The sequence below is a fragment of the Streptomyces sp. RLA012 genome (genome assembly GCF_056270325.1).
Genome location: NZ_JBWDPA010000002.1, coordinates 8,411,721 through 8,527,063, shown reverse-complemented (window position 1 = coordinate 8,527,063; position 115,343 = coordinate 8,411,721). Strand labels below are relative to the sequence as shown.

97 protein-coding genes, 1 tRNA gene and 1 pseudogene (2 of these 99 cut by a window edge) are annotated in these 115,343 nt (G+C 70.3%); 47 read left to right on the top strand and 52 right to left on the bottom strand.

Translation table 11 applies throughout. The features are described from left to right. From RV986_RS39085 to uvrC, 5 genes are all read right to left on the bottom strand, one after another. Positions 1–282 carry the beginning of a M14 family metallopeptidase gene (locus tag RV986_RS39085; RefSeq protein WP_475921904.1) on the bottom strand. The gene continues 2,676 nt to the left of window position 1, outside the view, so only the first 282 of its 2,958 coding nucleotides appear in the window; its start codon is at positions 280–282; its stop codon lies beyond the left edge, outside the window. Between the two features lie 383 nt (positions 283–665). Then, complete coding sequence (whiA, locus tag RV986_RS39080) at positions 666–1,655, bottom strand: DNA-binding protein WhiA (RefSeq protein ID WP_345655399.1); 990 nt, start codon at positions 1,653–1,655, stop codon at positions 666–668. Continuing rightward, complete coding sequence (locus tag RV986_RS39075; RefSeq protein ID WP_475921903.1) at positions 1,646–2,716, bottom strand: gluconeogenesis factor YvcK family protein; 1,071 nt, start codon at positions 2,714–2,716, stop codon at positions 1,646–1,648. The genes whiA and RV986_RS39075 overlap by 10 nt, the downstream gene beginning before the upstream one ends. Next, on the bottom strand, positions 2,713–3,600 hold the full coding sequence (gene rapZ / locus RV986_RS39070; protein WP_475924596.1) for an RNase adapter RapZ: 888 nt from the start codon (positions 3,598–3,600) through the stop codon (positions 2,713–2,715). Before rapZ ends, RV986_RS39075 begins: the two co-directional genes overlap by 4 nt. Positions 3,601–3,710: 110 nt before the next feature. After that, positions 3,711–5,867, bottom strand: coding sequence for an excinuclease ABC subunit UvrC (gene uvrC, locus RV986_RS39065; protein WP_475921902.1), 2,157 nt, complete (start codon positions 5,865–5,867; stop codon positions 3,711–3,713). A gap of 347 nt (positions 5,868–6,214) precedes the next feature. Here uvrC and RV986_RS39060 point away from each other — a divergent pair, with 347 nt between their 5' ends. Next, positions 6,215–7,162 (top strand): hypothetical protein, encoded by a 948-nt coding sequence (locus RV986_RS39060; RefSeq protein ID WP_475921901.1) that lies wholly within the window; start codon positions 6,215–6,217, stop codon positions 7,160–7,162. 10 nt (positions 7,163–7,172) lie between these two features. Here RV986_RS39060 and RV986_RS39055 read toward each other — a convergent pair whose 3' ends face one another. After that, complete coding sequence (locus RV986_RS39055) at positions 7,173–7,586, bottom strand: Rieske (2Fe-2S) protein (RefSeq protein ID WP_475921900.1); 414 nt, start codon at positions 7,584–7,586, stop codon at positions 7,173–7,175. A gap of 267 nt (positions 7,587–7,853) precedes the next feature. Here RV986_RS39055 and RV986_RS39050 point away from each other — a divergent pair, with 267 nt between their 5' ends. Both RV986_RS39050 and RV986_RS39045 read left to right on the top strand, forming a co-directional pair. Then, positions 7,854–9,053 carry a LacI family DNA-binding transcriptional regulator gene (locus RV986_RS39050; RefSeq protein ID WP_475921899.1) on the top strand — a complete coding sequence of 400 codons (1,200 nt, stop codon included), beginning with the start codon at positions 7,854–7,856 and terminating at the stop codon, positions 9,051–9,053. Next, positions 9,050–9,961 (top strand): carbohydrate kinase family protein, encoded by a 912-nt coding sequence (locus RV986_RS39045; RefSeq protein WP_475921898.1) that lies wholly within the window; start codon positions 9,050–9,052, stop codon positions 9,959–9,961. The genes RV986_RS39050 and RV986_RS39045 overlap by 4 nt, the downstream gene beginning before the upstream one ends. Positions 9,962–10,133: 172 nt before the next feature. Here the strand turns inward: RV986_RS39045 and uvrA are convergent, their stop codons facing one another. After that, complete coding sequence (gene uvrA, locus RV986_RS39040; protein WP_475921897.1) at positions 10,134–13,190, bottom strand: excinuclease ABC subunit UvrA; 3,057 nt, start codon at positions 13,188–13,190, stop codon at positions 10,134–10,136. A 223-nt stretch (positions 13,191–13,413) separates the two neighbouring features. Between uvrA and RV986_RS39035 the strand changes: the two genes are divergently transcribed. The 5 genes from RV986_RS39035 (at position 13,414) to RV986_RS39015 (ending at position 17,665) form a co-directional block, all read left to right on the top strand. Further along, positions 13,414–14,103 carry a maleylpyruvate isomerase family mycothiol-dependent enzyme gene (locus RV986_RS39035; protein WP_475921896.1) on the top strand — a complete coding sequence of 230 codons (690 nt, stop codon included), beginning with the start codon at positions 13,414–13,416 and terminating at the stop codon, positions 14,101–14,103. Positions 14,104–14,112: 9 nt separating this feature from the next. Next, entirely contained in the window at positions 14,113–14,769 is a 657-nt protein-coding gene (locus RV986_RS39030; protein WP_475921895.1) for an MBL fold metallo-hydrolase, read from the top strand. 363 nt (positions 14,770–15,132) lie between these two features. Further along, on the top strand, positions 15,133–16,017 hold the full coding sequence (locus RV986_RS39025) for an ABC transporter substrate-binding protein (RefSeq protein WP_475921894.1): 885 nt from the start codon (positions 15,133–15,135) through the stop codon (positions 16,015–16,017). Then, positions 16,014–16,916, top strand: a complete 903-nt coding sequence (locus RV986_RS39020) for an amino acid ABC transporter permease (RefSeq protein WP_475921893.1) — start codon at positions 16,014–16,016, stop codon at positions 16,914–16,916. Before RV986_RS39025 ends, RV986_RS39020 begins: the two co-directional genes overlap by 4 nt. Then, the gene (locus tag RV986_RS39015; protein ID WP_475921892.1) at positions 16,913–17,665 is read left to right on the top strand and encodes an amino acid ABC transporter ATP-binding protein; all 753 of its coding nucleotides are present in this window, start codon (positions 16,913–16,915) and stop codon (positions 17,663–17,665) included. Before RV986_RS39020 ends, RV986_RS39015 begins: the two co-directional genes overlap by 4 nt. A gap of 24 nt (positions 17,666–17,689) precedes the next feature. Here the strand turns inward: RV986_RS39015 and RV986_RS39010 are convergent, their stop codons facing one another. Both RV986_RS39010 and aroQ read right to left on the bottom strand, forming a co-directional pair. Continuing rightward, complete coding sequence (locus RV986_RS39010) at positions 17,690–19,276, bottom strand: ankyrin repeat domain-containing protein (RefSeq protein ID WP_475921891.1); 1,587 nt, start codon at positions 19,274–19,276, stop codon at positions 17,690–17,692. Between the two features lie 59 nt (positions 19,277–19,335). Next, positions 19,336–19,809 carry a type II 3-dehydroquinate dehydratase gene (gene aroQ, locus RV986_RS39005; RefSeq protein WP_475921890.1) on the bottom strand — a complete coding sequence of 158 codons (474 nt, stop codon included), beginning with the start codon at positions 19,807–19,809 and terminating at the stop codon, positions 19,336–19,338. Between the two features lie 102 nt (positions 19,810–19,911). On the opposite strand from aroQ, the gene RV986_RS39000 reads away from it, so the two are divergent. After that, a complete protein-coding gene (locus RV986_RS39000) occupies positions 19,912–20,958 on the top strand; it encodes a S66 family peptidase (protein ID WP_475921889.1) in 1,047 nt (348 codons plus the stop codon). A gap of 94 nt (positions 20,959–21,052) precedes the next feature. Further along, positions 21,053–22,321: an MFS transporter gene (locus RV986_RS38995; protein ID WP_475921888.1), complete on the top strand. Its 1,269-nt coding sequence runs from the start codon at positions 21,053–21,055 to the stop codon at positions 22,319–22,321. Between the two features lie 115 nt (positions 22,322–22,436). Here the strand turns inward: RV986_RS38995 and RV986_RS38990 are convergent, their stop codons facing one another. The 6 genes from RV986_RS38990 to RV986_RS38965 all read right to left on the bottom strand — a co-directional run bounded on the left by RV986_RS38990 (position 22,437) and on the right by RV986_RS38965 (position 30,824). Further along, a complete protein-coding gene (locus RV986_RS38990; protein ID WP_475921887.1) occupies positions 22,437–23,537 on the bottom strand; it encodes a calcium:cation antiporter in 1,101 nt (366 codons plus the stop codon). Positions 23,538–23,663: 126 nt separating this feature from the next. Continuing rightward, complete coding sequence (locus tag RV986_RS38985; RefSeq protein WP_475921886.1) at positions 23,664–24,662, bottom strand: TerC family protein; 999 nt, start codon at positions 24,660–24,662, stop codon at positions 23,664–23,666. Between the two features lie 284 nt (positions 24,663–24,946). Beyond that, complete coding sequence (locus RV986_RS38980; protein ID WP_475921885.1) at positions 24,947–27,004, bottom strand: TerD family protein; 2,058 nt, start codon at positions 27,002–27,004, stop codon at positions 24,947–24,949. A 45-nt stretch (positions 27,005–27,049) separates the two neighbouring features. Further along, positions 27,050–27,628 (bottom strand): TerD family protein, encoded by a 579-nt coding sequence (locus tag RV986_RS38975; protein WP_475921884.1) that lies wholly within the window; start codon positions 27,626–27,628, stop codon positions 27,050–27,052. A 159-nt stretch (positions 27,629–27,787) separates the two neighbouring features. Further along, positions 27,788–29,917 carry an excinuclease ABC subunit UvrB gene (gene uvrB / locus RV986_RS38970; protein WP_475921883.1) on the bottom strand — a complete coding sequence of 710 codons (2,130 nt, stop codon included), beginning with the start codon at positions 29,915–29,917 and terminating at the stop codon, positions 27,788–27,790. Positions 29,918–29,957: 40 nt separating this feature from the next. Further along, positions 29,958–30,824, bottom strand: coding sequence for an MHYT domain-containing protein (locus RV986_RS38965; protein ID WP_475921882.1), 867 nt, complete (start codon positions 30,822–30,824; stop codon positions 29,958–29,960). A gap of 278 nt (positions 30,825–31,102) precedes the next feature. On the opposite strand from RV986_RS38965, the gene RV986_RS38960 reads away from it, so the two are divergent. The 3 genes from RV986_RS38960 to RV986_RS38950 all read left to right on the top strand — a co-directional run bounded on the left by RV986_RS38960 (position 31,103) and on the right by RV986_RS38950 (position 34,234). After that, positions 31,103–31,978, top strand: a complete 876-nt coding sequence (locus RV986_RS38960; RefSeq protein WP_475921881.1) for a glycerophosphodiester phosphodiesterase — start codon at positions 31,103–31,105, stop codon at positions 31,976–31,978. Between the two features lie 92 nt (positions 31,979–32,070). Then, a complete protein-coding gene (locus RV986_RS38955; protein WP_475921880.1) occupies positions 32,071–32,637 on the top strand; it encodes a methylated-DNA--[protein]-cysteine S-methyltransferase in 567 nt (188 codons plus the stop codon). A gap of 328 nt (positions 32,638–32,965) precedes the next feature. Further along, entirely contained in the window at positions 32,966–34,234 is a 1,269-nt protein-coding gene (locus RV986_RS38950; RefSeq protein WP_475921879.1) for an MFS transporter, read from the top strand. 10 nt (positions 34,235–34,244) lie between these two features. Here the strand turns inward: RV986_RS38950 and RV986_RS38945 are convergent, their stop codons facing one another. Next, a complete protein-coding gene (locus tag RV986_RS38945) occupies positions 34,245–34,607 on the bottom strand; it encodes a cupin domain-containing protein (protein WP_475921878.1) in 363 nt (120 codons plus the stop codon). A gap of 134 nt (positions 34,608–34,741) precedes the next feature. Here RV986_RS38945 and fdhA point away from each other — a divergent pair, with 134 nt between their 5' ends. Continuing rightward, positions 34,742–35,974, top strand: a complete 1,233-nt coding sequence (fdhA, locus tag RV986_RS38940) for a formaldehyde dehydrogenase, glutathione-independent (RefSeq protein WP_475921877.1) — start codon at positions 34,742–34,744, stop codon at positions 35,972–35,974. Between the two features lie 64 nt (positions 35,975–36,038). Here the strand turns inward: fdhA and RV986_RS38935 are convergent, their stop codons facing one another. Further along, positions 36,039–36,467: a VOC family protein gene (locus tag RV986_RS38935; protein WP_475921876.1), complete on the bottom strand. Its 429-nt coding sequence runs from the start codon at positions 36,465–36,467 to the stop codon at positions 36,039–36,041. A gap of 102 nt (positions 36,468–36,569) precedes the next feature. Here RV986_RS38935 and RV986_RS38930 point away from each other — a divergent pair, with 102 nt between their 5' ends. Then, complete coding sequence (locus tag RV986_RS38930) at positions 36,570–37,475, top strand: pseudouridine-5'-phosphate glycosidase (RefSeq protein ID WP_475921875.1); 906 nt, start codon at positions 36,570–36,572, stop codon at positions 37,473–37,475. A gap of 125 nt (positions 37,476–37,600) precedes the next feature. Beyond that, positions 37,601–38,497 carry a carbohydrate kinase family protein gene (locus RV986_RS38925; RefSeq protein WP_475924595.1) on the top strand — a complete coding sequence of 299 codons (897 nt, stop codon included), beginning with the start codon at positions 37,601–37,603 and terminating at the stop codon, positions 38,495–38,497. A gap of 5 nt (positions 38,498–38,502) precedes the next feature. Here RV986_RS38925 and RV986_RS38920 read toward each other — a convergent pair whose 3' ends face one another. Continuing rightward, positions 38,503–39,294 carry a methyltransferase domain-containing protein gene (locus RV986_RS38920; protein ID WP_475921874.1) on the bottom strand — a complete coding sequence of 264 codons (792 nt, stop codon included), beginning with the start codon at positions 39,292–39,294 and terminating at the stop codon, positions 38,503–38,505. 268 nt (positions 39,295–39,562) lie between these two features. Here RV986_RS38920 and corA point away from each other — a divergent pair, with 268 nt between their 5' ends. Beyond that, positions 39,563–40,690 carry a magnesium/cobalt transporter CorA gene (gene corA / locus RV986_RS38915; protein ID WP_475921873.1) on the top strand — a complete coding sequence of 376 codons (1,128 nt, stop codon included), beginning with the start codon at positions 39,563–39,565 and terminating at the stop codon, positions 40,688–40,690. A gap of 144 nt (positions 40,691–40,834) precedes the next feature. Here corA and RV986_RS38910 read toward each other — a convergent pair whose 3' ends face one another. Together RV986_RS38910 and RV986_RS38905 are read right to left on the bottom strand one after the other, a co-directional pair. Next, a complete protein-coding gene (locus tag RV986_RS38910; protein WP_475921872.1) occupies positions 40,835–41,272 on the bottom strand; it encodes a CBS domain-containing protein in 438 nt (145 codons plus the stop codon). Between the two features lie 484 nt (positions 41,273–41,756). Next, a complete protein-coding gene (locus tag RV986_RS38905; protein ID WP_475924594.1) occupies positions 41,757–42,398 on the bottom strand; it encodes a nucleoside/nucleotide kinase family protein in 642 nt (213 codons plus the stop codon). A gap of 457 nt (positions 42,399–42,855) precedes the next feature. Here RV986_RS38905 and RV986_RS38900 point away from each other — a divergent pair, with 457 nt between their 5' ends. From RV986_RS38900 to RV986_RS38890, 3 genes are all read left to right on the top strand, one after another. Beyond that, entirely contained in the window at positions 42,856–43,551 is a 696-nt protein-coding gene (locus RV986_RS38900; protein WP_475921871.1) for a DUF2293 domain-containing protein, read from the top strand. 327 nt (positions 43,552–43,878) lie between these two features. Next, entirely contained in the window at positions 43,879–44,358 is a 480-nt protein-coding gene (locus tag RV986_RS38895; RefSeq protein ID WP_475921870.1) for an anthrone oxygenase family protein, read from the top strand. Between the two features lie 135 nt (positions 44,359–44,493). Further along, a complete protein-coding gene (locus RV986_RS38890; protein ID WP_475921869.1) occupies positions 44,494–45,981 on the top strand; it encodes a glutamate synthase subunit beta in 1,488 nt (495 codons plus the stop codon). 79 nt (positions 45,982–46,060) lie between these two features. Here the strand turns inward: RV986_RS38890 and RV986_RS38885 are convergent, their stop codons facing one another. Further along, positions 46,061–46,636 carry a carboxymuconolactone decarboxylase family protein gene (locus RV986_RS38885; protein ID WP_475924593.1) on the bottom strand — a complete coding sequence of 192 codons (576 nt, stop codon included), beginning with the start codon at positions 46,634–46,636 and terminating at the stop codon, positions 46,061–46,063. An 80-nt stretch (positions 46,637–46,716) separates the two neighbouring features. On the opposite strand from RV986_RS38885, the gene pdxR reads away from it, so the two are divergent. From pdxR to RV986_RS38865, 4 genes are all read left to right on the top strand, one after another. Further along, the gene (gene pdxR / locus RV986_RS38880; protein ID WP_475921868.1) at positions 46,717–48,180 is read left to right on the top strand and encodes a MocR-like pyridoxine biosynthesis transcription factor PdxR; all 1,464 of its coding nucleotides are present in this window, start codon (positions 46,717–46,719) and stop codon (positions 48,178–48,180) included. 168 nt (positions 48,181–48,348) lie between these two features. Continuing rightward, a complete protein-coding gene (locus tag RV986_RS38875) occupies positions 48,349–50,772 on the top strand; it encodes a PEP/pyruvate-binding domain-containing protein (protein WP_475921867.1) in 2,424 nt (807 codons plus the stop codon). A gap of 309 nt (positions 50,773–51,081) precedes the next feature. Beyond that, a complete protein-coding gene (locus RV986_RS38870; protein ID WP_475924592.1) occupies positions 51,082–51,819 on the top strand; it encodes a hypothetical protein in 738 nt (245 codons plus the stop codon). 554 nt (positions 51,820–52,373) lie between these two features. Beyond that, positions 52,374–52,889: a protein tyrosine phosphatase family protein gene (locus RV986_RS38865; protein WP_475921866.1), complete on the top strand. Its 516-nt coding sequence runs from the start codon at positions 52,374–52,376 to the stop codon at positions 52,887–52,889. A 144-nt stretch (positions 52,890–53,033) separates the two neighbouring features. On the opposite strand, the gene RV986_RS38860 is transcribed toward RV986_RS38865, so the two are convergent. Both RV986_RS38860 and RV986_RS38855 read right to left on the bottom strand, forming a co-directional pair. After that, a complete protein-coding gene (locus tag RV986_RS38860) occupies positions 53,034–53,297 on the bottom strand; it encodes a DUF397 domain-containing protein (RefSeq protein ID WP_405879065.1) in 264 nt (87 codons plus the stop codon). Then, positions 53,298–54,158: a helix-turn-helix domain-containing protein gene (locus tag RV986_RS38855; RefSeq protein WP_475921865.1), complete on the bottom strand. Its 861-nt coding sequence runs from the start codon at positions 54,156–54,158 to the stop codon at positions 53,298–53,300. It lies immediately after the preceding gene. A gap of 340 nt (positions 54,159–54,498) precedes the next feature. Here RV986_RS38855 and RV986_RS38850 point away from each other — a divergent pair, with 340 nt between their 5' ends. The 3 genes from RV986_RS38850 (at position 54,499) to RV986_RS38840 (ending at position 57,934) form a co-directional block, all read left to right on the top strand. Next, positions 54,499–55,143, top strand: a complete 645-nt coding sequence (locus tag RV986_RS38850) for an ATP-binding protein (protein WP_475921864.1) — start codon at positions 54,499–54,501, stop codon at positions 55,141–55,143. Positions 55,144–55,259: 116 nt separating this feature from the next. Then, on the top strand, positions 55,260–55,586 hold the full coding sequence (locus RV986_RS38845) for a hypothetical protein (protein ID WP_475924591.1): 327 nt from the start codon (positions 55,260–55,262) through the stop codon (positions 55,584–55,586). A gap of 473 nt (positions 55,587–56,059) precedes the next feature. Continuing rightward, positions 56,060–57,934 (top strand): ABC transporter ATP-binding protein, encoded by a 1,875-nt coding sequence (locus RV986_RS38840; RefSeq protein WP_475924590.1) that lies wholly within the window; start codon positions 56,060–56,062, stop codon positions 57,932–57,934. A gap of 12 nt (positions 57,935–57,946) precedes the next feature. On the opposite strand, the gene RV986_RS38835 is transcribed toward RV986_RS38840, so the two are convergent. The 3 genes from RV986_RS38835 to RV986_RS38825 all read right to left on the bottom strand — a co-directional run bounded on the left by RV986_RS38835 (position 57,947) and on the right by RV986_RS38825 (position 60,607). After that, on the bottom strand, positions 57,947–58,120 hold the full coding sequence (locus RV986_RS38835; protein ID WP_475921863.1) for a hypothetical protein: 174 nt from the start codon (positions 58,118–58,120) through the stop codon (positions 57,947–57,949). A 244-nt stretch (positions 58,121–58,364) separates the two neighbouring features. Beyond that, on the bottom strand, positions 58,365–59,054 hold the full coding sequence (locus RV986_RS38830) for a DUF899 domain-containing protein (RefSeq protein WP_475921862.1): 690 nt from the start codon (positions 59,052–59,054) through the stop codon (positions 58,365–58,367). Between the two features lie 152 nt (positions 59,055–59,206). Beyond that, complete coding sequence (locus tag RV986_RS38825; protein ID WP_475921861.1) at positions 59,207–60,607, bottom strand: amidohydrolase; 1,401 nt, start codon at positions 60,605–60,607, stop codon at positions 59,207–59,209. Between the two features lie 258 nt (positions 60,608–60,865). On the opposite strand from RV986_RS38825, the gene RV986_RS38820 reads away from it, so the two are divergent. After that, complete coding sequence (locus tag RV986_RS38820) at positions 60,866–61,819, top strand: endonuclease/exonuclease/phosphatase family protein (protein ID WP_475921860.1); 954 nt, start codon at positions 60,866–60,868, stop codon at positions 61,817–61,819. Between the two features lie 42 nt (positions 61,820–61,861). Here RV986_RS38820 and RV986_RS38815 read toward each other — a convergent pair whose 3' ends face one another. Then, positions 61,862–63,778: an FUSC family protein gene (locus RV986_RS38815; protein WP_475921859.1), complete on the bottom strand. Its 1,917-nt coding sequence runs from the start codon at positions 63,776–63,778 to the stop codon at positions 61,862–61,864. Positions 63,779–64,422: 644 nt separating this feature from the next. Then, complete coding sequence (locus RV986_RS38810; RefSeq protein WP_475921858.1) at positions 64,423–65,154, bottom strand: DUF7873 family protein; 732 nt, start codon at positions 65,152–65,154, stop codon at positions 64,423–64,425. A gap of 800 nt (positions 65,155–65,954) precedes the next feature. Here RV986_RS38810 and RV986_RS38805 point away from each other — a divergent pair. Both RV986_RS38805 and RV986_RS38800 read left to right on the top strand, forming a co-directional pair. Next, the gene (locus RV986_RS38805) at positions 65,955–66,080 is read left to right on the top strand and encodes a hypothetical protein (RefSeq protein WP_475921857.1); all 126 of its coding nucleotides are present in this window, start codon (positions 65,955–65,957) and stop codon (positions 66,078–66,080) included. A gap of 625 nt (positions 66,081–66,705) precedes the next feature. Next, positions 66,706–67,122 (top strand): RidA family protein, encoded by a 417-nt coding sequence (locus RV986_RS38800; RefSeq protein ID WP_475924589.1) that lies wholly within the window; start codon positions 66,706–66,708, stop codon positions 67,120–67,122. A gap of 95 nt (positions 67,123–67,217) precedes the next feature. Here the strand turns inward: RV986_RS38800 and RV986_RS38795 are convergent. Further along, a pseudogene (locus RV986_RS38795) lies at positions 67,218–67,811 on the bottom strand (aspartate/glutamate racemase family protein); the annotation flags it as partial. A gap of 50 nt (positions 67,812–67,861) precedes the next feature. Between RV986_RS38795 and RV986_RS38790 the strand changes: the two are divergent. After that, entirely contained in the window at positions 67,862–68,521 is a 660-nt protein-coding gene (locus tag RV986_RS38790; protein WP_475921856.1) for a GntR family transcriptional regulator, read from the top strand. Between the two features lie 107 nt (positions 68,522–68,628). On the opposite strand, the gene pip is transcribed toward RV986_RS38790, so the two are convergent. The 3 genes from pip to nicT all read right to left on the bottom strand — a co-directional run bounded on the left by pip (position 68,629) and on the right by nicT (position 71,635). Then, positions 68,629–69,591 carry a prolyl aminopeptidase gene (pip, locus tag RV986_RS38785; RefSeq protein WP_475921855.1) on the bottom strand — a complete coding sequence of 321 codons (963 nt, stop codon included), beginning with the start codon at positions 69,589–69,591 and terminating at the stop codon, positions 68,629–68,631. A gap of 9 nt (positions 69,592–69,600) precedes the next feature. Next, a complete protein-coding gene (locus tag RV986_RS38780; RefSeq protein ID WP_475921854.1) occupies positions 69,601–70,383 on the bottom strand; it encodes a uracil-DNA glycosylase in 783 nt (260 codons plus the stop codon). Positions 70,384–70,483: 100 nt separating this feature from the next. After that, a complete protein-coding gene (gene nicT / locus RV986_RS38775) occupies positions 70,484–71,635 on the bottom strand; it encodes a Nickel transporter NicT (protein ID WP_475921853.1) in 1,152 nt (383 codons plus the stop codon). Positions 71,636–71,760: 125 nt separating this feature from the next. On the opposite strand from nicT, the gene RV986_RS38770 reads away from it, so the two are divergent. Continuing rightward, complete coding sequence (locus RV986_RS38770) at positions 71,761–72,237, top strand: RNA-binding S4 domain-containing protein (protein ID WP_475921852.1); 477 nt, start codon at positions 71,761–71,763, stop codon at positions 72,235–72,237. Positions 72,238–72,306: 69 nt separating this feature from the next. Here RV986_RS38770 and RV986_RS38765 read toward each other — a convergent pair whose 3' ends face one another. From RV986_RS38765 to RV986_RS38755, 3 genes are all read right to left on the bottom strand, one after another. Next, a complete protein-coding gene (locus RV986_RS38765; RefSeq protein WP_475921851.1) occupies positions 72,307–72,816 on the bottom strand; it encodes a DoxX family protein in 510 nt (169 codons plus the stop codon). A 97-nt stretch (positions 72,817–72,913) separates the two neighbouring features. Next, the gene (locus RV986_RS38760) at positions 72,914–73,591 is read right to left on the bottom strand and encodes a class I SAM-dependent methyltransferase (protein ID WP_475921850.1); all 678 of its coding nucleotides are present in this window, start codon (positions 73,589–73,591) and stop codon (positions 72,914–72,916) included. Positions 73,592–73,752: 161 nt separating this feature from the next. Then, entirely contained in the window at positions 73,753–74,739 is a 987-nt protein-coding gene (locus tag RV986_RS38755) for an acyltransferase domain-containing protein (protein WP_475924588.1), read from the bottom strand. Positions 74,740–74,918: 179 nt separating this feature from the next. Between RV986_RS38755 and RV986_RS38750 the strand changes: the two genes are divergently transcribed. Then, positions 74,919–75,185 carry a DUF6343 family protein gene (locus RV986_RS38750; protein ID WP_475921849.1) on the top strand — a complete coding sequence of 89 codons (267 nt, stop codon included), beginning with the start codon at positions 74,919–74,921 and terminating at the stop codon, positions 75,183–75,185. Positions 75,186–75,219: 34 nt separating this feature from the next. Here RV986_RS38750 and RV986_RS38745 read toward each other — a convergent pair whose 3' ends face one another. From RV986_RS38745 to rpsA, 5 genes are all read right to left on the bottom strand, one after another. Further along, positions 75,220–75,600, bottom strand: a complete 381-nt coding sequence (locus tag RV986_RS38745; RefSeq protein WP_475921848.1) for a tetratricopeptide repeat protein — start codon at positions 75,598–75,600, stop codon at positions 75,220–75,222. 50 nt (positions 75,601–75,650) lie between these two features. Continuing rightward, positions 75,651–76,259, bottom strand: coding sequence for a dephospho-CoA kinase (gene coaE, locus RV986_RS38740; RefSeq protein WP_475921847.1), 609 nt, complete (start codon positions 76,257–76,259; stop codon positions 75,651–75,653). Positions 76,260–76,362: 103 nt separating this feature from the next. Further along, positions 76,363–77,301, bottom strand: coding sequence for a PAC2 family protein (locus RV986_RS38735; protein ID WP_475921846.1), 939 nt, complete (start codon positions 77,299–77,301; stop codon positions 76,363–76,365). Between the two features lie 197 nt (positions 77,302–77,498). Continuing rightward, a complete protein-coding gene (locus RV986_RS38730) occupies positions 77,499–79,025 on the bottom strand; it encodes a flavin monoamine oxidase family protein (RefSeq protein ID WP_475924587.1) in 1,527 nt (508 codons plus the stop codon). 330 nt (positions 79,026–79,355) lie between these two features. Continuing rightward, entirely contained in the window at positions 79,356–80,861 is a 1,506-nt protein-coding gene (gene rpsA / locus RV986_RS38725; protein ID WP_475921845.1) for a 30S ribosomal protein S1, read from the bottom strand. Between the two features lie 226 nt (positions 80,862–81,087). Between rpsA and RV986_RS38720 the strand changes: the two genes are divergently transcribed. After that, positions 81,088–82,083, top strand: a complete 996-nt coding sequence (locus RV986_RS38720) for a class I SAM-dependent methyltransferase (RefSeq protein WP_475921844.1) — start codon at positions 81,088–81,090, stop codon at positions 82,081–82,083. A 4-nt stretch (positions 82,084–82,087) separates the two neighbouring features. Continuing rightward, positions 82,088–84,649: an ATP-dependent helicase HrpB gene (hrpB, locus tag RV986_RS38715; RefSeq protein WP_475921843.1), complete on the top strand. Its 2,562-nt coding sequence runs from the start codon at positions 82,088–82,090 to the stop codon at positions 84,647–84,649. On the opposite strand, the gene pgfA is transcribed toward hrpB, so the two are convergent. The 3 genes from pgfA to RV986_RS38700 form a co-directional block, all read right to left on the bottom strand. After that, positions 84,639–85,631 carry a cell envelope lipid trafficking protein PgfA gene (pgfA, locus tag RV986_RS38710; RefSeq protein ID WP_475921842.1) on the bottom strand — a complete coding sequence of 331 codons (993 nt, stop codon included), beginning with the start codon at positions 85,629–85,631 and terminating at the stop codon, positions 84,639–84,641. The two genes, hrpB and pgfA, sit on opposite strands and share 11 nt — an antisense overlap. A 21-nt stretch (positions 85,632–85,652) precedes the next feature. Further along, the gene (locus RV986_RS38705; RefSeq protein WP_362519077.1) at positions 85,653–85,787 is read right to left on the bottom strand and encodes an SPW_0924 family protein; all 135 of its coding nucleotides are present in this window, start codon (positions 85,785–85,787) and stop codon (positions 85,653–85,655) included. Between the two features lie 176 nt (positions 85,788–85,963). Next, complete coding sequence (locus RV986_RS38700; protein ID WP_475921841.1) at positions 85,964–87,685, bottom strand: lytic transglycosylase domain-containing protein; 1,722 nt, start codon at positions 87,683–87,685, stop codon at positions 85,964–85,966. A gap of 256 nt (positions 87,686–87,941) precedes the next feature. Between RV986_RS38700 and RV986_RS38695 the strand changes: the two genes are divergently transcribed. After that, the gene (locus RV986_RS38695; protein ID WP_475921840.1) at positions 87,942–88,796 is read left to right on the top strand and encodes a DUF4184 family protein; all 855 of its coding nucleotides are present in this window, start codon (positions 87,942–87,944) and stop codon (positions 88,794–88,796) included. Here RV986_RS38695 and RV986_RS38690 read toward each other — a convergent pair. Both RV986_RS38690 and polA read right to left on the bottom strand, forming a co-directional pair. Beyond that, positions 88,717–89,679, bottom strand: coding sequence for a serine hydrolase (locus RV986_RS38690; protein WP_475921839.1), 963 nt, complete (start codon positions 89,677–89,679; stop codon positions 88,717–88,719). The two genes, RV986_RS38695 and RV986_RS38690, sit on opposite strands and share 80 nt — an antisense overlap. A 594-nt stretch (positions 89,680–90,273) precedes the next feature. Further along, positions 90,274–93,000, bottom strand: a complete 2,727-nt coding sequence (gene polA, locus RV986_RS38685; protein ID WP_475921838.1) for a DNA polymerase I — start codon at positions 92,998–93,000, stop codon at positions 90,274–90,276. A gap of 122 nt (positions 93,001–93,122) precedes the next feature. Between polA and RV986_RS38680 the strand changes: the two genes are divergently transcribed. Together RV986_RS38680 and RV986_RS38675 are read left to right on the top strand one after the other, a co-directional pair. Continuing rightward, positions 93,123–95,414, top strand: coding sequence for an FdhF/YdeP family oxidoreductase (locus RV986_RS38680; RefSeq protein WP_475921837.1), 2,292 nt, complete (start codon positions 93,123–93,125; stop codon positions 95,412–95,414). Between the two features lie 54 nt (positions 95,415–95,468). Then, a complete protein-coding gene (locus RV986_RS38675; protein ID WP_475921836.1) occupies positions 95,469–95,957 on the top strand; it encodes a PaaI family thioesterase in 489 nt (162 codons plus the stop codon). Positions 95,958–96,147: 190 nt separating this feature from the next. On the opposite strand, the gene RV986_RS38670 is transcribed toward RV986_RS38675, so the two are convergent. Next, positions 96,148–96,288: a hypothetical protein gene (locus tag RV986_RS38670; RefSeq protein WP_475921835.1), complete on the bottom strand. Its 141-nt coding sequence runs from the start codon at positions 96,286–96,288 to the stop codon at positions 96,148–96,150. A 336-nt stretch (positions 96,289–96,624) separates the two neighbouring features. On the opposite strand from RV986_RS38670, the gene RV986_RS38665 reads away from it, so the two are divergent. The 5 genes from RV986_RS38665 (at position 96,625) to RV986_RS38645 (ending at position 102,442) form a co-directional block, all read left to right on the top strand. After that, on the top strand, positions 96,625–97,845 hold the full coding sequence (locus RV986_RS38665; protein WP_475921834.1) for a branched-chain amino acid ABC transporter substrate-binding protein: 1,221 nt from the start codon (positions 96,625–96,627) through the stop codon (positions 97,843–97,845). Positions 97,846–98,008: 163 nt separating this feature from the next. After that, the gene (locus tag RV986_RS38660) at positions 98,009–98,941 is read left to right on the top strand and encodes a branched-chain amino acid ABC transporter permease (RefSeq protein WP_475921833.1); all 933 of its coding nucleotides are present in this window, start codon (positions 98,009–98,011) and stop codon (positions 98,939–98,941) included. Between the two features lie 5 nt (positions 98,942–98,946). Then, positions 98,947–100,740: a branched-chain amino acid ABC transporter permease gene (locus RV986_RS38655; RefSeq protein ID WP_475924586.1), complete on the top strand. Its 1,794-nt coding sequence runs from the start codon at positions 98,947–98,949 to the stop codon at positions 100,738–100,740. After that, positions 100,737–101,729 (top strand): ABC transporter ATP-binding protein, encoded by a 993-nt coding sequence (locus RV986_RS38650; protein ID WP_475921832.1) that lies wholly within the window; start codon positions 100,737–100,739, stop codon positions 101,727–101,729. The genes RV986_RS38655 and RV986_RS38650 overlap by 4 nt, the downstream gene beginning before the upstream one ends. Continuing rightward, on the top strand, positions 101,726–102,442 hold the full coding sequence (locus RV986_RS38645; protein WP_475921831.1) for an ABC transporter ATP-binding protein: 717 nt from the start codon (positions 101,726–101,728) through the stop codon (positions 102,440–102,442). The genes RV986_RS38650 and RV986_RS38645 overlap by 4 nt, the downstream gene beginning before the upstream one ends. An 87-nt stretch (positions 102,443–102,529) precedes the next feature. Here the strand turns inward: RV986_RS38645 and RV986_RS38640 are convergent, their stop codons facing one another. Further along, the gene (locus RV986_RS38640; protein ID WP_475921830.1) at positions 102,530–103,180 is read right to left on the bottom strand and encodes an ANTAR domain-containing response regulator; all 651 of its coding nucleotides are present in this window, start codon (positions 103,178–103,180) and stop codon (positions 102,530–102,532) included. Between the two features lie 100 nt (positions 103,181–103,280). On the opposite strand from RV986_RS38640, the gene RV986_RS38635 reads away from it, so the two are divergent. Together RV986_RS38635 and RV986_RS38630 are read left to right on the top strand one after the other, a co-directional pair. Continuing rightward, positions 103,281–103,353, top strand: a tRNA-Leu gene (locus RV986_RS38635). 106 nt (positions 103,354–103,459) lie between these two features. Further along, entirely contained in the window at positions 103,460–104,236 is a 777-nt protein-coding gene (locus RV986_RS38630; RefSeq protein WP_475921829.1) for a transcriptional regulator, read from the top strand. Positions 104,237–104,268: 32 nt separating this feature from the next. Here RV986_RS38630 and pyk read toward each other — a convergent pair whose 3' ends face one another. Next, positions 104,269–105,705, bottom strand: a complete 1,437-nt coding sequence (gene pyk / locus RV986_RS38625) for a pyruvate kinase (RefSeq protein WP_475921828.1) — start codon at positions 105,703–105,705, stop codon at positions 104,269–104,271. Positions 105,706–106,109: 404 nt separating this feature from the next. Here pyk and RV986_RS38620 point away from each other — a divergent pair, with 404 nt between their 5' ends. Continuing rightward, positions 106,110–106,319, top strand: a complete 210-nt coding sequence (locus RV986_RS38620; protein ID WP_475921827.1) for a hypothetical protein — start codon at positions 106,110–106,112, stop codon at positions 106,317–106,319. 507 nt (positions 106,320–106,826) lie between these two features. Here the strand turns inward: RV986_RS38620 and RV986_RS38615 are convergent. Further along, positions 106,827–107,540, bottom strand: a complete 714-nt coding sequence (locus RV986_RS38615; RefSeq protein ID WP_475921826.1) for an SIMPL domain-containing protein — start codon at positions 107,538–107,540, stop codon at positions 106,827–106,829. Positions 107,541–107,678: 138 nt separating this feature from the next. Between RV986_RS38615 and RV986_RS38610 the strand changes: the two genes are divergently transcribed. Further along, positions 107,679–109,487, top strand: a complete 1,809-nt coding sequence (locus RV986_RS38610; RefSeq protein ID WP_475921825.1) for a bifunctional metallophosphatase/5'-nucleotidase — start codon at positions 107,679–107,681, stop codon at positions 109,485–109,487. 143 nt (positions 109,488–109,630) lie between these two features. Here the strand turns inward: RV986_RS38610 and RV986_RS38605 are convergent, their stop codons facing one another. From RV986_RS38605 to pepN, 3 genes are all read right to left on the bottom strand, one after another. After that, on the bottom strand, positions 109,631–111,052 hold the full coding sequence (locus RV986_RS38605; RefSeq protein WP_475921824.1) for a lysine N(6)-hydroxylase/L-ornithine N(5)-oxygenase family protein: 1,422 nt from the start codon (positions 111,050–111,052) through the stop codon (positions 109,631–109,633). Further along, complete coding sequence (locus RV986_RS38600) at positions 111,049–112,437, bottom strand: pyridoxal phosphate-dependent decarboxylase family protein (RefSeq protein WP_475921823.1); 1,389 nt, start codon at positions 112,435–112,437, stop codon at positions 111,049–111,051. The genes RV986_RS38605 and RV986_RS38600 overlap by 4 nt, the downstream gene beginning before the upstream one ends. A 571-nt stretch (positions 112,438–113,008) precedes the next feature. Then, positions 113,009–115,343, bottom strand: partial view of an aminopeptidase N gene (gene pepN, locus RV986_RS38595; protein WP_475921822.1) — the 3' portion only. Its footprint extends 158 nt past the window's final position; 2,335 of the gene's 2,493 nt are visible here — the last part of the coding sequence; its start codon lies beyond the right edge, outside the window; its stop codon occupies positions 113,009–113,011.

Sequence of the window (115,343 nt, the reverse complement as noted above, 5' to 3'; positions counted from 1 at the left end):
GACGCCCTGCTTCTCCAGCTTCCCGGCCTGTTGGTCGGTGACGTAGACCTCGACCGTGCTCCTGCCGTTCTTCCAGGTCGTGTCGCCGAGTTCATGGCCGTCCTGCCCGGCCGCGAGCAGCAGGGGTACCTGCTGCTTCGTGATCTCCGCGTGGAACACCTTCACGGCGTTGGCGTCGGGCTTGGGTGAACCGCCGCTCTGCGCCTGAGCGATGGGCGCCATACCCGCACCGCCCAGCAGGAGCGCGCCCGCAGCCAGGATCGCTCTCGCTCTTCGTCTCATGAGCCCCCCTTGGATCAGTCCGCCACAGCAGCGAACAGATGCCAGGCTCATGACACTTCATGGTCAAGTCAAGGGCGCCTCGCAGGTGGGGAAACGCCGGTGCCGATGTCCCCAAGTGGGCATCGGCACCGACGTGTTGGGCTTCGGACGATCAAAGCGGCTGATCACCCCGCGATCTCGCCGGGTGGCCGCCCGCCGATTTCGCCGAGGAACATCCCGCGATCTTTCGGGGCGACAGCCCGCGACCCTTCGAAGGGGTCGGTCGACAACCCTTCAGTCGGCAATCGTTCGGGGAGCCGACGATCCTGCGAGGGGGTCGGTCGGCAACCGTTCGGGGGGCGGCCGGCGATCCTGCGAGGGGCGGCCCGTGATCCTGCGGGGGGTCAGCCGACGAGGTTGTCCGCCATCTCCTCGGTGAGGTTCGACTCCGTCCCGGGGATGCCCAGATCCTGGGCCCGCTTGTCGGCCATCGCCAGCAGCCGACGGATACGGCCGGCGACGGCGTCCTTGGTCAGCGGCGGGTCGGCGAGCGCGCCCAGTTCCTCCAGAGAGGCCTGCTTGTGCTCCATGCGCAGCCGTCCCGCGGCCGCGAGGTGCTCCGGCACCTCGTCGGCGAGGATCTCCAGGGCGCGCTGGACGCGGGCCCCGGCGGCGACGGCGGCGCGCGCCGAGCGGCGCAGGTTGGCGTCGTCGAAGTTGGCGAGACGGTTCGCCGTGGCGCGGACCTCGCGGCGCATCCGCCGCTCCTCCCAGGCCAGCACCGACTCGTGCGCGCCGAGACGGGTCAGCAGCGCGCCGATCGCGTCTCCGTCCCGTACGACCACCCGGTCCACGCCGCGCACCTCGCGGGCCTTCGCGGCGATCGACAGTCTGCGGGCGGCGCCGACGAGTGCGAGCGCGGCCTCCGGGCCCGGGCAGGTCACCTCCAGGGAGGAGGAGCGGCCCGGCTCGGTGAGCGAGCCGTGCGCCAGGAAGGCTCCGCGCCAGGCCGCCTCGGCGTCGCAGGTGGCCCCCGAGACCACCTGCGGCGGCAGGCCCCGGATCGGGCGCCCGCGGCCGTCCACGAGCCCCGTCTGACGGGCCAGCTGGTCGCCGCCCGCGACGACGCGTACGACATAGCGGGAGCCGCGGCGCAGACCGCCCGGCGCCATCACGATCAGTTCGGAGCTGTGGCCGAAGATCTCCAGGATGTCCCGCTTCAGCCGGCGCGCCGCCATCGCGGTGTCCAGCTCCGCCTCGATCACGATCCGGCCGCTCACCAGGTGAAGGCCGCCCGCGAACCGCAGAATGGCGGAGACCTCCGCCTTTCTGCAGCAGGTCCGGGTGACGGGAAGCCGGGAAATCTCATCCTTCACCGCTGCCGTCATCGCCATGGGCCGATCCTTCCATGCATCCGAAAAATACGGTCGTACGCGGCGGCCAACAGCTCCGGGTCGTGCCGCGGAGATCCGTCGGTCCGGGCCACCGGCGCCAGCTCGACCGCGGCGCCGAACCGCTTGGCGGCATCGGAGAGTGAGTCGCGATCGGGCACGGCGGCCTCGTCGGCCAGCACCACGTCCAGGGCGAGTTTAGGGGCGTGTCGTCCCAAAACCTCCAAATGACGCTGCGGGGAGAAGCCCTCGGTTTCTCCGGGCTGCGGGGCGAGGTTCAGGGAGAGTACCCGGCGCGCCTTCGTCTGCGTGAGGGCATCGAGCAGCTCGGGCACGAGAAGATGCGGAATCACCGAGGAGAACCAGGAGCCGGGGCCGAGCACCACCCAGTCCGCGTCGAGGACCGCCGCCACCGCCTCGGGGACGGCGGGCGGGTCGGCCGGCACGACGTGCACGGACTGCACCTCGCCGGGCGTCAGCGCCACGGTCGCCTGCCTCCGTACCGTCTCGACGCCCTCGGGCCGCTCCGGGTCGTGCCCCTTGACCAGGGCCTGGAGCTCCAGGGGCACGGCGGACATGGGCAGCACCCGGCCGTGTGCGCCAAGCAGCCTGCCGACCAGGTCCAGGGCCTGGACATGGTCACCGAGCTGCTCCCACAGGGCGACGATCAGCAGATTGCCGACCGCGTGCTCGTGCAGGTCGCCCTTGGACTGGAAGCGGTGCTGGATGACACGGGCCCAGGTCTGGCCCCAGTCGTCGTCGCCGCACAACGCGGCCAGCGCCTTGCGCAGGTCGCCGGGCGGGAGCACACCCAGTTCGTCGCGCAGGCGCCCGCTGGAGCCGCCGTCGTCGGCCACGGTGACGACCGCGGTGAGGTCGCCGGTGATCCGGCGCAGCGCGGCGAGCGAGGCGGACAGCCCCATGCCGCCGCCGAGGGCGACGACCTTGGGCTGGGCGCCACGGCGGCGCGGCTTCCCGCCGCGCGCCTCGGCGGGCCTGTCACCGTGTCCCTCGGCGGCGACCCGGCGCAGCCTGCTCAGCCGCAGTGCGGCACGTCCGGTCACTCGCGCCCCATGTCCCGGTGGACGACCACGGTCTCCACGCCCTGCGAGACGAGGCGGGCGGCGAGCTTCTCGGAGGTGGCGACCGAGCGGTGCTTGCCGCCGGTGCAGCCGACGGCGATGGTCACATAGCGCTTGCCCTCGCGCCGGTACCCGGCGGCGATGAGCTGAAGCAGCTCGGCGTAGCGGTCCAGGAACTCCTTGGCCCCGGGCTGGTTGAAGACGTAGGCCGCGACCTCCTCGTTGAGGCCGGTGAAGGGGCGCAGCTCCGGGACCCAGTGCGGGTTGGGCAGGAAGCGCATGTCCACGACCAGGTCGGCGTCGACCGGCAGGCCGTACTTGAAGCCGAAGGACATGACGGTGGCCCGCAGCTCGGGCTCCTCCTCGCCCGCGAACTGGGCGTCCATCTTGGCGCGCAGCTCGTGCACGTTCAGGCTGGAGGTGTCGATCACCAGGTCGGCGTCGCCGCGCAGCTCGCGCAGCAGCTCACGCTCGGCGTCGATACCGTCGACGATGCGGCCGTCGCCCTGGAGGGGGTGCGGACGGCGCACGGACTCGAAGCGGCGCACCAGGGCCTCGTCGGAGGACTCCAGGAAGACGATCCGCCGGGTGACGTTCTTCGACTCCAGGTCGGCGAGGGACTCACGGAGGTTGTCGAAGAAGCGGCGACCGCGTACGTCGACGACGACCGCGATCCTGGCCACGTTGCCCTGGGAGCGGGCGCCGAGCTCCACCATGGTGGGGATCAGCGCGGGCGGCAGGTTGTCGACGACGAACCAGCCGAGGTCCTCCAGACACTTGGCGGCCGTCGACCGGCCCGCTCCGGACATCCCGGAGATGATCACCAGCTCGGGGATGGCGGCGTCGGGTACCGCGGCCGTCTCCATCGTCGTACTTCCCTGTGTTCCGTCGGTGGTCTGCGGTGCGTTCTCTTGCTGCTCTTGTTGTTCTTCTTGCTGTTCTTCTTGCTGCTGTTGCTCTTGTCGTTCGTTCTCGCTCATGTCTCCTGCCCCCGTCGCTCGTTCGAGGCGCCCGCGGACACGGGCTCCCCTGAGGAGCCCGCCGTCGTTTCGGGCTCCTCGTCTTCCATGATCTCTCCAGTGGCCGTGTTCACGGCGGGTGCGGCCGGAGCCGCCTGGGCGAGGGCCACGGCGATCGCCTCGGCCGTCTTGCGGCCTATGCCGGGAATCTCGCAGATCTGGTCGATCGTCGCGGATCGCAGCTTTTTCACGGAGCCGAAGTGCTTGATCAGCGCCTGCTTGCGGGCCTCGCCGAGACCCGGCACTTCGTCGAGCGGGCTCGCCTTGAAACGCTTGGCCCGCTTGGTGCGCTGGTAGGTGATGGCGAAGCGGTGGGCCTCGTCACGAACCCGCTGGAGCAGATACAGGCCCTCGCTGGTGCGGGGCAGGACCACCGGGTCACCCTCGTCCGGCAGCCAGACCTCCTCCAGTCGCTTGGCGAGGCCGCAGACGGCGATGTCGTCGATGCCGAGCTCGTCGAGGGCTCTCTTGGCCGCCGCGACCTGCGGCTGGCCACCGTCGACGACCACGAGCTGCGGGGGGTAGGCGAAGCGCTTGGGGCGGCCGTCGTCCTCCGTGAAGGCGTTCACGACGAAGGCGCTCTCACCATTGGGGACGGCTTTCTCACCATCGGGGACGGCTTTCTCACCATCGTCGATGGCGTTCTCGCCATCAGCGACAGCTTTCTCACCATCGTCGACGGCGCTCTCGCCGTCCGTCCACTCGCCGGTCCGCTCCTTCTCGGCGAGGTAGCGCCTGAAGCGGCGAGTGATCACCTCGTGCATGGAGCGGACGTCGTCCTGGCCCTCGAAACCCTTGATCTGGAAGCGGCGGTACTCGCTCTTGCGCTGCAGTCCGTCCTCGAAGACGACCATGGAGGCGACCACGTCGTCGCCCTGGAGGTGCGAGATGTCGTAGCACTCGATCCGCAGCGGGGCGCTGTCCAGGTCGAGGGCCTCGGCGATCTCCTCCAGTGCGCGCGAGCGGGTGGTCAGGTCGGAGGCGCGCTTGGTCTTGTGCAGGCCGAGCGCCTGGAGCGCGTTGCGCTGCACCGTCTCCATCAGCGCCTTCTTGTCACCGCGCTGCGGAATACGGAGGGAGACGTTCGACCCGCGGCGCTCGGTCAGCCACTCCTGGACGGGCTCCACGGGATCGGGCAGCGCCGGGACGAGCACCTCCTTGGGGACGGAGTCGCCCGTCTCCTCCCCGTAGAGCTGCTGAAGCGCGTGCTCCACGAGGTCACCGGTGGTGACGGCCTCCACCTTGTCGGTGACCCAGCCGCGCTGACCGCGCACCCGGCCGCCCCGCACATGGAAGATCTGCACGGCCGCTTCGAGCTCGTCCTCGGCGACGGCCATCAGATCGGCGTCGGTCGCGTCGGCGAGCACGACCGCGTTCTTCTCCATGGCCTTCTTCAGGGCCTCGATGTCGTCGCGCAGCCGGGCCGCCCGCTCGTACTCCATCTCCTCGGCCGCGTCCGTCATCCGCTTCTCGAGACGGCGGATGTACGTCCCCGTGCGGCCGGCCATGAAGTCGCAGAACTCCTCGGCCAGCTCACGGTGTTCCTCGGCGGAGACCCGCTCGACGCAGGGGGCGGAGCACTTGCCGATGTAACCGAGGAGGCAGGGGCGGCCGGTGCGGGCGGCATTCTTGAAGACACCGGCCGAGCAGGTGCGGACCGGGAAGACGCGCAGCAGCAGGTCCACGGTGTCGCGGATCGCCCACGCATGCCCGTACGGACCGAAATAGCGCACGCCCTTGCGCTTCTGGCCGCGCATGACCTGCACGCGCGGGAACTCCTCGTTCATCGTCACCGCGAGGTAGGGATAGCTCTTGTCGTCGCGGTACTTGACGTTGAACCGGGGGTCGTACTCCTTGATCCAGGAGTACTCCAGCTGCAGCGCCTCGACCTCCGTCGACACCACCGTCCACTCCACGGACGCCGCCGTGGTGACCATGGTGCGGGTACGCGGGTGCAGGTTCGTCAGGTCCTGGAAGTAGCTCGCCAGGCGCTGGCGCAGGCTTTTCGCCTTTCCGACGTAGATCACCCGGCGGTGCTCGTCGCGGAATCTGTACACCCCGGGAGTGTCCGGGATCTGTCCCGGCTTGGGGCGGTAGCTGGAGGGGTCGGCCATGTCTCACACCCTACTGGCGAGGACCGACACCGCGACGGCCTCCCGCCCCGCCTGCGCTCCTTCCCCGGCCCCGGCCGGTGCGGACCGTCCACGGGCCGCACGGTGACGCTCGGTGACGTCACGCTGAGCGGCGGGGCATGTACGCGGCGGCGGTACGGCGGGGTGCGTAGGTTCCGCATCAGGTGTTGTCGGGGCTTGGTCAACACGCTTCAATGCGGGGGAACTCGGGGGCGTGGACGGCGACAGGCGCGTGTGAACAAGCCCCGCGCGCCGGCCGGGCGCCCCTGAGGGACCCACGACTCGACGGTCTGACCAGCCGTTGTGAACATTCACAGAAAGGCCCCTGCATGCGGCACGGCACACAGCACGCGGACGTCGCCTCGGCAGAACTGGAGACGGCCCTCGCCGGCGGCCCCTTCCATGTCGCGCTGCGCGCCGCGATAGCCGCCCGCGGCCTGCCGCTGCAGCGCGTACAGCACCATCTTTCGCGTTACGGGGTCAAGGTCGGGGTGACGAGCCTGAGTTACTGGCAACAGGGCGCCCGGCGTCCGCAGCGCCCCGAGTCGCTGCGCGCCGTACGCGCCCTGGAGGAGATCCTCCAGCTCCCGGACGAGTCGCTGATCCGGCTGCTGGCCAAGGACGACGAGCGCTCCGCCCCGCAGCGCCCCGTCGGCCGCTCGTACCGCTCCCTGGTGGAGGCCTCCGGAGTCCTGGAACAGCTCCTGGCCGAACTGGAGTCACCGCTCGACGGCGGCCTGCACACCATCGGCCATCACGAACGGGTCCGGATCGGCGCGCACCGCGAGCTGCTGGCGCGCGAGTCGCACCACATCGTGCGCGCTCACAAGGACGGCGTGGACCGCTATGTGGCCATCCACCACGGCGACCCGGGGTGCGCCCCGGAACGCACGGCGGTCCACGCCCTGGAGAACTGCCGTACGGGACGGGTGCGATGGCATCACGACACCGGAGTACTGGTGGCCGAGCTGCTTTTCGACACCCGGCTGCGCGCAGGCGATACGTTCCTCTTCCGCTACGCCTTCGAGGACGGCACAGCCGGTGCGTCCAGCGAGTACGTGCGCGGGTTCGGCTTCGCGGGCGGGCAGTACGCCCTCCAGGTGCGGTTCGACGAGGAGGCGCTGCCCGTGCGCTGTCACCGGTTCGCCCAGCACTCGGCGGCGGCCCCGCGCAGCGGCCGCCAGGAGCTGCCCCTGAGCGGGCGCCATCGCTCGGTGCATCTCGTCGAGCCGCGGGTGCGGTCGGGCATCGTGGGGATCGGCTGGGACTGGGAGTGATCCCGGCCGGTCAGGGACCCGCGACGATCTTCCCGCCCTTCGCCTCCACGGACAGCTCCTGCAAGGGCACGGTGGCCGGTGCCCGCAGCACCTTGCCCGTCGCCGCGTCGAATTCGCTGCCGTGGCACGGGCAGACGAGCGTCGTGCCCTGAAGCTTGTTGATGGGGCACCCGGCGTGCGTGCAGATCGTGCTGAACCCCTTGAGGGAACCGTTCTCCGCACGGCTGACCACGACGTTCTCGTCCCGGTACAACTTGGCGGACCCCTTGGCGATCTCGCTCTCCGCGCCCAGCTCGACCGGCGCGGTCGGCGTCGCCGGAGTCCCGCCGCCACTGCCGCCACTGCCGCCGGAGCACGCGGTGAGGACGATCCCGGCGACCGGGGTGAGCGCCGCTCCTCGCAGGACGGTACGGCGGGCAGGCATGGTGTCTCCACGGGTCGGGGCCAGGTGCCTCTCGACGATACCGGTACGGATCATTCCGCCTTGAGGGGGTTCCTGGAGGCGTGGGTGACAACACGTAAACGTTTGCGCAAGCGTTTACGTGCGGCGTTGGATGCGGTACGTTCCCGCCCCAGAAGACCGCGGAACACCGGCAAAGGCCGCTGAAGGCCTACGCGGGCCGCCGAAGGCCGACATACGTCGGTCAACACCGGCGATGGCCCGAAAGGCACGACCAGGAGGGGCGACGCGATGGCAACCATGGTCGACGTGGCGGCGCACGCGGGGGTGTCCGTGGCGACCGTCTCCCATGTGCTCAACGACACGCGCCCCGTGCTGCCCCACACGCGCCAGGCCGTCCTGGACGCCATCGAAACGCTCGGCTACACGCCCAACACCCTGGCCCGTTCGCTGGTCACCTCGCGCACCCGGTCGATCGGACTCGCGGTGTCGGCGATCAGCAACCCGTACTTCACGGAAATCCTCCAGGGCGTCGAGGCCGGCTCCCTGGAGCACGGCTACAGCCTGCTGCTCGCCGATCCGCACGACGACCCGCGGCACGAGCGCAAGGTCGTCCAGCTGCTGCACGAGCGACGCGTCGACGGCCTGATCGTCGCACCCTCGGCGGATCCTGACGCACTCCTGCGCTACCTCGGCAAGCACGACGTGCCGACCGTGTTCCTGGACCGGCTGGTCAAGGCGCCGGCCGACCGCCCGTCCTTCCGCTTCGACCAGGTCTGCGCCGAGAACGCGGAGCCCATGGCGCGGCTGGTCACACATCTCGCCGAACGGGGCCACCGACGCATCGGACTCGTCGCGGGCCTGCCCGGGCTCAGCACCACGGCCGAGCGGATCTCCGGCTACCGCCACGGTCTCGCCGCCGCCGGGCTCCCCTACGACGAACGACTGGTGGCGCACGGTGACTCCGAAGCGGCGGCCGCCGAGCGCGCCACCGGCACCCTGCTGTCCCTCGCCGCCCCTCCCACCGCGCTGGTCACCGGGAACAACGCGATGACCATCGGCGCCCTGCGCACCCTGCGCGAGCACAGTCTGTCCGTCCCGCACGACCTGGCACTGTGCTGCTTCGACGACTTCGCCTGGGCGGATCTGTTCGAGCCCCGGCTGACCGCGATCTCCCAGCCCAGCAAGGAGATCGGGGCGCAGGCCGTCCGACTGCTCCTGGAACGGCTGGCCGCGCCGGGCCGCGCCGCCCGCACCGTGCGGCTCCCCTGCGCCTTCGTCCACCGCACCTCGTGCGGCTGTCCGGAACCACCCAGGGAGCCCCCCAGGAAGCCCGGCCCGCCCTGGCGCACTCCCCAAGGCGCCACGAGCAGCCCCACAAGCCCCCCGGGAAGCCCCATGAGCTCCCCGAGTTCCCCGAATCCAACGAACCCCGAGAGCCCCGAGAGCCCCGAGAGCCCCGAGAGCCCCGAGAAAGGATCCCTGTTGTGATCGTCGTCGCCGGTGAGGCACTGATCGACCTGGTACCGCAGGGCGCGGGCGCGCTCGTGAGCCTGCGGCCGGCGCGCGGTGGCGGCCCCTACAACACGGCCGTGTCACTGGGCCGCCTCGGCTCCCCCACCTCTTTCTGCTCCCGGGTCTCGTACGACTCCTTCGGCGAGGCACTCCTGGGCGGGCTGCGTGAGGCGGGCGTCGACGTGTCCTCCGTGCAGCGCGGTACGGAGCCGACGACCCTCGCGGTCGCCTCCATCGACGCGGACGGCTCCGCCGCGTACTCCTTCTACGTCGAGGGGACGGCCGACCGCCTGTTCGCGGCGCCGGACCAGCTCCCGGACTCCACCAGGGCGGTGTCCTTCGGCACCTGCTCGCTCGTACTGGAGCCGGGCGCGAGCGCCTACGAGGAGCTGATGCGAACCGCCGCCGCGCGCGGCGTGTTCACCACGCTCGACCCCAACATCCGGGCCGGGCTGATCCCCGACGCGGACGCCTACCGGGCCCGCTTCAAGAGCTGGCTGCCGTCGGTGTCCCTGCTCAAGCTCTCCGAGGAGGACGCGCTGTGGCTGGGCGGCACCCCACGTGAGTGGCTGGCGTCCGGTCCCGCGGCGGTCGTGATCACCCAGGGCGGCGACGGGATGACGGTGTTCACCCAGGACGGCTCCGTCCACTCCGTGCCCGGCGAGCCGGTCGAGGTCGTGGACACCATCGGCGCGGGCGACACGGTGAACGCGGCCCTGCTGCACGGCCTGGCCGCGCGGGACGCGCTGTCCGCGGCGGCACTGGCCGGCCTGGGCGCCGACGGCTGGAGCGAACTGCTGCGGTTCGCGGCCCGCGCGGCGGCGATCACCTGCTCACGAGCGGGCGCGGAACCCCCGTACGCCGCTGAACTCGGCGCTCCCTGAGCCAGCCGGATCCCTCCTCTTGGCCCAGACCGACGGGTCTGTCCCCGACGACCGGCGGGGACAGGAACAGTGACAGGGCAACCGACCGGGCAACGGACGGTGCCCCACGGGGAGTTCTCGTGGGGCACCGTCCTTTTGGAACTTGGCAGGCCTTGTACCAAGGCCGCTTGACTCAGGCCTTGCGGGCCCGCGTGGTCTTCTTCGCGGGAGCCGCCTTCTTCGTGACCGTCTGCTTCCCGACGGTCTGCTTCGTGGCCGCGACCGCCTTGTTCGTGGCCGTGTTGTTGACGGCCTTCGTGGTCGTCTTCCTGGCCGTCGACTTGGCCGCGACCGCTTTCTTGGCCGCCGTCTTGCGAGGGGCCGGCACGGAGGCGGCGTCGCTGACCCGGTCCGCGCCCAGGATCTCGCGCAGGAACTTGCCCGTGTGGCTGGCCGGAACCCCGGCGACCTGCTCGGGCGTGCCCTCGGCGACGACGAGACCACCGCCGTTGCCACCCTCCGGGCCCATGTCGACGACCCAGTCGGCGGTCTTGACGACGTCGAGGTTGTGCTCGATGACGATGACCGTGTTGCCCTTGTCGACCAGGCCGGAGAGCACCGTGATCAGCTTGCTGATGTCATCGAAGTGCAGACCGGTGGTCGGCTCGTCCAGCACGTACACCGTGCGGCCCGTGGAGCGCTTCTGCAGTTCGCTCGCCAGCTTGACGCGCTGCGCCTCACCGCCCGACAGCGTCGGCGCGGACTGGCCGAGCCGGACGTAGCCGAGACCGACGTCGTTGAGCGTCCTCAGGTGGCGGGCGATCGCGGGGACGGCCTCGAAGAAGCCGAGGGCCTCCTCGATCGGCATGTCGAGGACCTCGGAGATGGACTTGCCCTTGTAGTGGACCTCCAGGGTCTCCCGGTTGTAGCGCGCCCCGTGACAGACCTCGCAGGGGACGTACACATCCGGCAGGAAGTTCATCTCGATCTTGATGGTGCCGTCGCCGGAGCAGTTCTCGCAGCGGCCACCCTTGACGTTGAAGGAGAAGCGGCCGGGCATGTAGCCCCGCACCTTCGCCTCGGTCGTCTCGGCGAACAGCTTGCGGACGTGGTCGAAGACCCCGGTGTACGTCGCCGGGTTCGACCGGGGGGTTCGGCCGATGGGTGACTGGTCGACGTGCACGACCTTGTCGACCAGGTCGTCGCCCTCCACGCGCGTGTGCCGCCCGGGGACGTTCCGGGCGCCGTTGAGCTCGCGCGCCAGGTGCGTGTACAGGATGTCGTTCACGAGCGTCGACTTGCCGGAGCCCGAAACACCCGTGACCGCCGTGAGCACGCCCAGCGGGAAGGACACATCGATGTCCTGGAGGTTGTTCTCGCGGGCGCCGTGCACCGTCAGCCTGCGGCTCTGGTCTGCCGGCCGGCGGACGTCCGGGAGCGGGATCTCCTTCTTGCCCGACAGGTACTGGCCGGTCATCGACTCGGCGTTGTCGAGCAGCTCCTTCAAGGGACCGCTGTGCACGACCTTGCCGCCGTGCTCGCCCGCGCCGGGGCCGATGTCGACGACCCAGTCGGCGACCTTGATGGTGTCCTCGTCGTGCTCGACGACGATGAGCGTGTTGCCCATGTCACGGAGTCGGACGAGGGTCTCGATCAGCCGGTGGTTGTCGCGCTGGTGCAGACCGATGGACGGCTCGTCGAGGACGTACAGGACGCCGACGAGGCCGGAGCCGATCTGGGTGGCCAGGCGGATGCGCTGGGCCTCGCCGCCGGAGAGGGTGCCGGCCGCGCGGTTCAGCGACAGGTAGTCGAGGCCGACGTCGACCAGGAAGCGCAGCCGTTCGTTGACCTCCTTCAGGACACGCTCGGCGATCTTCTTGTCGCGTGCGTCGAGCTTCAGCTCGCCCAGGAAGTCCGCACAGTCGCTGATCGACATCGCGGAGACCTCGGCGATCGACTTCCCCATGACTGTGACGGCGAGGATCAGCGGCTTGAGGCGGGTGCCCTCACAGGTGGGGCAGGGCACCTCGCGCATATAGCCCTCGAAGCGCTCGCGGCTGGCGTCGCTCTCGGCCTCGCTGTGCCGCCGCTTGACGAAGGGGACGGCCCCTTCGAAGGCCGTGGTGTAGACACGCTCGCGCCCGTACCGGTTGCGGTAGCGCACCTCGATCTGCGTCTTGTGGCCGTAGAGCAGGGCCTTCCTGGCGCGCTGCGGCAGACCGGCGAAGGGGATGTCCGTCCGGAATCCCAAGGCGTCCGCGAGAGCGCCGATGAGCCGCCCGAAGTAGTCCTTGGTGTGCCCGTGCGACCAGGGGTGGATGGCGCCCTCGTCGAGGGACTTGTCCTCGTCCGGGACGATCAGCTCGGGGTCGACCTCCATGCGCGTACCGATACCCGTGCACTCGGGGCAGGCGCCGAAGGGCGAGTTGAAGGAGAAGGAGCGGGGCTCCAGCTCCTCGAAGGACAGATCGTCGTACGGGCAGTACAGGTGCTCCGAGTACATGCGCTCGCGCTCGGGGTCGTCCTCGGGGAGGTCGACGAAGTCGAGCACGACCATGCCGCCGGACAGGCCGAGGGCGGTCTCCACGGAGTCGGTGAGGCGGCGCTTGGCGGAGTCCTTCACCGTGAGACGGTCGACGACCACCTCGATGGTGTGCTTCTCCTGCTTCTTCAACGTGGGCGGCTCGGTGAGCTGGATCGTCTGACCGTCGACCCTGGCCCGGCTGTACCCCTTGGTCTGGAGATCGGCGAAGAGGTCGACGAACTCGCCCTTGCGCTCGCGCACCAGCGGCGAAAGGACCTGGAAGCGGCTGCCCTCCGGCAGCTCCAGAACCCTGTCCACGATGGCCTGCGGCGACTGGCGCGTGATGGGCCGGCCGCACTCGGGACAGTGCGGCTTGCCGATGCGCGCGAAGAGCAGACGCAGGTAGTCGTAGACCTCGGTGATGGTGCCGACCGTCGAGCGCGGGTTGCGCGAGGTCGACTTCTGGTCGATGGAGACCGCCGGGGAGAGGCCCTCGATGAAGTCGACGTCCGGCTTGTCCATCTGGCCGAGGAACTGCCGGGCGTACGAGGAGAGCGACTCCACGTAACGCCGCTGCCCCTCGGCGAAGATCGTGTCGAAGGCCAGCGAGGACTTGCCCGACCCCGACAGGCCCGTGAAGACGATGAGCGAGTCGCGCGGGAGGTCGAGCGAGACATTCTTCAGATTGTGCTCGCGCGCTCCACGGACGATGAGACGGTCGGCCACGCCGGTCCGCACCTTTCTTGAGAGAAGTGACAGGGGCCGAGGCCCCCGTCTTTCTCAGACTAGGGGGAGCCACTGACAGCGCCGGTTGCTTTCCCTGGTTCACAACAATCCCGGACCATCCAGCATGCCCGACGCCGCATCCGAGGGTATAGCACGTGCATTCGATTTGCGGGGGTGGTGGACCACCTTCACCCGAACGTGTGGCGGGGCTAGGGTCGACCTCATGATTGATCATGTGCGCGACCTGGCGTCTGTACGTGACGCGACCGAACGGCTGCTCAGCGCAGCCGCCGAACTGGACAACGCTTCCGCCGCCGAGCCGTCACGGCTGCCGGGCTGGAGCCGGGGGCATGTGCTCGCCCACCTCGCCCGCAACGCGGACGCGCTCGTGAACGTCCTCGCCGGGCGCCCCATGTACGCCACCGGTGAGGCCCGCGACGCCGACATCGAGCGGGACGCGCCGCGCCCCCTGGACGCCCAGCTCACGGACGTGCGCGAGAGCGCGGCCCGGTTCCAGGAGGCGGGGGCCGCGCCCGCGGACTGGTCGCGCACGGTGGAACTGCGCAACGGGGTCGTCGACTCCGCGGCCCGGGTGCCGTTCCGGCGCTGGGTCGAGGTCGAGCTGCATCACGTGGATCTCGGGATCGGGTACGAGCTCGAAGATCTTCCGGAGGAGTTCGCGGAGCGGGAGATCGAGTTCCTCGCCGACCGCTTCACGGGACACCCCGAAGTGCCGTCCACCCGGATCACGGACTCCACGCGTGCGTGGAGCACGGGACGCGACGCCGAGGGCGACGCCGAGGTCACCGTGACCGGTTCCGCACCGGAGCTGCTCGGCTGGCTCTCCGGCCGCCGCGACGGTTCGGGGCTGAGCACCGGCGGCGGGCCACTTCCGGTGCTTCCCCCGCTATAGGCTGCGGTCATGACGTACAGCGGAGCGGTGAAGGTCGGCGGACCCGCCGATGTGCACGAGCTGCAGAACCTGATGATCTCCAAGGTCGCGGTCGGCCCCATGAACAACAACGCCTATCTGCTGCGTTGCCGGGCCACCGACGAACAACTGCTGATCGACGCGGCCAACGACGCCGGCACGCTGCTCACACTGATCGGTGACGACGGCATCACGTCCGTCGTCACCACCCATCAACACGGCGACCACTGGCAGGCGCTCGCGGAGGTCGTGACGGCCACGGGCGCCCGTACCTACGCGGGCCGGGACGACGCCGAGGGCATCCCGGTGCCGACCGACGTCCTCGTCAACGACGGCGACACGATCCGGGTGGGGGACGTGGAACTCACCGCGCGCCATCTCGTGGGTCACACGCCGGGCTCGATCGCCCTCGTCTACGACGACCCGCACGGGCACCCCCATGTGTTCACCGGGGACTGCCTCTTCCCCGGTGGTGTGGGCAACACCCACAAGAACCCGAAGGCGTTCGCCAGTCTCATCCACGACGTCGAGACGAAGATCTTCGACGTACTGCCGGACGAGACCTGGGTCTACCCGGGGCACGGCAACGACACGACACTGGGCGCCGAGCGGCCGCAACTTCCGGAGTGGCACGCGCGGGGTTGGTGAACACGCGCCCCGTGTGAATCGAGCACACGCGCCGGTGCCACGCGCGCGCTCCCGGCGCACGCGGTGGTGCAGTCCACTGGAAGCAGCCCCGCACAGGTAGACGGCTCCTGATGCGGAACGGGCCGCCGGCCTTCGATCCCCGCCCTCGGCCGGCGGCTCCGGCGAAGTCGGGCGAAGCAAGCCGGAGCAACCGGCAGAGCGACCGGCCGCCCCTCGGCAGGACCCGTCACCGAGGCTCCCCGGTAGGACAATCGGCCGGGCTTCTCATCGAGTGTTCACACGACCGCAACACCCGTTCCCACGATGCGAACATTTGCCGCTGTGACCTCGACAAACGGCATACCGCACTGTCACTCTCCCGCCATGCATCTCGCCCAACGCGCCCTGCGCCGCACCGCGTCCGCCGCCACCGTCGCCCTGCTCGCCGTCGCCGTGGGCTGTGCCCCGCAGCCGGAGGACAAGGCATCCGCCAAGGCCTCCGGGACAACCGGGGAAGCCTGCGCGAAGGGCGCGTTGGGCACCCAGACGTCCGGCAAGCTGACCATCGCGACCGACGAGCCCGCGTACGAGCCGTGGTTCAAGGACGACAAGCCCGCCAACGGTCAGGGCTTCGAGTCGGCGGTCGCGTACGCCGTGGCGAAGCAGCTCGGCTACGACAAGGACCATGTCGTCTGGCAGACCGTCCCCTTCAACAAGGCCTTCGCGCCCGGCGTGAAGACCTTCGACTTCGACATCAACCAGGTGTCCATCAGCGCCGAGCGCAAGAAGGCCGTGGACTTCTCGTCCGGCTACTACGACGTCCGCCAGGCCGTCATCGCGCTCAAGGGCTCCAAGGCCGCGAAGGCGAAGGGCATCGCGGACCTCAAGGGCGTGAAACTGGGCGCCCAGGTCGGCACCACCAGCCTGAACTACATCAACGACGTGGTGAAGCCCACCCGGCAGCCGGCCGCGTACGCCAAGAACGACCAGGCCAAGTCCGCGCTGAAGAACGGCCAGGTCGGCGCCATCGTGGTCGACCTGCCGACCGCCTTCTACATCACGGCGGCCGAGGTCACGGACGCGAAGATCGTCGGGCAGTTCGAGAACACCGGCGGCACGCCCGAGCAGTTCGGGCTCGTCCTCGACAAGGGCAGCGCGCTGACCTCGTGCGTGACGAAGGCCGTGGACACCCTGCGCCAGGACGGCACCCTCGCCTCGATCGAGAAGCAGTGGCTGTCCGAGGCCGTCGACGCTCCGGTACTCAAGTGACCGTCGCCAAGGAGCAGTCGGGAGAGGACTCCGGCGAGGGCGACATGCCCGAGGCGTACGTCCCGTCGCGGCGGCGGATCGAGCGGGAGCGCTACAAGCGCACCCGGGCCCGCCGCGCGACGGCGATCGCCGCGCTCTCCACCCTGGTCACCGGCGTTGTCCTCTACCTCGTCGTCGTCAGCGCGCCCGGCTGGCCGCGCACCAAGGAGACGTTCTTCAACGGACAGTACGCGCGCGAGGCCTTCCCCAAGGTCCTCGAAGGGCTCTGGCTCAACGTCCGGCTGCTTCTGATATGCGGCGTCGCCGTCCTCGTCCTCGGCATGCTGATCGCCGTCGCCCGCACCCTGCGCGGCCCGGTGTTCTTCCCGATCCGGGCACTGGCCGCCGCGTACACGGACTTCTTCCGCGGACTCCCGCTGATCATCAACCTGATGATCGTGGTCCTCGGCGTCCCGGCCCTGCGGCTCCAGGGCGTGACGGTCGACCCGGTACTGCTCGGCGGCACGGCGCTGACCCTGACGTACTCGGCCTACGTCGCCGAGGTGTTCCGCGCCGGCATCGAGTCCGTCCACCCCTCGCAGCGCGCCGCGGCCCGCTCGCTCGGGCTCACCAACCGGCAGGCTCTGCGGTACGTCGTCCTCCCCCAGGCCGTGCGCCGCCAGGTGCCGCCGCTCCTCAACGACCTGGTGTCCCTCCAGAAGGACACCGGGCTCGTGTCGATCGGCGGCGCGGTGGACGCGGTGCGCGCCGCGGACATCATCGTGGGCCGCAGCCTCAACTACACGCCGTACATCGTCGCGGGACTGGTCTTCGTCGCCCTGACCATCCCGATGACCCGCTTCACGGACTGGATCACGGCCCGGATGGACCGCCGTCGAGCCCAGGGAGGGACCATATGACCGGCACTCCGGTACTGCGGATGGAGTCCGTCCGCAAGACCTTCGGCGACTCGGTCGTCCTGCGGGACGTCGGCCTGGAGGTCGCCCCGCACACGGTGACCGCGCTGATCGGCGCCTCCGGCTCCGGCAAGTCGACCCTGCTGCGCTGCGCGAACCTCCTGGAGGAGATCGACGACGGCGCGATCTGGCTGGACGACGAGGAGATCACCGACCCACGGGCCGACCAGGACGCCGTACGCCGCCGGATCGGCGTGGTCTTCCAGGCGTACAACCTCTTTCCGCACATGACCGTGCTGGAGAACATCACGCTCGCCCCGCGCCGTGTGCACGGCGTGGACCGTGCGAAAGCCGAGGCGCACGCCCGTGAGCTGCTCGAACGGCTCGGGCTCGGTGCCAAGGCCGGAGAGTATCCGGACCGGCTGAGCGGTGGCCAGCAGCAACGGGCCGCGATTGTCCGCGCACTGGCCGTACGTCCTCGGCTGCTGCTCCTCGACGAGATCACCGCCGCCCTCGACCCGGAGCTCGTGGGCGAGGTCCTGAGCGTCGTGCGGGACTTGAAGGGCGAGGGCATGACCATGGTGCTGGCCACGCACGAGATGGGCTTCGCCCGCGAGGTCGCGGACCAGGTCTGCTTCCTGGACGGCGGTGTGGTCCTCGAACGCGGCACGGCCGAGGAGGTCTTCGGGAGCCCGCGGCAGGAGCGCACCCAGCGGTTCCTGCGCCGGATCGTGGAGGCGGGGCGGCTCTGAGTCGCGCCTCGGTGGCGGCGCGGATCAGGCGAGCAGCTCACTGCCCCGGGGTATCTCCGCCCAGCGCCGCGGCGGCCCCTCGACCGCGCGGCGGTCCGTGACGCGTACGCCGCCCCGGTGCGAGGCGTACGCGACTTCGTGGGCGCCCCACATGCCGGACGGCTTGTCCCGCCGCCAGAAGCGGTACAGCCAGTGGAGGCCGGGCTCGTCCCCGAACACGAAGCCGATCTCCTCGTGGCACTCGCTGCGACCGTCGCGCGAGAAGTCGCCGAAGGTGCCTCCCTTGGCGTTGAAGTAGAGCCCGTAGGCGGTGGTGCCGGGTGAGAGGGCGTTGAGCACGTGCGGCGTGCTCACCCGGAAATGCGCGGGGTGTATCAGAACGCATCCCCCGGGTACTCCGGTGACGCCCACGAAGCGCTCGGCGAGCTCATGGTCGTCGGGATCGAACCCGTGCGGCCCGGTGCCGTACCGACCCGGCTCCCGGTCGAGATCGAGTACGGGAGTGGCGGCCGGATCGGCGCCCAGGCGGCGGATCGCCGTCTCCTCGTCGATCTCCGCCACAAAGGCGATCGAATGGCCTCCGAGATGGATGTCGTGGAAGACGGCGGCCCTGAGGTCGGCGTCCTCCTGCGCGGCGCGCTCCTCCGGAGTGAGCGGCACGGCGTTCGGCAGCGCCTCGAACAGCGGGGCCAGCTCCGTGGTGAGGGCGAGGCGCCCCGGTGACCGGCCGCCCGTCTGGGGGCTCCAGGCGTCCGCGCCCGCGGCGAGCAGCAGCTCCGCGCGCCCTGCGGCCGTGGCAGACCGCCTCCCACAGCGGGGTGCGTCCTTCCCGCGCTTCCACCTCCACGTTCTCGACGTGCCGCAGGAGTTCGGCGACGACCTCGGGCACGCCGTGCTCCGCGGCGTGGTGCAGGGGGTCTCCCCGGACCAGGAGTCGAGTTCCGCCAGAGGGTCGGCTCCGTGCGCGAGGCGTGCCCTGACGAGGTCGACGTCCTGCCATCCCGCGTGGCCCATGGCCTTCCAGTCCCCGCGCTCCCGCTGCGGCGGAGGAGCGGCCGGTCGGCCGCCACGTCGCCTCGCAGGGCCGACGACGGCCTGCGCCATGATCTCCGAAGGGCCCGTGCTGACGACCGTGAAGGCCTCGGGCTCGTCTCCGTGCTCTTCAGGGGGCGGCGGTGCGGTCTCCGGCCGGATCCGCACCACGTCGGCGGCCGCGGCCCGCAGCGCCGTCGCGTCGATCTCCGTACGCGTCTCGGGCACACCCTGGTCGGGCCATTCGACCACCAGTTGCATGGACCCTTCCGGGGGCAACTGTGAGAGATGCAGCTCGACTTGGTGGTGGAACCCGCCGCCGCCTCCGCCCTTGAGCCGGAGCGTGGGCCGGGGCGGTGCTTCCTTGGGCGCGGGCCGCACCTGCCAGGCGGTGAGCATGACGCGCACCTCAGGTCCGGCGCCGAGCTCGATGACCTGCGGCAGCTGGGCGGGCACGAACCAGTCCGCGGGCGCCAAGGACTCGTCCGCACGCGGTGGGTAGCTGCCCAGTCGGTGGTGTGTCTCCGGCTGCGGCTCGTCGGGCGGGTCGGGTTCGATCAATCCGTCGAAGAAATCCATGACTTGATCGTGGCACCCGCCACCGACAATCGGACTCCGCGCATCCGCTTGCCCCGTCGTCAGGCGTCCGCCTGCCCCGTCCCCGCCAGCGCCGCGATCCGTTCCACCGCGAACGCGTATCCCTGCACCCCGCACCCCGCGATGACCCCGTCGGCCCGCCGCGAGACGTACGAGTGGTGCCGGAACTCCTCGCGCCGGTGGATGTTGGAAATGTGGACCTCCACCACCGGAAGGCCGTCACAGGCGTTGAGCGCGTCCAGGATCGCGACGGAGGTGTGCGAGTAGGCGGCCGGGTTGATCACGATCCCGGCGTGGTTCAGGCGCGCTTCGTGGATCCAGTCCACCAGCTCACCCTCGTGGTTCGACTGACGGAAGTCCGCCGTGCCGCCGTGCGCGGCCGCCGCCTTGGCGCACAGGGCCTCCACGTCGGCGAGGGTGTCCGAGCCGTAGATCTCCGGCTGGCGTTGTCCGAGGAGGTTCAGATTGGGCCCGTTGAGGATCATGATCGGGGCGTTGGCGAGGGTGCGGGGCACAGTTCCTCCGGTCCTTCCAGGTCTGCCGGCCCGTTGAGGACCGCTGCTCGGACCCGGTTTATCACGGTGCGAAGGGGAGCTGACGGCCCGTACCCTCCCGTCATGACCGCGCCCGCGTACCCTCCCAAGCCCTCTCCCGGAGACCGGATGGCCGTGATCTCGCCCTCCGCCGGCCTGCCCGGGCTCTTCCCCCTCCCCCACGAACTGGGCCTGGAGCGGCTGCGCAAGGAGTACGGCCTCGAACCGGTCGAGTATCCGGCGACCCGGAAGATGGGCGCCACGCCGCGGGAGCGGGCCGACGACATCCACGCGGCCTTCGCCGACCCCGACGTCAAGGCGGTCATGGCGTCGATCGGGGGCGAGGACCAGATCACCGTGCTGCCGCTGCTGGACCGGGAGTTGATCCGGGCGCATCCGAAACCGTTCTTCGGGATGAGCGACAACACGAACCTGCTGGCGTATCTGTACAACACCGGGATCGTCGGCTATCACGGTGCGACCGTGATGACCGCGTTGGGCCGGCCGGGTGCCCTGGATCCGCACACCGCCGAGTCCCTTCGGGCGGCGCTGTTCACCTCGGACGCGTACGAACTCGCCCCCGCCGAGCGATGGGGCGACGTCAACCGCGACTGGGCGGACCCGGCGACCTTCGACGCGGAGCCGGAGACCCGGCCCGGCACCGGATGGACCTGGCTGAACACCGACCGGCTGGTCGAGGGGCGCGGTTGGGGCGGCTGCCTGGAGATCGTCGGCTGGCTGCTGATGGCCGACCGCGAGATCTCGCACGACCTCTCGGTGTACGAGGGCGGAGTGCTGTTCCTGGAGACCTCGGAGGAGATGCCGAGCGCCACGGAGGTCTTCCGCACACTGCGGAACATGGGCGAGCGCGGGCTGCTCCAGCGTTTCTCCGCGCTCCTGATGGGCCGCCCCAAGACCTGGTCCTTCGAGCACCCCAACAGCCCGGAGGAAGGCGCTCGTTACGCCGCCGAACAGCGCGAGGCCGTGCTCCGCGCCATGCGGACGTACGCTCCCGACGCCCTGATCGTCTTCGACGTCGACCTCGGTCACACCGACCCTCAACTCGTCATCCCCTACGGGGGCACGATCCGCGTCGACGGCCCCGCCCGGCGCATCACCGTCACGTACTGACACACGTCGCGCTCCCGCACGCCCCCCGTAACTCTTGGTCACCGTGGGTAGTTGACGCGGCATGCACGACGTACGCACCGTAAGCGCGCCCTCCATGCTCCGGCTCGCGGCCGCCTCGCTCGCCGGGACGGCCATCGAGTTCTACGACTTCTTCGTCTACGGGACCGCGGCCGCCCTGGTCCTCGGTCCCCTGTTCTTCCCGACCTTCTCCCCACTGGCGGGGACGTTGGCGGCCTTCGCGACGTTCGGTATCGGGTTCGTCGCACGCCCTCTCGGTTCCGTGCTGTTCGGGCACATCGGGGACCGGCGCGGGCGGCGGCCGGTACTCGTCGCCTCGTTGTTGCTGACCGGCGCGGCGACCGTCGCGGTCGGCTGTGTACCGACGTACGACTCGATCGGTACGGCCGCTCCCGTGCTCCTTCTCGTGCTGCGTTTCCTGCAGGGCCTCGGGCTCGGCGGGGAGTGGGGCGGGGCGGTGCTGCTGATCGCCGAGCACGCTCCCCCCGAGCGGCGCGGGCTGTGGTCGAGTTTCCCGCAGATCGGCCCCTCCGTGGGGTTCGTGCTGGCCAACGGAGTGATGCTGGTGCTGTCGGCCACACTGTCCGACGCGCAGTTCGCGGCGTGGGGGTGGCGGGTGCCGTTCTGGGCCGCGGGCGTGCTCGCGGCGGCGGGGCTGTGGCTGCGCAGCTCACTCGCGGAGAGCCCGCGCTTTCTGGAAATGGAGGACCACGCGCGCGTGCCGCTCGCCGAGGTGGTGCGCGACCACTGGCGGCTCGTCCTGCTGACGGCCGGTGGACTCGCGGTCGGCTACGCGGTGTTCTACGCGGTGACGACCTGGGCGCTCGCCTACGGCGTCGAGCGGCTCGGGGTGAGCCGCACCGTCATGCTGGCCTGCATCATGGCCGCCGTGGTGGTGAAGGGCTCCGTGACACCCGTGGTGGCCCTTCTCGGCGACCGCTACGGGCGGCGGCCACTGTGTCTGGTGGGCTGTGCGGCCTCGGCGCTGTGGATGTTCCCGATGATCGCGCTGCTGTCCACCGGCGAACCCCTGCTGATGTTCCTGGGCTTCCTGGTGGCTCTGCTCGCGTTCATCACGATGTTCGCCGTGATCGCCGCGTATCTGCCGGAGTTGTACGAGCCTCGGGTGCGCTGCACGGGCGCGGCGGTGGGCTACAACCTGGGCGGAGTCCTGGGTGGCGCGCTCACGCCCATCGTGGCGACGGCGGTGGCCGAGGGAGAGCGGGTGCCCTGGGGAGTGGCCGCCTATCTGACGGGCATCGCGCTGCTCAGCCTGGGGTGCTTCGCGCTGCTGCCGGAGACCCGGCCGGTTCCCCGGCTGGCCGTCGCACCGGCCACGGAGTGAACACCGGCCGCGGAACGAGCACCGGCCACGGTTCCGGCCGGTACTCCTCGGCCGCTGGGCCTCGGTTGCTGAGCCTTGGCTGCTGAGCCAGCGCCGACTGCCGAGCCGGCTTCGGTCAGGGGTTGACCGCCAGCTCCAAGTACGCCGCGAACAGCACCAGGTGCACGCCTCCCTGGAGGGGTGTCGCGCGCCCGGGTACCACCGTCAGGGAGCTCACCACCACGGTGAGCACGAGCAGCACCATATGGGTGGGGCCGAGGCCCAGCACGAGCGGGCCGGAGAGCCAGACGGAGGCCAGGGCGACCGCGGGGATCGTCAGGCCGATGCTGGCCATCGCGGAGCCGAGGGCCAGGTTCAGGCTGGTCTGCACCCGGTCGCGACGGGCCGACCGGAGCGCGGCGATGGTCTCGGGGAGCAGTACGAGCAGCGCGATGATCACGCCGACCACGGACTGCGGCATGCCGGCCGCCTCGACCCCGGACTCGATGGTGGGCGACACGCCCTTGGCCAGGCCGACCACTCCGACGAGGGCCAGAGCGAGCAGCCCCAGACTCACGCCGGCGTCACGAGCGGACGGGGCGTCGGCGTGGTCGTCCACGTCGATCACCACACCCTGGCGAGTGATCGGGAGGAAGTAGTCGCGGTGGCGCACGGTCTGGGTCGTCACGAACAGGCCGTACAGCACGAGTGAGGCGAGCGCGGCGAAGGTGAGCTGGGCCGTGGAGAACTCCGGGCCCGGCTTGCTGGTGGTGAAGGTCGGGAAGACCAGGCTGAGCGTGGCCAGCGTCGCGACGGTCGCCAGAGCGGCGCCGGTGCCCTCCGCGTTGAAGACGGCGAGCCCGTGGCGCAGGGCGGCGACGAGCAGGCACAGTCCGACGATGCCGTTGCAGGTGATCATCACGGCCGCGAACACCGTGTCGCGGGCGAGGGTGGAGCTCTTGGCGCCGCCGTCCGCCATCAGGGTGACGATGAGGGCCACCTCGATGATCGTGACGGCGACGGCGAGGACGAGGGAACCGAAGGGTTCGCCGACCCGGTGCGCGATCACTTCGGCGTGGTGGACGGCAGCCAGCACCGCCCCGGCAAGGACCAGTGTCACCAGCACGACAACCGCGGCGGGCAGGTCGCGCCCCCAGGTGAAGACCAGCAGGACCACCGCGACCGCTGGCACGACGGCTGTCCACTGTGCCAGGAGTGACCGGAGCCGAACGATCATGCAGCGATCGTCGCAGGCGTGGCCGGGCCCCGCATTCCGGTGATCGTCCGGCCGGTCACCGGGAGGTGTGCGGGGTGCGGTACCCCGCACACCTCCCAGGGGCGGTGGTTGTCACCGCCGACGTGGTCAGACGTCGATGCTCTTCGTCGGAGCCCCCTGAGCGCCCTCGGCGGCCTCACGCGCCGCCTGCTTCCTGGAGGCGATCAGGCTGGTGATCGTCGTGACGACCAGGACCGCGCAGATCACGCCGAGCGAGACCGGTATGGAGATCTCGGGGACGTGGACGCCGGACTCGTGCAGCGCGTGCAGCACCAGCTTGACGCCGATGAAGCCGAGGATGACGGACAGACCGTAGCTGAGGTGGACCAGCTTCCTGAGCAGGCCGCCGATCAGGAAGTACAGCTGGCGCAGACCCATCAGTGCGAACGCGTTGGCCGTGAAGACGATGTACGGGTCCTGGGTCAGGCCGAAGATCGCGGGGATGGAGTCGAGCGCGAAGAGCACGTCCGTGGTGCCGATCGCGAGCATCACGACCAGCATCGGCGTCATGACGCGCTTGCCGTTCTGCTCGATCCACAGCTTGGTGCCGTGGTAGCGGTCGGCCACTCCGAAGCGCTTCTCGGCAGCCTTGAGCAGCTTGTTCTCCTCGAACTCCTCCTCCGGCTCGTCGGCCCGGGCCTCCTGGATCAGCTTCCAGGCGGTGTAGATGAGGAACGCGCCGAAGATGTAGAAGACCCAGGCGAAGTTGGAGATGATCGCGGCGCCCGCGGCGATGAAGATCGCACGCAGGACGAGCGCTATGAGCACACCGAAGAGGAGCACCCGCTGCTGGTACTGCGTGGGCACCGCGAACTTCGCCATGATCAGGACGAAGACGAAGAGGTTGTCGACGCTCAGCGACTTCTCGGTGATGAAGCCGGCGAAGAACTCACCGGCGGGCTCGCCGCCGGAGAAGACGAGTAGTCCCAGTCCGAACAGCGCGGCCAGAACGATCCAGACGATCGTCCAGATTCCGGCCTCCTTGATCGATACGTCGTGCGGCTTACGGCCGATGAAGAAGTCGACCGCGATGAGGGCGGCAAGGCCCATGATCGTGAGGACCCAAAGGGTCACGGAAACATCCACTGCGCCTCCGGCAGTAGTAACGGCAAATGTCAGCGTCGTCGCTACCGGAGGTCTCTTCCACCCGTGACAGGAGTGGCGCGTGATACGCCAGCTGCCCACGGGCCGACGCCCCGGGATCTGGCCAGATCCGTATTGACGGGTACGCCGCAGCAGGTAGGGAGTACTTCCCTCCGTACGAAAAAGAGTACCCGAATCGCCAAGTAAAGGTAAAGAGATTAGTAAAAGAAGAACCAAATCCCCTGGTCAGAGGCACTTTACGGATGCTTGGTGAAGTGCCCGCGAGGTCAGCGGTTCCAGGGGCGGCGGGCCGCCGCGACCTGCGAGAGGACCTGCTGGAGCACCTGACTGCCCGGCGGGACGAGCGCGGGCTCGTACGTCCAGGCATGTCCCACCCACGGGTCGGCGAGGTGGTCGTCGGGTACCGGGGTGAGTCGCAGCAGCGAACGCCAGAGGGGGTCGAGCAACGGTCCGTAGGCGGCGGCGTCCTCCCGGTCGGCCACCATCATCAGATGGACGCCGACGGCAGGTCCCTCGTCCGCGAGATAGCGCAACTGCGTCACGGCGCGGTCGTCGAAACCGTGCGGAAAGTCGTTGACGATCAGCAGTTGCTCGGCGGTGTCGAGGTCCGGCGGCAGCGAGTCGGCTGCACCACCCCGCACCGCCATCTGCACCAGGTCGACGCGCTGGGTGAGGCGGGCCAGGACGTCGGCCACACCCGCGGCGCCTGCGGCGGGCGGGCCTTCGAGCACTCCGGAACGCACCAGTGGCACCAGGGACGGGGCTCCCGAACCGGCCGGGTCGATGACATGCACCGTGAACTCGCCCGCGGGGTAGACGGCGAGCAGCCGCGCGGCGTGCGCCACCGCCGTGTCCATGGCCAGGCGGTGCAGTTCATCGGCGTCGGCGAGCGAGTCGTCGAGGCCGGCCCGTCCGCTGTCGATCCACAGGCCGCGCTCAAGAGGCAGCCGGACCAGCATCGGAATGCTCAGGCCCTCGCTCTCGGGCAGCCGGAGGTCACCGAGACGCAGTGCCATGGGGATCTCCATGGGCACCCGGTAGCCGTGCCAGACCGGGCTGTCCCAGCGCGCGTACGCCGCGGGCAGCGCGGGCTCGACGACTTCGGCCTCGGCGGTGAGCTGGGCGAGGTCCCGGTCGAGCGCCGCGCGGGCCTGGTCGACCAGCTGGGCGTGCTTGGCCTGGGCCGCCTCGCGCGCGGCGTCGCCCTGTCCGCCGATCCGGCTGCGCGGGTCGGAGAGGACCTTGTCGAGCTCCTGCTCCATACGCGAGTCGGCGAAGTCGACGGCGCTACGGTAGGCGGCCGTGGTGCGTGCCAGGTCCTCGAACATGCCCCACACCTGGTTGTAGAGCCGCTCCTCCATGGACCAGCCGGTCGCGTCGCCCGCGACGGGCTGTGCGGGCCGGCCGGGCGGGGCCGGTGGTGCGGTCGGTGGCGGTGTGGGCGGCGCCGTGGTCTGGCGGCCGGGATGGCTGTAGTCGACCGGGCCGCCGCCTGTGGGCGCGGACGGCTGGCTGACGGCGGAGGGGTCGGGCTGCGCGGATCCTGCCGCGTAGCCAGACTGCGGCACGGTGGCACCCTCCGGGTAACCCGTCTGCGGCGGCACGGCTCCTTGCGGAGCGGGCGCGTCGTACGGGGACTGCTGCGGCGCTACGGTCCCGGAGGCGCCCTGTGGTCCGGCGTACGGCTGGTCCGGTCCCGGGGCCGAGGCGGCCGCCTGTCGTGAGCGGTCCGTGTCCGCCGTGCGCGGTGGGGGTGCCGACACCGAGCGTGCCAGTCCCTGGGCCACCGCTTCGTTGATACTGCCTGCGAGTTGCCGGGCCTGGGGCAGGCCCTGGTCGGTGAGGAGTTCGGCGAGGCCGCCCGCATACCCCTGGCCGACCGCGCGCACCTTCCAGGCGCCCTGTCTGCGGTAGAGCTCCAGGGCGACGACGGCCGACTCGGCGTCCAGGCCGGTGATCGTATAGCTGGCGACCTCGGAGCCGTCGAGGCCGGTGACGGCGACGAAGGGGGCGGCGACGGCACCGAACCGCACGGGGCCGCCGACTCCCGTCGGCAACGCGAGCAGCACATGGACGCGGTGCACGGGCTCCGGCAGGGCATCCAGATCGAACGCGAGGCGGTGGTCGGCCGCCGCCTGCTTGGAGACCTCGAGGCCGGGCAGGGTGGGCGCGCCCGGGTGGGCCACCCATTCGACGCCCCGGACCTTGCCCTGCTCGTCACCGAGCGTGGCCCCGGCCACGATCGGCCTTCCGGCCGATACGCGGACCTCAAGACGGACCTGGGAGAGCGGGTGGTTCTGTCCCCGGACCAGCTCGGCCGTCATCGCCTTGTCCCCCTGTGTCGCTTCGTGTGCCGCGCGCCGGGCCGCCTACAGGTGCGGCAGGATCGCGGGCATCAGGTCCTGGAACGTACGGCCGTTGGCCGGAGTACCGAGGGCCGTCATCTGCCAGCCCGCGCCGGCGCGGTGCACCTTCGCCATGATCTGGGCGGTGTACTGGCCGCCGCCCGCGAGCGTGTAGCGGGCGAGCTCCTGGCCGTTGGTCTCGTCGACCAGGCGGCAGAACGCGTTCTGCACTTCCTGGAACGTCTGGCCCGTGAAGGAGTTCACCGTGAAGATGATCTGGTCGATGTGGACCGGGACGCGTTGGAGGTCGACGAGGATCGCCTCGTCGTCGCCGCCCTGGCCCACGCCGCCGACCAGGTTGTCACCGGTGTGTCGCACGGAGCCGTCGTCGCTGACGAGGTGGCGGAAGAACACCACGTCGACGGGCTGCTTGTCCGCGAACAGCACGGCGGAGGCGTCGAGGTCGATCTCCCGGGTGCGCGAGCCGAAGAGGCCGCGCCGGGGAGCCGCCTGCCAGCCGAGCCCCATGCGCACCGCGGTCAGGGTACCCCCGTCCTTCTTCTGCAGGCTGATGGCCTGGCCCTTGGTCATGTTGACCGTCACGCGCTGTTCCCCTCTCAGGCTGTCCCCTGTTGCCGCGGAGTCCGCGGATGACAAGAACACTACGCAGCGCCACCGACAGTGCCGAACCCTGGGGCGCGCTTTGTGTCGGTCTTGCAACACAGCGCGTATATGCCGAGGTCCGGCACGGTCGGCGGGGCCTCAGGCCAGGCCCGCCTCCTTCATCTGACGCAGTTCCTTCTTCATCTCCGACACCTCGTCGCGCAGCCGGGCCGCGATCTCGAACTGGAGGTCGGCCGCGGCCGCCCGCATCCGCTCGGTCATCTCCTCGATCTGCCCGGCGAGTTCGGCCGCCGGGCGGTCGGTCGGCACCGCGTCCTTGGCCTTGCCCTTGGCGGACTTGGCCGCCTTGCCGCCGAGCGAGGGGACGGGTGCCTTGGCTCCCTTGCCGTCCTTGCCCTTGCGGTAGCCCGAGCCGAGCAGCTGTTCCGTGTCGACGTCCTCGCGGGCGATCTGCGCCACGATGTCGTTGATCTTCTTGCGGAGGGGCTGCGGGTCGATGCCTCTCTCCTCGTTGTACGCGACCTGCTTCTCCCGGCGGCGGTTGGTCTCCTCGATGGCCTTCTCCATCGCCGGGGTGATCCGGTCGGCGTACATGTGGACCTGGCCGGAGACATTGCGCGCCGCGCGGCCGATGGTCTGGATCAGCGAGGTGCCCGAGCGCAGGAAGCCCTCCTTGTCGGCGTCGAGGATCGACACCAGGGAGACCTCGGGCAGGTCGAGGCCCTCACGCAGCAGGTTGATGCCGACCAGGACGTCGAACTCACCCGCGCGCAGTTCCCGCAGCAGTTCGACGCGGCGCAGGGTGTCGACGTCGCTGTGCAGATAGCGCACCTGGATGCCGAGCTCCAGGAAGTAGTCCGTAAGGTCCTCGGCCATCTTCTTGGTGAGCGTCGTGACCAGGACGCGCTCGTCCTTCTCGGTGCGCTTGCGGATCTCGTGCACCAGGTCGTCGATCTGACCTTCGGTGGGCTTGACGACGACCTCGGGGTCGATCAGGCCGGTGGGGCGGATGATCTGCTCGACGAAGCCGTCACCCCGCGAGAGTTCGTACTTCCCCGGGGTCGCCGACAGATAGACGGTCTGCCCGATGCGCTGCTGGAACTCCTCCCACTTCAGGGGACGGTTGTCCAGCGCGGAGGGCAACCGGAAGCCGTGGTCCACGAGGGTGCGCTTGCGGGAGGCGTCACCCTCGTACATGGCACCGATCTGCGGGACCGTGACGTGCGACTCGTCGAGGACGAGCAGGAAGTCGTCCGGGAAGTAGTCGATCAGTGTGTTCGGTGCGGAGCCGGGTTCGCGGCCGTCGAAGTGCATCGAGTAGTTCTCGACGCCGGAGCAGGAGCCGATCTGGCGGAGCATCTCGATGTCGTACGTAGTGCGCATGCGCAGGCGCTGGGCCTCCAGGAGCTTGCTTTGCTTCTCCAGCTCGGCGAGGCGCTCGCCCAGCTCCTTCTCGATGTCGTTCACCGCGCGCTCCATGCGCTCGGGGCCCGCCACGTAGTGGGACGCCGGGAAGACGTAGACCTGGTTGTCGTCGCTGATGACCTCGCCGGTGAGCGGGTGCAGCGTGGAGAGGGCCTCGATCTCGTCGCCGAACATCTCGATACGGACGGCGAGCTCTTCGTAGACCGGGAAGATCTCGATGGTGTCGCCGCGGACCCGGAAGGTGCCGCGTGCGAACGCCACGTCGTTGCGCGTGTACTGGATGTCCACGAAGCGGCGCAGCAGGTCGTCGCGGTCGATCTCGTCGCCGACCTTGAGGCTGACCATCCGGTCGACGTACTCCTGCGGCGTACCGAGGCCGTAGATGCAGGAGACCGAGGCGACCACGATGACGTCGCGGCGGGTGAGCAGCGAGTTGGTCGCGGAGTGGCGCAGTCGCTCCACCTCCTCGTTGATCGAGGAGTCCTTCTCGATGTAGGTGTCGGACTGCGGGACGTAGGCCTCGGGCTGGTAGTAGTCGTAGTACGAGACGAAGTACTCGACCGCGTTGTTCGGCAGCAGCTCGCGGAACTCGTTCGCCAGCTGGGCGGCCAGCGTCTTGTTCGGTGCCATGACGAGCGTGGGGCGCTGGAGCTTCTCGATCATCCACGCGGTGGTGGCGGACTTGCCGGTGCCGGTCGCGCCCAGCAGGACGACATCCTTCTCACCCGCGCGGATGCGCTCTTCCAGGTCGGCGATGGCCGCCGGCTGGTCACCGCTCGGCTGGTAGGGGCTGACGACCTCGAAGGGCGCCACCGAACGTTCGATCTTTGATACGGGCCGCATGTGTTCCACCGTACGACCCCGCACTGACAACGGGCCCGGATCACCTGTTCTGGGGGGTGCGGGAGCTGCGGTGTCCGCGGTCCCGGCCGGACCGGGGCGGGGGACGGCGGCCCGGGTACGGGGCCACGGTGTGCGCCGGGACGCCGGGCCGGCGCTGCGTGGGCGTCCAGTCGGGCTTGCCCATGACCATCAGCGGGTCGAACATCACGACGACGCCCGCCAGACACAGGAAGACCAGCGGGCCGATCAACATGGGCGCGAGGAGCGCGGCGGCCGAGTCGCCGCCAGGGGTGCTGGACGTGCCGTGCAGATGGACGCTGAGGGCTGCCATGCCCGTGTAGTGCATGCCGCTGACAGCCAGCCCCATCACGAGGCTGGCGCCCACGCTCCAGAGGAATCCCCGGACCTGTCCCGCCGCCCAGAGAGCGGCGGTGGCGGCGACGACGGCTATGACCACCGAGGCGGAGACGGTGAAGGTGTTGTATTCGAGGTTCCCGTTGAGGCGCATGCCGGCCATGCCCAGGTAGTGCATCGTGGCGACTCCCAGACCGGTGATGGTGCCCCCGGTGAACAGCGCCGTTCCGGTGGCACCCCGGTACCCCACGATGAAGATCCCGATACCGACCATCACGATGGCCACGCCGAGGCTCGCGAACGTCGTCGGTCTGTCGTAGTGGACCGGGGTCTCCTTTACGGTGAACCCCATCATGGCGATGAAATGCATGGTCCATATGCCCGAGGCGATCGCCACCGAGCCGAGCGCGAGCCAGCCGGCCCGCCAGGAGCGGGCGACGAGCATCGATCTGGTGGTGCAGCGCAGTCCCAGCGCTCCGCCCAAGCAGGCCATGAGATACGCCACCACCGGTGTGACGAGTCCGTAAGTGAAGCCGTCGACCGTGCCCTGCATGCGCGGTTGCCCTTCCCGCCCTGTTACACCGAAATTCCCGGAAATGCCCCCACCCTCGGGTCCGCAACAACGGCCAGGGTTGAGGCAGAGAGTATGACCCTCACCTGAATGGTCGAACGATTTTCCGGCAAAGAATCACGACCTCGCCCCACTTGTGCGATGCCAGTGAGCGGTCTTGGTCAACTCCATTCAACCCGTGTCCATCCCGCACTCCTCCTCCGTCGACTCTCTGCTGTCACTCTTGATCTGTCCGTGACCGCTCGACGTGAGGAGTACATATGCACGCGCGCGTTGCCGCCACCACGACCGTCGCGCTGCTCGGGGGCACCGTGCTGATACTGCCCAACCCGCATGCCCGGGCCGGCTCCCACAGCAGGCCTCCGCTGGTCGTCTCGCACCGCGGTGCGTCCGCCTACGCGCCCGAGAACACCCTCGCTTCCATCGACAAGGCCGCCGCGATGGGATTCGGCTGGGTCGAGAACGACGTCCAGCGCACCAAGGACGGCGAACTCGTCGTCCTGCACGACGCCACCCTGGCGCGTACGACCGACGTCGAGCAGGTCTATCCCGACCGGGCCCCCTGGAAGGTCAAGGACTTCACCGCGGCGGAGATCGCGCGTCTGGACGCGGGCAGCTGGTTCGGCCTCCGGTTCGCGGGCACGCGCGTGCCGACGCTGAAGCAGTACATGAACCGTGTCTCGCACAACCACCAGAAACTCGTCCTGGAGATCAAGAACCCTGAGCTGTACCCGGGCATCGAGCGGCAGACCCTCAAACTTCTGAGCAACGAAGGCTGGCTCGATCCGGACCATCTCAGCCACCGGTTGATCGTCCAGAGCTTCAGCGCGCAGAGCGTGCGGACGGTGCACGAACTGCGCCCCGGCATCACGACGGCCTTTCTGGGCAAGCCGTCGGTCGCACGGTTGGAGGAGTACGCGCGGTTCGCCGATCTGATCAACCCGGACCACAGCTCCCTCTCAGCCGACTACGTTTCCGCAGTCCACTCCTGCAACGGACCGCACGGCAGGCCGATGCGGGTCTTCGCCTGGACCGTCGACGACGCGGACACCGCTCGCCGCCTGGCGGGCCACGGCGTGGACGGCATCATCACGAACAAGCCCGACGTGATCCGGAGCGCTCTGCAGCAGACCTGACCGGTCCCTCGTGGGCCTCCCGCCCGGAGTGCGGACGCCGGGCGGCATCGGTGCCGCGGGCGTTGTCAGTGGCGGGCCGTACGGTGGGTCGCATGGACAGCGATGGGCAGAGCGAGGGGCAGGACGGGCAGCGGGTCGTGTGGGCCGTCGTCGGCACGGACATCGGTCCGCTGCTGCTGGCGGCGACACACGACGGCCTGGTGAACGTGGTCTTCCACGCCACGGACGCGGTGCGGGCCAAGGCTCTTGAGCGGCTCACGGCGCGCCTGGGCACCGAGCCGGTCGAGGCGCCCGGGTCGCCGCTCCTGGCCGAGGCGATACGCCAGGTCGCGGCGTACTTCGCGGGCGAGCGGCGCGACTTCGAGCTGCCGTTGGACTGGGCGCTGATCTCCGGGTTCAACCGTCAGGTACTGCGCGAACTGGCCGCGGGCGTTCCGTACGGCGCGGTCGTGGGCTACGGCGACCTGGCCGGGCGGGTGGGCCAGCCGGGTGCGGCCCAGGCCGTGGGGGTCGCCATGGGCTCGAACCCGCTGCCGGTCGTCGTGCCGTGCCACCGGGTGGTGGAGAGCGACGGCGGCATCGGGGGGTTCGGGGGCGGGCTGGAGACCAAGCGGAAGCTGCTGGCACTGGAGGGAGTGCTTCCGGAACCACTGTTCTGACGGCACGGAAACGGATCCGGAATCGGAATCGGAATCGATGCCCCGGATCCGGGACCGGTGAGCACGGCTCGGGGACTGGTGAGAGCACGGCCCGGGGATCAGTCAGCACGGCTCGGGGACCGGTCAACACGGCTCGGACTTGTGGCCGGGTCCGCCGCGGTCCATGTCCGCCGTGCGCGGCGCCTGCCGTGCCCGCCGGCAGCCGTCCGTGCGGTACCGGCGTTGCCGACAGCGCCCGGCGCACGCAATATCCCTTGTTCGCACAGGGGTGCGGGCTGGAAACTGCGCCGGTGACCCGAGCCCGTTCCGCCCCGTCCGAGTGTTCGTCGTGACCTCCGTCGGACGGCAGATCGCCGTTCCCGTGGACGCCGAGGGGATACCGGCGCTGCGACGCCGTATCACCGCCGTACTGATCGCCGGTCAGATCCTCGGCGGGCTCGGTGTCGCCACCGGCATCGCGCTCGCCACCGTGCTGGCCAAGCAGGTCAGCGGCACCGAGTCGCTGTCCGGGCTCGCGCCCACCGCGACGGTCACCGGGACGGCGGTGCTCTCCGTGCCGCTGGCGGCGCTGATGACCGCGCGCGGGCGTCGGCCGGGGCTCGTGCTGGCGTATCTCATCGGCGCGACAGGGGCGGGCGTCGTCGTGATCGCCGCGTGCGTCGGGAGTTTCCCGCTGCTGCTGCTCGGCATGGCGGGGTTCGGCGCGGCCTCGTCGGCGAACCTCCAGGCGCGGTTCGCGGCCGCCGATCTGGCCGAGCCGCAGCGGCGCGCCCGGGCCATCTCGAACGTGGTGTGGGCCACCACGATCGGAGCGGTGCTGGGGCCCAACATCGCCGCGCCCGCCGGACGCAGCGTCTCCGGGCTCGGGATACCCGAGGCGGCGGGGCCCTTCCTGTGGGCGGCCGGGGTCTTTCTCCTCTCGGCGCTGCTGATGGCCGTACTGCTGCGTCCCGATCCGCTGCTGACCGCCCGGGCGCTCGCACCCGTCGAGGAGCAGTCGGCGGACGCCCGTTCCATCCGGGCCGGCTTCGCCGCCGTCGCCGCCTCGCCGCGGGCCCGGCTGGCGCTCGTGACGGTGGCCGTCTCGCACACCGCGATGGTCTCGATCATGTCGATGACCCCTGTCGACCTCGGACACCACGGGGCGAGCATCGATCTGATCGGGCTGGTCATAAGCGGCCACATCGCGGGCATGTACGCGTTCTCGCCCCTCATGGGGCGGCTCTCGGACCGGTTCGGGCGGTTGGCCGGGATCGGGCTCGCGGTGGCGCTGCTGGCCTGCGCGGCGCTGCTCGCGGGCACCGCGGGCGGCAGCCACGGACAGACCGCCGCGGGACTCTTCGTGCTGGGCCTGGGCTGGTCGTCCGGGCTCGTGTCCGGCTCGGCGCTGCTCACGGACTCCGTGCCCCAGGCCGCACGGGCCGCCGCCCAGGGGGTGTCCGATCTGACCATGAACACGGCGGCCGGTGTCGGTGGAGCGACCGCCGGCCTCGTCGTCGCACAGGCGAGCTACGGGTGGCTGAACCTCGCCGCCGCGTGCCTGCTGCTGCCGCTGGGCGGGCTGGCGCTGTTCACCCGGAGTCGACGCCTTCGGTGATCCAAGGCCCTCAGAGGCTGATGTGGTACGCCTTGCGGAGCGTCTCGTGCACGGTCCACGTCGTACGGTCGCCCTCGCGCAGCACCGCCCCGTCGCCCGGGCCCACTTCGAGCACCTCACCGCCTTCGACCTCGATCGTGGCGCGGCCGCTGACGACGACGAAGAGCTCGTCGGCCTCGGTGTCGGTCACCACACCGGGCGTGATCTGCCAGATGCCGCGCAGTTGCTTGCCGTCGGCCGACTCCCACAGCACCCTGCCGGACACCACCGGGTCGCCGGAGACGATCTGGGCCGGGTCCAGGGGCTCCGGTTCCAGCTCGGCGTCGGGGATGTGCACGGCGAAGGACGGGGTGGCCTGCGGGTTCGTGGTCATGAGCGGTCACCTTAAAGGCATTCGAGAAAGACCTCACGCGGAGGGTGGCCGGCAGGTCGGGCCGGTAGCAGACTCCGCCCTGCGCACAGCCGCTGGCGTCCGAGAGCACGGAGCCGAAGGGACGGCGATCACGCATGAGCGGAAGCGGAAACAGGGCAGTCGCGTATCTCAAGCCGGGTGCGGTCGAGGTCAGGACCATCGACTATCCGACGCTTGAACTGCAGGACGGGCCGGGAGTGGCGCCCGAGAACGTCGGCCGCAAGTGCCGGCACGGGGTCATCCTGAAGGTGCTCGCCAGCAATATCTGTGGCAGTGACCAGCACATGGTGCGAGGCCGTACGACCGCGCCCGAGGGGCTGGTCCTCGGACACGAGATCACCGGAGAGGTACTGGAACGCGGCCCGGACGTCGAGTACATCGAGGTCGGGGACATCGTCTCGGTGCCGTTCAACATCGCCTGTGGGCGGTGCCGCAACTGCAAGGAGCGCGACACCGGCATCTGTCTGAACGTCAATCCGGCCCGGCCGGGAGCCGCCTACGGCTATGTCGACATGGGCGGCTGGGTCGGCGGCCAGGCCGAGTACGCCATGGTCCCATACGCGGACTTCAACTTGTTGAAGTTCCCCGACCGCGACCAGGCACGCGAGAAGCTCCTCGACCTGACCATGCTGTCGGACATCTTCCCGACCGGCTTCCACGGCGCGGTCACCGCGGGCGCCGGGGTCGGTGCGACGGTGTACGTCGCGGGAGCGGGCCCGGTCGGTCTGGCCGCGGCCGCGTCGGCGCAGCTCCTGGGTGCCGCCGTCGTCATCGTCGGGGACCTCAACGCCGAACGCCTGGCCCAGGCACGGAGCTTCGGCTGCGAGACCGTGGACGTCGCCCAGGGCGCCGTGGAGGACCAGATCGCGCAGATCCTCGGGACACCCGAGGTCGACGCGGCCGTCGACGCGGTCGGCTTCGAGGCACGGGCCCACGGCCCGAACGCCCCCGAGGCCCCCGCGACCGTCCTCAACTCGCTGATGGGCGTCACGCGCGCGGGCGGTGCCCTCGGCATTCCCGGGCTGTACGTCACGGACGACCCCGGTGGGATCGACCAGGACGCGCGGACCGGGACACTGCAGATACGGCTCGGCCTCGGATGGGCGAAGAGCCATCGCTTCACCACGGGGCAGTGCCCGGTGATGCGGTACCACCGGGGGCTGATGCAGGCGATCCTGCACGACCGGGTGCACATCGCCAAGGCGGTCAACGCGACCGTGATCGGCCTGGCGGACGCGCCCCGCGGCTATGCCGAGTTCGACCAGGGCGCGAGCCGCAAGTACGTGCTCGATCCGCACGGGGCTCTGAACGGCGTACGGCCGGTCTGACCGCGTGTCTCCCGAAGGGGTGCTCCCGCGCGCGGGAGCACCCCTTCCACCATCTCGGCGAGGGCTACTCGTAGTGCCGTGCCTCGAAGACGTTGCCGTCCGGATCACGGAAGTAGAAGCTGCGCTTGGCCATTCCCCGGGCACCGAAGGAGTCGTACGAGAAGCCCGAGACGGGGACGGAGCGTTCCTCCAGACGTGCTCGCAGCGCGTCGAAATCGGCCTCCTGGAGGGACAGGCATACGTGGTTGACCGGGTGTCCCGCGCTGTCGGCGCCTCCGGGGACCATGTTCATGTAGGCGGCCATGGGGAGCGCCATGAGGTCGAAGATCGTCTCTTCGTTGAGGCGTACGGAGGGAAACGGCGCCTTCCCCCCGGCGTATTCGGCGACCCTCACGGGTGCCAGGCCGACCACCTTCTCGTAGAAGCCGGCCGCGGCGACCGGATCGCGCACCCAGAGGACGACATGGTCAAGACATGGCGAGTTGTCCGTCATGCCCCCAGGCTGGTGTCGTACGCCGCAGGTCGCAAGGGTTTGACCGGGCGCGCCGCCCGCCAGAGATGAGGAAAGGCAAGGCGACGGACAGGAGGCAGGCGCGTGATCGTGGTGTCCGAAGAGGTGCGGGAGGCGCTCGACGCGCGTCGGCCGGTGGTGGCCCTGGAGTCGACGATCATCGCGCACGGTCTGCCCCGCCCGCGCAATCTGCAGGTCGCGCTGGAGCTGGAGGACGTCGTACGGCAGGAGGGTGCCGTACCCGCGACGATCGCCGTGCTGGACGGCCGGCCCCATGTCGGACTGGACAAGGAACAGCTGGAGCGGGTCGCGAACGAGGACGGGATCCGCAAGCTGGGGCACCGCGATCTGCCGCTGGCGGTGGCGGCGGGCGCGAGCGGGGCGACGACCGTGTCCGCGACGGCGCTGCTGGCCGCTCGCGCGGGTGTCCGTGTGTTCGCGACGGGCGGGCTCGGCGGGGTGCACCGGGAGTGGACGGTGACGCAGGACGAGTCGGCCGACCTGGGCCTGCTGGCGCACACCCGGATCACGGTGGTGTGCGCGGGCGTCAAGTCGATCCTGGACGTACCTGCGACGCTGCAGCGACTGGAGACGCTGGGCGTCGCGGTGGCCGGGTACGGCACCGATCACTTCCCCGGGTTCTATCTGTCCGACTCGGGACATCCGGTGGACTGGACGCTGGACTCCCCCGGGCAGGTGGCGGAGGTCATGCGCGCGCAGGACGCTCTGGACGGCCCGGAGTCGGCGCTCATCGTCGCGAACCCCGTCCCCGAAGAGGAGCAATTGGATCCCGCGCTCCACGCGCGCGTGCTCGCCGAGGCGCTGCAGGCGTGCGAGGCGGAGGGCGTGACCGGGCAGGCCGTGACGCCGTTCCTGCTCGACCATCTGGTGCGGCACACCGACGGCGCGTCGCTGAGCGCCAATCTCGCGGCGGTACGCGGCAACGTACGACTCGCTGGGCGGATCGCGGCGGCCTGGGCCGGAATGTGAACGGGAAGGATCGCGGCGGCCCGGACCAGGGGGTGAGCCGAGCGGACCGGGACAACGCCGGGCGAGGCACGGACGCGGCGACGGGCAGGGCGGCAGGTGCGGCAACAGGCGCGGCAACGGGCGCGCTGCTCGTCGTCGGTGACGTGGTCACGGACATCGTCGCCCGGCATCGCGGGCCGCTCGCCGGGGGCACCGACACGGCCGCCGCGATCCGCACCCTGCCGGGCGGGGCCGGCGCCAACGTCGCGTGCTGGGCGGCGCATTGGGGCTGCGCCGAGGTACGGCTGCTGGGCCGGGTGGGGGCGGATGCCGTCACGTGGCACGAACGCGAACTGGCTGCCTGCGGTGTGCGTCCCCGCCTCGTCGTCGACCCGGAGGCACCTACGGGGACGGTGATCTGCCTGGTGGACCAGGGTGCCTCGGCCGAGCGGACGTTCCTCACCGACAGCGGGGCCTCCCTGCGCCTCGAACCCGACGACTGGTCGCCCGCGTTGCTCGACGGTGTCGCGCGGTTGCATCTGTCGGGCTATCTGTTCTTCTCCGAGCCCAGCCGGGCGCTGGTGTCGGTGGCCCTGGAATCGGCACGCGCACGTGGCGTACCGGTGAGCCTGGATCCGGCGTCGGCAGGGTTCCTCAGGGAACTGGGCGTGGACCGCTTCCTCGCCCTCGCCGAGGGCGTCGACCTGCTGCTGCCCAGCCGCGACGAGGCGTTCCTGCTGACGGGCCTGCCCGATCCGGCCGACGCGGCGGCCAAGCTGAGCCGCCACGTCCCGCTGGTCGTCGCGAAACAGGGCGGCGAGGGAGCTCTGGTGGCTCGCTCGGGCGCCGTACGGGCCCGCGTCCCGGCGGCGCCCGCGACGCCCCGGGACACCACGGGCGCCGGTGACGCCTTCACCGGAGCGTTCCTCGCCGCTCTCCTCGGGGGCGCCGAGCCCGAGGATGCCGCGGTGGAGGGGTGCAGGGCGGGAGCGATGGCGGTGGAGCGGGTCGGGGCGAGGCCGGAGGCGGCAGCAGCCCGGTGACCGCCCTACCTACGCCCCCACGCCGAGATCATCGGAGCCGTCGCGAGGTCCATCGAGCCGGTGGCCACGTTGGCCAGGTGGCGGTCGATGTCCTGGTGGGTGGCGAGGCCCGCGGTGACGAGCTGATCGCGGATCTGACGGACCGTCGCGGTCTCCAGGGCGGTGCACGCGGGCGAGGTGACGGGGAAATAGGCTTCCGCCTCCACTTCGCGCAAGCCCGCCTCACGCAGCAGGCGCGGAAGTTTGCGGCCGTAGGCGAGGTCGGCGCCGCGCTCGGCGAGCAGCTTGCGAAAGCCCTGGCGCAGCCTGTTCGCGAGTTGTTGCTCGGGGCCGTGCTCGTCGGGGCAGAGCAGGGGCTGCAGGGCGGGGTCGGCGTCCTCCAGGAGAAGCCTGCCGCCGGGCCGCAACGCCTTGACCATCGATCGCAACGCCTGCTCCCGGTCCGGCACATGGACCAGGACGAGCCGTGCGTGCACGAGGTCGAAGCCCTCCCCCGGCGGTTCCTCGGCGCCCACGTCGTGCACCTGGACCTCGACCGGCGGGCGGGCCGCCGAGGCCGCCCATGACGTGTCGATGTCGGTCGCGACGACCCGTCCGGTCGGGCCGACCTTCTTGGCGAGCCAGGACACCACGGACGTGCCGCCCGCGCCGACCTCCCAGCAGCGCCAGCCGGAGCCGATGCCGAAGCGCTCGATGTGCCGGAACGTCGTGGGGTCGAACAGAGTGGCGAAGGCGTCGAAGCGCTGTCCCGCCTCGGTCTTCCGGTTGTCGAGGAGATACCCGTCGGTTCGCGTCATAGAGGGATCATCCCAGTTGGCCCGCTTGTCCGGAATCGTCGACGCTCCCGATGTCCGCACCTGCCCATCGCCTTGGGCACCGCCACCGCGCCGCCGCGCCCGACACTCCGCCGACGGCCTTGTCCGTCCCGTCCGAGTCCGTTCGCCGTCACAAAACGAAGCGGAATATTCCGTTCCCACAGGCTTTCCCGGCGATCGAATTCGCCTGGCAGACTGGCACGCCAGGGCGCAAAGTGCGGCGCAGGGAGATCCACGCAAGGAGATCCATATGTCCATGGCAGGGAATCTGCGGAAGGTCACGAGCCTCGGCAGGGTCGGTGGCTTCCGCAAGGTGGCACGGCTGGCCCGACGGCGCCTTCGCGTCGACCTGAGTCACCCCGCCCGGTCCCCGCTGGGCTCCGCCGTGGTGAACTGCGTGGCGTATCAGGACGGTGCCAGGGTCCCGGGCGGCCGCGATCTCGTCGACACCGTGGAGCGGATCCGCAAGAGCGACGAGGGCTTCGTGTGGCTCGGGCTGCACGAGCCGACGGACCAGGAGTTCGCCGGCATCGCGGATCTCTTCGACCTGCACCCGCTGGCCGTCGAGGACGCGGTGGAGGCGCATCAGCGCCCGAAGCTGGAGCGGTACGGCGAGACGCTGTTCGCGGTGTTCAAAACCGTCTGCTATGTCGAGCACAAGGAACTCACGGCGACCAGTGAGGTGGTGAACACCGGCGAGATCATGGTCTTCGTCGGATCCGACTTCGTCATCACCGTGCGGCACGGACGGCACGGTTCGCTGGGCCCGCTGCGCGAGGAGTTGGAAGCCGAGCCCCGCAAGCTCGCCAAGGGCCCGGCCGCGGTGCTGCACGCGCTCGCGGACCATGTGGTCGACGACTATGTGAGCGTCACGGACTCGGTCCAGGAGGACATCGACCAGGTCGAGGCCGATGTGTTCGCCGAGAACGGCGCGCGGGCCGACGCGGGCCGCATCTATCAGCTCAAGCGCGAGCTCCTCGAACTGAAGCGGGCCGTGGTCCCGCTCGCCCGCCCGGTCCAGGAGCTCTCCACCCGGCCGATACGGGTGGTCGCCCCGGAGATCCAGGCGTACTTCCGGGACGTCTCCGACCATCTGCTGCGGGTCACGGAACAGATAGCCACCTTCGACGAACTGCTCAACTCGATCCTTCAGGCGCACCTCGCGCAGGTGACGGTGGCGCAGAACGAGGACATGCGGAAGATCACGGCATGGGCGGCCGTCATCGCCGTGCCCACGATGGTCTGCGGGGTGTACGGCATGAACTTCGACAACATGCCCGAACTGCACTGGAGGTTCGGCTACCCCATAGTCATAGGCGTGATCACCGTCGCCTGCCTCGTCCTGTACCGGGGATTCCGGCGCAACGGCTGGCTGTGAGACACCCTTCGCCCGACCCGGCCCACCACCGCAGTCGGCGCAGCCGGTGCGTCGGTGCGGTCGGCATGGTGGTCGGCATGGTGAGTGCGGTCGGTGCGGTCAGGGTGGTCTGCACAGCCAGCACGGTCGTCACAGCCGGCGCGGTCAGTACGGTCCGTGCGTCGCGCTCCTCGCGTAGACGCTCTCGACCCAGGCGGCGAGCTGTTCGTCCGTCAGGTGCTGGGCCAGATCGGCCTCGCTGATCATGCCGACCAAGCGCTTGTTCTCGATCACGGGAAGTCGGCGGATCTGGTGCCCCTTCATCTCCTGGAGCACCTCCCCGACATCGGCGCCGGACTCGATCCAGCGCGGGGTGCCCTGGGCCATCTCGCCCGCGGTGACCCGGGCCGGGTCGTGGCCCATGGCCACGCAGCCGACGACGATGTCGCGGTCGGTGAGGATGCCGCAGAGCCGTTCGTTCTCGTCACTTATGGGCAGCGCGCCCACGTTGAGCTCACGCATCAGCTGAGCGGCGCGGTCCAGGGTCTCGTGGGCGGGAATCCACTGAGCGCCATGGTGCATGATTTCTCCGGCGGTGGTCATGAAGTACCTCCCGGTGCCGGACGGCCGGCGCGGCGCGGAACGCACCGCTAGTCCCGGCGCCCTACATTCTTGCCGCGTCCTCGGGAATGCGCACCCGGAAGTTCCCCGGCGATTCGCACCCGGCGGCCGGGGACGCGCGGCCGGAGGCCCGGACGGGGAAACCCACGGCCTTCCGCGGTGCGGCGCGGAAGACCAGGCAGCCCCCGTCGCTCTTCGCGCCGGGCGGGTCGATGCCGAGGTGCTTGTGCGAGAGCTTGTGCGGGCGGCGAGCTTGTGCGGGCGGCGAGCTCGTACGGGATGCGGGCTCGTACGGGATGCGGGCTCGTACGGGATGCGGGCTCGTACGGGATGCGGGCTCGTACGGGATGCGGGCTCGTACGGGATGCGGGCTCGTACGGGAAGCGAGCTCGTACGGGATGCGCTGGTGCTCGTCGGGGCTCCGGCGGTGCCGCTGAGCTCGATCGAGGTGGGGGGACGGGGGGTGTCAGCCGTTCCAGGCCGGGTGGCGTGGATCGTCCGCGCGTACGAGCACGTCGGCCGTGGCACCCGGGTCCACTTCCGTCTCGTAGCGGTCGAAGGCGGGGAGGGTCCAGTGCTCGGGCTCCGGAGTGCGGCGGCGAAGGGCGCCCGGGGAGAGGAGGACATGGACGCTGAGGTCGAACGGGAACCAGTGCCGTAGGAGGAAGGGGCCGTGGAGCAACAGCAGCCCGCTGGGCGGGAGTTGGACGTAGGGGCTTCGGGTGGCGCGGTCGGTGGCCGGGTCCCAGAGGTCGGGCAGGACGCGGCCGTCACCGCCGGGGTCGAGCGGTCCGAAGACCTCGCGCCACAGGGCGCCGGTGTCGAACCAGCCGTTGTAGTAGGCCTCGGCGTCCTCGTGACCGTATTCGAACCGGAGCGAGGCGGGGCGCAGGAAGCCCTCGGTGCCGACGACGAGCGAGGACCGGCCACGTATACGCAGCGCCTCGGAGACCCGATGCGCGAGGTCGCCCGGGCGGCCGGCCGGGGGTCCGTCGAAGGCGATCCGCGGCCAGGGGCTGCCGTCGTCCGGTTTCAGGTCGAGCAGCCGCTCGGCGAGGAGGTCGCCGAGCCGTTCCCAGGTGATCGCTTCGAGTCGCACAGGGCCCATGATGCCGCGCTCACGCGGCGTGCTCGTGGGCGCGGCGGCGGGCAGCGGCCGGCGGCCGCGAGGAAACACGGGAAGGGTGTGGTGTTCGGGCGCGGGCCGGGGCGAGGAGAGGGATCACCATGCCGGTCCGCCTGTCTCCCACGGTGTCCCCCCCCACTCCCCCACTTGCCTCCCCCCGCAGACGGGCATCGCCCCGATGGACACACGGGGTCGAACATGTCGGGGTCCAGTCCCTCGGCGGGGTGGGTCTGCGACGGCTCGCCCCCGGCCGGTATATCCGTTCATGCATCCATACCGCTCACGCCGTCCCCAGGTCGCGTGCACGGCCGTGGCCTGGCCGCCCACGGCTCCGGCGACCGACCCCGGATCCGCGGCATCACCCCGCCCGTCTTGAGCCCAGTCCGTCCCGAGCCCCGGACGACGTAGAACCCGGCACGCAGGAGGGAATGAACCGCGTATGGCACCGATCTCAACTCCGCCACCCCGCGGCGGACTTCTCGTCATCCAGCCGCTGAAGAAGCGGCGCTGCACCGAGTGCCTGACCGGGCCGCTGACTCTGCTGGTGCTGGAGGAGGGATCGCCGCGGTGTCTGGACTGCGCCGATCTGGGGCATCTGGTGTTCCTGCCGCGGGGCGACACGGCGCTGACGCGGAGGTCACGGGAGGGCAGCGCGCTGTCGGCGGTGGTCGTGCGGTTCAACCGGCGACGGGGCCGGTACGAGCGGCAGGGCGTCCTCGTCGAGGAGGCGGCGCTCGCTCTGGCCGAGGAGCGGTGCCTGGCGGACGCGGAGGCGCGACGGCGACGCCGGGCGCGGGACGCGCGACGGCGGGAGGCGGAGGACCTGCGGTTCACGGAAGCGTTCGCGCGGGAGATACACCGGCTTTTCCCCGGCTGCCCGGCCGACCGGGCGCACGCGATCGCCGCATACGCCTCGGCGCGCGGGAGCGGGCGGGTGGGGCGCAGCGCGGCGGGGCGTGCGCTGTCCGAGGTGGCGGTGGCCGCGGCGGTGCGGGCCTCCGTGCGGCACACGGACACCCCGTACGACCAGTTGTTGATGAGCGGCGTGCCACGGCACGAGGCGCGCCGTCGGATCGCCACCACGGTGGAGGCGAGGCTCCAGGGCTGGCGCGACGAACTCACGGCACGCGCGTGACCGAAGGACCGGCGGATGAGCAGCGGACAGGAGAGAAGAGAAGCGGATGAGTGGTGGACGGGGAAGAGGCGGATGAGTGGGGACGTGGGAGAAAAGGAGTGGTCGGCGTTTGTGCGGCACGTGGACCGGCACGGGCGGGCCGTGTGTGTGGCCTGATCTGTGGGACGCCGCGCCGGGGAGTCCGGTGCCGCGGGCATCGGTCGTGAACGCTCGCGCATGTGTCCGCACGGCTCGGCCATGGTCACTGTCGCCGTACGGGATTTCACTTGTGGTGACGGCGGGTGCCGTGCAGCATCTGTGGCTTCGGGGATCGACGCGGGGGTTGTCATGATCGATGGACCGTATTTCGTGCTGACCGTGCTGGGGGTGCTCGGCTGCGGGCTGGTGGCCGGGGTGTTCTGCGGGTTCTCGACGTTCGTGATGCGGGGGCTCGCCGAGCTGCCGCCCGCGCAGGGCGTGGCGGCGATGAACGCGATCAATGTGGCCGCGCTGCGCCCGCCGTTCATGCTGGTGTTCGTCGGGTCGGCCGGGCTGTGTGCCGTGCTCGCCGTGGTCACCTTCGTGCTGCTGCCCGACGAGGGGACGGTGGAGCTGCTGCTCGGCAGCGCGCTGTATCTGTTCGGGTCGTTCGGGGTGACGGCGGTCGCGAACGTCCCGCGCAACGGCGCACTGCTCGGGATGGACCCGAGAACGCCGGAGACCGCGGTGTACTGGCGTTCGTACGTGCGTGAGTGGACCATGTGGAACCACGTCCGCGCGGTCGCGTCGGCCGCCGCGGCCCTGTCGTACACACTCGCTCTCACCTGACGCTCTCACCTGAGCGGCGGGGCCCACGGAGGCGACGTATCGTGGCGGAAAAGGAGTGCCGCCCGAAACCGTGGGCCGATGACGCCCGATGGCCGCGCGGCCCCGCACCGGTACGCGTACACAAGGGAGACGGCCATGGCCGATCCCAAGGGATTCATGACCACTCCGCGCGAGGAGTACCCGCGTCGGCCCATCACGGAACGGGTGCGGGACTGGAACGAGGTGTACGTCCCCGGTGCGCTGCTGCCGATCATCAGCAGACAGGCCGACCGTTGCATGGACTGCGGAATTCCGTTCTGTCACGACGCCTGTCCGCTGGGCAATCTGATCCCCGAGTGGAACGACCTCGTCTCGCGCGAGGACTGGCGGGCGGCGAGCGACCGGTTGCACGCGACGAACAACTTCCCCGAGTTCACCGGTCGGTTGTGTCCCGCGCCCTGCGAGGCGGGCTGTGTCCTCGCGATCAACCAGCCCGCGGTGACGATCAAGAACGTCGAGGTCGCCATCGCCGACCGTGCCTGGGAGGACGGTTTCACGCCCCCGCGCCCGCCGGACCGGCTGTCCGGGCGGACGGTCGCGGTGATCGGGTCGGGGCCCGCGGGGCTGGCCGCGGCACAGCAGTTGACCCGGGCCGGGCACACCGTCGCCGTGTACGAGCGGGCCGACCGGATCGGCGGACTGCTGCGCTACGGGATACCGGCGTTCAAGATGGAGAAGCGGCACCTGGACCGGCGCCTGGAGCAGATGCGGGCGGAGGGAACGAAGTTCCGTACGTCGACGGCGATCGGCCGGGACGTCGGAGCCGCCGAGCTGCGGGCGCGCTATGACGCCGTCGTCCTCGCCGTGGGCGCCACCGCCTGGCGTGACCTGGACGTTCCCGGACGGGAGTTGGACGGCATCCATCAGGCGATGGAGTATCTGCCGCTCGCCGACCGGGTGTGCGAGGGGGATCTGGAGGCCTCGCCGCTGTCCGCGGCCGGGAAGCATGTCGTGATCGTCGGCGGTGGTGACACCGGGGCCGACTGTCTGGGGACCGCCGTGCGTGAGCGGGCCGCGTCCGTGACCCAGCTCGACATCTATCCGCTGCCGGCGACGGCGCGTGACGAGGATGTGGAGCCCTGGCCGACGTACCCGAAGATCTACCGGCTCTCGGCCGCGCACGAGGAGGCCGGCGTCCTGGGGACGGCGCCCGCGGCGGACGCGGACGCACGGCTCTTCGCGGCGTCCACGCTCCGCTTCACCGGGGACGCGGACGGGCATGTGCGCGCGCTGCACCTCGTCGAGGTCGACGAGCGGCGCCGCCCGGTCCCCGGCTCGGAGCGGACCCTTCCCGCCGACCTCGTGCTGCTCGCCCTCGGTTTCTCGGGGCCCGACCGGCACGACGGTCTGATCGACCAGCTCGGCCTGGCCCTCGACGCACGCGGCACGATCGCCCGCGACCGCGAATTCGCGACCAACGTTCCCCAGGTGTACGTCGCCGGGGACGCGGCCCGCGGGCAGTCCCTCATCGTCTGGGCCATCGCCGAGGGGCGGTCGGTGGCGGCCGCGGTGGATCGCGCCCTGGCGGGCGCGACGCAGCTGCCGGCGCCGATCGGGCCCTACGACCGCCCCATGACCGCCTAGCCGCCCGCCGATGGCGCGTCCCACCATCGGCGCAGCCCACCCACCATCGGCGCAGCCCACCCACCGTCGGCGCAGCCCGTCAGCGGCGCTCGTCCGTGCCCGCCACCTTCGCCGTCGACAGTGCCACCCGGTTCCATGTGTTGATCGTGAGGATCAGGGCCAGGACGTGCGCGAGCTCCTGCTCGTCGAACACCGCGGCGGCCTGCGCGTAGACGTCGTCCGGGACGCCGCCGTCGGCGACCAGGGTGACCGCCTCCGTCAGGGCGAGGGCCGCGCGCTCCTTCTCGGTGAAGAAGTGCCGGGCCTCACGCCACACCGCGACCATGTGCAGCCGGTCCTCGCTCTCGCCCGCCTTGCGCGCGTCGTTGGTGTGCATATGGAGGCAGTACGCGCAGTGGTTGAGGTGCGAGGCGCGGATCTGGATCAGTTCGACGAGGGCCGGGTCGAGCCCCGCACGGGCCGCCGCGTCGAAGCCGACGAGGGCGCGGAAGACCTTCGGAGCGGACTTCGCGAAGTCGAGGCGGGTGCTTTCGAACTCGTGACGGGTGTTTTCGGCCACAGCCGCACCAACACCCAAATTCGTCCCGCTCGTCGTATTCATCGTATTCATCGCATTCATCGTATTCATCGCGTTCGTCGCGTTCGTCGTGTTCATCGCGTTCGTCGTGTTCATCGCGTTCGTCGTCATGGATATGAATCTACGGGCCGAAAAGACCGCCTGTAGGGTGCATTTTCATGGCAGATTCATGGGTCAATTCCGCCGAGCGGATCGGTGCCGACCTGCATCTGGAGCTGTCCGGACCGGGCGGGCGGCGGGCCGCGCTGATCCGGGCGCTGCGCGAGGCCGTACGGAGCGGCAGGCTCCCTCCGGGCACCCGGCTGCCGCCGTACCGCTCGCTCGCCGCGGATCTGGGCGTGGCGCGCAACACGGTCGCCGACGCGTACGCCGAGCTCGTCGCCGAGGGCTGGCTCACCGCCCGGCAGGGCTCGGGCACCCGGGTGGCCGAGCGCGCCGAACCACTGGGCACCCCCGCGCGCGTACCGAAAAAGGCACCTCCACGCGCGCGTGGACCCCGGCACGATCTGCGGCAGGGCACGCCGGACGCGTCCTCGTTCCCACGGGCCGCCTGGCTCGCCTCGTACCGGCGGGCGCTCCAGCAGGCACCCAACGAGGCCTTCGGGCCGGGAGATCCGGCGGGCCGCGTCGAACTGCGCCAGGCTCTCGCCGAGTACCTGGCACGCGCGCGTGGTGTGCGTACCGAGCCGGGACGGATCGTGATCTGCTCCGGCTTCGCGCACGCCCTGCGGCTGCTCTTCCCGCAGGTCCTGCGCGGACCGCTGGCCGTCGAGTCGTACGGCCTCGGCTTCCATCGTGAGCTGCTGGCCGCCGCGTCCGTACGGACCGTGCCGCTGCCCCTGGACGAGGACGGCGCCCAGGTGGGCGAGTTGGACCGGGAGCGGGCCGTCCTGCTCACGCCCGCACACCAGTTCCCGACCGGTGGTCCGCTGCACCCGGAGCGGCGGGCCACCGTCGTCGACTGGGCACGCGCGCGAGGCGGGGTGATTCTGGAGGACGACTACGACGGCGAGTTCCGCTACGACCGCAAGCCCGTGGGCGCCGTGCAGGGACTGGACCCGGAGCGGGTCATCCACATCGGCTCGGTCAGCAAGAGTCTGTCGCCCGCGCTGCGGCTCGGGTGGATGGTCCTTCCGGAGCGGTACGTCGACGCCGTCCTCGCGGCCAAGGGCGAGCGGGAGGCCTGGGCGAGTGTCCTGGAGCAGTTGACGCTCGCGGACTTCCTCGCCTCCGGGTCGTACGACCGCCATGTGCGCCGGATGCGGCAGCGGTACCGCGGGCGGCGTGACCGGCTCGTGGCGGCGCTCGCCGAGCGGGCGCCGCACATCGAGGTCACCGGGATCGCGGCCGGGCTGCACGCGGTGCTGCGGCTGCCGCCCGGGACCGAGCGATCCGCGGTCAAGGCCGCGACCTGGCAGGGCGTCGCGCTCGACGGGCTCGCCGAGTTCCGGCATCCAAAGGCGGCGACGTCCGCACCGGACGGGCTGGTGGTGGGGTACGCGACGCCTCCCGAGCATGCGTACGGGGCGGCGCTGGAGGCGTTGTGCGCCGCCTTGCCACCGGGAGCCGAAGCGATTCCTCCGGTTCCGTCCTCCGCTGGCCAAAAAGCGACCTCCAACTGACATGGAAAACAACGGCGGTGGGATCATCGAAGACAGCAGGAGGTGTGTCGCCGCCTCGGCCATGAACCGGTCGGCACGGTGATCCGCCCCCATCCTTCGTTCCGCCGTCAGGCGCAGGGCCACCCCCGCGCGTCTCCCCTGTTGGCGGTCGGTCCTGGAGGGTGATGGATGACGACGCTGGACGAACGGCAAGAAGACGGTGCGCGCGACGGGGACGGGTTCAGGGGCAGGAGCGTGCTCGGGGCACGCGGCCTCGGCGCCGTCCCGTTGAACCAGCCCGCGGCCGCGCTGCCCCACCTCGCGGGTTCCAAGGCCGCGCACCTCGCGCGAGCGGCCCGCGCCGGGCTACCGGTGCTTCCCGGGTTCGTGATACCCCACGAGAATCCCCCGGGGACACCCCACGAAGCGGGCGGCGATCCGGCAGCTCTCCGGAGCGCCTGGCACGAGCTCTCCGACGGTGGTGCGCGGCCCCTCGTCGTACGGTCCTCGTCCCCGCAGGAGGACACGCAGGAGTCCTCCCTCGCGGGCCAGTTCGCCTCCGTGCTCGACGTACGCGGCTGGCGGGACTTCCGTACGGCGGTACGGACCGTGCTCGACTCGGCCCACCGGCCCGACGGCAGTACGGCGCCGATGGCGGTGCTCGTGCAGCCGATGCTCAGGGCCCGGGTCGGAGGCGTGCTGTTCGGGGCGGATCCCGTCGAGGGACGGGCCGACCGGATGCTGGTGAGCGCCGTCCGGGGCGGGCCCGACACACTGGTCAGCGGTGAACAGCCCGGCACGAACTACTGGTTGAGCCGCTGGGGGCGGGCGCTGCGGACGGAGCCGCCGCACGGTTCCGCGCCCGTCGACAACCCCCGACCGCCCCACGACACATCCCCGCTGCCCCACCCCGAACCCACGCTTCTCGCAGATCTCGCGGATCTCGCGGACAACCCCGCGCCGCTCGCCGACGAACGCACGCTTCCGGTTGACGGACTCCCGCTCACCCCCTCCGAACTGCGTCGGCTGGCCCGGCTCGCGCGGCACGCCCGGCGGGTCTTCGGCGCCCCTCAGGACATCGAGTTCGGCTTCGACGAGGACGGGCGGCTGTGGCTGTTCCAGAGCCGTCCGATCACGGCGATGGCGGCGCGGCCGCCGCGCGGGGCACGGCTGCTCGGGCCGGGTCCGGTGGCGGAGACGCTGCCGGGGCAGTTGGAGCCGCTGGAGGAATACCTGTGGCTGGCGTCCATGGCACGCGGGCTCGCCGCCGCGCTGGACATCGGGGGCAGTGCGCCGCGCCGCCTGCTGCGGACGGTGCCGGTCGTCACGGCGGTCGGCGGGCGCGCCGCCGCCGAGCGGCGCCGCCGCGGGGTCGGGCCGCCGAAACACCGCCGACTCGCGTTCCTCAACCCGGCGCCGGGCGCCCGCCGCCTCGGTGCTGCCTGGCGGGTGGGCCGGCTGACCGCGGCGCTGCCGGGCCTCGCCGTGGACCTCGTGGCCGATGTCGACCGTCGGCTCGCCGAGACCCCGACGCCCGCCGGACTCCCCGACCCCGCCCTCGTCTCCACCCTCCGCTGGAGCCGCGCCGCCCTGGTCTCCCTGCACGCCCAGGAGGCACTGGCCGGTGCGCTGCTCCCGGAGCACGACACCGTCACGGCGGCGGGCGCGGCCCTCACCGCCCTCGCGGAGGCCCGCGCCCTGGGCCTGTCCGACGACCACGTCGTCGCCGCCGAGCCGGTGGTGCTGACACTCGTGCCGCCCAGTCTGCGGGGCGAGGTGCGCCTGCCGGACGACCCGCAGGCCTCAAGGCGCGCGGCCGGCGCCTCCCACGAGCGCCCGGAACCCGACTCCCCGCCGCGGAGGGACGGTTCCGGCACCGCCCTCCCCCGCACTTCCCGCCCCCCTGCCTCCCCCCTCCCCCGCACCTCCCTCCCCCGCACCTCTCTCCCTCGCACCTCCGCGCCTCCGCTTCCCCCACGCGAAGCCCTCCGTCTGCGGGTCCGCTGGGTTCAGGAACTGCAAGTGCGGCTGGTGCGCGAGGGGGCGCGCAGGCTGGCGGTCCGCGGGGACCTGAGCGCCCCGGAGCGGGTCGGACTGCTGCGCGGGCGGGAGTTCATCGCCGCGCTGGAGGGCGAACGGTTGCCCGGAGACGTGAAGGAGCGGCTCCCCCCGGCCGCCTCCGCCCCGCTCCCGGACGTGTTCCGGCTCGCGAACGGCGGCGTGGTCGTCGCCGCACAACGGCGGACCGGCGCCGGCGCGGCCGCCGGCCGGGGCGTGGCCGGCGGACGCGCCGCCGGTACCGCCTGGGACGGCACCGGGCCCCGGCCCCCGGACGCCGTACTCGTCGTGCGCACCCTCGACCCGGCGCTCGCGCCCCTGCTGCCCGGCCTCGCGGGGCTGGTCGCCCAGACCGGCAGCCCGTTGTCCCATCTCGCGGTGCTGGCCCGTGAGTTCGGCCTGCCCACGGTCGTCGGCGCGGCCGACGCGGTACGCCGCTTCCCGCCGGGTTCGCGCCTCATGGTGGACGGCGCCACCGGTGACGTACTCCTGGAAGCGGACCCGCGCCCCGTGGAGGACGGTCTCCGCCCCCCGGCCCAGGCGGGCCCCCGATGAGGCGCGTCGCCTATCTCTTCGGCGGCCTGGCGGCCGCGGGCGCGGGCACGTACGTCGTGGTCTACCTGTACCGGTGGCAGTGGCAGCGGGCCATCCTGTGCGGGGTGTTGCTGCTCGTGGTCGAGGTGATGCTGCTCGGGATCGTGCTGCTCGGCCGGCTCTCCCGGATCGAGGAGCGGATCCGGGAGAGCCGGCCGGCGTCAGCGGGACGTCCTGGCCCGGCTGCGGGAGGAGCGCACGCCCGGCGACCGGTTCCGGTGGCTGGAGGACGAGCCCAGCAGCCGCTCGTACGTCTTCGTGCCGGTGCTCATGGTCACCGGCGTGCTGCTGTCCGGGCTCGCCTGGCTGGTGCAGCGCGTCGCGTCGGTCACGGCCCGCCCCTCGGCCGAGCGCCGGCTCGCGGGGCGGCTGGCGATCCTGGCGGCGCCCGACCTGCCTTCGCTCGCCCCTCCCGCGCTCACGGTTCCGCTCCGTCCGAAAGACCGCCGCCCGGCCGACACCGTCCGAGGCGTCACGGGTGTTCCGGGCGCCCGGGACAGCCGTGACGCCAGGGGCACGCGCGACGCCCGTGACACCTCGGGCGACCCGGGCGACCCGGACTACGCGGACGACCTGCCACCGTTGCGCCCCCGGCGCGACCGCGGCCGGACCGTACGTCTGGTCGTCGTCGCCGTCGTCGGCGCGGCGCTGCTCGGCGGGCTCGTGGTCGGTCTCGCGGAACTCACACAGACCCGCGAGGAACACGAGGACGACTCGGCGGCGACCTCCGTACTCGTACGGATCGACATGCGCGGCAAGGACATGACGGCCGAGCGGCGGACCCTCGCCGCGCACCAGGTCTGGGAACGCTGCCGGGACTCGACGTCCGTACCGCTGAACCAGGCCACGCTCGGCAGCCTGGGCGACGGTCTGTTCGCCGGGGTCGTGCGGCCCGCGCTGACCGACCACGACCGGATGCGGCTGACCGGCTGTCTGGAGGACACCGCCCTCGACCGCACCCACCTCATAGTGGTCGGCATCGGCGACACGGACGCGGACGACGACTGAGCCGCTTCGACGCACGCGCGCACCGGCCCCCTGTCAGCGGCCCGGGTTAGGATGCGAACACTCCTCCTGTCCCCGACCACCCCGGGTCGTCCATGGCCGCGTTCCGCGCCGCGCTCCCGCCCCAACTGCCCCTTCCGACAAACCGATCACGTCGACTACGACGATTACACCGGTTGCATGGGTTACATCGGTTGCATGGGTTACATCGGTTGCATGGGTTACATCGGTTGCATGGGTTACATCGGTTGCATGGGTTACATCGGTTGCATGGGTTACATCGGTTGCACCGACTTGGTCGACCAAGTCGAAAGCTCCGACCACTTCGGCTGCGTCGACCACTTCGGCCGCATGGGCCTCACGAGCCTCATGGATCTCACCAGCCTCACCAGCCGTTTCAACCACACCAGTTACGTCTCCTACGTCGCATCGCCCTGCGCTCACTCATCGGAGTCGCGGTCGGCTATCTCGCCCTCTGGGCCGCCGGGGCGCTCGGTATCCTGGCGCTGTCGTACTGGGCGCGCGAGGAGACACCGTCGCCGGGTGGAACGCACGCGGTGCAGGGCATTCATCACTTCCAGCCCGTGGACGCCCAGCGAAAGGTGTGGCGGGGCAGCGCCCCCTCGCCCGCGGGCTACCGGGCACTGGCGCGGCTGGGGTTCGGCACCGTCGTCGACCTGCGCGCCGAGGACTTGAGCGCGGCCCAGCTCGCCGCGCCCCGCAAGGCCGGACTCGATGTCGTACGGCTGCCCGTCCGTGACGGACAGACCCCGACGCCCCGCCAGGTGGAGCGTTTCCTCAACCTGGTCGGCGGGGCGTCGGGGCCGGTGTTCGTGCACTGTGGTGCGGGAGTCGGACGGACGGGGGCGATGGCGGCGGCGTATCTCGTGCGGGTCGGAGAGCTGTCGCCGCCTGCGGCGGTCCGGCGCAACCTCGCGGTCGGACCGCCGTCGATCGAGCAGATCTACTACGGGCTGAGCCTCGGCCGGGACCGGTCTCGGCAGCCACCGCTTCCGGTGATCGCGGTCAGCCGCTTGGTCGACGCTCCGCGCCGCATGCTGTCGTGGTTCTAGGAACTTACAGATCGTACGGGCCTCACAGGCCTCACAGATCCCACAGGCCTTACAGATCCCACAGGTCTCATATCGCGATAAGTGATCAATTCGACACCAATTAGCAAGTCAGCAAGAAAGGTCACAAGACGGGTCAGGGAAAGATCAGGAGAGAAGGAAGTCCGCCACCCCCGCCTTGGCCCCCTGGATGAACGCGGTCATCTCTCCGGGTGTGTAGATCAGCGCGGGCCCGTCCGGGTCCGCCGACTGGCGGACGGCGATGCGCCCGTCCGCGAGCTTCATCGCCTCCAGACAGTTGCCGCCGTTGCCTCCGCTCCAGGGCTTGTGCCAGCCCTCACTGCCCAGTTCACGGGCGGGCATTCCGTTGTAGATCCGCTCATTGCGTATCCGCTGCTTGATGTTGTCCATTCACAGCTCCTTGCGGAGATCCTGGAGGATCTCCTTCGTGCGATGTGCCGTAGCGGCCTGAGCCGCCATGCGGTCCATGACCTCAAGGTGGGTCGCCACCTCGGAACGCTCGTCCAGATAGACGGCGCCGGTCAGGTACTCGCTGTAGACCATGTCCGGGAGTTCCGGCATGGCAAAGCGAAACAGCACGAAGGGCCCGTACGTGCCGGGGTGCGGCCCCGTGGAGAACGGGACGACCTGAAGCGTCACGTTGGGCAGTTTCGTGACGTCGAGCAGTTTGTCGATCTGCGCACGCATCACCTCGGGACCGCCGACGGGGCGGCACAGGGCCGTCTCGTCCATCACGACCCAGATCCGGGGCGCACCCTCACGAGTGAGCAGACCCTGGCGTTGCATGCGCAGCGCCACATGGCGCTCGATGTCCTCGGGTCTGGTCTGGCCGATGGCGCCGGACTCCAGGACGCCACGGGCGTACTCCTCGGTCTGCAGAATCCCGGGCACGAAGTGGGGTTCGTACGAACGGATGAGGGTGGCCGCGCCCTCCAGGCTGACGTACATCGAGAACCAGCCGGGCAGGATGTCGTGGAAGCGCTGCCACCAGCCGGGCCGGTTGGCCTCCTCGGCCAGTTGGACGAAGGCCTCGGCCTCGTCGTCGGAGATCCCGTACGACTTCAGCAGCAGCTGGAGGTACGGGATTTTGAGCGCGACCTCGGCCATCTCCATCCGCCGGACCGTGGCGGGCGCGACCCGCAGGACGCGCGCGGCCTCCTCACGCTTGAGACCCGCGCGTTCCCGCAGGTCCAGCAGGCGCCGACCGAGAACGACCTGACCGACCGTCGGCGCGGACCGAGGTTCGCTCACGTCCCACCTCCACTGAGTACCGAATGAGTCCCGAACGACACCGAGTACCAAGAGTTCCGAACAGGCACTGCCCCGAGCGGACACAGACACAGAGACGGGCTCCGAGTTCCGACAGACCGATTCCGCGTCCTGACAGACCGGTTTTCAGTCCTGACAGACCGGCTCTGAGTCCTGACAGGCCGGACGGCGCCGTTCGGGGTCCTCTTCGTCTTCTTCGACGATCCCAACTGGCGCCGCTCGGCGTGCTGTTGCGAGCAGTGTGCCACGGCCCTTCTCCGAGTCACATGGCACTCTGCAATTTTCAGAGTGACACTTGCCAAGTGTCCACGGCGGGGCGATAGTGGCAAGCGTGATTCCGTCCGCGCCCTTAGGAACAGACGCCGCCGAGAACCGCTCCGGTCTGCGTGCCACCGCAGGGGTGCGCCCCGGCGCGGCCGCCGTGCGCCGGTTCCGCTTCGAGCTGGCCGCACATCCGGGTTCCGTGGCTCAGGCCCGGCATCTGACGCGGGCCCGCCTCGCCGGCTGGGCCGTGTCCGAAGACACCTGCGACACAGCGGTCCTCGTCGTCTCCGAGCTGGTCACCAACGCCATCGTGCACAGCGCGAGCGAGCGTGTGGTGTGCGAGCTGCACGATGACGACGACCTGGTGCGGATAGCCGTACGCGACGAAGGATGCGCTCCGGGTGAGCCGCACCCCTCGCCGCAGCGCCCCGAGGAGGAGCACGGCAGGGGCCTGCTGCTCGTCGCGGCCGTGTGCCGGTCCTGGGGCGCCCAGGACACCGCGCCGGGACTGCTGGTCTGGGCGGATCTGCCGCGCTGCCCCGCAGGGACGGCCGCCGGAGCCGACGAGGCCCGGTCCGACCTCGGTTGGGGCGCGAAGAAGCCGACGGCCGACGGCCGGGGCGCCGGGACGGACGCGTCCTGGGGAACGGAAAACATCGGGGTCCCCCTGATCGCGCGACGCCGGAATTGGGGGAGGCTGTGAGGGGTACGTCGGCAGCAGGACCCGGAGCTCCGGTCCTGAGCCTGGACACGCTGGTCCGCCTGAAGCGCGAACACACGGTGTCCCGAGCGTTTCGACGTCTCCCCGTGCCCGAGGGCATGACCGTGCCGCTGGGCTGCGACGCGGTCGCGATGCCCGCCCGGTTCGGACCGCTGCTGCTGCCGCGGCTGCCCCGCGTGGGCTGTGTGTACGCCGACGGGGCGCACTGGTGGTGGCTCGTGCCCTCCGAGTCCGATGTGGCGCTGGAGTGGCCCGCGCCCGCCCACTACGCCACCGGCGCGGTCGTACCGGACTCCCCGCACGCCCCCGGACTCATCCATCGGCCGGACGGCACCCTGCCGTACACCCCGCCGATCCCCCTCTATCTGGCCCTGTGCCGGGTCACGGGCACGACACCCGTCTGGTCGCGTCCGATCAGCGCTTGACCGCTCCGGTCGGCGCTCAGCGGTTGAACCTCCGGTAGGGGGCTGCCGAGCGTGTCCGAAGTGCGCCGGTCGCCACCCATCCTCTGCCACCACCACGAGTGGAGCACCGCGTTCCTGGGGAAGGCACCCGTCATCCGTTCCCGGGGAGGCCGATGGTGGGGAAAGCAGCAGGGAAATTAGTGGACGAGTCGGCGCGTGAGTCAGCGAACGAGTCCACGGACGAGCCGGCGAGCACGTCGACGAACGACTCGGACAGCGAGTCGGCGCACGACTCGAAGAACAAATCGACAACCGACTCGACGAACAAGCCGACGACCGACTCGACGAACAAGACAGCGAACAAGTCGACGAACAGGTCGGCAAACAGGTCGGCAAACAGAAACGCACGCAAGAAGAAGCGCGACCGCGACGACGACAAACCGGCGCCGTCCGCATCGGAACGCCTGCTCTTCGGCGGCCCGCTCCGCTACGACATGGGCTGGTCCCAGCACTCCGACGCGTTCATGGAGTTGAACTTCCGCGCGATGGTGACGCGGCTGCCGTCGCTGCTGGCGTCCAGTTTCCGGCTCGCCTGGACCGCGGACCGCCGTGCCGCCCGGATCGTGCTGAGCGCCGAGCTGGCCCGGGGCGCCGCGCAGGCGGTGAGTCTGCTGGCCGTCAACAGCGTGCTGGGCCGGCTGATGACGGGCGGCCCGGTCGAGGACCGGCTGCGCGGCGCGGTCCCGGCACTGATCACGGTCGCCGCCGTCATGCTGTTCGCCGCGCTGCTGCGGGCGGCGTCGACATACGCCACCGGGCGCCTGGAGCCCAAGGTGGAGCGCGTCGCGACCGAGCTGTACCTGGAGCGGGCAGCCGCCGTCGAACTGTCCGCGATCGAGGACGACGCCTTCCACAAGCTGCTGGACACCGCGCAGTACGGCGCTTCCTCGGCCCGCCGCATGATCGCGATCGCCACCCGCGTCGTGAACGCGATGATCTCCCTGATCGCCGCCGCGGGCGTACTGACCGTGCTGCACCCCGCGCTGCTGCCGCTGCTCGTGACGATGACTCTGCCGAGCGCGTGGAGCTCGCTGACCATCGCCCGGCGCCGCTACGAGTCCTTCCACACCTGGGTGCAGCACGCCCGCGCGGGGCACCTGATCAGCAGTCTGCTCACCGAGCCCGCGGCCGCGCCGGAGATCCGCGTGCACGGCGTCGGCCCGTTCCTGCTGCGCCACTTCCGCTCGATGTCGGAGACCGCCGAGGCCGAACAGGCCCGCCTGGCCCGTCTCTCCGCCCGTACCGGCCTGGTCGCGGCCGCCTGGACGGGCATCGCCACCGTGGCGACGTACGCGACCCTCGGCGCACTGCTGCTGGCCGGGGCGATGGCGCTCTCCGTCGCCGGTACGGCCGTGATCGCGATCCGCACCGGCTCCGCGAGCCTCGACACGCTCGTCCTGGAGGTCAACTCCCTCCACGAGGAAGCCCTGTTCGTGGGCGATCTGCAACGTCTGTACGTCGAGGCGGCCGAACGCGCGATCCCGGTGGGTGGCGCCCCGCTCCCCGAGGATCCGAGCGAGATCCGCTTCGAGAACGTCACGTTCAGCTACCCGGGCGACTCCACCCGGCCCGCGCTCGCGGACGTCAGCCTCAGCATGCCGCTCGGCAAGATCGTGGCGCTCGTCGGCGAGAACGGCTCGGGCAAGACGACCCTGGTGAAGCTGCTCGCGGGCCTGTACGCGCCCGAGCGGGGCCGGATCCTGTGGGACGACGTCGACGCGGCGACCGCGGACCGGCATCAACTCGCCGAACGCATCGCGATGGTGGCGCAGGACTTCAAACGGTGGCCGTTCACGGCCCGCGTCAACGTAGCCGTCGGGCGCGCCTCGGCACCGCTGACCGACGAGCGCGTGGCCTCGTCGGTGGCGGAGGCCGGGGCCGAGGACGTGGTCGCCGACCTGCCCCGCGGCCTGGACACGCTGCTCGCCCGCGGTTTCAGCGGCGGTCACGAGCTGTCGGGCGGGCAGTGGCAGCGGCTGGGGATCGCGCGGGCCGCGTACCGTCGCGGCCGCATCCTGATCGTGGACGAGCCGACCGCGGCGCTCGACGCCCGGGCGGAGCTGGAGGTCTTCGAGAAGATCAGAGCGTTGGCGGGCAGCGGCCAGACGGTCGTCCTCATCACGCACCGGCTGGCCTCGGTCCGCCACGCCGATCTGGTGCACGTCCTTGAGCAGGGCCGTCTGGTGGAGTCCGGCAGCCCCGACGAACTGCTGGCCACGGGGGGTGTCTACGCCGAGTTGTACGCGCTGCAGGCCGAGCAGTTCACGACGAAGCTGCCCACGAAGGTGCCCGCTCCCAAGGCGGGCTGACCCCGGCCGACCTCACTCGACGAGTTCGCCGCCCCGCACGATCACCAGGAACGCGTCCGAGGCGAGGTCCATGACGACCTCCGCGGCCTGCCCCTGGAGGCGGCACGCCTGCGCGAACTCCTCCGCGGGCCACGAACCGCGCGGCCCACCGGCGGGAAAGCGCTCCAGCACCATTCGCCCGTTCACCCTGCACCTCCATGTAGCGCCGTACTCATGGCGCTGTACTCATAGAGTTAAACGCCAAAGGCAGGGTGAACGGCTCGCCAAGTGACGGTACTGAGACATAGTCAACACCTGTTCACTACGGCGCTGTGAGGAAACTCTCGGCCCGCGCACGTTTCACTGCGCGACTTCTCCCGTCCCACTCCTTCATGTCGGTCCTCCGCACCCGTCTCCGTGCCTGCCGCCATGCCCCGCCGCCGTACCCGGCTCAGTGGTCGTACTCGTCGTGGTACCGGATCCGCTCGCTGCCGGCCGGTGCCCCGAGGGCCGATGCCCGTCCCGGGGGTTTCTCCCACTCCTCCTGCCGGCCGAGTGCCGTGAGGTCCAGCAGGGTGGTCGTGGAACCGAGCCCGTCGAGGCCGCGCCCGTACGTCGAGTAGGTGTGGAAGACCCGGTCGCGGTCCCGCAGGAAGCAGCTCACGCCCGGACGTTCGTAGGGCTCGTCGTCGACCTCGACGGACACCAGGAAGTCGTGGTTGAAGTCGCCGTCGTACGACGAGTACCAGGGCACCGTCCAGCCCATCCGGGCCTTGAAGGGCAGGATCCTGGTGTACGGCGCCCGGGACACCGCGGCGAACTCCGTCCCGCGGGCCCGTAGATGGGCGAGGTGTCCGATCTGGTCGAGGAAGGCCGAGCAGCTGCGGCAGCCCGCGTCCCACTCCGGCGCGAACATGAAGTGGTAGACGACGAGTTGATGGCGCCCTTCGAAGAGGTCGAGCAGCGTCGCCTTGCCGTCGCCGCCCTCGAACACGTACTCCTTGTCGATCTCGACCATCGGCAGTCGCCGCCGCTCCGCGTTCAGCGCGTCCCGCGCGCGTGTCGCCGCCTTCTCCTTGAGCAGCAGTTTCTCGCGCGCGGCGCGCCACTCCTCACGCGAGACGAGCTGGGGAAGCGTCATGTGCCCTCCTACGGAACCGGTGCCTTCGGTGTGGTGACCGGGCGCGGGGGCGGAACTCATCGGCGTACGGCCAAGATTTTCCGCACAGGATTTTCCGCACAGGATTTCCGTGACAGGGCCCTGGAGGCTCCGGATCAGGATCAGGATCAGGATCAGGTGTCGTACTCCTGGATCCGCTTCCCATGGCTCCGGTCGACGAGTGCGGGCAGCCGCTCCTCCAGCTCCCCCACCGTGGCCGGCAGATCGATCGTCAGCAGTTCGCGGTCCCGCATCAGGACGCGCCCGTCGACGATCGTCGTCGTCACATCCCCGCTGCGGGCGCTGTGCACGAGCGTGGCCGCGAGATCGTGTACGGGCCGGGTGTGCGGGCCGGTGAGGTCGACGAGGACGATGTCGGCCCGTCGTCCCGGCGCGAGGCTCCCGATCCGCTCTCCCAGGCCGACCGCCCGCGCGCTCTGGAGCGTGGCGTGGTGAAGGGCTTGACGTGACGTCAGCCATCGTGGATCACCCTCGGCCGACTTCTGCACGAGCGCGGTGAGCGCCATCGCCTCCCACACGTCCAGGGAGTTGTTGGACGCGGCCCCGTCCGTGGCCAGCCCGACGGGGACGCCGATCTCACGCAGGGCCCGCACCGGGGTCGGGTCCCAGGCGAACTTCAGATAGCCGCGCGGTGCGGTCGCGACGGCGACCGGTCCGCTCGCGCCCTCCAGTACCGGAAGGTCGCGGTCGACGATGCCGGTGCCGTGTGCGATGAGGAGACCGGCCGCGTTGTCGAGGAGCCCGGCGCGTCGCAGGATCTCGATGGGCGTCCGGCCGTACCGGGCCAGGCTGGTGTCGGTCTGCGCACGGCTCTCGGCCGCGTGCAGGTGTACCGGAAGGCCGTGCTCGCGGGCGAGTGCGGCGGTCGCGGCGAGATCGGCGTCGGCCACGGTGTACGGGGCGTGCGGGGCGAGCGCGGTGGTGACACGGCCGTCGGCGGCGCCCCGGTACCGCAGTGCGAACTCCAGTGACCTCTCCCGGCCTTCGGGTCCCTGCGAGGAGAAGAACGCCTCGCCGAGGTGGGCGCGCAGCCCGCTCTCGGCCGTCACGGCGGCGACCACGTCCATCGAGAAGTAGTGATCGGCGAAGCAGGTGACACCCCCGCGGATCATCTCGGCACAGGCGAGTCGCGCACCCAGCTCCACGTCCTTCTCCGTGAGGTTGGACTCGATGGGCCAGATGAAGTCGTTGAACCACTCCTCCGCGGGCAGATCCTCGGCGATCCCGCGCAGGGCGACCATCGGCGTGTGGGTGTGGCAGTTGATCAGGCCGGGCATCGCCACCCGACCGCGGGCGTCGATGCGCTCGACGGCGTCCGGGAGGCGCCCCTCGGGGGTGACCGACTCGACGACCCCGGCCCGGGTGACCGACTCGATGACCCCGTCCCGTACGACGATCGACGCGTCCTCGACGAACCCGATCCCCTCGTTCTCGTCGTGCACGAGGGCGGTGCATCCGGTGATGAGGAGATCGGCGGGGCCCGATACGGACGGGGTCGTGGCAGCCGGCGTCATCGCGTCACCGTACGACGGTGTCGTGCCGCGGGGGGACTTGAACCGCGGATCCCGTCCCAGCCCTGTCGCGGCGGCGCGTGCGCGCGCACCCTGGCGTCATCGGAGTCCGCCTCGACCGACCCTCGAACATCCCTCGACCGATCCTCACCCGACCCTTGCCTGATCCTCACCCGGCCCTTGCCTGATCCTCGAACATCCCTCGACCGATCCTCGCCCGACCCTCGCCCGACCCTCGATCAGCCCTCGAACGGAGTCCGCATGCTCCTCGCCACCTGGAACCTGGAGAACCTCTTCCGGCCCGGCGGTCCGTCCGGGCCGAAGGACAAGGCCGCCTACGAGACGAAGCTCGCCGCCCTGGCCTCCGTGATCACGGAACTCGACCCGACCCTGCTGGGGGTCCAGGAGGTCGGCGACCCCGGCGCGCTCGAAGACCTGACCGGACTGCTGAACGGCGACTGGCACATCGCCCTGTCCGAGCACGCCGACGACCGGGGCATCAGGGTCGGTTTCCTCAGCCGAGTGGCACCGCGCGTCCTCGCGGACACGACCGCCTTCCCCGAACTGCTGCGCCCCGTGCAGAGCGACGACGCCGGGGGTACGGTCGCGCGGACGGGCCGCGGCTTCCTGGCGGTGGAGATCGCGGTCGGGGGTCTGACGCTGAAGGTGGCCGTCTGCCATCTGAAGTCGAAGCTGCTGTCGTACCCGGGCGGACGCTTCCAGCCGCGGGACGAGGGCGAACGGGCCCGCTACGGCGCGTACGCCCTGTACCGGCGCGCCGCCGAGGCCACGGCGCTGCGCGCGCTGGCCGACACCCTCCTGGCCGGGGAGGGCGAGACACATGATGTGGCCGTGCTCGGCGACCTGAACGACGAGGTGCAGGCCGCGACCACCCAGATCCTGCTCGGGCCGCCCGGCTCCGAGATCGGCACCCCCGGCTACGACCGTCCCGACCGGGGCGACGCGACGCGTCTGTGGGACGTGGCGCCGCTCATCCCGGCCGACCGACGTTACTCGCGCGTCAACTCCGGGCGTCGCGAGCTGATCGACCACATCCTGGCCGGCCACCGACTGATCCACCGGATCACCGCCGCGGGCACGGGCGTACCGGGCACGGCGGAGCCGCGGCTGCCGTCGGTCGGCCCGGACCCGGGCGAGCGGCGCGGGGCGCCCGGGTCGGACCATGCGCCGGTGTGGGCGCGCGTGGCGGTCTGATCGTCCGGGACACCGGCGGTGGTCCAAGGCCGGCGAGCGGACCTAGGCCACCAGTCCGGCCCGCTGCCGTCCCTCGGCCAGTTCGTCGAGCAGTCCGGCCCGCTGCCGTCCCTCGGCCAGTTCGTCGAGGAGTTCGGCGATCCGTTCGGTGTGCTGGGGTGTGAGCCGCCCGGTGTCGTCGAGTTGTACGGCGCACGCGGTCGTGGTGTCGACGAGCCCTTCGAGGGTGGCCGCGATCTCGTCGGTCCCCTCGGCGTGCCGTGCCAGGGCGGGGAGTTCGGCGGCGGCGAGGTCGATCGCGGCGCGTGCCTCGGCGAGCGCGCGGTAGGCCTCGCGGCGCAGGGTCCAGCGGCCGGCCCGGTCGTCGGTCGTACCGTCGCTCAGCACATGGGCGAGGTACGCCTGCGCGGCCTCGGCTGCCCGGGTCAGCCGCGCCCGTACCGCTCCCCCGCGCTGCCCGAGCGCCGGCAGATGCCCGACGAGCAGCACGATCACGCAGGCCAGCGATGTTTCGCCGATGCGGCTCCAGGAGGCCTGCGGCTCGCCTCCCACCATCACCAGGGAGAGCACGAGCACGGTCACGACGGCGGTCTGCGCCGCGAAGTGCCGGGTGGCGACGGGGATCAGGGCACCGCACAGCGCCACCAGGGCCACGAGCCCGGCGGGCCTCGGCAGCAGGGCCGCGAACCCGGCGAAGACGACGGCGCCGAGCACCGTCCCCGCCGCCCGGCAGATCACCCGCGAGGCGAGCGGTCCGAGGTCGGGCTTGACCAGGAAGACGGCGGTCGCGGGCAGCCAGTACCAGTGGGAGTGGCTGCCGTACCAGCGGGCGTGGTGCAGGGCCTGTGCCACGGCCACGCCGGCACCGAAGCAGAGGGCGACCCGGTACCCGTACTCGCGTCCTCCGGAACCGAGGGCCGTACGGACGAGGGAGGCGACGGTACGACGCCGGGTGTGCAGGGAGTTGTCGGAGCCGCCCCGGTCGAAGGCGTCGGCCGCGTGCAGAAGGGCGTCGTCGAGGGCGCGCAGGGCGGGTGCGACGCGGGTGCCCCCGCGCGAGCGGAGCCGAGCGTGGGGGAAGGTGGGAGCGGGCAGCGGGCCGGCGTGCGTGTTGCTCCGTACGGCGACGGCGAGCCGTCGCGGGCCTTCCACGGCCCTGGCGGACACCGCCTCTCCCGCCCAGGCGAGCGCGGTCGCGGCCTCGGCGAGCGGAAGCGCGGCGGCGTACTGCGCGTGCAGCCGCCGCTCGGCCGCGGAGCCGGCGTACCGCCGCAGCCGGGGCCCGCCCAGCGCGTCCTGGGCGTGGTCGAGCGCGGCGGTGAGGGCGACCCGGCGCCCGGTCGCGTCCGGCCCTCCGACCGCTTCGAGCAGTGCGGCGACGGCGTCGTACACACCGGCGACGGCGGCCCGCTCCCCGTCGAACCGGTAGTCCCCGGCGGTGGCCCCGGGCGTCGGCAGCGCGAGTCGCAGCACGAGCAGCCACCCGGCCCCGGCGACGAAGAGGAGCGCCCGCTGCCATCCGGGTTCGGGCAGCGGCATCCCGGCTCCGATGGCGGCGGCGACGAGCAGTTGCGTACCCGCTCCGCTCGCGACGGGCCCGACGGCGCTGACGGCTCCGGCGAACAGCCCGAGCACCGTGAGAAGAAGGGTGAGCGTCACCGCGCCGACGTGCTGACCGGCGTACGAACCCACGAGCAGTCCACCGGCTCCCGAGAGCGCCGGTGCCCCGAGCCGTTTGACCGCCGCCCGGCGGCTTCCCGGCCGGTCGTTGATCCCGGTGAGCATGGCACCGAGGGCGGCGACCACCCCGGCAGAGGTATGGCCGCTCAGAACGGCCACGAGCAGCAGCGGCCCGGCGGCCAACGCCCCCCGCACGACCGCGTTCCAGGGCACGGGGCCGCGCTGTGCGCGCAGGGTGTGGGCGAGCCAGGGCGGTACGGCGACGCTGAGGCGGGACACGGGACTCCTGTCGGGCGAGGGCGGAGTGCCTTCGGGCGACGTCGGCCGGGCTGCGTAGTCCCTACGGTAGATCGCGTTGCTGGAGGAAATGGAACGTACGCATTTCCGGAAGGTGACGCATCACAGGGATGCCGCGTTCTTTATGAACGCAATCGAGGACGGGTCCGGTTTGTCGCTGAACAGGGAGCGGGTAGCGGGTAGCGGGCCCGCGTCGTTCCCGAACGGGGAGCGGGTCCGAGGGCGTAGCCGGCCCCCGGACCCTGTGATGCCACCCATGCGGCACGCCGGCACACTTGAGGACCCAGGTCAGTCGTTATGTCGCCGCGTCCTGCCTTTGGACCACCACGCATCGAGCTGCGCGGACTGGACTTGAACCAGCATTTCGGCGTACTAGGGCCTGGGCCCGGTCGATCCGGCGATCGGCGGCGAATACTGAGTCTGGAGCAAGAGTCTGAGATTGATCACGGTCTGCCTCTGCCGAATTGGGCTACCGCGGCGCGTGGGCACTGGGTGGAGTGCCGTCTGGTGCCGCGGGGAGGATTCGAACCTCCACTGGAACCGTGCATTCACGACAAGCTTCAGGTTCAGCTTGCGCTCCTCGCGCACCCCGGCCGTGGTGCGTTGTGGCCGGGGAGTTCTTGAGGCTACCCGAACAGGTAGCCGAACACGGAGTCCCCGACGCGCTGGTCGACGACGTCCACGCCATTCGCCTCTTCCCGGGCGAACTTGACGGCCTGCTGCAGCTTCTCCACCCGGTCGAGAAGTTCGTTCACCCGCCGCGCGGGCAGCGCGCCGGAGAACTTCACGGTCGTCCAGTACCCGACGGGAATGTCCTCGTAGTACACCTCGACCTGGGCGGGGTGCTTGTCGGTGGCCTCGGCCTTGACGTGGTTCCGCGGGACCTTCTTCGTACGAAGCGTCCGTACCGGCTCGGTCTTCCACGCGTCGGTGGAGGGATCCTGCACCCACGACTCGGAGGCGTCGAGAACGGGCAGCTTCCGCACAAAGGTGTTGAGGTCGGTGAGCTGCTTCTCGAGGAAGAGCAGATACGACACGGGCACGTCGGCGACGAGCACCCGCCCGTCCACCTTCACATCCGCCCGGGCCGTGCAGTTCGCCCAGTCCTTGGTGGCGGTCACATCGAACAGTCGCGTGAGCGTCCCCGCGGTCTCCCGCAGCACGTCCTCGGCCTGCACCTGCACCCGCGTCGACTCGGGCGGCAACTGCTCGCCCTCCTCGTCCTTCGGCTGATACGTCCGCGAGATACCGGCCAGCAACGCGGGCTTCTGCAGCCCATGATGAGCGGACGTCAGGTCCTGATGGGACTTGGACTTGATGCCCTTCTCCACTGCGATGATCTGATTGAGTTTCGCCACGTGAGAGACGTTAGCAGTGCCAACTGACCGACTTCGAAGGAATATTCGGCGGTAGAGCTCCGCCTCCCTTGCGGTCGCCACACAGGATGGCGCCTGCTTCGGTGCGCCCTTGTGCGCTCTCCTGATGCGCGCCCTCCACTCATACGTTCTTCTGTCATGAACTGGCGGAGAGTCTGGCCCTACTGGGGACTCATCACCTTCATCGCCGCCATCACAGGCTGCTTACCACCGATGTCGGCCCCATCGGGCTGACCGGCCTCTTCGCGTTGAGTCCCTTGTGGTTCCTGGTGCAGGCCCCGGTTCCTTGCGGCGCCCCCATCCGGAGGCAAGGCCAGACGTGTCGAAACAACGCTCATGGTCTGCTGCGTGGCTGTCACTACGAGCAGCACAAATGGCAGCGTCTGCGCACACTCGCCGCACGCCCTGGGCTTCGTCAGACGGGTCGTGAACTCTTCCCCGACCGCAAGACCGGTCTGGCCAGCCTCGGAGCCATCGTCGCGCTCGTCTGCACGCTGACGACGACCGTGTTGGCGGTGCTGGGCAAAGGGGGCGCATAGGCCCGCACCGGCGGCCTCTCCCCTGCCGATCTGGAGGCGACACTGAGCTGTGGAGCCCCACCCAGGCGCCGCCAGAACCGCCCCTACGACAACTGCGGCGTCTGCTACCCGTGCCTGGTACGCCGCTCGGGCCTCCTGCACGCGAACGGAGCGGACGGCACCCAGTACGAGGCTTCCCCCACGTCCCCTCACCTGCGCCGCGAGCGCACCCGCGACTGGCAGGCCCTGCGCCGCTGGCTGGACGTGCCCTACGGCCCCCTCGACCTGATCGCCGACCAGCCCATGCCCCCCGGGACCGAGGCCGCGCCGTGGCTGGACGTGATCGACCGTGGCCGAACCGAGCTGCGCGCTCTCGTACGAGCGATGTGACCCGCGCCGGACAGGTGCCGTGCTCCACGCCATGACCAGCGACGAAACGTCTTGATGCGGGCCCTTGTCCCCGGACCGATTCGATCCCACCCATCCTCCGCCACCCCCGAGGACTGTGGGGCACCTCGTGGAAGCGCGCCGAGGCTCACCCGGCTGTCCGTACCTGCCCCGGTACGAAGTCCGAGAGAGCGGGAGCGAGTTGACCTTCTTGGTAGCGGGCTCGACCGACTCCGAGGAGCGGGGGCCAATTCTCGTGGCCGGTGATCAGGACGGTCGGCTGTGTCTGCGGGAGACGGTGGAGTGCACCGGGCTCCCGGACGAGTGCGTCACCCTACGCCTTGACACGCGCTCGGCACTCGCCCTGCAGCTCGCAGTCCGGGACGCACGTTGCTCCGGGGAGAGGAGAAGGGGGACGACGCGCGGGAGTGATGCGACATCGGGGAGCCGGAGGGGCTCGCGTACCGGATCGGGGGTGCGAGCGGAGACCGCGCGAGGACGAGTGACTGGTGGACAACCCCTATGCCGACGCCGGGGTCCTCGGCCCGGGATAAAACGAGTGCGGTCGCGGTCCGCCGCCCTCATCATGGGCAGGTCGCCCGCCCAGCCGAAGATCACCGGAGTTCCCGTGCTCACACGCGTCACCGCCCCCAGCCTCTTCCCGCCTCCCGCGTACGCTCACGCGTCGGTCGTCGAGGCGGGCACACGGCTCGCGTTCCTGGCGGGGGCCGTGCCGCTGGACGCGGTGGGGGAGATCGTCGGCGTGGGTGATCCCGTACGGCAGGCCGAGCAGGTGATCGCCAATCTCGGCGAGCAACTGCGCGCGGTGGGCAGCGACTTCGCGCACGTCGTGACGACCGATGTGTATGTGGTGAGCAGTGAGCCCACGGTGCTCTCCGACGTCTGGCGTGTCGTCGAGGCGTCCGGGCTCAGCAGCGGACCCCACTCGTCGACGCTGCTCGGGGTGGCCTGCCTCGGGTACACGGGGCAGCTGGTGGAAATCACGGCGACGGCCGTCGTGCCCGGGCCCCAGCCCCAGCCCTAGTCCGACGAGCCCGAGGCCGACTCTGACTGTCAGTCCCAGTTCGACGACCGTTCCCACGACCGCGCCCCGTCCCCCTCCAGGAGCCCACCCCACCGTCACCCCTGGCCACCCCACACCCTCCGCTTCGGCAGCGGCCGCGCATAGCTTCCCGCCCGGCTCGTCGTCAGCCCCAGGGCGACCAGGGACTCGGCGAGTTTGACCGCCGCGGCGACCCCGTCGACGACGGGCAGACCCAGCTTCTCCCCCACGGCGCGTCGCAGCCCGGTCATGCCGGCGCAGCCGAGGACGAGGACCTCGGCGCCGGCCTCCCGGGCCCGCTCCGCGGCGGTCACGAAGGCTTCCTCCGTGCGCTGGGCGTCGCCGAGGTCGAGGACGCCCAGGCCGGTGCCGACGACGGTGGCGCAGTTCTGGGCGACTCCGGCGGCGTGCAGGCTGTCCTCGATCTGGCCGCGCGACCGCTCCAGGGTGGTGACGACTCCGTAGCGGCGGCCGAGCAGACAGGCGAGATGGGCGGCGGCCTCGGTGATGTCGACGACGGGCACGTCGACGAGTTCGCGCGCGCCCTCGCGTCCGTGTTCGCCGAAGCCCGCCATGACCACGGCGTCGTACGGTCCCTCGTACGTCCGCAGGGTGTCGAGTACGGCCGCGGCGGAGAGGTAGCTGTCGAGCCAGCCCTCGGCGGACTCGGGTCGCCGTTACAGCTCCGTAAAACACCCCCGCAGTCGGCGAAGATGGCCGCATGACGAAGATCGAACCCCTGGGCGCGGTCCGCGAGCGCGTCCTGGCCGCACTCCGGCAGGAGATCATCGCGGGGCGGCTGCGCCCCGGCGACCGTCTGGTCGAGCGCGAGCTGGCCGAGCGCTTCGGGGTCTCCCGGGTCCCCGTGCGCGAGGCGATCCGCGCGCTCGTCGCCGAGGGATTCGTTCACTTCGAAACACCGCGCCGCACGGTCGTACGCCGGCTCACCCCGACGGACGTCGCCGAACTCTTCGAGCTGCGCGAGGCACTGGAGGTCTACGCGGCCGGGCTCGCCGCGTCGCGGGCGACCCCGCAGGATCTGGCGGAGGTCGAGGCACTCCTCGACAGCGCGGCCGTCGCCACCGAGGCCGGGGACGCGGAAGCGATCACCGACATCAACAGCCGCCTGCACGAGCGCATCCTGGCGATGGCGGGCAACGGTCTGCTGATCTCCGTACTGGAACCGGTCGCCGGCCGACTGCGCTGGCTCACCCGGCAGAACGAGGAGTGGGCCCAACTCCTCATCGAACACCGCGAGTTGTACGAGGCGATCGCGTCCGGCGACCCGGCGCGCGCCCGCGCCCACGCACTCGCCCACGTGCAGACCAACTACCGCTCGACGGTGCGGCAGCTGTTCGGCGAGGGTGAGGAACCCCGTTAGGCGGAGGAATGTGTTCCGCTAGACGGAGGAATGTGTTCCGCTAGACGGAGGGACGTGTTCCGTCACACGGAGGGACGTGTTCCGTCAGACGGACGGACGCGTTCCCGTCAACGCTCCGCGTACTTGTCCGTCGCCGCCACCAACGCGTCCACCACGCCCGTCGCTCCCATGGTGTGCCCCACGTCGTCCACGACGACCAACTCGCTGTCGGGCCAGCCGTGGTGCAGCCGCCACACCGTGCCCAGCAGATTCCCGAAGTCGAGGCTGCCCTGCACGAGCGTGCCCGGGATGCCCTTCAGCAGGGGCGTGTCACGGAGCACGACGCCCTCGTCGTTCCCCTCCCCCAGGAAGTGGTCGCTGCCGAAGTAGTGCGTGACGGTCCGTGCGAAGCCCATGCGGAACTCCGGGTCCTCGTAGCGCTCCACGGACCGCGGCGGCGCGGGGATGATCGCCGTCTCCCAGTCGGTCCAGGCCCGCGCCGCCCGCGCCCGCACCTCGGGGTCGGGCGATTCGAGCAGCCTGCTGTACGCCGCCGCCAGATTCCCGTCCCGCTCCCCCTCGGGCAGTTCGGCGAGAAACCGCTCGAAGGCCTCGGGGAAGATCTGCCCGAGGCCCCTGGTCAGCAGGGCGACCTCGGCGTTCGACCCGGTGGCCACCGCGGTCAGCACCAGCTCCGACACGGCCTCCGGATGCGTCTGCGCGTACCGCAGCCCCAGCACCGAGCCCCACGACACCCCCCACACCAGCCACCGCCGGATGCCCAGGTGACGCCGCAGCAGCTCAAGGTCCCCGATCACATGCGCCGTCGTGTTGACGCTCATGTCCGTCCCGTACGCGCTCGCGTGCGGCGTGGAGCGTCCGCAGCCGCGCTGGTCAAGCAGCACGATCCGGTACTTGACGGGGTCGCAGTAGCGCCGGAACCCGGCACCGCAGCCGGACCCCGGACCGCCGTGCAGCATGACCGCGGGCTTGCCGTCGGGGTTCCCGCAGACCTCCCAGTAGACGTGGTTGCCGTCACCGACGTCGAGCATTCCGTGGTCGTACGGATCGATCTCCGGATACAGGCCCATCGGGCGAGACTAGCCCTCGTACGGCCGCGTCGGCAGCCCCGCCTCCCCGGCCGCCGTACGCAGCACGTCCCGCAGCATGTCGGGCGTCAGCAGTCCGGTGAACGTGTTGCGCTGGCTGACGTGGAAACACCCGAAGAGCTCGATCGCCCCTTGCTCGTGGCCGGAACCGAGCATGACCCGCGCCCCGTGCGCGAACACCGGCCGAGGCCGCGGAACCGTCCATCCCGCCGCGGCGAAAGCGGGCAGCGAGGCCTGCCAGCCGAAGGCTCCGAGCACCACCACCGCCCGAAGCGTGGGCCGCAGCAGCTCCAGCTCCCGTACGAGCCACGGTCGGCAGGCGTCCCGTTCCGCGGGCGTCGGCTTGTTGGCGGGTGGCGCGCAGTGCACGGGCGAGGTCAGGCGTATGCCGTACAGTTCCAGTCCGTCGTCCGCGCTCACCACCGTCCCGCGCGAGGCGAGCCCCACGTCGTGCAGCGCCGCGTAGAGCACGTCCCCGGACCGGTCCCCGGTGAACATCCGCCCGGTCCGGTTCCCGCCGTGCGCCGCGGGGGCGAGCCCGACGACGAGCAGCGAGGCGTCGGCCGGTCCGAAGCTCGGGACCGGACGGCCCCAGTACGTCTGCTCGGCGAACGCGGCGCGCTTGGTGCGGGCCACTTCCTCGCGCCACGCGACCAGCCGCGGACAGGCCCGGCACCCGCAGATCCGCGCGTCCAGATCACGCAGATCGACCAGTTCACCGAGTTCACCCGGTTGGTTCAGTTCACCCGGTTCATCCAGGTCGCCGACGTCCATGTCCCCACCGTACGACCAAGTCGGTGAACGTCAGCCGGTGGGCACCGGTCGGTGGGCACCGGTCGGTGGACGTCAGTCGGTGGACGTCAGTCGGTGGACGTCAGTCCGTCGGCTGCTCGGCGGGGCGCAGGCCGGCGCTCCACTTCTCCTCGATCCGGCCGAACTTCCACACCGCGACGGCGACGATCCAGGTGACGAAGAACAGACCGACGATGACGAAGCCCAGGACGTTCAGGTCGAGGCCCGCGACCCAGTCCCAGAAGAAGCCGTGCAGACCGAGTCTGTCCGCGAGCAGGCCGAGCAGTTCCACGGTGCCGATGATCAGGGCGACCGCGACGGACAGGCCCGTGATGGTGAGGTTGTAGAAGACCTTGCGCACCGGCTTGGAGAACGCCCAGCCGTAGGCGAAGTTCATGAAGGACCCGTCGATGGTGTCCAGCAGCGACATACCCGCGGCGAACAGCACCGGCAGACACAGGATCGCGTACCAGGGCAGCCCGGAGGCGGCGCCGGAACCGGCCAGGACCAGCAGGGCGATCTCCGTGGCGGTGTCGAAACCGAGGCCGAAGAGCAGGCCGAGCGGGTACATCTGCCACGGCTTGGTGATCGATTTCATCACCCTGCCGAGCAGCCGGTTCATCAGCCCGCGGTTGTTCAGCTGCTCCTCCAGCGCCGCCTCGTCGAAGTGGCCGGTGCGCATCCGGCGGAACACCTTCCAGATGCCGACGAGGATCAGGAGGTTGATCCCGGCGATGAGGTAGAGGAAGGCCCCGGAGACGGCCGTACCGATCAGACCGGTGACGCTGTGCAGCTGGGAGCCGTCGTCCCGGACGGGCCCGGCCAGTGCCTTGACGCCCAGCGACAGCAGGAGGGCCAGCGCGAAGACGACGCTGGAGTGCCCGAGCGAGAACCAGAAGCCGACGGAGAGCGGGCGCTTGCCCTCGCTCATCAGCTTGCGGGTGGTGTTGTCGATGGCCGCGATGTGGTCGGCGTCGAAGGCGTGCCGCATGCCCAGGGTGTAGGCGGTCACGCCGATCCCGATGCCGAAGCTCTTGGTTCCGATGCTGTAGTGCTCGGGCGCCACGATCACCACCAGGGTGAACCAGCCGATGACGTGCAGCGCGAGGACGAAGGCCGCCATGCCGCCGAGCCGGGCCCATTCCCCGCGGGTCATCGAGGTGCGGATCCGCTGCCAACGCGAACCCGCCGATGCGGCACGCTGTGGGGAGGCGGGAGCGGGAGCGGTGACCATACGTGCCTGTCTTTCTTCGTACTGCGAGCGCCGAAGCCACTTTCGAGCACAGCTGTCGCAGCTGCAACCAATTCGCAGTAAAGCCACCGGGGCACGCCGGGCCGAGACTCTTCTAGAGTCGAGGCATGGCTTCTGAGGGTGCGGACGTCGAGCAGAGCGACGAGAAGAACGACGAGGAGCAGGCGGTGGCCGCCGCCGAGGCCGCGCGTCCGGCCGGCGGCGAGAGCGTGCGGGTGGACAGCTGGATCTGGTCCGTACGTCTGGTCAAGACCCGCTCGATGGGTGCGACCGCGTGCCGGGGCGGGCATGTCCGGGTGAACGGCGAGCGCGTCAAGCCCGCGTACGCCGTGCGCGTCGGCGACGAGGTACGTCTGCGACAGGGGATCCGGGAGCGGATCCTCATCGTCAAGCGCGTGATCCGCAAGCGGGTCGGCGCGCCCGTCGCGGCCGAGTGCTACGTCGACAACAGTCCGCCGCCCCCGCCGCGCGAGGCGGTCGCCCCGGCGGGCATCCGCGACCGCGGAGCGGGCCGCCCCACCAAGCGCGACCGCCGCGATATGGAACGCCTCCGGGGCCTCGGCGGTGGTCCCGAGGCCCCCTGAACCCGAGGCTCATGCAACCCACGGCTCACCGAACCCGTGGCTCACCGAACCTGTGGCTCAACCCACGGCTCACTGAACCCGATGGCGCCGCACCAACCGGATCAGCTCGGCGTTGTGCCCCCGCCGGGCCCAGGCGATCAGCGCGAGCGGCAGGATCAGGATGAGCGGGGTGGCCACATACGGGCCGTGGATGACGGTGACGTTCACGATGAACGCGCCGACCATCAGCCCGCTGAGCGCCACCGCCGCCACCGAGGACAACAGCGGGATCAGCAGCGCGACGCCACCGGCGAGTTCGAGTGCGCCGATGGTGTACATCCCCGTGCTGCCCCAGCCGAGCTTGTCGAAGCCCTCGGCGGCCGACGGGTCCGCGATCAGCTTGGGCAGCGCGCTCGCGAGTACGTAGAACAGACCGAGCACGATCCGCAGGGCGCTCAGGGAGATGCGTGCGCCACGACTCCGCACGGTGCCGGAGGAGGAGGCGGACGAGAGGGAAGGCGAGGGAGAAGCGGACGAGGCGCTGTGCGAGGAGGTGTGGCCGACCGTGGTGACGGGGACGGGGACGGTGGTCTCGGACATGGAGGTCTCCTGTGCGAAGCGGTACGAGGTGCTGTCGCAGAGGTAGACCGGGCTCGTGTCCTGAACTCATCGCCGTGGCAGTGGAATGTGCCCGGGATCAGACTCTGACCGCCCGCACCCACACCCCGTCCTCGGTCAGACAGCGCTCCACCCGCAGCCCCGCCTCGCCGAGCGCTTCCTCGAACCGCTCCTGCGTCAACGGTCTGGACGTGAACGTCTGCGTCCATGTGGCGTCGGGGAACACATACTCCGCGCGGACCGAGTTCACCCCGTCTCCCACCGGCTCCGCCGACAGGATCCGTACGGTGTATCCGGCGGGGTCGACCCGCTCGCGGGGCACGTTCCGATGCCAGTCCTCGCCCTCCCGCTGGATCAACACACAGCCGCCCTCGGCGACATGGCGTGCGCAGACGTGGAGCAGGGCGCGTCGCAGGTCGGCGTCCCCGGTGTGCACGAGGAACGACGCGAGCATCACCACGTCGAAGGTCTCGCCCAGATCGAGGTCCTCGATCGGGCCGCATATCGTGCGCGCCCCGCGCACCCGCTCCAGCATCTCCGCCGACTCGTCCACCGCCGTGACCGTGAACCCGCGCTCCAGCAGCGGGTGGGTCATCCGTCCCACCCCGCACCCCAGCTCCAGAATGTGCGCGTCCGCGGGCACCGCGGCGGAGATGATGTCCGGCTCCGCGCCGATGGGCAGGCGTGCGTACAGCTCGACGGCGCAGCCGTCCGGTGTGATCGCCCCGGGTCCGGTCCCCTGATGTCCTTCACGCATTCGCATGTTCATATCCGTCCAACGGGCGGCCCACGTCCGTCCGTTCCTGTCCCCCGCTCACCCGAACGAGTGAGATTGCCGGGACAAGCGGACCAGCGGGCAGGCGGACAGGCGGGCTGGAGGACTGGCTGGCGGGCTGGCTGGCGGGCTGGCGGGCTGGCTTACAGCGCGAACCACCCATACCCGGCATACCAGTGCCCGCCCCCACGCAGATGGTCCCCCACCGCCCGCTCCACCGTGCTGCGGCGCGGCAGCGTCCCCACGGGCAGCTCCGGATCGCCGAAGACGAACCCGACCGGCACGCCGTCGTCCGGGGTCGTCTCCTGGTACGCGATCTCGAAGCGTTCCTGGAAGCGGATGATGTTCGAGTCCGCCGGCAGATACCGCCCGAGCTGCGCATCGAGGAGCCAGGAGTGGCACACGGCGACTTCATGGCGCTCTTCGGGGTAGTGCCGGGCGAAGAAATCACGTGCCAGCGCGAGCGACCGTTCGCAGGCGGCGGGCGACAGCGGGCCCCGGAAGTCGGCTATGTGCAGGCTCAGACAGGGGTCGCCGGGGTCGGCGTCGAGGCCTGCCGCCGCGACGGCCCGCCCCGTGCGCCGGCCGAGCCGCGCCCGCTGGAACTGCAGTCGGCCCAGCTGGAACAGCTCGCCGTGGAAGGGCAGGGCGGTCCACCAGGGGAAGAGCAGTCCCGGCGTACCCATCCGTCTGCAGTGCACGCTCACGTGCCGCCCCAGATCGGCCAGGGTGCGCCGGGACACCTCGTCGGAAATGCCGCGCCCCCGGTGGTAGGCCCGCACGTACGGGAGCGCCGCGACGAAGACGTACAGGTGGAAGCAGCGCCCGAGCGGCCCCGTCGACGCGGGGAACGCGGGCGGTTCCCATCCCTTTCCGATCTCCCCCATGTCCCGTACGAAACGGTCGACGCACCGCGCGAGGAGCGTCATCGCCTCCGGGTCGGCCACCAACCGGGCGCGCAGCGCGACGAGTTCGTTGATGTGCTCATGGGCCACGGTCAGGTCGAGCAGGATGTCCGGCAGCTCGTCGGCGTCCGGCAGCGTCGCCTCTGCCCGGGGGGTGTCCTCGCCCTCCAGGTCCCTCAGCCACTCGGCGAGCCTCGCGTCCGCCCGCAGCGCCTCCAGCAGCACCCGCGCCTCCCCTCGGTCCGACCGCTGTCCGCTCGTCTCGGTCTCTTGGTCAACGTGCACGACGAAGAGTACGTTTCCAGTAGGAGCAGTGGTCAGGAGTAGCGGTTACGGAGCGATGGCAACCAAGTAGCGGTACGGAGCCGTGGTCACGGAGCGGTACTCAGGGAGTAGTGGTTCCGATGCGTACAGGCAGTGAACCGACGACAGCGCGCAGTGCTCTGCGGCTGCGCTTCTGGCTGAGTGTCTGGGGCCTGCTCTGGACGATCTTCGGTACGGCCGCGTTCGCGCTGACCGGACGGCCCGGTTGGGCGGCCGCCTGCGGGGTGCTGTGGCTGATCGTCACCGTCGACATGACCATGATCCTGCGGCACATCCACCAGGGTCCGCACTACCAGCCGGGCCGTGACATCCCGCCGTACCGGCCGCCGGAGCACCGCCACCCGTGACGGGGCCGGCGGATCCCGGGGACCGCCGGGGCCCTCACGAGTCGAAGCGTGCCGCTTGCAGGTACTGCGGCTTCGGGTCCAGCGCCGCCGCCAGTCGGAAGTGCCGCTTCGCCTGGTCGGGGCGGAGTTGGCGCTCATAGGTGCGGGCGAGCGCGAAGTGAGCGAACGCGTTGTCCGGCTCGCGCTCCAGGACGATCGTGAACTCCAGCTCGGCGGGCCGCAGTTGCGCGGCGGCGAAGAAGGCACGCGCGCGCAGCAGGCGGGCGGCGGTGTTCTCCGGATGCGCGGCGATCACTGAGTCGAGCAGTTTCACCGCGCCCCGCGGGTCCCGCGCGGCGAGCAGTTGCTCGGCGGCGCGGAAGTCGATGACATGCGTCTCCGGAGTACGTCCGGTCGATCCGCTGGTCTCGGGCACGGCTGAGTCCTTCCCTCGCTGCACGGATTCAACGCCCCCGTCGAGGGCGGCTATTCCTGGCGGGAGTGCGCGCGGCGGACGAGATCCGCCCATACCTCCCCCACGCGCCGCTCCAGCTCCTCCAGGGGTACGTCGTTGTCGATGACGACGTCCGCGATCTGCAGGCGCTTGTCGCGGGTGGCCTGGGCGGCCATGCGCGCGCGGGCGTCCTCCTCGGTCATGCCGCGCAGCCGGACCAGACGGTCGAGCTGGGTCTCGGGGCTGGCGTCGACCACGACCACGAGGTCGTACAGCGGTCTGAGGGCGTTCTCGGCGAGCAGCGGGACGTCGTGGATCACGACGGCGTTCTCGGCGGCGGCGCTCTCCAGTTCGCGGGAGCGGGCGCCCACCAGGGGGTGCACGATCGAGTTCAGGACGGCGAGTCTCTCGGGGTCCGCGAAGACGATCGAGGCCAGTCGGGGGCGGTCCAGGCCGCCGTCCGGCGCGAGTACGTCCGCGCCGAAGGCATCGACGACGGCCGCGAGCCCGGGAGTTCCGGGCGCGACGACCTCCCGCGCGATCCGGTCCGCGTCGATCAGCACCGCGCCGTGCCGCACGAGCAGCCTCGACACCTCGCTCTTGCCGGCGCCGATACCGCCGGTCAGGCCAACCTTCAGCATGCCCGAGAGCTTAGGGCCTGCCGGTGACAAGCCCTCCACGGGCCCCTGAGAGGGGCTCGACCTCCGCAGAGGGCGACCCCGAGGAGCGCGCCCCGACGTGGGCCTAGGCGTCGCCTTCGCGCTCCGCCAGGAAGCGCTCGAACTCCAGCCCGATCTCGTCCGCCGACGGGATATCCACCGGCTCGGCGAGCATGTTGCCCCGGGTCTCGGCTCCGGCGGCGGCGTCGAACTGGTGCTCAAGGCCCTGTACCAGGGAGACGAGCTCCTCGTCGCCCTCCTGGATCTGCCGGTCGATCTCCGTCTGGGTGCGGTGCGCCTCGGTGCGCAGGGAGTGCGCGATGGCGGGGAGCACCAGGCCCGTCGCGCCCGTGATGGCCTCCAGGGCGGTCAGTGCCGCGTCCGGGTACGGCGAGCGGGCGATGTAGTGCGGAACGTGCGCGGCGATGCCCAGGACGTCGTGTCCGGCCTCCATGAGGCGGTACTCGACGAGCGACTCGGCGCTGCCGGGGACCTGCGCCTCGTCGAAGGGGCTGCGGTGGCCCGGCACCAGCTCGGTGCGGTTGCCGTGCGGGGTGAGGCCCACGGGTCGGGTGTGCGGGACGCCCATGGGGATGCCGTGGAAGTTCACCGAGAGACGGACACCCAGCCGTTCCACGATCTGCTGGACGGCGGCGGCGAAGCGCTCCCACTCGACGTCCGGCTCGGGGCCGGAGAGCAGCAGGAAGGGCGCGCCCGTGGCGTCCTGGACGAGGCGCACGTCGAGCGTGGGTTCCTCGTAGTCGGTCCAGCGGTCGCGCTTGAACGTCAGCAGCGGGCGGCGCGCCCGGTAGTCCACGAGCCTGTCGTGGTCGAAGCGTGCCACGACCTGGTGAGGCAGCGTGTCGAGCAGACGGTCGACGACCTGGTCACCCGTTTCGCCCGCGTCGATGTATCCGTCGAAGTGGTAGAGCATGACCAGACCGGCCGACTCCTGGGCGAGTGCCATGTCCACCACGGCCAGGCCCTTCGGCTCCCATGCGTACAAACCCTGCGGATCAAGCACTGTGACCGCTCCTCCTCGTGTTCGTACTGCACAACATGGTGCGCAGCGCGGGCATTCCCCGCCCGCGCTCGATCACCAGTGCTTTCTTACCGGCTTCTTGGCCCCCTACGACCTCTCGGCCCGTCAGCCGCTGCTGGAAGGGTCCTCCACACGAGCACGTACTCGCGCACGTGCTCGTGTGGAGGAGCATGCTCGTTTTACGACGAGAGCACGCGCGCGTGGAGCGCGGTGACCGCCTTGCGTGCGGAGGTGAACGCGCCGTGCTGCCAGGCGTCGGTGTAGCTGAGCCAGTCGCCCGCGAAGTAGACGCGTCCGGTGGGCTCGTTGAGCGGCTTGTAGCGGGGGTCGTCGGGGCCGCCGGGGGTGCTGTGCCAGGCGGCTTCCAGGTGGGGCGTCTGGCGCCAGTGGTGCGAGAAGGAGGAGGCGAGTTCGGTGCGGTACTTCTCGCCGTAGATCTTCACGCCGGCCGCCACCGCGCGCTTCTCGCGGTCCTTGGGTGTGAGCTCGGCGTACGAGTCGGCGTCGTCACCGTAGTTGTAGTAGCCGATCATCACTCCGCGCGCGCCGTGGAAGCCGTACGAGGGGTGCCAGATGTGCGTGACGTCCTGGTCGGTCTCGGTGATACCGCCGTAGATGTTGTGATCAAGCTCCCACCAGCGGGAACGGTATTCGAGCCCGATCTTTGCCGCCGACGAGGGCGTGATGGCCCGCAGGGCGGTCTGCACTCCGGAGCCGAGGTTGTGCGGGATCTTGGCGAAGATGTTGGGCGGGAGCGCGCCGATGCAGTAGTCGGCGTCGATCACCTTCGTACGGCCCCCTTGGGTGTAGGTGACCGAAACACCGCTCCCCTTGTCGGTGATTTTGGAGACCACGGCCCCTGTACGGATGCGGTGGCCGCCTATCGCCCTGGTGAGCGCGCGCGGTATCCGGTCCATGCCACCCACGGGCTGGAACATCAGCATCGCCTGGTCGAAGCCGAACTCGAAGGAGAAGTAGCGGCCGACACCGGTGGCGAGGACGTCGGAGGCGGACGGGACGTCGCCGAGGAGTACTCCGGGGGTACCGGCGGCGGCCGGGACGGTCGTGTACCCGCGGCGCTCGCCGCCCTCGTACGCCAGGGTGTCGCCGAGTTCCCCCCAGTCCTTGAGGAACTCGACGAGTTTCTCCTGGTCGGTGGCGGTCAGTTCCTTGTCCAGGGCGCCCTTGTCGGTGGCCTTGGCGAGCAACTCGGAGACATGGCCGTACACATCGGCCTTCGCGGTGCGGTACCGCACGGGCTTCTTCATCCCGGTGGACTCGTTGAAGAGGTAGGCGTCCGCGTTGACGTTGGTGAACACCTCGATGGGGACGCCGAGTTCACGGCAGTAGTCGAGGGTGATCATCCACTGGGGGATGCGGGCGGGGCCGCAGTTCATGTACTGGCCGTCGCTGAAGCGGGCCGTCTGGGTGTTGCCGTACAGGTCGGTGGTGGAATCGCCGCCGCGGACCGTGAAGTTGCGGCCGCCGGTGCGGCCTCTGGCCTCCAGGACCGTACAGTCGTAGCCCGCCTTGCCGAGTTCGTACGCGGACGCGAGGCCGGCGATGCCGCCGCCGACGATGACCACCTTGGCGGCGCCGCGCCCGGTGAGGGTGAAGTCGCCCGGCTGCGGGGCGCGGAAGGACTGCTCGCGCTGGGCCGCCTCGGCCGTGGGGGCGAGGCCGAGGGCGCCCATGGTGGCGAACATCGTGCCCGCGCCGCCCGTGAGACCCACATTGCGCAGGAACGAACGCCGACTCGTACCAGGACCGCTCTGAGGTTGTGCCATGACGGGGGCTCCCCTTTCGATCTTGAACGACCGGGGAAGCCTCCCAACGGCGGGTTACGGCCCATCAGTTACTCGTGTATCCCGAACGTTTCTGCAAGCGCACGCGTGCAGCCCACTGGACGCCCAAGCGGACGACCGGGAACGACTGGGGAGGAAACGCACTGAGGGCCCGCACCCAGTCGGGTGCGGGCCCTCAGTCATGCACTACTGCCCGGCAGTCACGGACGACTGCCTAGCGGTGAGCCGTGTTCAGCTCTGGCCGCCGGCGAGCTTCTCGCGGAGAGCCGCCAGGGCCTCGTCCGATGCCAGGGCGCCGGAGGTGTCGTCCGACTCCGAGGAGTACGAACCACCGCCGCCACCGGAGGCCGCCGGAGCCGCACCGGCGGAGCCGGCACCCTCGGCCTCGGCCTGAGCGTCGGCCTCGCGGGACTTGATGACCTGAGCCTGGTGCTGCTCGAAGCGCGACTGCGCCTCGGCGTACTGGTGCTCCCACGCCTCGCGCTGGGTCTCGTAGCCCTCGAGCCAGTCGTTGGTCTCGGGGTCGAAGCCCTCGGGGTAGATGTAGTTGCCCTGGTCGTCGTACGACGCGGCCATGCCGTACAGGGTCGGGTCGAACTCGACCGAGGCCGGGTCGGCACCGAAGGACTCGTTGGCCTGCTTCAGCGAGAGGCTGATGCGACGGCGTTCGAGGTCGATGTCGATGACCTTGACGAAGATCTCGTCGTTGACCTGGACGACCTGCTCCGGGATCTCCACGTGGCGCTCGGCCAGCTCGGAGATGTGGACCAGACCCTCGATGCCCTCGTCCACGCGGACGAACGCACCGAACGGAACGAGCTTGGTGACCTTACCCGGGACGACCTGACCGATCTGGTGCGTCCGGGCGAACTGCTGCCACGGGTCTTCCTGCGTCGCCTTGAGCGACAGGGAGACGCGCTCGCGGTCCATGTCGACGTCGAGGACCTCGACGGTGACTTCCTGGCCGACCTCGACAACCTCGGAGGGGTGGTCGATGTGCTTCCAGGAGAGCTCGGAGACGTGCACGAGACCGTCGACGCCACCCAGGTCCACGAAGGCACCGAAGTTGACGATCGAGGAGACGACGCCGGAGCGGACCTGACCCTTCTGGAGGGTGGTGAGGAACGTCTGGCGAACCTCGGACTGGGTCTGCTCCAGCCAGGCACGGCGGGACAGGACCACGTTGTTGCGGTTCTTGTCCAGCTCGATGATCTTGGCCTCGAGCTCCTTGCCCACGTAGGGCTGGAGGTCGCGGACTCGACGCATCTCGACGAGAGAAGCCGGCAGGAAGCCACGGAGGCCGATGTCGAGGATGAGACCACCCTTGACGACCTCGATGACGGTACCGGTGACGATGCCGTCCTCTTCCTTGATCTTCTCGATGGTGCCCCAGGCGCGCTCGTACTGGGCGCGCTTCTTCGAGAGGATCAGGCGGCCTTCCTTGTCCTCCTTCTGGAGAACAAGGGCTTCGATCTCGTCACCGACGGCGACGACCTCGTTCGGGTCGACGTCGTGCTTGATCGAGAGCTCGCGGCTCGGGATGACACCTTCGGTCTTGTAACCGATGTCGAGCAGGACCTCGTCCCGGTCGACCTTCACGATGACGCCGTCGACGATGTCGCCGTCGTTGAAGTACTTGATCGTCTCGTCGATCGCGGCGAGGAAGGCTTCCTCGTTACCGATGTCGTTGACCGCAACCTGCGGAGTGGTGGCGGTGGTCTCGGTGCTGCTCGTCATGTGGGAAAGGGCTCCGGTACGGACAGAGAGTCGTAGGTACTGCTTACGCCGGGAGCCCGTTTCGCCCTGTAGAAGCCGGACGGCCAAGGAAGCGCCAATCCGGTGACCCGGAGGCGCCTCGAAAACCGAGGGGACATACATACAGATGCGAGCGCAGCCTGCTACGTCTGAGGAGCGCAGGCCCGCAGCGCAACTTGTAGCATACGGGGGCAGCCGGGCAGGGTCAATGCGCGAAGGCGCACACCCGGGGCGGATCGCCGCATACCCGGCACAAAACCTGTCTCACGAGGCCACGCGGGCCGTACGCAGCCCCTGCCGTGACACGCCCGAGACCAGTTGGACGAGCCCGCAGACTAATACGAGGGAGCCGATCATCCAAGAGCCCGACATCCAAGAACCGGAACGCTCCGAGGTCCGGGAGCCCGAACCCGCAGAGCCGGAGGCGACCCGCCGCGACGCCGACGTCACGGAGAGCTCCCGCGCCAACCGCGGCTGGTGGGACCGGAACGCGGACGACTACCAGACAGAGCACGGCACGTTCCTCGGGGACGACCGTTTCGTGTGGGGCCCCGAGGGCCTCGACGAGGTGGAGGCCGAGCTGCTCGGCCCGCCGGAGGACCTCAAGGGCAAGGACGTCCTGGAGATCGGCGCCGGCGCGGCCCAGTGCTCGCGCTGGCTGGCCGCCCAGGGGGCCCGTCCGGTCGCCCTGGACCTCTCCCACCGCCAGCTCCAGCACGCGCTGCGCATCGGCGGCCGGGTGCCCCTCGTGGAGGCCGACGCGGGCGCGCTGCCCTTCGCGGACGGCTCCTTCGACCTCGCGTGCTCGGCGTACGGGGCGCTGCCGTTCGTCGCCGACCCGGTGCGCGTCCTGAAGGAGGTGCACCGGGTGCTGCGCCCCGGCGGCCGCTTCGTCTTCTCCGTGACGCACCCGATCCGCTGGGCGTTCCCGGACGAACCCGGCCCCGAGGGTCTGTCCGTCTCCTCCTCCTACTTCGACCGCACTCCCTACGTCGAGCAGGACGAGGAGGGTCACGCGGTCTACGTCGAGCACCACAGGACGGTCGGCGACCGGGTGCGGGACGTGGTGGCCGGGGGCTTCCGGCTGCTCGACCTGGTCGAACCGGAGTGGCCCGCCTGGAACACCCAGGAGTGGGGCGGCTGGTCCCCGCTGCGCGGGAACCTGATCCCCGGCACGGCGATCTTCGTATGCGTACGAGACTGAACGGGTGATCCGTTACGAGTCCCTGGACGCGCTGCCCGTACGCGGCGCCCTGCCCGCCCTGAACGACGCCCTGGAGGGCGGCGGCGCCGCCGTGCTCGTGGCGCCGCCCGGGACCGGCAAGACGACCCTCGTGCCGCTGGCGCTCGCCGGACTCCTGGACGGCGCGGGGCCGGGGTCCGGGGTCGTGGTCGCCGAGCCGCGCCGGATCGCCGCCCGGGCCGCCGCCCGGCGGATGGCGTGGCTGCTCGGCGAGAAGGTCGGCGAGAGCGTCGGGTACACCGTGCGCGGGGAGCGGGTGGTGGGGCCACGCACCCGCGTGGAGGTCGTCACGACGGGAGTGCTCCTCCAGAGGCTCCAGCGGGACCAGGAGCTCGCGGGCGTCGACGTGGTGGTGCTCGACGAGTGCCACGAACGTCATCTGGACGCCGACACGGTCGCCGCGTTCCTCCTGGACGTCCGCGCCGCGCTCCGCCCCGAGCTGCGGCTCGTGGCCGCGTCCGCGACGACGGACGCCGCGGGCTGGGCGCGGCTGCTCGGCGACGCGCCCGTCGTCGCGGCGGAGGGCGTGTCGTACCCCGTGGAGGTGGAGTGGGCGCCTCCGGCACGGCCGGTGCGGCCGCCGCACGGCATGCGCGTCGACCCGGCACTGCTGACGCATGTCGCGTCGGTGGTGCGGCGGGCGCTCGCGGAGTGCGAGGGGGACGTCCTCTGCTTCCTCCCCGGGGTCGGGGAGATCGCGCGGGTGGCGGGCGGGCTGGGAGATCTGGGCGGCCGGGTCGACGTGCTCCAGGTGCACGGGCGGGCGCCCGCCGCCGTGCAGGACGCGGTGCTGTCACCGGGGACCGGCGCCCGACGCCGGGTGGTCCTGGCGACCTCCGTCGCGGAGTCGTCGCTGACGGTTCCGGGGGTACGGGTGGTCGTCGACTCCGGGCTGGCGCGGGAACCCCGGGTGGACCACGCACGCGGGCTGAGCGCGCTGACGACGGTACGGGCCTCGCAGGCAGCCGGGCGGCAGCGGGCGGGGCGGGCCGGACGTGAGGCGCCTGGGCGGGTGTACCGCTGCTGGACGGAGGCCGAGGACGCCCGTCTGCCGCGTTTCCCGGCCCCGGAGATCAAGGTGGCCGACCTGACGGCGTTCGCCCTGCAGACGGCCTGCTGGGGCGATCCGGAGGCCACCGGGCTGGCGCTGCTGGACCCGCCGCCGGGCGGGGCGATGGCGGCGGCGCGTGCAGTCCTGACGGCGGTGGGTGCCGTGGACCCTGCCGGCCGGGCCACGGAACGGGGTGTGCGCATGTCCCGGCTGGGTCTGCACCCCCGGCTCGCCCGGGCGCTGCTGGACGCGGCCCCCGTGGTGGGCGCGGACCGGGCCGCCGAAGTGGTCGCCCTGCTGAGCGAGGAACCGCCGCGGGAGTACGGCGACGACCTCGCGTCCGCCTGGCGGGCCGCCCGGCGCGGCGGCGACCCCTACGCCGCCCGCTGGCACACCGAGGCCCGACGCCTCCGCTCCGCGTCGACAGGACGTTCCCGCCCCCACGCCCAGGACGGCGCCCCCGGCGGTGGGCCCGAAGGTGGTCCTCGGCCGTCCGGCGGGGGCGACGATCGCGTGGCCGGGCTGGTGGCCGCGCTGGCGTTCCCCGAGCGGCTGGCCCGCGCACAGGGCGGCTCCTGCCTCATGCTCAACGGCACCCGTGCCGACCTCGGCGACGGCTCGGTCCTGCGCGGCGCGCCCTGGCTGGCGGTCGCCGTGGCCGACCGGCCCGTCGGTGCCGGGCACGCGCGCGTGCGGCTCGCCGCGGTGGTCGACGAGGACACGGCGCGGCGGGCCGCGGCACCTCTGTACAGCGAGGACGACGAGGTCCACTGGGCCGACGGCGATGTCGTCGCCCGGCGGGTCGAGCGGCTCGGGGCCGTGGAGCTGGCGGTGCGTCCGCTCAGGAACGCCGACTCCGGGCTCGTACGGGAGGCGTTGCTCGAAGGGCTGCGGGAGGACGGGCTCGGCCTGTTGCGGTGGTCCCCGGACGCCGAGGGACTGCGGCGGCGGCTCGGGTTCCTGCGGCTGCACCTGGGTGAGCCCTGGCCCGACGTCTCCGACGACGCCCTGCACGCGCGCGTGCAGGAGTGGCTGGAGCCGGAGCTGAGCCGCGCCCGGCGGCGGGCCGATCTGGCACGGATCGACGCCGGGCAGGCCCTGAACCGCCTGCTGCCCTGGGCCACGGGCGACGCGGCCCGTCTCGACGAGCTCGCGCCCGAGCGGATCGAGGTGCCCAGTGGGTCCAGGATCCGGATCGACTACGGCAACCCGGAGCAGCCGGTGCTCGCCGTCAAGGTGCAGGAGATGTTCGGGCTGGACGAGTCCCCGGCCGTCGCCGGTGTGCCCGTACTCGTCCATCTGCTCTCGCCCGCCGGTCGCCCCGCCGCCGTCACCGCCGACCTCGCCTCCTTCTGGAAGGACGGTTACAAGGCGGTGCGGGCCGAGCTGCGCGGCCGGTACCCCAGGCATCCGTGGCCCGAGGACCCGGCCACCGCCCGGCCGACCCGGCACACGAACGCGCGCCTCAGGCGCTGACCGGCTCCGGTTCCGCCGCCTCGGTGGGGGCCGGGTCCCCGGGGCGGCGGCTGCGTGCCTCCAGGTAGAGGGCGAGGGACAGCAGGGCGGCGCCCAGGAGCAGGAAGCCCCACGGCAGGTACGACGTCAGCAGGAGGACCAGGGTGCGGTTGGACTTCACGAGGGCGACCGTGTGCTTGATGTAGTCCTCGCGCATCTTCACGTGGCCGGCGAACGCGGTCACCTTGTCGCGGTCCCCCAGGAGCGTGCCGCCGCGCAGCTCCTCCTTGTGGATCTCCTCGCCGTAGACGGGTGCTCCGGTGACCGGTTCCACCCAGAACTTGCGGACGGTCGTGTACCAGCGTGTCGTGCCCGTCCTGGCGACCGACTCCGGAGTGATGCCCTGCACGGGCATCACCTTGGGGAACGCGACCTTCGTCCAGGGGATGGTCTGCTCGAAGTAGTACACCTTGACGCCGCGGAAGGTCTGGGTGCCCTTGTAGTGGATGGGGGCCGAGGTGCGGGTCTGCGCGTCGAAGTACTCGTAGTCCCGCTTCTCCGTCTGGAAGGGCCACTTGAACTCGATGCCCTCGCGTGTGACGGGGTCGCCGTCGACCGACTCACCGGTGGCGTGGACGGGGTCCTGGGAGTGCGCGTCGAAGATGTAGCGCTCGGGGAGCTTGGAGACCATCTTCCCGTCGGGCCCCTGGACGTAGGAGAGGGTGTCCCAGACGACGACGTCGCGGCCCGCCGTCCTCTCGATGCGGTCGGAGGCCTCGACGTTGCCCTTCAGGGTCTGTACGACGGTGACCTTGGGGACCTTCTTGGCCTGCATGGTGCCGTAGTCGAGGAGGGTCGCGTCCTTCGCCTCCAGGACCATGTCCTGGTACTGGTTGGCGGGGATCTTGGCCAGCCGCGGGAAGGCGTACCAGCGCAGCAGCGGGGACAGCGCCGCGAAGAACACGGCGAAGGCGAGCAGGATCAGGCTGGCCTTGCGACGCATCTCGGCGTCCCTCCCTGAGCGTTACGGGTGTGCGGGCACGGTCGTCAGCAGCGGCTTGGGCGAGGTCTTGCCGGCCGGCGAGCCCATGGCCGTGATCGTGAGCACCAGGGCGAGTGCCACGGCGAGACCGGTCGCGGCGGCGATGAGGGCGCGCATGCGGGGCCTCCCGGGGACGGAGGATCAAGAACCGATACGTGGACCGATACGTGAACTGATACGTCGTCAGGTCGGGCACCGTAGCAACGGCGGGGCGAAATGAGAACACGTTGCACACACAGACAAGGGCGCCCCTCCGCCCGGAAGCGGAGGGGCGCCCTTGACGCGCGTACGGCCTAGGAGGCGGCCGCGGCGACCGTCAGCTCGACGGTCAGCGTCGCACCGCCCGTGGTGGTGATCCGGAGCAGGAACGTACCGGCCGCGTCGTCCGCGTACAGCTTCGGGAGCTTGAGCGCGCCGTCGGTGTCCGTCGTGAGGTCCGTGAGGGTGCGGATCGCCTTGCCGTCCGCGTCCTTGAAGTACGGACCCTTGTCGTTCGCGGTCGCGTCGTCCGCCGACTTGACGAGCGTCGCGGTGGCCGCGACCTTGCCCGCGACAGCGCCCTTGTAGGTGGCCTTCACCTCGACCTGGTCGGCGAACTCGCCGCCCGGCACACAGGTCAGCGCGGCGTCGCCGGTGCGGGTGAGGGCGTCGGCCTGCCGCGCGGTGACGGTGGCCGTGTAGTCGAGACCGCCCAGGACACGGCCCACCACGAGGGCGCGGACCGTGAAGTCGCCCGCCTTCTCGCCCGCGACGAGTGCGGGCGCGGCGGCCGTGCCCGTGCTGTCGGTGACGACCGTGGCGAAGCTCTCGCCGCCGGTGAAGGTGGCGTCCGTGTCCCCGATGATCATGAACCGCACCCGGACCTTCGGCACGGCCTTGCCCGCCTGGGTCTCCGCCCGCACGGCGACCTTGGTGCCGAAGGCGCTGCCCGCGGTCGCGGTGAGCTTCCCGGTGTTCGCGTCCTCGATGTGGTCCACCGTCTGGGTGGGCGTGGGAGGCGCGGGAGACGCCGGAGGCGTGCTCGGCGAGGACGAACCCGGCGGGGACTGGCCCGTGCCGGGGCTCGTCGAGCCGCCGCCCGGCTTGGGCGTGCCGGGCTTTGTGGTGCTGGGCGCCGAGGTGCTCGGCGTCGACGGCGAGGACGGGGCGGTGCTCGCCCCGGAGCCGTCGTTGCTGCTGTGCGAGGGCACTGTGCCCGTGCCGTCCGGCACCTCGTGGGTGCCCTTGCGGTAGTACTCCAGCCACGACAGGACCGTGTTGAGGTAGGCCGTCGAGTTGTTGTAGTTCAGGATCGCGGCGTTCATCTGCGACTGCACCGACAGGTCGCGGTCGAACCGGCACAGGTAGTGGCCGGCCGCGAGCGCCGCGTCGTAGACGTTGTTGGGGTCCTCCTTGCCGTCGCCGTTGCCGTCCCGGCCCGCCCACTCCCACGTGGAGGGGATGAACTGCATGGGGCCCACCGCGCGGTCGTACGCGGCGTCGCCGTCGTACGCGCCGTTGTCGGTGTCGGCGATCAGCGCGAAGCCGTTGCCGTCCAGTTTGGGGCCGAGGATCGGCGAGTACGTCGTGCCGCTCGCGTCGACGCGGCCGCCACGGGCCTGGCCCGACTCGACCTGGCCGATGGCCGCGAGGAGCTGCCAGGGCAGATTGCAGCCCGGCTTGGACGCGCGCAGGGAGGTCTCGGCCTTCTTGTAGGCATCGAGGACGGTCGCAGGTATGCCGGCCTCGGCCTCGCCCACGGACGTGGGCGCGCCTACGGTCGGGCTCGCCGACGGACTCGGGTTGGGACTGTTCAGCGGCGGCAGGTCGGTGTAGTACGGCGAGTTGCCCGTCGCGCCGCCGCCCTCACCGCCGGTGCTCGCCTCGGGTGAGGACTGGGTACCGGTGGGGGTCTGGCCGCCGAGCTCGTCGCCGACCACTCCCGGGGCCTGGGATGCGGACAGGGCCGCGACCGCGAGCGCGGCCACAGCAGTGGTCGCCGCGCCCTTGCGCAGTCTGCCGAAATGCGCCGCCATTCAGTGAACCCCTCCCATGGACAACCGCCCGCGCTCTGCGCGTTCGCTGGCTCAGTGACCCAGGTGACCCTACGACAACTTCCGTCGCCCGGGCACCCGTTCGCGCCCGGTTTTCACCAGTTGGCCATGTGTGATTGTCCGAGAGAACACCAGCCGCGGGACAGAGCGTTCGAGCGTTTTCAGACGTCCCTCATACTGAGTGCCGGTGATCACCGAGGCCGACAAGTCCGGTCGAAGTCAGCCACAGGGGGACGACTTGCCCTTCACTCTCAGCCACGCGGCAGCCGTACTGCCCGCCGTACGCGGCGACGGAAGCGGACGCGGACGACTGGTGCCCGCGGCCCTCGTGGCCGGTTCGCTCTCTCCCGACATGACCTATTACGCGGCGAGCGTGCTCCCCGGAGCGATGGAGTTCGGCGAGTTCACGCACTCGTTCACCGCCGTCCTCACCTTCGACGTGCTCGTCTCCTGGGCACTCGTGGGCGCCTGGCTGGTGCTGCGCGAGCCGCTGGTGGCGCTGCTGCCACGGGCCCTGCAGGGCCGTCCCGCGGGGCTGCTGCGCTGCGGGACACCTCGCCGGCCTGTGCGTCCGTCGTCTGCGCTGTGGTGGTACGTCTCGGCGGTACTCGGCGGGCTGACGCATGTCGTGTGGGACGCGTTCACGCACCACGACCGGTGGGGGGTACGGCTGTTTCCCGTCCTGGGGCGGAGCGTCGACGGCATGCCGGTGTTCACCTACGCGCAGTACGGCAGTTCGGTGGTCGGGGCCGTCGTGATCGTGGCCTTCGTGGTCGTCGCGCTGCGCCGGGCACCCTCCGTCGAGCCGGTGGGGGTACCAGCACTGGCGCGTTCCGACCGGTGGCTCGCGGCCGCCGTCCTCGGCTGCTGCGCTCTCGTGGGCGCCGTGCAGCGGGCCTCGCGCTGGTGGGCCTACTGGGGTTCCGGCGCGAAGCCGTGGGAGCTGATCCCGGCGCTGTGCTTCGGCGCGGGCGCGGGTCTGGTGCTCGGCCTCGCGCTGTACGCCCTCGGGGTCAGGATGTGGCGTCCGGCTCCGGCTCGTCCCGGCCCGGCACCGGCCCGTACGGAGCCGAACCGTCGGACACCTCGTTGACCTTGTTCTCCGGTGTGGGCCCCTGGACGAGGCCACGCCCCTGGTTGAGGCCGCGGTGGACGGCCTGGGCGAGGCGCTCGATGGTGCGGACCCCGTACGCCATCGTCGGGTTGTCGTGGGAGAGCACGACGATGCGGTACGTGCGGTCGGCGCCCGTGAACGCGCCGACGCTGTGCACCCGCCAGCCATGGGTGGACCGGGGCAGCCAGCCGTTCTTGATGTGCGCCCTGAGACCGGCCGGCATACCGGCGGGGACGCCCCAACGCTGGTCGCTGCGTACCTGGTTCAGCAGCTTCAGACCGTAGGCGCGGCTCGTGAGGAACGAGCGGGCGTCGGTGAGCACGCCCAGCAGCCGCATCTGGTCGGCGGCCGTGGTGCGGGTCAGGCCCCAGTACCCGGCAGGGCCGAGCTCGGTGCGGCGGGTTCCGACGCGGTGCAGGAAGCGGTCCAGGTAGAAGCGGCCCAGGTCGGCCCACAGACGCACGGCGGCGTCGTTGTCCGAAGCGGTGATCATGGGGCGTACGTTGGCGTCCTCCCACTTGGTGAGAGTGCGCCGCAGCTCGTCCGCGCGGCGCAGGGTGCCCTCCATGATCGTGACCTTGGCGACGCTCGCGGAGTCGTACTGGCGCTCGCTCGCGAGGGCGCACGTCAGACCGGTCCTGTCGTCGTGCACCGCCACGGAGACGGTGCCCTGGCGTGACGACAGCGCGGCCCGGATGTCGCGCGACAACCGGGCGGCGAGGTCGGGATTGCGGGTGGAACGGCAGGCTGCGGGCACCTGGGCGGTGCTCGCGCTCGCGGCCACTGCGGGTACCGGCGCGAGCAGCGCGGAGACGACGGCTGTGGCTACGGCCGTACGGCGGTGGACCATGCGTATACCCATGCCCGCATCCTTACGGTCCCCTTGCGCGGGGGGCGTCTTTGCGGGGGCCACGCGGGTGACGGTTCCTTCCGGGGGTTGAGCAGGCCATCCCTCACCCTGCGCTTCCGGCTCACCGGAACGGGGGCTTGCCCTGCGGGCGGCTCGCAAGACACACACCGGGTGCGCCCCGCGGGTGGCACGGGGCCTCTGCCCTGCGGGCGGCCTCCAGAACCGAGAGATGGTGCCACTCGGGCTGAGAGCCGGCCTGAGGGCCGGGGCCGAGGGCTTGGTTCAGACCGAGGGCTTGGCCCAGGCAGCGCTTGCTTCTGCCGGTGGTGCCGGACCGGGCCGGGCCAGCCCGGGGCTGGACTGGGCCGGGGCTAGGTCGGGGCTGGACTGGGCCGGGGCTGTGGTCGTGGCCCGATCCGGCGCTGCTACACCCCGCGCCCCTCGGAGCCCACTCCTACCCCGCAGTCGCCCGACGGCCGGAAGCCACCCCCGGCCGCGCTCCCGGCCGCCGCAGGCCACCCCCAGCCGCCCGATGGAACCGGAGCCCCCTGCACACAGTCGCCCGACCGCCGAAAGCCACCCCCCCAGCCGCCCCACCGCCGGCGGCTAGTGCGCTGCTGACTCCCAGTCCGGGCCCGAGCCGATGGAGACGTCCAGGGGCGCTCGGAGGTGCACGGCGGACGCCATTTCGTGGCGGACCAGTTCCTCCGTCTCCGCGCGCTCCCCGGGGGCGATCTCCAGAACGATTTCGTCGTGGACCTGGAGGAGCATGCGGGACTTGAGACCGGCCTCGCGCAGCGCCCGGTCGACGTTCAGCATGGCCATCTTGACGATGTCCGCCGCCGTGCCCTGGATGGGCGCGTTCAGAGCCATGCGCTCGGCCATCTCACGGCGCTGGCGGTTGTCGCTGTTCAGGTCGGGCAGATAGCGGCGGCGGCCGAAGAGGGTCTCCGTGTACCCCGTGGCGCGGGCCTCGTCCACGACCCGGCGCAGATACTCCCGTACGCCTCCGAAGCGCTCGAAGTACGTGTCCATCAACGCACGCGCCTCGCCCGCGTCGATGTTCAACTGCTGGGACAGACCGAACGCCGACAGCCCGTAGGCAAGGCCGTACGACATCGCCTTGATCTTGCGGCGCATCTCCGCGTCGACCGCCGCACGCTCGACGGAGAACACCTGGGACGCCACCGTCGTGTGCAGGTCCTCGCCCGACGTGAACGCCTCCAACAGGCCCTCGTCCTCGGACAGATGGGCCATCACACGCAGTTCGATCTGGCTGTAGTCCGCGGTCATCAGGGACTCGAAGCCCTCACCGACCACGAAGCCACGGCGGATCGCGCGGCCCTCCTCCGTACGGACCGGGATGTTCTGCAGGTTCGGGTCCACCGACGACAGCCGGCCCGTCGCGGCCACCGTCTGATTGAACGTGGTGTGGATCCGGCCGTCCGCGGCGATCGTCTTGATCAGCCCCTCGACCGTCACCCGCAGCTTGGCCTGCTCACGGTGGCGGAGCATGATGACCGGCAGCTCGTGGTCGGTCTGCGTGGCCAGCCAGGCCAGCGCGTCCGCGTCCGTCGTGTAACCCGTCTTCGTCTTCTTCGTCTTGGGCAGGTCCAGCTCGCCGAAGAAGACTTCCTGGAGCTGCTTGGGCGAGCCGAGGTTGAACTCGTGCCCCACGGAGGCGTGCGCCTCCTTCACCGCCTGCTGCACGGCACCCGCGAACATCTGCTCCATGGCTTCCAGGTGCGCCCGGTCCGCCGCGATGCCGTGCCGCTCCATGCGGGCCAGCAGAGCCGACGTCGGCAGCTCCATGTCACGCAGCAACTCGGCCGCGCCGACCTCCGCCAGCTTCTCCCCGAACGACTCCCCCAGGTCGAGGATCGTGCGGGCCTGCGCCATCAGCGACTCGGCCTCGGCCTGGTCGTCCGCACCGAAGGCCAGCTGACCGTCGGCCGCGGCGGCGGGCCCCAGCTCCCGGCCCAGGTACTCCAGCGACAGCGCGTCCAGCGCGAAGGAGCGACGGCCCGGCTTGACCAGGTAGGCGGCGAGCGCGGTGTCCATGGACACGCCCCCGACCGTCCAGCCGTGCTCGGCGAAGACCCGCATCGCCCCCTTGGCGTTGTGCAGCACCTTGGGCTTCTCGGGGTCGGCGAGCCACTTCGCGAACGCGTTCTCGTCCGCCTCGTCCAGCTGCGAGGGGTCGAACCACGCCGCCGCCCCGCCCGCCGCCGCGAGCGCGACCTCGGCCACCGAGCCCGAACCCAGCGCCCACGTGTCGACGGTCGCCATGCCCAGGACCGCCTCACCGTGCTCGGCGAGCCACGGCTTCAGCTCACCCGCGCCCAGCACCACCCCGTCCAGCTCGACACCCTCGGCGACCGGCGCCGCGGCCTCGGACTCCTCCGCACCCGGGTCGACGGCGAAGAGACGCTCGCGCAGCGACGGGTTACGGATCTCCAGGGTGTCCAGCACCATCACCACCGCCGTACGGTCGTACGCCGCGCGCTCCAGGTCGGTGACCGTCTTCGGGAGCTCCACGTCCTTCACCATCTCCGTGAGACGGCGGTTGAGCTTCACCGCCTCCAGATGGTCACGGAGGTTCTGCCCGGCCTTGCCCTTCACCTCCTCGACGCGCTCGACCAGGTCCGCGAACGAACCGAACTGATTGATCCACTTCGCGGCCGTCTTCTCACCGACCCCCGGGATGCCCGGCAGGTTGTCCGACGGGTCGCCGCGCAGCGCCGCGAAGTCGGGGTACTGCGCCGGCGTCAGCCCGTACTTCTCGACGACCTTCTCCGGAGTGAACCGGGTCAGCTCGGAGACGCCCTTCGTCGGATACAGCACCGTCGTGTGCTCGGACACCAGCTGGAAGGAGTCGCGGTCACCGGTGACGATCAGGACCTCGAAGCCCTCGGCCTCGGCCTGCGTGGCGAGCGTGGCGATGATGTCGTCGGCCTCGAAGCCGTCGACCGCGAACCGCTGCGCGTGCATCGCGTCCAGCAGCTCGCCGATCAGCTCGACCTGCCCCTTGAACTCGTCCGGGGTCTTCGAGCGGTTCGCCTTGTACTCCGTGAACTCCTCGGAGCGCCACGTCTTGCGCGAGACGTCGAACGCCACCGCGAAATGCGTGGGCGCCTCGTCGCGCAGCGTGTTCGCCAGCATCGACGCAAAACCATAGATTGCGTTCGTCGGCTGACCCGTCGCGGTCGTGAAATTCTCCGCGGGCAGCGCGAAGAACGCGCGGTACGCCAGCGAGTGCCCGTCCATGAGCATCAGCCGCGGACGGCCCGTACCTGCGGTTTTCTCGGTCTTCTTCGATGCTGTTTCTGCCACGCCCCCGATCCTGCCACGCCCCACTGACAGTGCGGACCTTCCGGGACCGGCCACAGGCATTGTCAGCGGCGCGTGCGAGGATCGCCGATGTACTTCATACGTGCATGCGAAGGGGGTCACCGATGGCCAGCAAGCCGCCGACAACGGATCCGGCTCAGGACGCGCCGCAGATCGTCGAGCCGAAGCACGCGGCGGCCGGGCTGCCCGCCATCGGACACACCCTGCGCATCGCCCAGCAGCAGATGGGCGTGCGCCGCACCGCGCTCACCCTCCTGCGCGTCAACCAGAAGGACGGCTTCGACTGCCCGGGCTGCGCCTGGCCCGAGCCGGAGCACCGGCACACGGCGGAGTTCTGCGAGAACGGCGCGAAGGCGGTCGCCGAGGAGGCCACCCTGCGCCGGGTCACCCCGGACTTCTTCGCCGCCCACCCGGTCACCGACCTCTTCGGCCGCAGCGGCTACTGGCTGGGCCAGCAGGGCCGCCTCACCCACCCCATGTACCTGCCCGAGGGCGCCGACCACTACGAGCCGGTCTCCTGGGAACGCGCCTTCGACATCGTCGCCGAGGAGCTCGCCGCCCTCGACTCCCCCGACGAGGCCCTCTTCTACACCTCCGGACGCACCAGCAACGAGGCCGCGTTCCTCTACCAGCTGTTCGCCCGCGAGCTCGGCACGAACAACCTGCCGGACTGCTCGAACATGTGCCACGAGTCCTCGGGCTCCGCCCTCTCCGAGACCATCGGCATCGGCAAGGGCAGCGTCCTGCTCGACGACCTCCACAAGGCGGACCTGATCATCGTCGCCGGGCAGAACCCCGGCACGAACCACCCGCGCATGCTCTCCGCGCTGGAGAAGGCCAAGGCCAACGGCGCGAAGATCATCTCCATCAACCCGCTGCCCGAGGCGGGCCTGGAGCGCTTCAAGAACCCCCAGACCCCCCAGGGCATGCTCAAGGGCGCCGCCCTCACCGACCTGTTCCTGCAGATCCGCCTCGGCGGCGACCAGGCCCTCTTCCGCCTCCTCAACAAGCTGATCCTCGACACCGAGGGCGCCGTCGACGAGGAGTTCATCGCCGAGCACACCCACGGGTACGAGGAGTTCGCGGCCACCGCCCGCGCCGCCGACTGGGACGAGACCCTCACCGCCACCGGCCTGGAGCGCGCCGAGATCGACGAGGCCCTCCGCATGGTCCTCGCCTCGAAGCGCACCATCGTCTGCTGGGCCATGGGCCTCACCCAGCACAAGCACTCCGTGCCCACGATCCGCGAAGTCGTCAACTTCCTGCTCCTGCGCGGCAACATCGGCCGCCCCGGCGCCGGCGTCTGCCCGGTCCGCGGCCACTCGAACGTCCAGGGCGACCGCACCATGGGCATCTTCGAACGCCCCGCCCCGGCCTTCCTGGACGCCCTGGAGAGGGAGTTCGGCTTCGCCCCGCCGCGCGAACACGGCTACGACGTCGTCCGGGCCATCCGCGCCCTGCGCGACGGCGACGCCAAGGTCTTCTTCGCCATGGGCGGCAACTTCGTGTCCGCCTCCCCCGACACCGAGGTGACCGAGGCCGCCATGCGCCGGGCCCGCCTCACCGTCCACGTCTCGACCAAGCTCAACCGCTCCCATGTGATCACCGGCGCCCGCGCCCTCATCCTGCCCACCCTCGGCCGCACCGAGCGCGACCTTCAGGGAAGTGGCGAACAGTTCGTGACCGTCGAGGACTCCATGGGCATGGTCCACGCCTCACGCGGCCGCCTGGAGCCCGCGAGCACACACCTGCTGTCCGAGCCGGCCATCGTCGCCCGCCTCGCCCGCCGCGTCCTCGGCAAAGCCTCCCGCACCCCCTGGGAGGAGTTCGAGAAGGACTACGCGACGATCCGCGACCGCATCGCGCGCGTGATCCCCGGCTTCGAGGACTTCAACGCACGCGTCACCGATTCTGCCGGTCGCCCTGCGGGCTTCGCCCTCCCGCACGCCCCCCGCGACGAACGCCGCTTCCCCACCACCACCGGCAAGGCCAACTTCACCGCCGCGCCCGTCGAATACCCCAAGCTCCCCGAAGGCCGCCTGCTCCTGCAGACACTCCGCTCGCACGACCAGTACAACACCACCATCTACGGCCTCGACGACCGCTACCGGGGCATCAAGAACGGCCGCCGGGTCGTCCTCGTCAACCCCGAGGACGCCCACGCACTGAAGATCACCGACGGCTCGTACGTCGACCTCGTCGGCGAATGGCAGGACGGTGTGGAGCGCCGCGCGCCCGGCTTCCGCGTCGTGCACTACCCGACCGCCCGCGGCTGCGCCGCCGCCTACTACCCGGAGACCAACGTCCTCGTCCCGCTCGACGCCACCGCCGACACCAGCAACACCCCGGCCAGCAAGTCCGTCGTGGTCCGTCTGGAACAATCGACAACCGACTGAGCGTTTGCTCAGCCAGTCAGCCAGAGAGATCGACGACGATCGGAGCCGGGCCCCATGGGCGAGCAGAGCCACGTGAAGTTCCCACAAGAGATCATCGACGAGTACGCCTCGCTCGGCGTCGACCTGCCCGCCCTCTTCTCCGCGGGCCACCTCGGCACCCGTATGGGCGTGCAGATCGTCGAGGCCTCCCCCGACCGCGTCGTCGGCACCATGCCCGTGGAGGGCAACACCCAGCCGTACGGCCTCCTGCACGGCGGCGCCTCCGCCGTCCTCGCCGAGACCCTCGGCTCCGTCGGCGCCATGCTGCACGGCGGCAGCTCCAAGATCGCCGTCGGCGTCGACCTCAACTGCACCCACCACCGCGGCGCCCGCTCCGGCCTCGTCACCGGCGTGGCCACCCCCGTGCACCGCGGGCGCACGACGGCGACGTACGAGATCGTCATCACCGACGAGAACGACAAGCGCGTCTGCACCGCCCGCCTCACCTGCCTCCTGCGCGACGCGCCCCCCTCCGACACCCCCCACACACGCCCCCAGCCCTGACACCCGCCCCCGCGACGAGCTCCCTCCCAGCCCGCCCCCGGCAGCCGCGTACGGCGGACCGGGGGCGTCTGCACAGATACCCCCGCGCACCGACGGCCGACGGACAGCGGCCGGCAACACACCCCGACTTCGCGGGACTTCACGCCCGGATCACACCTCATGCACCCCTTACCGCGCACGCAGGGACAACTCACAGGATCACGTGGGTATTTCCGTGGCCGAGCGTTCCGGACTCCCCCTCGACACCCAGTTCCCTTTTCTCGACGTAACGCTGTGTAACACGCACGCAATACAGCATCAGAGTTTCATCTTCGACCACTTGTACGGCCACGATCTCTCCGCACTCCTCCACGCGACCTGCGACGGCGCCCGCCCCGCACCCTCGCCCACGCACAACCGGAAGTGCAGATTCTCAACATGTGGACGACGAAGAATTTCCGCCAAATCGGCCGAGAGCACCCTCCTCCGAAGCTCCCCAACCGGAACGGCATAACAAGAAAGTCACAAGCCAGCCTACGGCGATGCCCGGGCCCACAGACAGGCTTAGAGTCACGGCCAGTCACCGCGCCGCCGGGCGCGTCTGCAGCACGGCTCGGTATCACCCAGTACGGCCCGGCGAGACACACGGCAGCTCAGCAGGGCTGCTGCGCCAGGGAGAGGATTCAACGTGCGACAGCGTTCTTTGGTCATACTCACCTCCGTGCTCACCACCGGAGCACTCACGCTGACCGCCTGCGGTTCGCGTGATGACAGCGGGGACAAGAGCAGCAGCAGCAAGACCGAGATCATCATCGGCGTTGACGCTCCGCTGACCGGTCAGAACTCCGCCACCGGCCTCGGCATCCAGGGCGGTGTGCAGATCGCCGTCGACGACGCCAACAAGAACAACACCGTTCCCGGCGTGACCTTCAAGGTCCAGCCGTTCGACGACAAGGCGATCCCGGCCAGCGGCCAGCAGAACGCCACCGCCCTCGTCAACAACGAGAAGGTCCTCGGCGTCGTCGGCCCGTTGAACTCCGGTGTCGCCACGCAGATGCAGCAGGTCTTCGCGACCGCCAACCTGGTCGAGATCTCGCCGTCCAACACGGCGCCCGAACTGACCCAGGGCAAGAACTGGCAGACGTCGAAGTCGCGTCCCTTCAAGACGTACTTCCGCACCGCCACCACCGACGCCCTGCAGGGCGGCTTCGCGGCCGAGTACGCGTCCACCACGCTCAAGAAGAAGAACGTCTTCGTCGTCGACGACAAGCAGACCTACGGCGCGGGCCTGGCCAAGCTCTTCAAGGCCGGCTTCGTCAGCAACGGCGGCAAGGTCGCGGGCGAGGACCACGTCAACACCGGCGACACCGACTTCTCGGCCCTCGTCACCAAGATCCAGAAGTCCAAGGCCGACCTGGTCTACTACGGCGGCCAGTACGACGAGTCGGAGAAGCTGACCAAGCAGCTCAAGGACGGCGGCGTCAAGATTCCGCTGTTCGGCGGTGACGGCATGTTCAGCGACACCTACATCTCGACCGCCGGCAAGACCTCGGAGGGCGACCTGGTCACCTCCGTGGGCGCGCCCGTCGACTCCCTGCCCTCCGCCGCGGACTTCATCAAGAAGTACAAGGCCTCCGGCCTCAAGGGCGACTACGGCACCTACGGCGGCTACTCCTACGACGCCGCCACCGCCATCATCAAGGCGATCGGCAACGTCGTGAAGGACGGCAAGATCCCCGACGGCGCCCGCGCCAAGATCGTGGACGAGGTCCAGAAGACGAAGTTCGAAGGCATCGCCGGCCCCGTCTCCTTCGACGAGTTCGGCGACACCACCAACAAGCAGCTCACCGTCTACCAGGTCGTGGACGGCAAGTGGAAGGCCGTGAAGAGCGGTACGTTCAACGGCTGATCCGATCCGAACCCAGCCGAACCCCAGCCGAAGCCGGCCGGGATCAGCTGATCCGATCCGCCGCTAGCTAAACCCCAGGGCCGCGCGGCCACGACCACACGTCACCGCGCGGCCCGCCTCATATCCCCCCGTTCACACTCCCCACCCACATGGAGGCCATGCGGTGAACACCCTGCCGCAGCAGCTGGCCAACGGGCTGTTCCTCGGCTCGATGTACGGGCTGATCGCCATCGGCTACACGATGGTGTACGGCATCGTCCAGCTCATCAACTTCGCCCACGGCGAGATCTTCATGACCGGAGGCTTCGGCGCGCTCACGGTCTACCTGTACGTCCTGCCCGACGGCACATCCATGTGGATAGCCCTCCCAGCGATGCTCATCGGCGGTGGCCTGGTCGCCGTACTCATCGCCGTCGGGGCGGAACGGTTCGCCTATCGACCTCTGCGCGGCGCGCCACGCCTGGCACCCCTCATCACCGCCATCGGCCTCTCACTCGCCCTCCAGCAGGCCGTCTTCAACTGGTACCCGGACGCCAAGACCGACCGCAACTTCCCCCAACTCGACTTCGGGCCCTGGAAGATCGGCGACGTCAGCGTCCAGAGCGGCTCCGTCTTCGTCATCATCGCCGCCCCCCTCTGCATGGCGGCCCTCGCCATCTTCGTCCGCATGTCCCGCACCGGCCGCGCCATGCAGGCCACCGCCCAGGACCCGGACACCGCCCAGCTCATGGGCATCGACACCAACCGCATCATCGTGATCGCCTTCGCCATCGGCGGCTTCTTCGCCGCCGTCGCCGCCGTCGCCTACGGCCTGCGCTACGGCACCGTCAAATACGACATGGGCTTCCAGATGGGCCTCAAGGCCTTCACCGCCGCCGTCCTCGGCGGCATCGGCAACATCTACGGCGCGATGATCGGCGGCCTCGTCCTCGGCCTCGCCGAAACCATGGCCACCTCCTACATCGACGGCATCCCCGGCATGCAGCAGCTCGGCGGCGGCGGCTGGTCCTCCGTCTGGGCCTTCGTCCTCCTCATCCTCGTACTGCTGTTCAGACCACAGGGTCTGGTCGGCGAACGCGTCGCGGACAGGGCGTGACCACCATGGCAACCACCGAGAACACCACGGCACCCGAGACCACCACGGACACCCCCCGCGGCCTCGTCGCACTCCCCCAGAACGCCGCCCGCGCCCTCATCGCCGTCGGCGCCGTCGCCACCATCGCCAGCACCTTCATGTCCTGGACCTACACGTCCGACTTCCCCGGGGACCTCACCTACTACGGCTCCCCGGCCGGACTGCAGATCCTCGACCTCGTCGCCGGCGCGATCACCCTGCTCTTCGCACTCACCCTCTTCGGCATCCGCGGCCTGCGCTGGCTCAACCCGGCAGGCGCCACCGCGCCCGTCGTCCTCGCCGCCGCCTCCGCGTTCGCCGTCAGCTGGTTCAGCGCCATCGCCATCGCGGTCGACCTCAAGGGCCTCGTCGCCCTCGACCCCGGCGCCTACATCGCCGCCATCGGCTCCCTCATCGCCCTCATCGGCACCCTCGCCCTCCCCAGCCCGGGCAACACCTTCAAGGACTGGGTCAGCAAGCCCGAGCGCATCCCCGCCGCCGCCGAGCTCCCCGGCTGGGGCGAACGCCTCGTCATCACCGGCGCCACCGCCCTCGCGCTCACCGTCTTCACCTACGGCATCGGCGTCGACCCCGACGCCAGCGAAACCTTCATCGGCTACCTGCTGCTCGTCATCTTCGGCACCTGGGCACTCCAGGCCGCCGGACTCTTCGACCGGTTCGCCACCCTCAACGCCCGCCACAAGGGATTCGCCACCTCCATGGCGTTCCTCGCCGCGGCGATCTTCCCCTTCGTCGAGAACAACGAGCACAACGCCAACCTCGGCGTGAACATCCTCGTCGTCGCCACCGTCGCCCTCGGCCTCAACATCGTCGTCGGCCTCACCGGACTCCTCGACCTCGGATACGTCGCCTTCCTCGGCGTCGGCGCCTACGCGGCCGCCCTCGTCTCCGGCTCCGAGTTCTCCCGCTTCGCCGGCGTCCAGTTCCCCTTCTGGGCCGCCATGCTCACCGGCATGGCCGCGTCGCTCGTCTTCGGCGTCCTCATCGGCGCCCCCACCCTGCGACTGCGCGGCGACTACCTCGCCATCGTCACCCTCGGCTTCGGAGAGATCTTCCGCATCAGCGTCAACAACCTCGACGGCTCCTCCGGACCCAACATCACCAACGGCCCCAACGGCATCTCGATGATCCCCGACCTCAACATCTTCGGGTTCAACCTCGGCAACGCGCACGACATCGGCTCGATCACCCTCGGCCGCTTCGCGAACTACTTCCTGCTGATGCTGATCATCACCGGCATCGTTGTCGTCGTCTTCAACCGCGCCGCCGACTCCCGCATCGGCCGCTCCTGGATCGCCATCCGCGAGGACGAGACCGCCGCCACCGCCATGGGCATCAACGGCTTCCGCGTCAAGCTCATCGCCTTCGCCCTCGGCGCCTCCCTCGCCGGCCTCGCCGGCACCGTCAGCGCCCACGTCGGCTACAGCGTCAACCCGGCCCCGTACCAGTTCGCCGGCTCCGTACCCCCGAACTCCGCCTTCCTGCTCGCCGCGGTCGTCCTCGGCGGCATGGGCACGGTCAACGGACCCATCCTCGGCGCCACCCTGCTCTACCTCCTCCCCGAGAAGCTCAGCTTCCTCAAGGAGTACCAGCTCTTCGCCTTCGGCATCGCACTCGTCGTCCTCATGCGCTTCCGCCCCGAAGGCATCATCGCCAACCGCCGCCGCCAACTCGAATTCCACGAGAGCGACGACACCCTCGACATCCCCGATCAAGGCCTGCCCGACTCCACCGTCGGCGTCACCAAGGCAGGGGCGTGACCCACATGACCACCACCACGGCCACCAGCCCCGTCCTCGAAGCCACCGGCGTCACCATGCGCTTCGGCGGCCTCACCGCCGTACGCAACGTCGACCTCACCGTCAACACCGGTGAAATCGTCGGCCTCATCGGCCCCAACGGCGCCGGCAAGACCACCTTCTTCAACTGCCTCACCGGCCTCTACGTGCCGACCGAGGGCAAGGTCTCCTACAAGGGCACCGTCCTCCCGCCCAAGCCCCACCTCGTCACCAGCGCCGGCATCGCCCGCACCTTCCAGAACATCCGGCTCTTCGCCAACATGACCGTCCTGGAAAACGTGCTCGTCGGCCGCCACACCAGGACCAAGGAGGGCCTCTGGTCCGCCCTCCTGCGCGGCCCCGGCTTCCGCAAGGCAGAAGCCACCTCCCGCGAACGCGCCATGGAACTGCTGGAGTTCATCGGCCTCGACCACAAGGCCGACCACCTCTCCCGCAACCTCCCCTACGGCGAACAGCGCAAGCTCGAAATCGCCCGCGCCATGGCGAGCGAGCCCGGACTGCTGCTGCTCGACGAACCGACCGCCGGCATGAACCCCCAGGAAACCCGGGCGACCGAAGACCTCGTCTTCGCCATCCGCGACCGGGGCATCGCCGTCCTCGTCATCGAGCACGACATGCGCTTCATCTTCAACCTGTCCGACCGCGTCGCCTGCCTCGTCCAGGGCGAGAAGCTCGTCGAAGGCACCTCCGAGGTCGTCCAGGGCGACGAACGCGTCATCGCCGCCTACCTCGGCACCCCCTTCGAGGGCGCACCCGGCGCGGAGGAACTCGCCGAGGTCGAAGCCGCCGAGGCGGCGGACGCCGCGGAGACTCCCGAACCCGCGGAAGCCCCCGAGGCCACCGACACTCCTGAGGCCGTCGAAACTCCTGACGCCGTCGAAACTCCTGAGGACGCCGTGAACGACGCCGCCACGGAGAGCACCACCAGCAAGGAAGGAAACGCCCAGTGACCGCACTGCTGGAGGTCGAAGACCTCAAGGTCGCCTACGGCAAGATCGAAGCCGTCAAGGGCATCTCCTTCTCCGTCGAAGCCGGCCAGATCGTCACCCTCATCGGCACCAACGGCGCCGGCAAGACCACCACCCTGCGCACCCTCTCCGGGCTCCTCAAGCCCACCTCGGGCCGCATCACCTTCGACGGCAATCCCCTCAGCGGCATCCCCGCCCACAAGATCGTCTCCCTGGGCCTCGCCCACTCCCCCGAGGGACGCCACATCTTCCCCCGGCTGACGATCACCGAGAACCTCCAGCTCGGCGCCTTCCTGCGGACCGACAAGGCAGGCATCGAGAAGGACATCCAGCGCGCCTACGACCTCTTCCCCATCCTCGGGGAACGCCGCAAGCAGGCCGCCGGAACCCTCTCCGGCGGCGAGCAGCAGATGCTCGCCATGGGCCGCGCCCTCATGTCCCAGCCCAAGCTGCTCATGCTCGACGAGCCCTCCATGGGCCTCTCGCCGATCATGATGCAGAAGATCATGGCCACCATCGCCGAACTCAAGGCCGGCGGCACGACCATCCTCCTCGTCGAGCAGAACGCCCAGGCGGCGCTCTCCCTCGCCGACCAGGGACACGTCATGGAAGTCGGCAACATCGTGCTCTCCGGCTCCGGGCAGGACCTCCTGCACGACGAGTCCGTCCGGAAGGCGTACCTGGGCGAGGACTGACTCCCTCCCTCAGACGTACGAAGAGGCCCACGCCCCTGGCCGGGGGTGCGGGCCTCTTCGTATGTACCGGACTCTGATCGTCCCTGCTCAGTCCTTCGAGGACTTCTTCTCCTGGGCGTCCACGATGACCGCCTCGGCGACCTGCTGCATGGACATACGCCGGTCCATGGACGTCTTCTGGATCCACCGGAAGGCGGCCGGCTCCGTCAGGCCGTACTCCGTCTGCAGCACGGACTTGGCCCGGTCCACCAGCTTGCGGGTCTCCAGCCGCTGGCTGAGGTCCGCGACCTCCTTCTCCAGCTGCTTCAGCTCCGTGAACCGCGACACGGCCATCTCGATCGCCGGCACCACGTCACTCTTACTGAAGGGCTTCACCAGGTACGCCATCGCGCCGGCGTCGCGGGCACGCTCGACGAGGTCGCGCTGCGAGAAGGCGGTGAGCATCAGCACGGGGGCGATACCCTCCTCCGCGATCTTCTCGGCCGCGGAGATGCCGTCCAGCTTGGGCATCTTCACGTCGAGGATCACCAGGTCCGGCTTGTGCTCACGGGCCAGCTCCACGGCCTGCTCCCCGTCCCCCGCCTCGCCCACGACGGCGTAGCCCTCTTCTTCGAGCATCTCTTTGAGGTCGAGACGGATCAACGCCTCGTCCTCGGCGATGACGACACGGGTCGTCAGCGGAGGCACGTGCGACTTGTCGTCGTCGGCGACGGGCTGGGGCGACTCGGGGGCGGTCACGGGGGCTCCTCGTTCAGGGCGGGGTACTGCTGACAAGAGCCTACCCAGCTGCGGTATGGTGGTGTCACGGCGGGTGACCGCTGACCTTCGTTTCGAAGGGGCCCCGGTAGCCCAGCGGTAGAGGCCATGGATTCAAAACCCATACAGCGTCGGTTCGAATCCGACTCGGGGCACTTTTCCTTGGATTCCAAGGTCACCACAAAAAAGCGGATGTTCCCATTCTCGTGAACATCCGCTTTTTGCTGCGCACGGTCACGATCAGTCGCGCAGAGTGGCCACATGTACGACATGGGCACACGCAAGCGAGCTCTGACACTCGTCACTCAGGGGCGCAGCCTGAACTCCGTGAGCAAAGAGACCGGGGTCTCCAGGTCAGCGATCCGTAGCTGGCAATCACGTATCGACCCGTTACCGCGCATGCGGCGCACGCCGTGCCCAAGATGCGGTCCAGCGACTGAGCCACCCTCCGACACGGCGGCCTACAGCTACCTCTTGGGGCTCTACCTCGGTGACGGCTGTATCAGCCCCGGCATGCGAGCGGGCTACGTTCTCCGCATCGCATGCGCCAACACTTGGCCAGGCCTCATCGAAGCTTGCGCTGTCGCCATCGAAGCGATCAACCCCGGCAAGAAGTCGAACCGGGTCCAAGCAGTCGGGTACGTCTCGGTCGTCGGATACAGCCAGCACTGGCCCTGCCTCTTCCCCCAGCACGGCCCCGGCAAGAAGCACGACCGCCCGATCATCCTCGAACCCTGGCAACAGGAAATCGTCGACGCCCACCCGTGGGAATTCATCCGCGGGCTCATCCACTCCGACGGCTGCCGCATCACCAACTGGACCGAGAAGGTCATCGGCGGCGAGCGCAAGCGCTACGAGTACCCCCGGTATTTCTTCTCCAACAAGTCCGACGACATCCGGAAGCTCTTCACCGACGCCCTCGACGGGGTGGGCGTCGAGTGGACGACACTGGCGCGCGGCAGCGACCCGTTCAACATCTCCGTCGCCCGCCGTGCCTCCGTCGCCCTCATGGACGCCCACGTGGGCCCCAAGTACTGACCCCAACCACTGACCCCAAGGTCGAACCAGTGCTACTTGGGGCTGTCATCCTCTCCGATGTGGTGGACGCGTACCAGATTCGTCGTGCCCGACACCCCGGGCGGCGAGCCGGCCGTGATGACCACGATGTCGCCCTTCTCGCAGCGGCCGTACCTCAGGAGCAGCTCGTCCACCTGGTCGACCATCGCGTCGGTGGAGCCGACGTGCGGGCCCAGGAACGTTTCTACACCCCAGGTCAGGTTCAGCTGGGAGCGGGTGGCCGGGTCCGGGGTGAAGGCCAGCAGGGGGATCGGCGACCTGTAGCGCGACAGGCGGCGGACCGTGTCGCCGGACTGGGTGAAGGCGACCAGGAACTTGGCGCCGAGGAAGTCGCCCATCTCCGCCGCCGCGCGGGCGACCGCACCGCCCTGGGTGCGGGGCTTGTTGCTGTCGGTCAGGGGCGGCAGCCCCTTGGCCAGGACGTCCTCCTCGGCCGCTTCGACGATGCGGGACATCGTCCGGACCGTTGCCACGGGGTACTTGCCGACGCTCGTCTCGCCGGAGAGCATCACGGCGTCCGTGCCGTCGATCACGGCGTTCGCCACATCCGACGCCTCCGCTCGCGTGGGGCGGGAGTGGTCGATCATCGAGTCGAGCATCTGGGTGGCGACGATGACCGGCTTGGCGTTGCGCTTGGCCAGCTTGATGGCGCGCTTCTGGACGATCGGGACCTGTTCCAACGGCATCTCGACGCCCAGGTCGCCTCGCGCGACCATGATGCCGTCGAAGGCGGCGACGATGTCGTCGATCGCCTCGACCGCCTGGGGCTTTTCGACCTTGGCGATGACGGGGAGGCGGCGGCCTTCCTCGTCCATGATGCGGTGGACGTCGTCGATGTCGCGGCCGCTGCGTACGAAGGACAGGGCGATGACGTCGAAGCCGGTGCGCAGGGCCCAGCGGAGGTCCGCCTCGTCCTTGTCGGAGAGGGCCGGGACCGACACGGCGACTCCCGGCAGGTTCAGGCCCTTGTGGTCGGAGACCATGCCGCCTTCGACGACGGTGGTGTGGACGCGGGGGCCGTCGACGGCGGTGACTTCGAGGCAGACCTTGCCGTCGTCGACGAGGATGCGTTCACCGGGGGTGACGTCGGCCGCGAGGCCCGTGTAGGTGGTGCCACAGGTGAGCCGGTCGCCTTCGACGCCTTCTTCGACGGTGATGGTGAAGGTGTCTCCGCGTTCAAGGAGTACGGGGCCTTCGGTGAAGCGGCCGAGTCGGATCTTCGGGCCTTGAAGGTCGGCGAGCAGTCCGACGCTGCGGCCGGTCTCGTCGGAGGCCTTTCGCACGCGCTGGTAGCGCTCCTCGTGTTCGGCGTAGGTGCCGTGGCTGAGGTTGAAGCGGGCTACGTCCATTCCGGCGTCGACCAGGGCTTTGATCTGGTCGTACGAGTCGGTGGCGGGGCCCAATGTACAGACAATTTTTGCTCGACGCATGGTTTGAGCCTAGGCCTTACCGGCCGGTAGGGAATTGGCCCAGCATGACTACTCAACAACCTTTACGTGAAGCCTTATTGACAACAGTTGAATTGTGCGCAGGGGTGCTCTGATGAGCGGATCGGGGCTGCGCGGCATCCCGGCGCCGCATGAGTCCGGGGATGCATATATCTATGCCTGTGCCGCCGCCCGTCCGGATCGGTCGGTGGTGATGCAGATCCTCAAGGCGACCGCCATAGATCCTCATGACAACTTCAGGACGGGGGAAACGACCGAGCGATCCGGGCACCATTGACCATGGTCCCAAGCGTCCCCCGAATGCGCATGTGTTGATTACGGAGGGGGCTGGACGAAGAAGAATGCCACCCGCGCGGTTATGGCCGGCGCCGCGCCTCTGGCGGGCCATGGCAGTCGCGCCGAATTCCTTCGCGGCCGCGGGGAAACCGGCCGGGACGGTGCACCCGATACATCGCCCGCCGGACCTCACCACCACGGTCAGCAACGGCAAGGCGGCTTTCGTGCGGGATTCGCACAAGAGGGTGTACGGCGATTCCGGTGTCACCCTGTCGCTTTCCGTCGCGAAGGGCCACACCTGGACGGGCACCTTCACGTAGCTGAAAGGTGCCCCAGTCGCAGAAGAGCGGGTGGCTCGCGCCGGGCTCGCAGGGGTACTCCATGAAGTGGAAGACCACCCGCACGAAGGGTGACTGCTCGGGCGAGCAGACCCTCGGTTCGGGCACCGCCAAGCTGCCGGCGAAGTCGCCGTACATCAAGCACTCCTGATGACGCGTTGAGGTGGTTGAGGTAGTCGAGGTGGCGGTGAACAGAAATCTGCTCGTGCCGGTCGGCGCTCTGGCCGTGCCGGCGGCGGTCCTCAGCGGCTGCACGTCCTCGGAGGGCCGGTCGGTGGCCTCGGCCCACTCGTCGACGCCATCGACCACCACACCGAGCCCCACTCCCACTCCCACTCCGAGTCCGAGCCCGAGCCCGAGCCCGAGTCCGAAGGCCTCAGCGCTCAGCGATCCGCTGGGAAGCCCTCTGCCGTTGGGGACGGTGGTCCTGGCGCCTCTCGGTGGGAGCCGAGTTTCCGTCGCCCCCCATGAAGCCGTCGTGCCCCGCCCTTACAGCTCCGGCGGTGCCATCGTGAATCGGGCGTTGACCTGGGCGTAGACGTGCTGGCGTTGGGGTTCGAGGTCGAGGGGTTCGGTTTCCTCGGGGGCGGCTCCGGCGAAGGACACGGAACGCATGGCGCGGCCCGGGGCGGCGGCGTAGGGCTGGGTGTTCTCGGCGCCGATGTCGGCGAGTTCGACGAGGGCGGCGAGGGTGGTGCCGAGGGCTTCGGCGTATTCGCGGGCGCGTTGGACGGCTTCGCGGACCGCTTGCTGGCGGGCTTGGCGGTGGGAGGGCGAGTCGGGGCGCAGGGCCCACCAGGGGCCGTCGACCTGGGTGAGGTCGAGGTCGGCCAGTCGGGTTGTCAGTTCGCCGAGTGCGGTGAAGTCGGTGAGTTCGGCGGTGATGTGGACGCGGCCGTGGTAGGCGCGGATGCGTTCGCCGCGGCCGTGTTTGGTGAGTTCGGGGCTGATGGAGAAGGCGCCGGTCTCGACGCGTTCGACGGCGTCGCCGTAGGACTTCACCAGGTCCAGTGCGGTGGCGTTGCGGTGGGTGAGGTCGGCGAGGGCTTCTCGTCGGTTGGTGCCGCGGGCGCTGACGGTGATGCCGATGCGGGCGATTTCGGGGTCGACTTCGAGGTGGGCTTCCCCGCGGACGGCGATGCGGGGGGATTCGGGGGTTCCGTAGGGGACTGCGGGTCGGGGTTCCTCTGCGGTGGGGGCCATACGTCCCACTCTGTCACCGGAAGGGTGGTCGTGGTGCTCGCTGGTCACCAGATGGAAACCTCCAGGACCTGTTCTGGAGTGTCATGTGTGGGTCAGAATCTACGCGCGTCGTTGACCATTCCCCAAGGAGCCATAGACATGCCGTTGAATCGCCGGAAGTTCTTGAAGAAGTCCGCCGTGACGGGTGCGGGGGTGGCGTTGACCGGTGCGGTCGCCGCTCCGTCCGCGCAGGCGGCCCCGGCGGCGACGGGCCGGAAGCCCGCGAAGAAGCGGTACTCCCTCACGGTGATGGGCACGACGGACCTGCACGGGCATGTCTTCAACTGGGACTACTTCAAGGACGCGGAGTACAAGGACACCGCGGGCAACGCGCAGGGTCTGGCGCGGATCTCGACGCTGGTGAACGCGATCCGCAAGGAGAAGGGGCGTTGCAACACGCTCCTCCTGGACGCGGGCGACACGATCCAGGGGACCCCGCTGACGTACTACTACGCGAAGGTGGACCCGATCACCGCCAAGGGCGGTCCGGTGCACCCGATGGCGCAGGCGATGAACGCGATCGGGTATGACGCGGTGGCGCTGGGCAACCACGAGTTCAACTACGGCATCGAGACGCTGCGGAAGTTCGAGTCGCAGTGCCGTTTCCCGCTGCTGGGTGCGAACGCGCTGGACGCGAAGACGCTGAAGCCGGCCTTCCCGCCGTACTTCATGAAGACGTTCCGCGTGCCGGGTGCGCCGTCGGTGAAGGTGGCGGTGCTGGGGCTGACGAACCCGGGTATCGCGATCTGGGACAAGGCGTACGTCCAGGGGAAGTTGACGTTCCCGGGCCTGGAGGAGCAGGCGGCGAAGTGGGTGCCGAAGCTGCGGTCGATGGGTGCGGACGTGGTGGTCGTGTCGGCGCACTCCGGTTCGTCCGGGACCTCGTCGTACGGTGATCAGTTGCCGTACGTGGAGAACTCGGCGGCGCTGGTGGCGCAGCAGGTGCCGGGGATCGACGCGATTCTTGTCGGGCATGCGCATGTGGAGATCCCGGAGCTGAAGGTCACCAACACCAAGACCGGTAGGACGGTGGTGCTGTCCGAGCCGCTGGCGTATGCGGAGCGGCTCTCGGTGTTCGACTTCGAGCTGGTCTTCGAGAAGGGGAAGTGGCAGGTCGAGTCGGTGGCGGCCGGGGTCCGCAACTCGAACTCGGTGGCCGACGACCCGAAGATCACCCGGCTGCTGAAGGACGAGCACGATCTGGTGGTGACGTATGTCAACCAGGTCGTCGGCACGGCCACGGACACCCTGACGACGGTCGAGGCGCGTTACAAGGACGCTCCGATCATCGACCTGATCACCAAGGTGCAGGAGGACGTGGTCAAGGCGGCGCTGGTCGGCACGGAGTATGCGTCGCTGCCGGTGATCGCGCAGGCCTCGCCGTTCTCGCGGACCTCGGAGATCCCGGCGGGCAAGGTGACGATCCGGGATCTGTCGAGCCTGTACGTGTACGACAACACGCTGGTCGCGAAGGTGCTGACGGGTGCGCAGGTGCGGGCGTACCTGGAGTACTCGGCGAACTACTTCGTGCGGACGGCGGCCGACGCGGTGGTCGACACGGAGAAGCTGACGAACGCGAACAACCGTCCGGACTACAACTACGACTATGTGTCGGGGCTGCGGTACGACATCGACATCGCGCAGGCGGAGGGTTCGCGGATCAAGAACCTGACGTACAACGGTGCGGCGCTGGACGACGCGCAGCAGTTCGTGTTCGCGGTGAACAACTACCGGGCGAACGGTGGCGGTGCGTTCCCGTATGTGGCGTCGGCGAGGGAGGTCTGGTCGGAGTCGACGGAGATCCGGACGCGGATCGCGGAGTGGGTGACCGCGAAGGGTGTGCTCGACCCGAAGGAGTTCGCTTCGGTGGACTGGAAGCTCACGCGGGACGGCACGCCTGTCTTCTGAGTCCTGCCCGGGGCTCTGAGAGCTTCCGGGGTGATACGTCCACGACGCCGGCGATGGTTTTCGCGCCGGCGTCGTCGGCTTTTCGCGTGTCGGGGATGTGCCAAGGGGTGTGCCCGGGTGTGCCGGGGTGTGCCGGGATTTTCCTAGCGTCCGTCGACGAGCGGTGTCAGGGTCTGGGTGGTGTGGCGGGCGGTCGGGACCTGGAGCTGGGGTTCGAGTCCGAAGGTGGTGAAGGCCGTCCGGCGCGGGAGCGGGTAGGGGTCCTTGCCGGTCAGTGAGTTGAGGATGGTGGCACTGCGCCAGGCGGCGAGGCCGAGGTCGGGGGTGCCGATGCCGTGGGTGTGGATCTCGGCGTTCTGGACGTAGACGTGGCCGGTGACGGCGGGGGCGAGGACGAGGCGGAACTGCTCGTCGATGCGGGGGCGTTCGGCGCTGTCACGGCGCAGGTAGGGGTCGAGTCCGGCGAGGATCCGGCCGAGGGGGCGTTCGCGGTAGCCGGTGGCGAGGACGACGGCGTCGGTGGTGAGGCGGGTGCGGACGCCTTGCTGGGCGTGTTCGAGGTGGAGTTCGACCTTGGTGGTGGCGACGCGGCCGGCGGTACGGACGGTGACGTCGGGGGTGAGGACGGCGTCGGGCCAGCCGCCGTGGAGGGTGCGGCGGTAGAGCTCGTCGTGGATGGCGGCGATGGTGTCGGCGTCGATGCCTTTGTGGAGTTGCCATTGGGAGGCGACGAGGCGGTCGCGCACGGGTTCGGTGAGGGCGTGGAAGTAGCGGGTGTAGTCGGGGGTGAAGTGTTCGAGGCCGAGCTTTGAGTACTCCATGGGGGCGAAGGCCTCGGTGCGGGCGAGCCAGTGGATCTTCTCGTGTCCTGCGGGGCGGTTGCGCAGGAGGTCGAGGAAGACTTCGGCGCCCGACTGTCCGGCGCCGATGACGGTGATGTGCTCGGCGGTGAGGAAGCGTTCGCGGTGGGCGAGGTAGTCCGCGGCGTGGATGACGGGGACGCCGGGGGCTTCGACGAGGGGCTTGAGGGGTTCGGGGATGTGGGGTGCGGTGCCGACGCCGAGGACGATGTTGCGGGTGTACGTCCGGCCGAGTGCCTCGGCTTCTCCGTCGCTGTCGAGTTGGGTGAAGTCGACTTCGAAGAGGTTGCGTTCGGGGTTCCAGCGGACGGCGTCGACCTGGTGGCCGAAGTGGAGTCCGGGGAGGTTGCCCGCGACCCAGCGGCAGTAGGCGTCGTATTCGGCGCGCTGGATGTGGAAGCGCTCGGCGAAGTAGAAGGGGAAGAGGCGGTCGCGGTCCTTGAGGTAGTTGAGGAAGGACCAGGGGCTGGCGGGGTCGGCGAGGGTGACCAGGTCGGCGAGGAAGGGGACTTGGAGGGTGGCGCCGTCGATGAGCAGGCCGGGGTGCCAGTCGAAGCCGGGGCGTTGTTCGTAGAAGACGGTGTCGAGTTCGGGGAGGGGGTGGGCGAGGGCGGCGAGGGAGAGGTTGAACGGGCCGATGCCGATGCCCACGAGGTCGCGGGGCGCGTCGGGCTCGTGGGGTGGGGGGAGGGGCGTCGGGCTCATCGGGGTGTGTGTCCTTCCACCAGTTTCAGGAGCGCGGCCAGGTCGCCCGGCCGGGTGTGGGGGTTGAGGAGGGTGGCTTTGAGCCAGAGGCGGTCGTCCAGCAGGGCCCGGCCGAGGACGGCGCGGCCTTCGTGGAGGAGGGTGCGGCGGACGGCGGCGACGGTTTCGTCGGAGGCTTCGGCGGGCCGGAACAGGACGGTGCTGAGGGTGGGCGGGTCGTAGAGCTCGAAGCCGGGGTGTGCCTCGACGAGGTCGGCCAGTTCGCGGGCGCGGGCGCAGACCTGGTCGACGAGCGCGCCGAGTCCGGCCCGCCCGAGGGTCTTGAGGGTGACGGCGATCTTGAGGATGTCGGGGCGTCGGCTGGTGCGCAGGGAGCGGCCGAGGAGGTCGGGGAGGCCTGCTTCGGTGTCGTCGTCGGCGTTGAGGTAGTCGGCGCGGTGGTCCAGGGCGGCGAGGTCGTGGGGGTCCTTGACGACGAGGAGGCCTGCGGCGACGGGTTGCCAGCCGAGTTTGTGCAGGTCGAGGGTGACGGTGTGGGCGCGGTCGAGTCCGTGGAGCTTGGTGCGGTGGTGGTCGCTGAAGAGGAGGCCTCCGCCGTAGGCGGCGTCGATGTGGAGGCGGGCGCCGTGGGCGGCGCAGAGGTCGGCGATGTCGGGCAGGGGGTCGATGAGTCCGGCGTCGGTGGTGCCGGCGGTGGCGGCCACGAGGAGGGTGCTGCGGGAGCCGTGCCCGCGGCGGAGCCGTTGATCGCCGAAGTCGGTCAGGGCTTCGTCGAGGGCGGCGAGGTCCATGGTGCCGGCGGGGGCGGGGACGACGACGGGGTCGGGCAGGCCGAGGAGCCAGGCGGCGCGGGGCAGGGAGTGGTGGGCGTTGGCGCCGTGGATGAGCCGCACACCGGCGTGTGCCTCCCGGGCGAGGAGGAGGGCGAGTTGGTTGGACTCGGTGCCGCCGGTGGTGACGAGGGCGTCGGCCGCGTTGATCTCCTGGGCGAGGGTTCGGGTGACGAGTGCTTCCAGTGCTGAGGCGGCGGGGGCCTGGTCCCAGGAGTCCATGGAGGGGTTGAGGGCGGAGACGGCGAGGTCGGCGGCGGTGGCGACGGCGAGGGGTGGGCAGTGCAGGTGGGCGGTGCACAGGGGGTCGGCGGGGTCGGCGGCGCCTTCGGCGAGGGCGCGGACGAGGACGTGCAGCGCGTCGGCGGTTCCCCGTTCGGGCAGTACGTCGCCGACGGTGTCCCGTACGCGCCGGGCCACGCTCTCGGGTCCGCCCTTGGGCAGCGGTCCCCCGCGGGCTTCGCTGCCCTCGCGCAGCGCGTCGAGCACGGTGTCGAGCAGCGGCCGCAGCGCGCCGGGGCCGTCGGGACCTGAGGCGAGGGGCGGCGTGCTCATGGGGCGTCCTCCGGTGGGCGCGCGGCAGGGGGAGTACAAGCCTGTACGGGGAAGGGGGCGGCGCGCCCTGAAAGGTCAACGATCCGACCCGAAAGGGGGTACTGCCGTGCGGAGGAAATGTGGGCGTCGGGCGGGGGTGCTACGCGGGTTGGCGGACGGATTCCCTCGCCCCCGCCGCCCCTACCCGTCCCATCCCTGGGGGCTCCGCCCCCAGACCCCCGAGATCGGCCTGAACGGCCTCGTCCTCAAACGCCGGACGGGCTGAAAGATCCGGGCCTGCGCCCAAGGCTTTCAGGGGCGCGGGGAACTGCGCGACCAGCCCCCACCGGCCGTCAGCCAAAAACCTCCGGACGCCCGGGGGATCCGGGGCACAGCCCCGGCCTCAGGGGCGCGGGGAACTGCGCGACCAGCCCCCACCGGCCGTCAGCCAAAAACCTCCGGACGCCCGGGGGATCCGGGGCACAGCCCCGGCCTCAGGGGCGCGGGGAACTGTGCGGGCAACGCCCGCCCACCCGCAGCCGATGAACACGGGGGCGGGTGGGCGGGTGGGATGGTCGGGCCGGTGGGTCGGCTAGGTGTTTCGTACCTTCAGCGCCCGTGCGAGGTCGTCGAGTTGGTCGACGAGTTTGCGGCGCAGGGCGGGGATGGGGTCGGCCTCGCGCAGACAGGCCTCGCCGAGAGCGAGGGTTTCGGGGGTGACGGAGTGGGCCGGGAAGGCCCAGCGTCCGGCGGCCTCGGCGATGGCGGGGCCCCGGCGGGCGGCGAGGGCGACGGCTTCGGGCCAGTAGCGCTCGACGTACTCCCGTACGAGGTCTGTCTGTTCGGGCTGCCAGAAGCCCCGCGCGGTGGCGGTGAACAGGTAGTTGGAGAGGTGGTCGGAGCCGAACATCTCCGCCCAGGCGCGTCGTTTGGCCTCGGGGTCGGGCAGCGCGGCGCGGCAGCGGGCGGCGCCCTCCTGGCCGGTGGCGCTGGGGTCCTGGACGAGTTCGGCCTCGATGACGGCGTCGTCGACGGCGCCGAGGACGGCGAGCCGGCCGAGGATGCGCCAGCGCAGTTCGGGGTCGAGTTCGGGGCCGCCGGGGACGGTCCCTTCGGAGAACCAGGCGCTGATGGTGTCGGGGTGGGCGGCGACGTCGATGAAGTGGCGTACGGCGGTCAGGCGCAGGCCGGGGTTGGAGCCGTCCTCGGTGCGGCGGATGAGGTCGCGGCACAGGTCGGTGAGGGTGGCGAGGGCGGTGGGACGGTCCTCGGCGGGGAGGTAGCGGTCGGCGACGTGGGCGGCGGCGAACGTCAGGACGCCCTGGACGAGGGCGAGGTCGGTCTCGTGCGGGAGGTGGGCGCGGGCGGCGTCCACGTAGGCCATGGCGGGCAGTTCGCCGTCGCGGACGGCGTCGCGCAGGGCGTTCCAGACGACGGCGCGGGTGAGTGGTTCGGGCAGGCCGGACAGGGCGGTGCGGACGGTCCGGAAGGAGTCGGGGTCGAAGCGGACCTTGGCGTAGGAGAGGTCGCCGTCGTTGAGGAGGAGCAGGGCGGGGCGGCGGCCCGTGCCGAGCTCGACGGATTCGGCCTGCGGTACGTCGAGTTCGAAGCGGTCGCGCGGGATCAGTCGGTTCTGCTCGCCGGGGACGGTGTCGTAGGCGCCGACGGCGATGCGGTGCGGGCGGCTGCCTTCGCGGTCGACGGTGAGGTGCCAGTGGCCGTCGGTCTCCTCGATCACGGGCCTGAGGGTGTCGACGCCGGTGGTGCGCAGCCAGGCGTCGGCCCAGGCGTGTACGTCGCGTTCGGTGGCGGAGGCGAGGTTGTCGATGAAGTCGGCGAGGGAGGCGTTGGCGAACTTGTGGCGGGCGAAGTGGGCGTTGATTCCGGCGAGGAAGTCCTTCTCGCCGAGCCAGACGACCAGTTGGCGCAGGGCGGAGGCGCCCTTGGCGTAGGAGATGCCGTCGAAGTTGAGCATGGCGGACGCGGTGTCGGGGACGGCGTCCGGGTCGGGGGCGACGGGGTGGGTGGAGGGGCGCTGGTCGGCGTCGTAGCCCCAGGCCTTGCGGGAGACGCCGAAGTCGGTCCAGGTGTCGGTGAAGCGGGTGGCTTCGGTGAGGGTCTGGTAGCCCATGTACTCGGCGAAGGACTCGTTCAGCCAGATGTCGTCCCACCAGCGCAGGGTGACGAGGTCGCCGAACCACATGTGGGCCATTTCGTGGGCGATGACCATGGCGCGGGTCTGGCGCTCGGTGTCGGTGACGGCGGAGCGGTAGACGAACTCGTCGCGGAAGGTGACGAGGCCGGGGTTCTCCATGGCGCCGGCGTTGAACTCGGGGACGAACGCCTGGTCGTAGGAGTCGAAGGGGTAGGGCTCGTCGAACTTCTCGTGGTAGCGGTCGAAGCAGGCGCGGGTGACGTCGAGGATCTCGTCGGCGTCGGCGTCGAGGTGGCGGGCGAGCGAGCGGCGGCAGTGGATGCCGAAGGGCAGGCCGCGGTGCTCGGTGCGGACGGAGTGGAAGGGGCCCGCGGCGACGGCGACGAGGTAGGTGGAGATCAGGGGGGTGGGGGCGGCCTGCCAGCGGCCCTCTCCGAGGTGTTCGGTGACGCCGTTGGCGAGGACGGTCCAGCCGTCGGGGGCGGTCACGGAGAGCGCGAAGACGGCCTTCAGGTCGGGCTGGTCGAAGGCGGCGAAGACGCGCTGGACGTCTTCCATGAACAGCTGGGTGTAGACGTAGGTCTCGCCGTCGGTGGGGTCGGTGAAGCGGTGCATGCCCTCGCCGGTGCGGGAGTAGCTCATGGCGGCGTCGACGCGCAGTTCGTGCTCGCCTGCGGTGAGGCCCTTGAGGGGCAGGCGGTTCTCGTCGAGGGTCTCGGGGTCGAGGGGCTGCCCGTCGAGGGTGATGGAGCGCAGTTCGGCGGGCTTCAGC

Coding starts and splice junctions, on each gene's coding strand:
- whiA (WP_345655399.1), bottom strand. CDS start 1,655: ATGGCGATGACGGCAGCGGTGAAGGATGAGATTTCCCGGCTTCCCGTC.
- rapZ (WP_475924596.1), bottom strand. CDS start 3,600: ATGGAGACGGCCGCGGTACCCGACGCCGCCATCCCCGAGCTGGTGATC.
- uvrC (WP_475921902.1), bottom strand. CDS start 5,867: ATGGCCGACCCCTCCAGCTACCGCCCCAAGCCGGGACAGATCCCGGAC.
- RV986_RS39060 (WP_475921901.1), top strand. CDS start 6,215: ATGCGGCACGGCACACAGCACGCGGACGTCGCCTCGGCAGAACTGGAG.
- RV986_RS39055 (WP_475921900.1), bottom strand. CDS start 7,586: ATGCCTGCCCGCCGTACCGTCCTGCGAGGAGCGGCGCTCACCCCGGTC.
- RV986_RS39050 (WP_475921899.1), top strand. CDS start 7,854: ATGGCAACCATGGTCGACGTGGCGGCGCACGCGGGGGTGTCCGTGGCG.
- RV986_RS39035 (WP_475921896.1), top strand. CDS start 13,414: ATGATTGATCATGTGCGCGACCTGGCGTCTGTACGTGACGCGACCGAA.
- RV986_RS39030 (WP_475921895.1), top strand. CDS start 14,113: ATGACGTACAGCGGAGCGGTGAAGGTCGGCGGACCCGCCGATGTGCAC.
- RV986_RS39025 (WP_475921894.1), top strand. CDS start 15,133: ATGCATCTCGCCCAACGCGCCCTGCGCCGCACCGCGTCCGCCGCCACC.
- RV986_RS39015 (WP_475921892.1), top strand. CDS start 16,913: ATGACCGGCACTCCGGTACTGCGGATGGAGTCCGTCCGCAAGACCTTC.
- RV986_RS39010 (WP_475921891.1), bottom strand. CDS start 19,276: ATGGATTTCTTCGACGGATTGATCGAACCCGACCCGCCCGACGAGCCG.
- RV986_RS39000 (WP_475921889.1), top strand. CDS start 19,912: ATGACCGCGCCCGCGTACCCTCCCAAGCCCTCTCCCGGAGACCGGATG.
- RV986_RS38995 (WP_475921888.1), top strand. CDS start 21,053: ATGCTCCGGCTCGCGGCCGCCTCGCTCGCCGGGACGGCCATCGAGTTC.
- RV986_RS38990 (WP_475921887.1), bottom strand. CDS start 23,537: ATGATCGTTCGGCTCCGGTCACTCCTGGCACAGTGGACAGCCGTCGTG.
- RV986_RS38980 (WP_475921885.1), bottom strand. CDS start 27,004: ATGACGGCCGAGCTGGTCCGGGGACAGAACCACCCGCTCTCCCAGGTC.
- uvrB (WP_475921883.1), bottom strand. CDS start 29,917: ATGCGGCCCGTATCAAAGATCGAACGTTCGGTGGCGCCCTTCGAGGTC.
- RV986_RS38965 (WP_475921882.1), bottom strand. CDS start 30,824: ATGCAGGGCACGGTCGACGGCTTCACTTACGGACTCGTCACACCGGTG.
- RV986_RS38960 (WP_475921881.1), top strand. CDS start 31,103: ATGCACGCGCGCGTTGCCGCCACCACGACCGTCGCGCTGCTCGGGGGC.
- RV986_RS38955 (WP_475921880.1), top strand. CDS start 32,071: ATGGACAGCGATGGGCAGAGCGAGGGGCAGGACGGGCAGCGGGTCGTG.
- RV986_RS38945 (WP_475921878.1), bottom strand. CDS start 34,607: ATGACCACGAACCCGCAGGCCACCCCGTCCTTCGCCGTGCACATCCCC.
- fdhA (WP_475921877.1), top strand. CDS start 34,742: ATGAGCGGAAGCGGAAACAGGGCAGTCGCGTATCTCAAGCCGGGTGCG.
- RV986_RS38935 (WP_475921876.1), bottom strand. CDS start 36,467: ATGACGGACAACTCGCCATGTCTTGACCATGTCGTCCTCTGGGTGCGC.
- RV986_RS38920 (WP_475921874.1), bottom strand. CDS start 39,294: ATGACGCGAACCGACGGGTATCTCCTCGACAACCGGAAGACCGAGGCG.
- corA (WP_475921873.1), top strand. CDS start 39,563: ATGTCCATGGCAGGGAATCTGCGGAAGGTCACGAGCCTCGGCAGGGTC.
- RV986_RS38910 (WP_475921872.1), bottom strand. CDS start 41,272: ATGACCACCGCCGGAGAAATCATGCACCATGGCGCTCAGTGGATTCCC.
- RV986_RS38905 (WP_475924594.1), bottom strand. CDS start 42,398: ATGGGCCCTGTGCGACTCGAAGCGATCACCTGGGAACGGCTCGGCGAC.
- RV986_RS38900 (WP_475921871.1), top strand. CDS start 42,856: ATGGCACCGATCTCAACTCCGCCACCCCGCGGCGGACTTCTCGTCATC.
- RV986_RS38895 (WP_475921870.1), top strand. CDS start 43,879: ATGATCGATGGACCGTATTTCGTGCTGACCGTGCTGGGGGTGCTCGGC.
- RV986_RS38890 (WP_475921869.1), top strand. CDS start 44,494: ATGGCCGATCCCAAGGGATTCATGACCACTCCGCGCGAGGAGTACCCG.
- RV986_RS38885 (WP_475924593.1), bottom strand. CDS start 46,636: ATGAACACGACGAACGCGACGAACGCGATGAATACGATGAATGCGATG.
- pdxR (WP_475921868.1), top strand. CDS start 46,717: ATGGCAGATTCATGGGTCAATTCCGCCGAGCGGATCGGTGCCGACCTG.
- RV986_RS38875 (WP_475921867.1), top strand. CDS start 48,349: ATGACGACGCTGGACGAACGGCAAGAAGACGGTGCGCGCGACGGGGAC.
- RV986_RS38870 (WP_475924592.1), top strand. CDS start 51,082: ATGGTCACCGGCGTGCTGCTGTCCGGGCTCGCCTGGCTGGTGCAGCGC.
- RV986_RS38860 (WP_405879065.1), bottom strand. CDS start 53,297: ATGGACAACATCAAGCAGCGGATACGCAATGAGCGGATCTACAACGGA.
- RV986_RS38845 (WP_475924591.1), top strand. CDS start 55,260: ATGACCGTGCCGCTGGGCTGCGACGCGGTCGCGATGCCCGCCCGGTTC.
- RV986_RS38840 (WP_475924590.1), top strand. CDS start 56,060: ATGGGCTGGTCCCAGCACTCCGACGCGTTCATGGAGTTGAACTTCCGC.
- RV986_RS38830 (WP_475921862.1), bottom strand. CDS start 59,054: ATGACGCTTCCCCAGCTCGTCTCGCGTGAGGAGTGGCGCGCCGCGCGC.
- RV986_RS38825 (WP_475921861.1), bottom strand. CDS start 60,607: ATGACGCCGGCTGCCACGACCCCGTCCGTATCGGGCCCCGCCGATCTC.
- RV986_RS38820 (WP_475921860.1), top strand. CDS start 60,866: ATGCTCCTCGCCACCTGGAACCTGGAGAACCTCTTCCGGCCCGGCGGT.
- RV986_RS38790 (WP_475921856.1), top strand. CDS start 67,862: ATGACGAAGATCGAACCCCTGGGCGCGGTCCGCGAGCGCGTCCTGGCC.
- pip (WP_475921855.1), bottom strand. CDS start 69,591: ATGGGCCTGTATCCGGAGATCGATCCGTACGACCACGGAATGCTCGAC.
- RV986_RS38780 (WP_475921854.1), bottom strand. CDS start 70,383: ATGGACGTCGGCGACCTGGATGAACCGGGTGAACTGAACCAACCGGGT.
- nicT (WP_475921853.1), bottom strand. CDS start 71,635: ATGGTCACCGCTCCCGCTCCCGCCTCCCCACAGCGTGCCGCATCGGCG.
- RV986_RS38770 (WP_475921852.1), top strand. CDS start 71,761: ATGGCTTCTGAGGGTGCGGACGTCGAGCAGAGCGACGAGAAGAACGAC.
- RV986_RS38765 (WP_475921851.1), bottom strand. CDS start 72,816: ATGTCCGAGACCACCGTCCCCGTCCCCGTCACCACGGTCGGCCACACC.
- RV986_RS38760 (WP_475921850.1), bottom strand. CDS start 73,591: ATGCGTGAAGGACATCAGGGGACCGGACCCGGGGCGATCACACCGGAC.
- RV986_RS38750 (WP_475921849.1), top strand. CDS start 74,919: ATGCGTACAGGCAGTGAACCGACGACAGCGCGCAGTGCTCTGCGGCTG.
- coaE (WP_475921847.1), bottom strand. CDS start 76,259: ATGCTGAAGGTTGGCCTGACCGGCGGTATCGGCGCCGGCAAGAGCGAG.
- RV986_RS38730 (WP_475924587.1), bottom strand. CDS start 79,025: ATGTTCGCCACCATGGGCGCCCTCGGCCTCGCCCCCACGGCCGAGGCG.
- rpsA (WP_475921845.1), bottom strand. CDS start 80,861: ATGACGAGCAGCACCGAGACCACCGCCACCACTCCGCAGGTTGCGGTC.
- RV986_RS38720 (WP_475921844.1), top strand. CDS start 81,088: ATGCGCGAAGGCGCACACCCGGGGCGGATCGCCGCATACCCGGCACAA.
- pgfA (WP_475921842.1), bottom strand. CDS start 85,631: ATGCGTCGCAAGGCCAGCCTGATCCTGCTCGCCTTCGCCGTGTTCTTC.
- RV986_RS38705 (WP_362519077.1), bottom strand. CDS start 85,787: ATGCGCGCCCTCATCGCCGCCGCGACCGGTCTCGCCGTGGCACTCGCC.
- RV986_RS38700 (WP_475921841.1), bottom strand. CDS start 87,685: ATGGCGGCGCATTTCGGCAGACTGCGCAAGGGCGCGGCGACCACTGCT.
- RV986_RS38690 (WP_475921839.1), bottom strand. CDS start 89,679: ATGGGTATACGCATGGTCCACCGCCGTACGGCCGTAGCCACAGCCGTC.
- RV986_RS38680 (WP_475921837.1), top strand. CDS start 93,123: ATGGCCAGCAAGCCGCCGACAACGGATCCGGCTCAGGACGCGCCGCAG.
- RV986_RS38675 (WP_475921836.1), top strand. CDS start 95,469: ATGGGCGAGCAGAGCCACGTGAAGTTCCCACAAGAGATCATCGACGAG.
- RV986_RS38655 (WP_475924586.1), top strand. CDS start 98,947: ATGGCAACCACCGAGAACACCACGGCACCCGAGACCACCACGGACACC.
- RV986_RS38630 (WP_475921829.1), top strand. CDS start 103,460: ATGTACGACATGGGCACACGCAAGCGAGCTCTGACACTCGTCACTCAG.
- pyk (WP_475921828.1), bottom strand. CDS start 105,705: ATGCGTCGAGCAAAAATTGTCTGTACATTGGGCCCCGCCACCGACTCG.
- RV986_RS38620 (WP_475921827.1), top strand. CDS start 106,110: ATGGCAGTCGCGCCGAATTCCTTCGCGGCCGCGGGGAAACCGGCCGGG.
- RV986_RS38615 (WP_475921826.1), bottom strand. CDS start 107,540: ATGGCCCCCACCGCAGAGGAACCCCGACCCGCAGTCCCCTACGGAACC.
- RV986_RS38610 (WP_475921825.1), top strand. CDS start 107,679: ATGCCGTTGAATCGCCGGAAGTTCTTGAAGAAGTCCGCCGTGACGGGT.
- RV986_RS38605 (WP_475921824.1), bottom strand. CDS start 111,052: ATGAGCCCGACGCCCCTCCCCCCACCCCACGAGCCCGACGCGCCCCGC.
- RV986_RS38600 (WP_475921823.1), bottom strand. CDS start 112,437: ATGAGCACGCCGCCCCTCGCCTCAGGTCCCGACGGCCCCGGCGCGCTG.